Genomic DNA, 115343 nt, shown 5'->3' on the forward strand with positions numbered 1-115343 from the left:
TGGCGCTAATACCATTAAAAAAACTGCCTACACGTTCAAATACAGCTCTGAACTATACTCAGACTCAACATGCAGTGCATTTTTAAAGTCAGCTACGCGTACTATTCAGAAGTTGAAAATTGAACAAGAGTATTGGAAACGCCGGGGTATCGAGTATCGTATAATAACTGAGCTGCAGATGACTAAAGAATGGGCTTGGAATATTAATTTCTGTAAAATCGGCATCAAACAATCAGTTGATCAAGAGCTGGCAGTAAAGTTTTCAGCTTTGTTTTACAACAAATGGGAGCAAAATCGCTACATAAACTTATCTAATTTACTGAAGTTGAGCGCATTAGCAATGCGCATTGACCACTTTACTGCAGAGCAATTGTTCTATTTCTGCGTTCTAAACAAGTTGGTAAATTTAGTTCATTCCTCCTGCTTGCAAAAACATCTTCCAATCGAATTAGAGTGACATTTTATGCCCTTTGTTGGAAGCGGATTTTTTAGTGACGATAAATCATACAGACTTTGTGCTATTAGCCAATGCGGGCAGTACTTAGCATTATCCAACATGTTTAGAATAGCTAAAGGAGATTTTCAAAAGCCAGTTGTTTTCTCGCGTGTAGCACTCACTAATTTTTGTATTGAGAATAGTTTGATTGAGCAGGAGTATGATTTGCCGCCGGAGCTGAGTTTTTCTGACAGGACCCTGGAGTCTCAAGGCCGGACTAATTGGTTAAAGAAAAGAGATTCAAACTGGCTTCTACTGCGCTCAATTATCACTCCCGATTTGATTGAACAATACTTATTTGGTAATGGAATAAGTCAGCAAATTTTAGACGAAGTTAGTACCGGCGGATGGGCTAATAAATCTGCTTACTATCGTGCGCTTAACCGATACATAGCTTTGGGAATGACAAAAAATGCGTTGCTACCCATTAGATTGAAGAATTCTGGTACTCACAGTCCAAAATATAAAACTGTGCAAGAAATTACAGTAAAACGTGGACGTAAATCAAAATTTTCTCTGGATCAGACACGTGGCATATGTGAAGCAGACAAAACAAAGATCCTCGCTATTGCTAACAAGTTTAAAGCCGCCAATAAGAAATTTTCCATCCAAGCTGCGTTCAAATTATTTGATGCTACATACCAACGTACAGAAATGCAGCGAGACCTAGGCGATGGAGGTATACAAAAAATAACACTACCTTTTGCTAGAAGTGAATGCTTGAGCTATCACCAGTTCTATTATCACTTCCGAAAACTTATCGATGCTGAAACGTTAGCTAAGATCCAACATGGTCATCTTAAATATGCAAAAGATATTGCAGCAAGAACTGGATCTGCTCGTGATGGAATAGTAGGTGCGACACATCGCTATGAAGTCGATGCCACGGTTTTGGATTTATACGTTGCTTACCCGTACAAAGCAGGATTGACTGTAGGACGCCCAGTACTTTATCTAGTTGTTGATGTGTATTCCTCGATGATTGTTGGTATGTACTTGGGCTTCTCAGGCCCAGATTGGTCTGGTGTTGCTCAGGCGCTTGCAAACGCTTGTATTGATAAAGTTGAATTTGCGCGACGATACGGATTGGACATCTCTGAAAGTGATTGGCCAGCGCATCATATTCCCAGGGAAATTACTATTGACAATGGTCGTGAATATAAAGACTGCGTAATTTCTAGTGCACTTAAGAGTCTGCTAGGTATTTCCGCGGTCAATCTTGCTGCTGCTTATAGAGGCGACTGCAAAGGAACTGTTGAACGGACTTTCGGGGTATTAAATGACAGCCTAGTTCACCACTTACAAGGTTCGATTTTCAAACAGCAAGATAGAACTGAAAGCCACCCTTCAAATGATGCGAATTACACCTACCAGCAAGTAGTTGGCATTCTTATCAACGAAATCATCTTTCAAAACAAGTCTGCCAATCGTCTAAAAAAACTTGGTTTTAAAGCTGCGATAGACGGATGTGATATATGTCCAGAGGCAATTTATTTGCACAGCTTACAACATAATATGGCAGGGGGACGGCCAACAAAAGTTGATGAGCAAGCTAAAGTCTATTGGGCTTTTTTACCCGAGGAAGAAGCGACAGTAACGGATCACGGAATTAACTTCGGTGGTTTGGAATACATCTCTGATCACTCACTTATTGCCAGCATGTTTACCACTGCAATTAAAAAGCGCTTCAAAATCCCAGTAAAACGGTTAAAAGACTATGTGAATTGCCTTTGGTATCAAGCTAAAAGCGGAGAGTTTATCAGATTGGATTTGAAGCGTATTAACAACGACAGCCGATATTTAAACCTGCCGTGGGAGATCGTTGAACATCGACTATTTGAAGAGACATGTATTGAGCATGGCGCAAAAGAAAAGGAACGCTATCATCGTGCGGAACGTGATTCCAAAATCGGAGCGTTGATTGATAAATCTGCAGTTGAATCAAATTTCGCTCCAACGAGTCTCTCTAAGAGACGGTCGATGCAACCTGGAATTAAGCAAAGGAAAGTCGCGCAGCAACAGCAGAATCGTAATGCCGAAGGGGCTATGTTAACAAGAATGCTAACTCAACCCGCCAATACTCAGCAAGAACCGTCGGCGGAAGATGACTTGTATGACATTGATGGTGAGTTATTTTGATTTGGAGTTCGACATGGAAGCAACATATAAATCTCTGCCAGTTTTGGATTCAAAAGGTAATCCATTAGTTGAGGCTCTACATTTTTTATGTACACCAGAATTCCAGGAAAATGTGTTGTCGGGAAATCTTCTGTGGTGCCCACCAGATTATTGGCAATTATCGGTAATTTTTCGTACTGCTGCACTAGGAGCATTAGATCGAGTTCACGTTCCAGCAGCACAATTGGAAATATTATATGAGAAGCTTGTCGGGCATTTACTAAACTCTTATCGTCTTAGAAATCCCTTCAATGTTGATTCCAATAGGCTTAAATATTCGTTGGCTGTTGCGCTCAAAGACAAAAAACAAACAGCACCAATTGTAATGACTACGGCTCCAACTATGCTGGTTCATGGCGCGTCGGGTGTCGGAAAGACTTCAGGAATTAGAATGGTTTTGGGTGGCATACCGCAAGTGATATATCACAAGGAATACGCCGGGAATCCTTATAAGCAATCTCAGTTGCTATGGATATCAATAGATCTGCCTGCAACACCCAGTATTAAAGCTTTAGCGCTAAATTTTTTTCATGCTGTAGATAAAGCGTTGGGGACAGAGTACCACCTTAATTGGTCCAAGCGTAATCGGGATAGCGTGGATCAGCACATACTCGGAATGCAGTTAGCTGCACAGACACACGATCTTGGGCTGGTGCATATTGATGAAATGCAGTTCATGCTAAATTACGCCAGAAGCAAAGACACACCTTCCATGACTGTACTTGAAGCTATTTTCAACAAGCTTGGCATTCCTATGTTGCTGAGCACTACTACAGCAGGCCTTAAACTATTCCGAGCTGACTTTACTGAAAACGGTGGTGCTGACATTACAATAGCTAGGCGAATGCTGAATGACAGAGAAATACAGTTTAAACCTGTTGCTAAAAACTCTCCCCAGTTTGCGAACTTTTTTAAAGCGTTATTCCCGCCCGAGTCGCTACTTAACTGCTCTGAGCTTTCATCAGATTTTATTAACCAATTTCATCTGTTAAGTTGCGGTTTGCCGGCAATCATGTTGCGTCTTGCCAAGCAGTACCATGAGATTTTTATGCAGCTAGCGGGTAAAAAGGGGGCAACTTCAGCATCTACAGATGATGTAAAACTGCTAATGTCGGTATACAAAAATCAATTTGGATTGATTGACTATGCTTTGGGTTGCTTTCGACGTGGCATGCTCGATGAGTATGAGAAAAACCTTTCGAAGCGTCCGTCGATCTTACCCGACAAGCCGAAAGCGACACCTAAAAAGGCGGCTAAATCTGATTTAACAACTGTTCCCAACCCAATGTTTTCGCATTCGGCAATTATAAATGATGAAGTGAATAGCACTACGGAATTTAAAGTGGGGATGGCTTAACAATGGAATTGTCATTCATACCAACGCTATTCCCTTGTGAACATATGCTTAGTGGCGTTGCCAGAGGCTTGCTACTTACGGGGATGAAAAATCTCGAAGATGCTCAACGCCGTTTTTTCGGAAAGTCTGTGCCATTGTCGCCATCAGTATTGATGCACTCTGCTATGCAGCTATATATGCCAGAATCACTGTCAATAACGGGGCGAGAAAAATTTTTGGTAAATCACTCTTTGATGGGCTTTTTTAGCCACTGCTTGCGACATCAAAAAGTAGTTGCCGCTTTAGAGAACAACATAAATGACCGGACTTGGCCGCGGATCCCATGTATTGAGCAGTTAACGTTCGCTCAAATTTGGCGTTACTGCCCACTGTGTGTGCATGAAGATAAGAGACAATTTGGCACGGCATTTTGGCGGGTTTCTCATCAACTTCATACTTCAATTACCTGCGACAAGCATTTAGAGTATAGATTAATTGATCGTTGCTGCTCCTGTAATGCTGTTACTAAGGATTTGAAGGAGTATCCGATCCCAGATTGCAAGTGTCCCCAATGCGGCGCAATTATAGAACCCGAAATTTTTGAGCATAATGAGGTGACTCACTGGGTACAAAATACTGGATTACAATTGCTTAATGATGCTGGCGATTTGAAAACGCCTACTCATCGTCATTCAATGCGATATGGCTTTTCTGGTCGCGCTTCTTATTGTGGTTTAATAGGCTGGCAGAAGATTGCAGCCGCGCAGGATGATTTTCATTGCTGGTGTTTGAAACACCGAGCCAATCTGTATTTTGTTCCGAATACGATCGAAAAGAAACACAACGTCCTCGATCTATACAAGATGGCAATTTATCAGCGAAAGGTCCCTCCGGTGTCGTTGTTGTTGGGTTTCAAATTCCTTGGGGTAGAATCGATTGAAGACATTGAGTGATGCAACTCTGATATTTCATTTACCCGTAATGCCTGATGAAACGCTATACAGTTGGTTGGGGCGCTGCGTTATCCAGACTGGCTATCCTAGCTCGCGTTTAGCGATAAAAGCATTGGTTGGCTCAGAGCATAAACAGTTGGCATCTGCATTTTGCAATGTGGTGCCCGAGCTTTCGGAACTCACTGGAATAAATGGTTATATACTAATTGAAAATCATTCCATTCTGCCCATTTTCAGGTCACTTGTAAGCGCAGGAGTATATCAACTTGCCCAGACTGCAATGGTTAGTGGAAAAACTGACGAGCTGGATAAACTATTATCAACAACTGCCAACCGCATGAAACTTAACGTTCCGCTACGTTATTGCCCCCATTGCTGTGCACTGGATGAAGCAAAACATGGTTTTCCATTTTGGCATGTTGAGCACCAGCTACCCGGCGTATACGTATGCCTAAAGCATCAACTGTTATTGCAGGAGAGAGCTGTCGCTCGGAGAGATTTTATTTTTCCGGTTAATCACTGTGAAACCAGCGCAGAGTTAACAACTGAAGCGTCGTTATTGGCTAACTTTGTCAGAGATGCCTGGCAACAGCCCCTTGCTGGTTTTGATCATCAACGTTACCAAGATTGCGTTGTTGAAAAATTGCGATTATCAGGTTTTACAACTGAACAGGGCAGGGTGCGTCAAAGTAAGTGGCAGCAAAGTTTTATTGCGTTTTGGCAGCCATTATTGTTCATAACCGAGATTTCAGATCTACTGCAGAATGAGGCTGGTTTGTATCTACAGTCATTTTGCTACGCGGAATCAAAAACTTTATCGCCACTTAAACATTTTTTATTGCTTGCGTATCTATTTGATAGCTGGAAAAGCTTTACTGCATTTTATGCGCAGTTTAATACTGTTTCAGTAAAAACCGAATCTTTACCAGGCAAGGCCCCTAAAGCAAAAGTGCCGATATACCAACCTGACCAACATGGCAGCCTGAGAAGCTTCGCCAGGCGTCTAAATTGCTCAGTTATAACAGCCAAGAAACTAGCGTTGCAACAAGGTGCTCAAATAGAGCGACGGCCACAAACATTATTTGGTGCAGAGCGTGATCTTATTACGCAGTTGCTGTCAGACGGACTAAGCACGGCAAAAATCGCTAACAAAATATCTTGTAGTGTTGCAGCAGTAGAGCAAATTCTGGCGCAAAACCCTGATATCGGTAAGCAAAGAAAGGAAATGCGTCTATCAGTTACACGGCAAAAGCACCGCGATGCTATTCAAAAGCTTCTCGCTATAAAATCTACATGGCGCCGCACTGACGTGCAAAAAGCAGCCCGAGCGTCTTACACCTGGCTTTATAAAAATGATTCCGAGTGGCTATATCAGCAGCTACCGGCAGAAACCCCGCGAGAGCAGCGGTGGTTGCATTGACAATTAAAGTTTTATTTGAGCTTTTCCTCGCATTTAATTCATCTCTTAAATCTATCTAGAAAGCTCTCGTAAAAAATTCCCCAATTTGAAACTATATGGCAGACTAGTGAAATAGCAATTTCAAGAGAAATAGCCTTAGTACTTGAGGGAATAAGATTGGATATTGAATTTTGGGCTGGCGGTTTACAAGAACAAGAAGTGACTGCGATAAATAAGATTCAGGCGGCATTTTCAAATAAAGTTTCTGCATCAAATAAACCTGTTCAAGGCGGAACTTTCCGAGAAAAGTTACAAAACACTCGCAATGACAAAATGTTTCCATGGAAAGGATATGCTGGATTTCGTTTTGTTGACTCCAAAAAACATGATGGTGAGTTTGACCTTATTATTGTAACGCATTGCAATATTATAATTGTCGAGTTGAAAGATTGGAACCACCATTCAGTGACGGCTAAAGGAGATGTTTGGTTCAAGGGTAGCCAAAACATGAAGCGCTCTCCAGTGAGCGTTACCCGTGTAAAGAAGCAGACCCTGGACAATAAATTATCTAAAGTGGCTAATCGTTTTACTAATAAAGGCTTTGTACCCCATGTACATTTTTTCGTGGTAATGACGGGAGATGCAGATTTTAGTCAGTTACCCGAAGACCAGTTACTTCATACTCTCTCCCTTGAAGACTTTCTCACATTTGCAGATCGTAAGGTATTTAACGATAGATTCAGGCCGCATCCGAATGCTCAGGTTTTGAACCAAGACTTTCCATTATTTGATGAGTTATTTCTTGGGCCGCAAACAGCTCCGAAGGCACTGCGTGTTGATGGATACGAAGCAAAAGAGATAATTTTTGAGCATCCGAAAAAAGTATACAAAGAGTATATTGCTAAACCCGAGACGGCGACTAATACCGAGGCATTGCTGCGTGTATGGAGCTTTAAAAATGTCTCGGGAAAAAAAGCTTATACCGCTGAAGGAAGGGCAGAAATAGTATCTAGGGAACGTGAAGTCTTACAGTACATTAATCACCAGAACAGGGATTTATATAATCACTGTCTACGCTCTTTAACAAGCTTTCAAAAAGATGACGTAACGGCAGAGTACTGTGAAATATACGAGCTTCCGCCTGGGCATGTGCGGTTTAATGAGTTTATTGGAAAATATGGGAAAAACTTTTCTGAATTAGATCGTTTAAATGTCGCTAAATTATTAATTGCAAAGTTTGGAGATATGCACGAGATAAAAATCGCTCATAGGGACATTGCCGACCATAGTTTGTGGATCTCTCCATCAAAAGAGATCGCACTTTCCAACTTTATTTCTGCCTACCACCAACCTATAGGCACAGTAGGTGATTATCGTCAGAGTATTTCGGTAGGTGCCATTGAAGCCCAGGAAATGCTTGATGGTTCTGATTTGACGCCGTTCCAGCAAGATGTTCATGCTTTAGGATTAGTTGTTTGGCATTTACTTAGTGGTAAGCGGATGTCTCCTAAAAGTATGGAAACAGTACAGGATGACATGCTAAACGATGAGCATTGGTATTCAGGTGTTTTGTTAGATGCTGTTGCTGGGAATTTTCCTTCGGCATCATACTTTTTCGATGTATTAAAGCGCGCCGAACCGGATGCAAAAGAAATCCCCACATTTGATGACACTGAGCTTGATCCGTATCGGCATGCTATTAATCACTCACGTCAGTACAGGGAGGACAATGATTTTATAGTTGAAAATGCCGAGAAAGAAATTTACTTGTCAGGTGGAAGATTAGTCAAAGCCTGGTTAAATGTTGGAAGCCAAAGTAATGATATCGCCGCAAACTTTCAAGTGCTTAAGTTTTTGAAGCAGCTAGATAAACTATATTCCTTAAAACCAACTTTCCTACCTGAAATTCGTGAGTTCGGGATTGCTACTAAGTCTTCAAGTTTATATCTAGTAACAGACCAAGTGGTTGGAATCACCTGGGACGAAATTGTAATCTCAGATGACGAAAAGCTAGAGATCATTGGGAAGTTTGTCGCTGCAGTTGAGCACTTACATACTTTGGGAGTATCGCACGGGGATATTCACCCAAGAAACGTGATGGTGATAATCGATAGTCTTTCTATATATCTCGTCGATATTCCTGACTTCGCTCCAATTGGGGGAGAGCCTAAGAATCACCTATACAGCCCTGAAAATATTGATGGTTGTACCTCATATGAACGTGACAATTTTGCAGTAATAAAAATGTCTTGCGAATTGCTCGGTTTGGAATGGGGAAACGAGTCAGAGTTATTTCCTGACATAGCGGATGCAGTAAAAGCTGAGTTAAAAGATCAGCAGTTTGGGTTTAAGGATTTAGGTCGTTTCAAAAAGGCACTATTTACTGATTGTAAATCGTCAGAACAGCCGTTGATTGAAGTAATAGCAGGCAATGCAGACGATTCGATTACCATATTGCCCGACAACGGACATTTATATATTAAAGTTGAGCCAAACCGCACAAAGCCGTCAGAAGTTAAAGTCATTTTCACCGGTATTGGTGGTAGTTTCTCAGCGATGTTCTGTAAACATAAGAATGAGTTTGTGATGGGTTTCAAGCCGCGATCCCGCTCTTCAATTCGCAGACAGGACATTGACGAAAGTCAGTTTGAGATTAGCTCAGCTATTCGAGTTATACCTGGGCGTATTCAAGAATTGTCTTCGCTTACCGAGCTACTTAGCAAGGATGAATCCTTTGCTAGAGCGATTGAGCTGATTTCGTTGGGAAATGAAAAGCAAGACCAGGATCAAAATCAGGAAGTGCTGACGAATCAACTAAAAGAAGCATTCGCAAGGATTGATTCGCAAACTGCAGAGAAAACCATTAATAAGACGTTAGAGATCCCGACTGGAAAACTATGGCGGGCGATCTTGGATACTGAAACGGAGTCTTATCCAAATATCGAATTGAGTGGTGAAGTTATTTCTGTTGCTGATGCGCGTGGAGAGCTCATACTTCCTTATTCGGCAGACGTAGATCCGCTTGGAGGATTTAGTAGCAGTGATGAAGTAGAGGCTTTATTAGTTGATGGCGAGGGAGTCGAGCGGTTTATTGGTGAGGTTTCGCTCAAGAAGTCAGCGCTGAAAGAGATCCGATTAATAAAGACGCGTGCGGCAGCTTATGGATTAACAGACTCAGACATTGTTTATTTTCGAACGAAACAGGATAAAGCTTCTTATCGAAAACGTAAACGAGCATTAGAACGAATACTTGATCGAGAATGTGTGTTGCCGGAATTGATTGACCTTTTTGATCCTGCTTGCAATAAGGCTGCTCAAACATACGGTATCTCAGTAAGTGACGCTGATTTTGCAAGATATGACAGGGAAGACCACCATGGAAATAAGATAAGTCTAAATGAACAGCAAAGAGAGGCATTTACCAAGCTGGTAGATAACGGCCCGCTGTCTTTGTTGCAAGGACCACCAGGAACAGGAAAAACAGAATTTATAGCCGCGTTTGTGCATTATTTGATTGAAAAGCAGAACACTAGAAGGATTTTGCTAGTTAGTCAATCGCATGAAGCCGTAAATACAGCTGCTGAAAGGATAAGAAAGCATTGTGCTCGATTAGATACTGTTCTTGAAGTTGTAAGATTTAGTAATCGTGAAGGCGCTGTTTCACCCGGTTTGAAAGATGTCTATTCCAATGCAATTACAACCGAAAGGCGTGAGCTTTTTAATGCAGAAAGTAAGTATCGTGTTGAAGCTTTAAGTGACGCTATTGGTTTAGAACCAGAATTCATTTCGACTATGGTTACTGCAGAAATTAAACTTTTTAAGCAAATTGATCATCTTGAGACTTTGTTATATCGAGTTAATGATTTAAGAGACGAAAAAGACATAAAGGAATTGAAAGAAATTGCTGTGCAACTTGATATCTCAATTCGTTCGAAGTTAAGCACAGACTTTGGAATTTCGTTGGACACAAATACGAAAATATCAGACGCAAAAGAAATACTAATTTACAAGCTGTGTAGAGAGTATGGCGTCAGGCCTGATGAAGTACGTAGGGTAAGAGCATTAGCGAAGATTTCACGTGATATGCAAGATGCGTTGTCAGGTGAAAGAGTGAACCTCGACGAGTTTTATGCGCGCTCTAGACAACTGGTAACTGGAACTTGTGTTGGAATTGGCCAAGGGCATATTGGGATCCAGGATAATATCTATGATTGGGTGATTATCGATGAGGCGGCGCGTTCTATAGCTAGTGAATTAGCGATTGCTATGCAGTCAGCGAAACGTGTGTTATTAGTCGGCGATCACTTACAGCTCCCGCCTTTATACTCTGACGCACATAAGGCTGCTTTAGCACGGAAACTCGGCATTAACAATTTGCGTACAGAGGTTGATGAAGTGTTGCGAAGTGATTTTGCTCGTGCATTTAGCTCTAAATACGGTGAGCAGGCTAGTGCCGCGCTACTGACGCAATACCGAATGGCCCCTCCTATTGGAGATCTTGTGTCCCAGACATTTTATGAGGGCAAACTTAGAAATGGTGATAGGGTAATTCCAAAGGTTTATGACACTGCGCCTGCAGCATTACAGAGCAGTGTTACATGGCTTGATACTTCAAAATTTGGACAAAAAGCTAATCATTTGGAAAGCGGTGGAACAAGTATCTACAATCGTTGCGAAGCTGATCAAATTATCTCTGTGCTTAAGCAGGTATCTGATAATGAAGAATTTGTTGGGCAACTCTCGAAGCTTACAGGTAAAGACGAAGCTGCGATAGGTGTTATTTGTATGTATGCGGAGCAAAAGCGAGTACTCCGACAGAAGTTCAATCAGGAGATTTGGAGCGATGGCTTCAAAGACATTGTCAAAATCGATACGGTTGATAGCTATCAGGGTAAAGAGAATAGGATTATTATTTTATCTCTTACTCGCTCAGATAAGTATCACAGCCCCGGATTTTTAAGAGCTCCAAATCGAATTAATGTAGCTATGTCTCGAGCTATGGATCGCTTATTGATTGTCGGAAATGTGAATATGTGGAAAGGAAATAACAAGGATCTTCCACTGGGTTCTGTGGTTCATTACATGGATGAGCATGGATTAGAAGCAGGATATAGATTTTTAACAGTGGAGCAGGGAGGGAAACAGAAATGATGTCTGACTTTAAAGTAATATATAACGAGGTTGACTTCTTGCTGCCCGCACAGAGATTTAATATCCAATTCTCTTTCATTTCACAGAAGGGTTTGCCGTTTATAAGGGAGTTTTTGCTGAGGCTTATACATTTAGCACCAATGAACAAAAATCAAATATCTACTTATTTTGGCTTAAGTCGACTCGAAACAGAAGAAGCCGTAAGTGATTTAGTTCAGCGGGGAGAACTTACTTTATCAGCTGATGGTCGTCTTACTTTAACCGATAAGTCTAATGGGTATTTTACTGATATTGGAGAGATCCCTCAGCTTTCGACAGTTCAGGATAGTGGAGCATCACTTTCATTTGATTTAGCTACTTTTAGTTGTTTTAGTAACGACAACGTTAAGGATACATGGAAAGCGGGATTGGCATTAAAGATTGATGACAATAATGCATCCCGGAGTGAGCGATTAGTTGAAAAACACTTTCAGTGGCAGTTCAACAAAATATTAGATAAAGGCTTTTTACCTAATCTTGTATCTCAAGACGGTAAGGATTTACCTTCTGTATATACGGTAAATTCAGTCAATAAACTACGTCAACTACCGTTGCGTCTAAAAACAGCATTCCAAATGGATATTGATGGTAAAGCAGTTGAGCGTAAAGACTATGAAGAATTAAATAACTCTGAATATGTGCATGAGCTGATAGCCATGCAGTTGTCTAGGTTGTCGGGACAAAACAACACCATGAGTATCTTCAAGTCTATGCTTATGATTGGTGATGAAGAGACTCTCAAAATTTTTGACTCAAAGACAAACTTAATCAATCCTAGTTACATCGGTGACATGCAAGCTTTGGAAGAGCATAGTGCTTCAGGTCGTTCAACTTTTCTAGGGCCTATATACGCAAGTGATAACTGGGATAGATTTCAAAAAGTTCTTGCACCAATTTTGACTACAAGAATAAAGCAGAAAGCTGATAGTGGTGGTAGTAGCTTTACGTGGATTGCTCCCTCAGATTCTTTTTGGTCGAAAAGCGATAGGGTCATTTCAAGTCTTAGTGACTTTCTTAGCAAGGCGAGTACTAAAGAAAAAAAGTTATATAACCCGGTTGTCTATGTTCCTTTATCTGATGGTAGTGATTTCCGATCTGCAAAGCAGTGGATGAATGATTTTGATCAATACCACAAATATATAAGGGGGGTAGTTGAAGGTTTTCTTGACGGTAATGTTGAGATACTTCATTTGGAGGATGAACTAGTTGTTGTCATTTATCATTTCGTTCAGCCAGAGACTTTACCTGTGTCCATGCCTATAGGTTTTATTTCAACAGATAAAGAGACAGTTGCAAAAGTTGGCTCATTAATAACTGACTATCTTGAAGGCAGTTCAGCGTTTGATAAACCAAACGATTGTGGAGCTATCGCTTCCATAGCAAGAGGCCGCTAGTAGTATTGGTGCGAGTCACAATCTTAATTAAAATTGAATTCCGGCCTTTGGGGTGAGAATTGCAATTTGTCACAAACTTAATTAAAAAATGGTGTTGCTTAACCTATTGATTTTATTAGGTGGCTAGTCACAAACTTAATTACACGCTGACAATAATTGATCCCATTAAATAAGTCGTTTAATGGGATTAAATAAGTCGTTTAATGGGATTAAATAAGTCGTTTACCGGAAATAAGACGTTTAAAAGTTAAAGCCCACCTTATAGTGGGCTTTTTGTTGTCAGCCTTAAACCACAACAAATTCAGCAGTATGAGTTTTGCGGACTTTCTTTGTTGACATTATTCACCTCGTTAAGCGATTGTACTCGCTTAGTAAGGTGTCCAAAAGTGTTGGTACGGATCAGTTTTTACATTCATGGTGGCCATCCGCGTTTTGTAAGTTTTGGCGAATGATCAGATCGGGAACCACCATGAATGTTCCCTAATCACCTAACTTTTTATTTTAACTACAGAATTTCTGGGGATACCTCAGAAATATTTCTCCATAATGGGAATAGGAAACGGATGAGCCTACACCGGGCAAATAAGACAAACATTCCACACCAAAAATCCAGAAAAAAATTCACAAAAAATTAAATCTATTGACAAAATGATTTTTTTTACTAACTTTCTTGGGCTGATTATTTACTGAGCAGTGGATCCCCCCTAACGACCAAATCTACAGAGTCAAAATGACTTTTATAAATTAATAAGGATATTTAATGTCAAGCATGGTTAAACAAAAATCACTAGTGTTTTCGATTTTACTATCAATTTTTACTGCTGAAGCCCTAAGTATTGAACATATCAGTATTGTTGGGCAAAGGCCAAGTGACAATGGCTTTAGTGTTTTATGCTCAGGTTCGGAGTGTGCTAATCTAGCAAATAGCATGGCATCAGCCGTAGCTGAATATCAATCTCAATTTGACTCCATCGGTGACGAACAATTAATCCAAGAAGTTAAAGATACTTTTTGCCAAGCTTTACGCTCTAGAGAGCCCCAAGCTTGTCATCAATACAGAGCGTTCACATATTTCCCCAGCGATATAAGTGACTATCATATTAGATTCATGTCGATTCCCCCAATCTCAAATGGCTGTGGTACAGGCTCGATATTCGAATCAGCAGCAGTTACTCTACTCGACATTCGTGGTTTAGACGGTTTTAGCGGAAATGCAAATAGCCCAAGAGCTGGTTATGATTTCACAAGCGCTTGTAATAATCATGACATCTGCTATGCATCAGGCAGCTCTCAACGTTCTTGCGATGATGCATTTGCTTCAAATCTGCTGTCAGCATGCTCTGGTGAGCTAAAATGTGGAGATTTTGCAGAGTTGTATACTGGTGCTGTGCGTGTCTTTGGCTCTAAAGCAAAACAAAACGCTGTAGTTGTGAATGCTTGTAGAAATTTTAAGGATGATTTCAATGCAAATTGCTAAGTCTGAAGCAAAATTATCGAGCCCAAAAATGAAAATGTTAAAATATGGACTTTACGTAGCAGTTTCACTTTCAGTAATTTTTATTCTACTTTCCTTGGATAAAACCCATAACACAACTGATATTAAGGTTGTAGATTCTAAGACTATAGAAAGCTCTCTAAATAATATTGAAAGCACATCGACTAGCAACTTGGGATCACGTTTAAAACTAGCGGAGAAAGCTACAGATGAGTTACATTTTGAAGAATACTTTAAGTCTCTTTCTGAGAATGAAAAAGATAAAATAATACTTTTAAACGCATTTTTGTTTAATTTAGTTAATCGCCCAAGCAATGAAGAGTTTGAAATTCTTTTATCACAAGGTTACCCTAATAAAAGCGAGTTGAACTTTACTTCATTAAATAGATTTGATGAGGTTTCAATTATGTTATTAAACAACAAAATTGAGAATTATCCACTACAATCAGAATTTCCTATAAATATTAATTCACTAAGGGTTTTAAATTTTGTAAATACTGTTGCGGAAATCGAAAAAGTAATTTCGTATTATCATACTGATTTTAAGTTTAGTTCTGGCGTAAATCCAAACTCTTCTTGGATAGATGGTGGAGATAAAATGCCTTCTCAAGTAAAAGAAGCACTAGAATCTTTAGTGTATTCTAATGCTGCATTATCAACTGATACAGGACTTGAACTGCTTGCTAAAGCAAAGTTTGAAGAAATGATGTCTTATTGGAATAATGAAGATGCGAGCAATAATGACACTTTATTCAAGCACTTGTCTGTAGCTAGTAAAAAATTACCATTTATAGGCATAGACGATTACGTCAAATCAAAATATCCTGAAAATTATGAAGGGTATTTAATGTTAAAATACCAAGATGATAAATAATTCCAATCTCAGTAAACTTTGTTTTTACAGATTAGAAAATAAGATTAGTGCTGGAAATAAAATGTTTAAAAACTGGCTTGCGCTTGTGATTTTTTAGAGTTTGCTTTGGTTTTTGCCATTTATTAAATGAATTTCTGGTTTTATTGCATTTGTTTTGCGTTTATTGAATAAACGGCTTATTTAAATTTGTATGAGTCTGGAAGGCTTATAAACGATATTGTCCATTAAACGACTTATTTAAATACATCAAATTGTGTTTCCATTAAATAAGTCGTTTAATGGGATTAAATAAGTCGTTTACCGGAAATAAGTCGTTTAAAAGTTAAAGCCCACCTTATAGTGGGCTTTTTGTTAGGTGATTAATAAGGATACCCTTTTGAAATAATGAGATTCCTGTTAGTTTTGTCACATATCTGATATGAAAAGCTGCGAAACGTCATGAATCTTCAAAAATTACTTAACATTATATTTTAACTGGATAATTTAAGAAGATACCTCAGAGGTTCGGCTATTTGACTGTATAAAAATGCCTTAAGGAAAACTTAAGGGAAAGCTGTTTATAATGAATTATAGTCTCATGATGAATAGTTGGCCTTTTAAGCGAGAAACGGATGCCTGAAACGATTTGTATTAGTGTTGTGATTCCAGCCAAAAACGAAGCCGATAATATTTCGCCATTGGTGTTAGAAATTTTTGATTGTTTTTCCAATAGAAATGATTTTGAGATCATCTATATCGACGATGGTAGCACGGATGACACTTATAAAAAAATTATGGCATTACATGATGCTTATCCAACTAAGGTACAACTGGTAAGACACCAAAAATCTGTTGGTCAAAGCACAGCCGTCTATTCAGGTATTCAATTTGCCCGTGGTGATTTAATTGTCACACTTGATGCTGATGGGCAAAATAACCCAGCCGATATCCCAACCTTATTACAACATGCTGAAAAAGTTAAACTCATTGAGCAAGACTTTTGTATTGCTGGCTACCGTAAAGCACGTAAAGACACTTCTTGGAAACGTTTCCAGTCAAAAGTGGCTAATAGTGTTAGAGCCAAATTATTAAATGATGATACTCCTGATACCGGTTGTGGGTTGAAAGTTTTTCCAAAAGCAACCTTTAACAAGCTACCGTACTTTAATCACATGCACCGTTATTTACCGGCACTTATCAAGCGCTTAGGCGGTAGCATCGTTGTAGTAGAAGTGAGCCACCGAGATCGTCAACATGGCCAATCAAAATATGGTATGTGGGGGCGTTTGTTTGCAGGGTTAATCGATATGCTAGGTGTAATGTGGCTGCAAAAACGCAATAAAAGGGTACATGTTACTGAAACCACCTGTACAACTAAAAATTAACAGACTTAAACCAACATATTATTTACCACTATAAATGACTCAATCACACTCTGAACACGTTAACGTTAAATGGTATAAACAAAGCATTGCCACTTTTGTTTTGTGCTTAGTTATCGGTTGGATCTTGACTGATTTTGATTTTTTGTCGTCGTTTAATCAAGAATGGATTGATCGCGATATTAGAGAAAACGGCATTCAAGGCGTGATCTACTTTCTAGTCATTGGTGCAGTGCTAACGGCATGCGGCTTTCCAAGACAGCTAGTGGCTTTTCTTGGCGGATATGCATTTGGCTTTGTGTGGGGAACCTTAATTGCAACTTTGGCAGCTGTTCTCGGATGTTCGTTGGTGTTTTATATTTCTAAATATGCCATATCACCGTTAATTGTTAAGCGATTTGCACGCCAAACAGCAGCAATTGCTGGTTTCTTAGCTGCACAACCTACGCGTAAAACGATCATTATAAGGTTATTACCCATTGGCAGTAATCTTATTACTAATTTGCTTGCGGGCGCCTCACGGATAAATGCACGCGCTTTTTTTATTGGGTCTGCGGTAGGATATCTGCCGCAAATGATTGTTTTTGCTTTACTTGGTAAAGGGATATTAATCGGTTCTGATTGGAAAATTGCTCTCAGTATTGTGATGTTAGCAATTTCAAGTGTTCTCAGCATTCATCTTTATAAACGATACAAACGCAGCGCCGTTGAATTCAGCAGTAGCGATAATAACGCACTCAAGCCTAGTGCCAAGGAAGAGTTATGAATACCCTTAAACCAACTTATCTTCCAGCGTTTCTGCAACAAACTGGTGCGACTAGCTGGCTATTATTTTTTGTGGCGGCAGTACTTATTTTTTCCGGTATGGGGCTGCGTGATCCCTGGCCTGCGGATGAACCTAGATTTGCTTTTATTGCAAAAGAGATGGTTGAAACGGGCCAATGGTTTTTTCCTGCCCGTGCCGAAGAACTTTATCCCGATAAACCCCCCATTTTTATGTGGACGATTGCCTTTTTTTATTGGCTAACGGGTTCAATGCGCTGGTCTTTTCTATTGCCTAGTGCCTTGGCGGGGATGTTAACGTTGGTATTAGTGTATGACATTACAAAACGGCTATGGGACAAAAAATCGGCTCTGGTAGCAGGCTGGCTATTGTTATTTAGTCTTCAGTTTTTGTTGCAAGCAAAAACCGCGCAGATTGACGCCATGGTTTGTGCTTGGATCACCCTAGGTTGCTATGGACTGTTAAGGTATTGCTTAGTCGATGGTCAATTTAAATGGTATGCGCTTGCGTGGTTTTTTATGGGTATTGGTGTTATCACCAAAGGTGTCGGGTTTTTACCCGTATTTATGCTGCTGCCATATATTTGGTATGCGCGAAACACAGAACGCTCGCAGCGAGTTGTGCAACACCCGCTCTGGACCTGGTTCACTGGGCCAGTTTTTATGTTAGCGGCGATTAGTTTATGGTTTATTCCGATGCTATTGTTGGTTGCGCAAGCTGATAACAATGCTTATGAAATATACCGCGATAATATTTTATTAAAGCAAACGGTGACCCGTTATGCCGATGCTTGGCATCATGTAAAGCCTGCGTGGTATTTCATTACCTCTGTGATACCGGTATTTTGGTTACCTGCCATTCTCACCGTGCCTTGGTTAATTAAACCTTGGCTAGCCGCAGTAAAGCAATATGACGGCCGTATTCTTCTGCCTTTAGGGTATGTGTTATTAGTCATCGCGTTTTTCAGTGCAAGTTCTGGTAAGCGAGGTGTGTATATTTTGCCAGCATTGCCTATGCTCGTTATTGCTATTGCCCCTTATTACAAAGAGCTTTTATCGAAAAAATTACTTAAAAATAGCTTATTTGTTTTTACACTAGGTTTAAGTTTGCTTTTGACTTTGTTGGCGATTTTAGGCTTAGCCGATGTAAAGGCCGTAAGCAAATTAGCGCTGAAAATTGAGATAGAACCTTGGTATTTATTTTTGCTTATTGGTGTTATCGGTATAGTAACTTTACTGCTAAATAGAAGCTACAAATGGCTTGCTTGGCCGGTATTTTTTAGCGTGTTGTGGTTATCCTATAGTACCAATGGTTATCAACTCAGAAATAACGCCAGCACACCGATCTCAATTTATGATCAAGTACAGCTGCAATTTGCGGCACGACAAGAAACTCAGCCACAAATCGCTTTAGTTAATTTTTCAGAACAATTTTTCTTATTTTCACCTTATGCTATGTATCATTTTGGAGCGCATACGCCTAATGATCAGCAATTAATGGCCGCATATCATTGGCAGCAAAATGAGCATCAGTATGTATTAATTGAAGAAAGCTTGCTCGAAAATAGTTGCTTTGATGTTGCACAGGCGCTGGATGTCGGTTTCGCACATCGACGTCACTGGATGTTATTACCTATTAGTGCCAAGCATGCTGATTGTCAACAAGCGGAAGTTGAGCTGAAAACTTACTCATACAAAACATCAGCTTCAAAATAACAATTTTTATATGGCAAAACGTGATTTATTAAAATCCAAAGTTGGTAAGATTCATGTTTTTAAGTGTTTGGCATGAAGCATATTAATTTATTAGCTTAAATGTTGTTGGGAGTTCTTCATGTTTGAAAATAGGCCATTGACGCCTGCTAGCTCATAACTGATCGCAGTATTCCATGGTGCGACATGTTGTTAATGACTTATTTAAAAATAAAAGAAGTGTGAGTACATTCACCCCTTTGATGCCTAATAAAAAAGGGTTAACTGCCAACAATACAAAAAGGGTTATTTGTCTTTTTGTCGTTATCGGTAATAATGTGAGCCCTCGAATTTGAGGGCTTTTTTGTCACTGAAATTGGCTTTATTCTTGAGCAATGCAACGACATCGCTGATAAATCGCCTTTGGCGTAACAAGGTACCGATTCAAGCTGATTGGGCCATCTGTTATTTAGTGTTAAAGCATTACAGATCACTGAAGCGTTATCTTTCAGCTAAAGGCAACAAACCCAACAATCCTAAATGAGTCATCAAGGGCAACATAGCATGAGCAAGATTTACGTGTTACATGAAAACAATGATTGGACCGTGCATTTACAAAATCGACTCGATGAATTGCATTTCCCTTATGAGCTATGGCATTTAGATGAGGGCATCATCGATTTAGCCAGTGAGCCACCCGAGGGTGTTTTTTATAATCGTATCAGTGCTTCTTCTCATACCCGTGATCACCGGTTTGCCCCAGAACTGGCTGGCGCAGTAATCGCTTGGCTGGAATTTCATGGCCGTAAAGTGATCAACGGCAGTAACGCATTGCGTTTAGAGATCAGTAAAGTACATCAATACTTGGCTTTAGAAAAAGCCGGTATCGCCACGCCAAAAACTATTGCTGCCGTAGGCAAAAAACACATCATCGCCGCTGCAAACTCGTTAGGCATGGGCTCATTTATCACCAAGCATAACCGTGCGGGCAAGGGGCAAGGTGTGCAATTATTTCACTCGGTACAGGCACTGCAAGAGTATCTTGATGGTCCTTACTTTGATGCGCCGGTGGATGGCATTACCCTTATTCAGCAATATATTAAAGCAACCGAGCCCTTTATCATCCGACATGAGTTTATTGGTGGTAAGTTTTTGTATGCTGTGAAAGTGGATACCTCTGAAGGGTTCGAGCTTTGCCCAGCCGATGCCTGTTCAATAGGTGACATGTTCTGCCCAACAGATGAAAAACCGGCACAGCCCAAAGCGAAATTTGAAATACTACAAGATTATCGCCCCGCCTTTATTGAGCAGTATGAAGCTTTTTTAAAAGCGAATCGCATTGACGTTGCGGGTATCGAGGCCATTCAAGATGCAGATGGCAACAGCTATGCCTATGATGTGAATACTAACACCAATTATAATTCAGACGCTGAGGCCAAAGCGGGGCAATTTGGTATGCTTGAACTGGCACATTACTTAAAAGCCGAGTTAGATAAAGTATCTGCCTAAGTATTCGGATTTGCTGACGCAATCTTAGTTCTAAGGCACACTTTTTCTGCATCGAGCCATTACATAAACCGCTGCTACAAGGCCGCGGTTTATTTTTTATGCTTAATAGGCCAGCTTTATGATTTAGAGAAACCTGTCTTTACTCGTGGTATTTTTAACTAACTCTTTTAACCATTTCGTAAATACTAATAGTTGTGTCATTAAGGGACTTGATTTAATTCAGTTGAAGAGATGACCTGTACAGCATCATGATTTGATGCAAAGTGCGGCTAGTCGGCAACAGGCGTGTTGTAACTTGTTACAACCACGGTATTTCTGCCTTTCTCCTTGGCCGAATAGAGTGCCTCATCAGCCAAAATAATTAATTTATCCAGATCAATTTGATTTGGAGTGGCACTTACCACACCAATACTCATCGTCACATTGCCTATTTTATTTAGGTCAATTTTTTCAATTTGTGCTCGCAGAACTTTTGCGAGTTGTTGCGCCTGATCACTGTTGGTATTGGGTAAAAATATTAAAAATTCTTCACCTCCCCAGCGTAATGGAATATCAGATTCACGTAGGCGACTTTTAATTTCTTTAGCTACCGCTTTTAGCACGCTGTCGCCTGCGGTATGACCAAATTGGTCATTAATTCGTTTAAACCAATCTAAATCCATCAACATGATGGACATTGGAATATTGTGCCTTTTACCCAACTCCCAACTTGGGTAAACAAGCTTAGAAAATGCCCGGCGGTTATACAAGTTGGTGAGCGGATCATGCAGGGCATTGCTTTCTGCGACTATTCGAGCCTTTTGCGCTAACTTAAAATTAAACCCAAGAGATATAGACAATAGTGACATCTCTAATAGCATGCCTATTTCTATCCCTCGAAACGCCCATTGCGAATAAGGAATAATGCCCCAAGTGGCAAAACTAGAAATGGTTGCGCCGCCGGTTCCCATAATTATGGCGGGAATAAAAAACTTGGCTAGCGGATCGTTATTTTTGAAAGCCAGGTATCCAACCACGAGCATCCAAACCGATAGGATGGTTAGCATAATTAACTGGGTCATGATGATAAACGCGCGATCACCAGACAAAAATATCAGAGCCGCTATGACTATTAAACTGGCATAGATGCGCTGCCTGTAGGTATACAAGGCGGGTAAACAAGTCCGTGTATTCAAAAAGCCAATAGTAAACATGACTGCTGAGATCAAATAGCAAAACATGAGGCTTGGCATTAACCACTGCTGCAGGCTGACCGATCCAGACCAAAGCAGCCAAAAACCATGTCCGGTATAAGTGAAATTAAATGCAGTAAAGGCAAACAGGTAGATGGGGTAAAGTAAGTACTTAATTTCTTTTAAGTAAAAGTATAACGCTAAGTTGTATATCAGCAATATCAGTAAGCCACCATATAAAGCCCCATAAAAATACGCATTTTTGTTTAAGGCCTTGGCCATTGCCCTTTCGCTGCCCATGTAGACAGGAATGGTAAGAGGGTCTTCAGAGTTAATTCGAAAAAGCACATGAGACGTGCCCAGCGGAAATTTATGTGCAACCGACGGCATGCGATCTCTGCGTGAGCGATCTGAGAAAGGCACGTTATCGCCTGTAGATACCTGGTAAGTTAATTGGTCGGCGGTAAAAAAATACAGATCAATATTATCTAACCAGGCATTATCAATCTTTATAACGCCTTGCAAAGGTGCATCTGTCACATTTTCAACAGTTAATACCGCCCAGATTGTGCTTTGGGTAAAACCGAAACTCACTTTATTTTGAGTATTTTGAGTAAATTCATTGCGTTTGTATGCGGCAAAGGCTTCCTGCGGCGTTAAGCTGGATTTTGGGTCATCAAGTAAAAATAAACGCTCATTCACAAGCGCAATTTCAGTGTCAGTAAGTGCGGTATCTGCTGTCGCAAGCAGTGACCACAAACACAAAACAACGAGAAGAGTTGCTCTTATGAGCATTTGGCAGCGGTTCATAGGTAATGACGGTGATCCATTTTTACTCAAGGTTATTGGGTAGGGCTAGACAACCTTTTCTAGCTAGATAGCCAATAAATGCCAACACTATTTAAGTTATAGCCTAATATATCTAAGCCAATAAAGTAAGTGTTGGTAAGATATTACGCAATAAACGAAACAAGCAAAAGCCTAATTCGCAGCCACAATAAGCAGGCTCTAGACAAGAGTTTAATGTGACGGTTCAGTTTAACCTAGGTTCTTATCGTTTTTTCACTTATTAAAGTGTGAGACATCGATTTCTTAACATCATTCTTGTAATGCGCTTTTTTCAAAACGGTTCAAGAATGCTTCAAACTCCCTTATCGGTAGCGGTTTACTATAAAGATACCCCTGATACTCATAACACCCTAGTTTCGACAGTGCATTGCGCTGAGCTTCGGTCTCGACGCCTTCGGCAATCACGGTTAACCCTAAATTCTTGGCTAAACCAATCACCATCTGTGCGATCGCTGAGTCGTTAGGATCGATTAAGATATCTCTAACAAAACTGCTGTCAATTTTCAGCTGGTCCATGGGTAGAAGCTTCAAATACGATAGCGAGGAATAGCCAGTACCAAAGTCGTCTAATGAAAAACCTATACCATGAGCTTTTAGCAGAGTCATTTTGCTAATGATGTCCTCGGTATTTTGAGCAAGCATGCTCTCCGTAAGTTCAAGCTTAAGGAGGTTCGGATTAGCCCCTGTGTTTTTAATGATCGCTAACACTTGATCGACCCAATCGACTTGCATGAACTGACGTGCGCTGACATTGACAGAAATGCTCAAATCGGCCATTACAGGAATGTTGGCCCAGCTTGCCAGTTGAGAGCATGCCGTTTCTAATACCCAGCTTCCAATAGGAAGGATCAAACCCGTTTCCTCAGCGATGTGAATAAAGTTTGCGGGAGGGATCAAACCGTGCTCAGGATGCGTCCATCGGATGAGCGCCTCAACACCGACAATGCCAATACCTTCAGCGACCTGAGCCTGATAATGTAAAGAAAATTGTTTGAGGTAAATAGCTTGACGTAAGTCGGTTTGAAGGGCAACGCGTGCCGACATGCTTGCTTGCATTTGAGGCTCAAAGAAACGCAAAGTATTCTTGCCTGCCCCTTTGGCTTGATACATAGCAAGGTCTGCTTGCTGCAAGCAATTATCAATGTTTTGAAGGTTTTGTGTATCGACTAAAGTGACTCCAATGCTTGCGGTGCATTGATGCTCAAAACCATCCAACCGATAATTTTGAGCAAGCAAAGAGAGAATCTTTTCTCCGATGGAAGCTGCCTGGCTGGCGGCTTCTTCAGTGGAAGAATTTAAACCTTCAAGCAATACGACAAATTCGTCACCACCCCATCTGGCAACGGTGTCGCCCTCACGTACTGATGATTCAAGACGCTTGGCAACCATCTGAAGCAGTTTATCACCGATGGGATGGCCTGCAGTGTCGTTGATATTTTTAAACTCGTCTAGATCCACAAATAGTAAAGCTGTTTTAGCGCCACTGCGAACACTTGAAGAAAGGGCTTGCTGCATACGATCAATTAACAATAGACGATTCGGCAAACCGGTTAGAGAGTCGTAAAACGCAAGGTGTTCGACCTTTTCTTCGATGGCTTTACGTGCTGAGATGTCGGAAAAAACACCTACGTAGTGGCTGGTATGGCCTTGGTCATTTTTAACCGCCGTAATACTCAGTATTTCTGGATAGATCTCGCCGTTTTGGCGTCTATTCCAAATTTCACCCTGCCATGAACCATGCGCGTCAACACTTGCCCACAAAGATTGATAAAAGTCAGCTTCGTGTCGACCTGATTGGAGCAGACTTGGTGTTTGGCCTATGGCTTGCTCAGGAGAATAACCGGTAATAGTGGTAAATGCTTTATTGACACTGATAATGGATTTATTGATATCCGTTACCATCATACCTTGTTGTGACTCAAAGGCGGTTGCAGCGATCCGTAGTTGAACTTCTGCTTGTTTCCGATCGGTGATATCTTGAAAGAAACCATAGACTCTGCGGTTTTCAAAGTCAGCTCTGCCAATGGCATGTACATTGCGAAGATTGCCTTTTGCGGTGATGATCTCCAGTTCTAGATCAAATGGTTCGCCATACTTGATAATTCGATCTACGGCCAGTGCAATAATCGGCTTGGATGTTGGAGTATAGAAATTAATGCCAATTGCTACTGATGGATCTGACTCAGGATCCAGTTCATGGATATGGTAAACTTCTTCAGTCCATGTCTGTTTACCTGAGTCTATGTTAAACTCCCAGCCTCCTACTTTGCCGATCTGTTCGGTTTCGGCAAGAAGTTTTTGGCTTTTGTGTACTGCTAATTCAGCTTGTTTTCGGTCAGTGATATCAGTAATAAACCCCCTCAATTTTGTACCAACGCCATTTTCATCACGCGCAATAACTTGGCCTACGACGTTTAACCAATGAATAGACTGGTCAGGATAATGTATTCTAAAATCAAATTTATATTGATCAGCGCCTCCTTGCGCTATTGCACTGTCGATGAAGAGGGTAAATTTCTCACGATCTTCAGGGTGGGTAACGTTGATAAAAGTATTGAAATCGTATGGTCCTAACTCTGAGAGACCATATAATTTATCGTGGTTGCTCGAACGTGTTATTGTGCCAGTGACAAGATCTCTTTCCCAAGCTGCAACATTTGCTAACTCAGATGATAAACGTAATAACTCTTCACTTTGCCTTAGTTGTTCTTGTGCTTTTTTCAGGTTAGTCACGTCATAAAAGTTGATGATTACTTGAGTTAATTCACCGTTGAGATCAAATTCAGGAAAACCATCAACAGACACCCAATTCGGTTCCGTTAGGTGAGGGCTTACTATACCCAGTACAAGGTTTTTTAAACGTTGGCGTGAGGAAATTATGCGATTCACAGGATAGTCAGCCAATGGCATAACAGTGCTTTGTTCCGTGATGAAGTTCCAAGCCGGATCAATCCCTTTCTTGCCTTGCATTTGTTCTTCAGTTAAACCGAGCAATTCGCACGCGAGAATATTGCTATAAATAATTCGAGTATCTGGAGCGTGGACTACAACGGCTAAGTTTAAGCAGCGTAACAATTCAAGTTGGGAATATTGAGTGTTCAATTCGTGCCCTTTCAAAGGTATTTGAAGAATGCCGCAATGTTACTTTCAACTTTCAACTTTCAACTTTTACAAGACTATAAAAAGGTCTCATGTCTGTGATAGCTTTGTTTGCAAAACTAACGTATGTGGCTATAGTCAGTTTGTAATTTTTAGCGCCTTTGCATTGGTTTTTTAGCTGATTCGTTTCTAACCAGGAATTTAATGGTTCTTCGTATCCATTTAAAGATAGTTCAAAATTGAACTACTATGATCAATGTGTTGTGGATTTGTGACTTTTACATCGTATTCTTTAATAAGCATGATTACTCAATTAAAGCGCTCTGAGCTTGTAAAGTAAAAGCTAAAGGCCTTAATTTCACAAAAAAAACTGTGGATAATAACGACATCACGATTGATTTTATTGTATAAAAAATCGGCTTGCAAAGCCGCTAAACAAATTTTTTTGCTGGTATCTGTGCCGTATCTGTTGACCAGAATGGCCAAAAATTGTTCAACAGCCAGCTTAGTATTAATAAAGTTATGATGTTAACGTATTTTCATGATGTATTGACTAACCGCTAACAAGAGGTGCGGTCTTTTTACCAGTCCATCGTTGTGTTAGTGATGTTCAATCACGCTATTACCACCAGGTTGTTGTTTGACATTATGTAGTTTAGCTTACAAGGCATAAAATTAATTTTGAGAAGAATGAACCAGAGTTTTTTTTAAATAAAAATAACATGCTAATATCTTAAAAACGATTGCAGTAACGACAGTAGCGGCTTTATAACCAGTTAGCTCTAAAGAGGGACATATGAAAAAAACAGCTTTATCTTTAGCATTATTAGGGTGTTTAAGTGCACCCGCAGCATTTGCCGATGTAGCTATTAACGGTTTCGCATCCATTAAAGGTGGTATGACAACGGAAAGCGATCAGCAGCTTTATGGCTATGATAATAACTTTGATTTAAAAAATGAGAGTTTATTTGCACTGCAGGTTAAATCAGATTTAGGTGAAAAATTGTCAGTAACTGGGCAATTAATTGGCCGTGGCAGTAAAGACTTTGATGTCGGATTTGAGTGGGCTTTTATTACTTACGAATTATCTGAGAATATGCGGATCAATGCGGGTAGATTAAGAACGCCATTTTACAAGTATTCTGATTTTAAAGATGTGGCATATGCTTATGACTGGTTGCGCGTTCCTCAAGGTGTTTATGGTCTTGGTTTTGATAACATTGAAGGTGTTTCTTTTTATCGAACAGCCCAAATTGGCGGTTTAGATTCTACTTTACAGGCCGTTGCCGGTTCTTACGACGGAGAGACAACGGTTAGTGGTTTTGAAGTAGATGCTGAAATTAAAAATATCCTTGGTTTAACTTGGGAGCTTTCAAACGGCAACTTAAGCGGCCGTGTTGCTTATTTAAGAGGTAAAGTGACTATTGATGCAGAGTCTGCGTCACTCTCGCCAACGCTTACCATTGGTGGCTTGCTTAATACCTTGAATGGTCTTGGTTTAAATACTTTAGTCAGTGACATTGACATTCAAGACGAGACGGGTTCTTTTTTAGGTTTGGGTTTAACTTACGACAATGGCGACTGGGTTTTAGTCAGTGAAATCACTCAAGTGACAGTAGATAATAGTTTTATTGCTGAACAAAACAATTTTTATGTTTCATTGGGTAAACGTTTTAACAACCTAACTCCTTATATATCTTATGAGGTTGAAGATAACGAAAGCCGCGATAATATTTTCACACCGTTCCAAGCTGTGTTACCCGCACAGTTGTTTGTACCGGTGCAAGGTATTGTGCGTTCACAAGAGCGAAGTGCAAAAACATGGAACCTTGGTGCTCGTTATGATTTTCACCCATCTGCTGCGTTTAAAGTGCAATATTCTTCTGAAAAGAACGATTCCACTGGTGACCGTATTGGTTTAATTGCCCTTGGCGTTGATTTAGTATTTTAAGGAGTTGTTATGTTAAACAAAATGCTATTAGGCACGTTGGTTGCTTTCTCTTTTTCTGCAGCAGCAAATATTGCCGTTATCGTAAATCCTGCAAACAATACGAGTGTTGATGCGGAGGAAGTTGTTCGAATTTATACAGGGCGCTCGAATGCATTTGTTGCCGTTAATTTAGCCGAGTCTTCAGCGCTTCGTTCAGATTTTGATGAAAAGGGCGTTGGTCGCTCATCCTCTCAATTAAAAGCGCATTGGTCAAAACTGGTATTTACAGGAAAAGGTACGCCTCCAGCTGAACTTGCTAGTGAAGCAGAAGTAATAGAATTTGTTGCTGCTAATCCAAAGGCTATTGGTTACATCAACGCTGATAAAGCCACAGCAGCTGTAAAAATTGTTCATACTATTAAATAAAATCAAAATCCGGCGGTTATACCGCCGGCTTTGAGGTCGCCTTATGAGAAATTTATCAATAATTGTCAAAATATGGCTAGTGATTGCATTAGCCGTTGTTGCATTCTCTGCTGTAGTGACAGTGAGTATATTGTTTACCCTTAAAAATAATGATGCGACCCAGAAGATGCAAGATTTTATGTATGAAACTGCTAAGCTATCTTCGCAAGTACGTACCAATTTTGTATCGTTAGATGAGTTTTTTACCCAGTCTGTAACGCTATCTGATCCCGATTTACTTGCTACAGCTAAACAGAATCAATTAAGAATTTCAGAAACACTTGTTCGACTAAAAACATTAAATCCTGAGTGGGCTGACTCATTGCAGCAGCTTTCTCAAGAAACCAATAATTATGCTAACTTATCCTCTGATATCGCTCAGCGGTTTATAGACGGCGATGTAGATTTTGATGTAATTAAAAAACAAGTTGATACTAAAACAAGCTTGTATGAGTCATTGTCGGCTGATTTTCTTAAGTTCGAGCAACAAGCTGATCAGCGTTTTGCTAAGGCCATTTCTGATGTATCTGATAACTCAGAACGTTCATTAAAAGTCATTTTATTATTGGGTGGAGTCTTACTTTTATTAACAGCAGGATTAGGTCACATTATTGCCAACAGAATTAGCCAATCTGCAAAAACCCTAGGCTCGTCTCTAGCCGAATTAGCCAGTGGTAAAGGAAATTTAGCAAGCCGTTTGCCGGTAAATAGTGATGATGAGCTGGGTAAAGTTGCTATTGAGTTCAATTCCTTTATTAGTATGTTACAAGACTCTTTTAATGAGCTTGCACATGCGGTAGACCCATTAACAAAAAGCTCTCGTAATCTTGCTTCTGGTATGAAAGATCTTCAATTAATGACAAATGAGCAAAGCTTGGATTCAGAAACGGTGAGTCAAAGTATGGCGGAAATGCAAATGTCTGTTAGGGATATTAGTCAATCAGCTAACGACGCGGCTATTTCTGCTGAAAAGGCTAGCCAGTTAGCGAAGCACGGCTTTGATAAAACGACTCATGCGGTAGATTTTTCTGAGGGGCTTTCTACCGAGATTTCACAAGCACAGGCAGTAATTACTGAATTAGCTGAAAAAACTAAGAATGTGACGCAAATTCTCAGTAGCATTAACGCTATTGCTGACCAAACAAACCTACTCGCATTAAACGCTGCAATTGAGGCGGCAAGAGCGGGCGATCATGGCCGTGGTTTTTCTGTTGTAGCAGACGAAGTTCGTAATTTATCTACTAAAACAGCTCAGTCGGTTATTCAGGTGCAAAATGTAGTGGGTGAGTTAACACAGAATGTTAGTCAGGCCGTTAGCATTATGCAACAGGCAGTAAAAAATGCAGCGCATTCTGCAACTTTAGCAGCTGATGCAGGTGTTTCTATAGAGCAAATAAGTGGTGAAGTTCAACAAATTAGTTTGCTTAATGCTCAAATTGCTACCGCTACCGAAGAGCAAACCATGGTGGCCGAACAAATTGTGAGCAACACGAATAAGATGATTACCTCTTTTGTTAACTCCAAAACAGTGCAAAGTGATGTGAATGGTATTGCCAGTGAGCTTAAGGTGTTATCTGAGTCATTGGCTCGGATCAGCTCAAAGTTTGAAACCTAAACTTGATTTTCAGAGATTATTTCCCTAATGAACGCTAAGAAAATTTTGAGGGTTAATTAAAGTGTAAAATGCTAAGAGAACATTCATGGCAGTTGCGGTTTTGAGGTTAAGTTAAACACCTCAAAATGCGAATGCTTGCCATGAATGTTCAAACTTTGCATGTTGATTTCTTCCGGTGAGTCATCTTTAAAACGGCGCTTAAAACGCTAATTTCTTTTTATAAAAATTCAGAAATAATATCCATAAATACCCGCCGTTCTTAAAAGCAGGGCTGTTGTTATGGTACAAGCACATTTCTACCAACTGTCTTTTAATGAAGTGCACTAGCCGCGCAGCCATTGGTGTTTTGCGTAGTGCAGGATAGACTCATTTTAAGCGGCTGGGTTAGCGGAAGCACCGCCACCACCAAGGTGGGCTTACAGCACAGCGTTTAACTACACCTAACAACTTGTTTGCCAGTTGCATTACTTATCCAAGATGAGTTGCAGCCCATAAGTCTTTTAAAAGCCTCAAAGGAGAGCTGAAATGCGATTATTGTTATGTGGTGTCATGTTGGGCATGCTGTTTGGCTGCTCAAAACCGGCGCCAACCTCGACTAGCGAAACACCCAGCGAAGAACATTTTACGGTGATGTTAAATGGCAACCGTGTTGGGCATTTGCATGTTATGACTGCCGGTAGTCAGATCAGTATTGATTATGATTATAAAAGCAATGGTCGCGGCCCTGCCTCAAAAGAGATCCTCAGTTTAGATGCGCAGGGGTTACCCACGGCATGGCAAATTAATGGTAATACCACCTTTGGTAATAGTATCAGCGAGCAGATGCAGCGCTCTGCCGAGCAAGTTAGTTGGCAAGATGCCACCGGTGCTGATCAAAAAACGGTGCCGGGTATGGCCTTGTATGTGCCACAAAATAGCAGCCCATATAGTGCCTATATTATGGCCAAGGCGTTATTAGATACCCCAGCCAAAATGTTACCGGCGTTACCTGCAGGGCAATTATCAATAGAAAAGCTGGAAAGCCTGGTTGTTGATAATAACGGCAGCGAATTAACAGTAAGCACTTATGCCTTATCGGGTGCAGATTTAGATCCCGATTATTTAGTGCTCGATGAGCAACTGCGCTTTTTTGCCTTTATTAACCCGCGTTTTATTGTGATCCGTGAAGGTTTTGAAGCAGAAGAAGCACAACTGCGCCAACGTTCTGCCAACTATTCTACTCAACGCTTTGAAGCAATTCAGGCAGAATTTGCCCATCGTTACGATGGCGTCGTGCGTATTCGTAATGTGCGGGTATTTCAACCAGAGCAACTAGCTTTATCTGAGCCGGTATCGGTATTGGTTAAAGACGGTCGTATTGAGCGCATTGCCCCGTTAGAGGAAGCCACACAACCGGGTGAAACCGAAATTACCGGTAATGGTGGCAGCTTGTTACCGGGTCTATATGATATGCATGGCCATGTTGGCGATGATGATGGCTTGATGAATGTATTAGCGGGTGTAACGTCCATTCGCGACATGGGTAACTCGTTAGAGGTACTGGGTGAGTTAATCGGTAAAATTGATGCGGGTATTTTGGCCGGGCCGCGCATTTCCCGCTATGGCATGATTGAAGGTAAAAGCCCCACCAATAATAACAACGGTATTTTAGTTGAAACCGAAGCACAGGCTTTAGCTGCTGTGCAAACCTATGCCGATAACGGTTTTCCGGGTATCAAAATTTATAACAGTATGAAAGGTGAGTGGGTACCGGCAATGGCCGAGCTTGCCAAAGCGCGCGGTATGCGTGTGTCAGGTCATGTACCCGCGTTTTCTAATGCCAATGCCATGATCAAAGCCGGTTATCATGAGCTAACGCATATCAACCAAGTGATGCTCGGTTGGGTGTTACAGCCAGATGAAGATACGCGCACCTTGCTGCGCTTAACGGCCTTAGACCGCTTACCCGCGCTGGATTTAAACAGTGAACCGGTACAGTATACCTTGCAACTAATGCGTGATAATAACGTGGCGATGGAGCCCACGTTAGCTATTCATGAGCGTTTGTTGTTATCGCGCAACGGTGAAACACAGCGTGCGGTATTAGATTATATTGATAACATGCCACCGGGTGTGCAGCGCAGTGCCAAGGTGTCGATGGTACAGGTTACAAGCCCGGAACAAGATGCGGCTTATCGCGGTGCTTACGAGCAAATTGTTAAAACATTAACCATGATGCGCGAAAAAGGTATCTTTATTGTGCCCGGTACTGATTTAGGCGGTGCTTTTACGCTGCACCGTGAATTGGAACTGTATCAACAGCTTGGCTTTAGCCCAGCTGAACTGCTGAAATTAGCCAGTTACGATATGGCCAAATATATGGGGCATAATGAGCTTGGCAGTATTGAAGCGGGCAAATTAGCCGACTTCTTCTTAGTGCCGAATGATCCCACCGTCGATTTTAAAGCGGTGAAAACAATCAGCTTGGTATCTCGCGGCGGCGTGTTTTATTATCCAAGTGAAGTTTATCCCAAATTAGGTATCAAACCGTTTACGGATAAACCTGCTGTACGTACCTTAATGGTAGAATAAGCCTTAGCTTAAAAAATTGCAGTAGGGCGCGGTGTTAGCCCTATTGCATTTATCTACCTATCTACTGCAGTAGGGCGTTGCAGCAGCGCCTGCTGCAATCATCACACTGTTTAAACTACCTGCTATTTTTCAGCGACAGTGCTGTTTCATCAAGCGTCGTTCTGCTGATGCAGTGATTCTGAGTAACCCTTCTCGTTTTTAATAAATAAAACCGCCGTGAGATTGATCGTGTTGTGGCTTAAGCGCGTTGATAGCCCTAACAACCGCATGCAGCGTTTACGTTTCCCAGTTAATGCGTATTCAACCTAAGGATATTTAACATGACATTATTAAGAACAACTCTGTTATTACTGTTGTCGCTTTTCGCGGCTAAAGCGTTGGCTATCGAAGAGGCAAAATATGCGGTTGAAGTGTCTGAGCGCGATTTTGAGCTGCGTTTGTACGAGCCGCATATCGTGGCAGAAACCGCCGTGGCGGCCGAGTTTGATGAGGCGGGTAATGCGGCTTTTCAGCGTTTGTTTAAATACATTTCGGGTAATAATGCCGCTCGGCAAGACATTGCGATGACGACACCGGTTGGTCAAGCCGCAGAAGGGCAAAAAATTGATATGACCACACCAGTCGGCCAGCAACAGCAAGCCGGGCGTTGGTTAGTCAGTTTTATGATGCCAGCTGAATTTACCCTTGAAACCATTCCAGAGCCGCGTGATCCGCTGGTAAAAATTCGGCAAGTGCCAGCACAACGCATGGCCGCTATCACTTATTCCGGTTTTTGGAGTGAGAAGGGCTATTTGCGCCACAAAGAAAAACTGATGCAGTGGATCAACGATAAAGGGTATCAAGTAGCGGGTGAACCGTCTTGGGCTCGTTACAACCCGCCGTTAATGCCATGGTTTATGCGACGTAATGAAGTGTTAGTGCCAGTGATTGTTGCGCCATAGCGCAACACAACGTGATTGCAAAAAACACCATGTAGGTTGTAATCAAAATCAGTTAAGCATGACCTGTTTGCTCTAAATCAACCGTTGAAGGCCATGGATGGCCGAACAAATTCGTAGGGAACGAATTTGAACAGCTCTGCTGGCCCGAAAGGGTGAACTTCAAGGATGAAGTTTATAATCGAGCCTCAGAGATGATTCATGGCGTGTGGATGTGAGCAAACCGCGTCATGCTGAACACTAACTGATCAGTATTAGTGTGCGCTTTTTATTAATTTGTCTACTCTTTGTCCGCATCGGCAGGTTTTAGAAAACTAAACTCGTTATAGCTTGGTATCTTTAAAGGCGAGGTGGCATCAAGCATCGCCGCTTGCTGTAGCGCTTGCACATCGGCAATAATACTGCCACGAAAACGTTTTACTTCATCCCATACGGCCATAAACTCAGTGCGATCGGCCTGCGGATCGGTCTCATAGGCCGCTAACAACGGGCTCAAGTGCTGATAACCCATGGCTAAAGTGGCGGCTTGCTGCTCTTCAAAATCACGAATGTGCTGCTGTGCGGCTTCAGTTAGCGCAGGTTGCTGTGTTGCGGCAAATTGTTGTTTAAAGTGGGTGGTTAAAAAATACTGCTGGTAGGCCCCTTCATCAAAAGAGGCCGCATTGGTCCACTGCATTAAATCGGGTTTATTCAACAGCTGGCGATTACTGGGGTCAATAATCATCACCGTCGGCGTGCCATAATAAAGGGGCAGCTGATAGCGCGTGGTGGTGGCTTGACCATATTGTAAATAAGCGACATCAACCAATACTATTTCAAACCGTTCGGCTAAGGCGGCAGCTAAGGTGGGCTCGGCAAAGCGCTCTAGCAGTGCCACGCTGTCATGGCACCAGCTTGCCCCCAGCGCGACCAGTATCAATTTATTCTCTGCTACGGCTTTTTGCTCCAGTGCCTGCAGCGTTGGCAAGATCTGTTGCTCTGGCTGATAGCTCAAAGCATTATCATAAGAACTTGCAGCCTGTGCGGGTAATAGCACTAAGCTAAAGAGTATTAAGGCTAGGTGTGTTAATGCGCTCACAGATCACTCCAATTGACGATAACGTTACGGGTTTGGACACCCAAAAATTGTGTTTGGCTTGCTAGCTTGTAGCACGATACCCTACCTTTTGTCATGTAGGCTTTAATGCGCTATTCAGCATGACCTTGCGATGGTGGCGGCATTTTGTCATGCTGTTTGCTTCTATTTAGCTGTATGCAGGAGACACTATGAGTGCCAGCCCTTTTCGATATTTTGATGATCAGCGTTTAACCTTGCAATGTGGCAGCGAACTTCCAGCAGCACAGTCGTTATTAATATTTGGCGAAAACCGCACCTTATTAACGCAACTGACTGCTGCGCCAACGGCTGAGCAACTGCTTGATGCTGCAGAGCAGGCTTATGTTGCCGGTTATGAGCAGCAAGCCTCTACCGAGTTTGAGCTGCAGGGTATGGCAATAGCGGGTATTGGTGATCCGTTATTACAGCTCGATTTATTAAAACAGGTGATACCGGATTTTAAACGGCAACGCCATGGCGTACCGATCACGCTGGTGAGCTATGGTTTGGTCGCGGCAGACAAGGCTGTAGCGCTTTGTCAGCAATTAGTCGATCTTGAAGTTGAGCGCATCGAGATTTTTTTACCTGCCACCAATCCGCCCGCTTATCAGCAGCTTGTCCAGCCAAAACAGCATGGCTTTAGTGAGGTTTGCCAGTTTATTCACACCGCCAGTGACGCGGGATTGTATGTCAGTTGTTTTGCCTATGAACCGGTAAAACAGCAAAGTGCCTTACGTGCTTTAGCAAAAGAGTTAGGAGCACGGGACTTTGTTGTGAAACCGGGCTGAACAGGCGTCAGCACTCCGGCGGTTGTCTGCCTCAGTGATATCGGCATTAGCCGCAGCGTGCCATTAAAAAGCTTGCGCCACGCTACATTGCCAGTTAGCGTGGCTTTTTCTCTTTAACGAGTATTTCAATGAGCAGTGTGACCATTCTGGTCGATGTGCAAAACATCTACTACACCAGCCGAGAAGCCTATCAGCGTAACTTTGATTACAACGCCTTCTGGCGCCTGGCTACGGCTAATCGCACCGTAGTCAAAGCGATTGCCTATGCCATTGAACGTGGCGATGAAAAGCAGCGACAATTTCAAAATATTCTGCGGGCTATCGGTTTTGAAGTGAAATTAAAGCCTTTTATACAACGCGCCGATGGCAGTGCAAAGGGCGATTGGGATGTGGGTATTACGCTAGATGCGATTGAATACGGTGCCAGTAGTGACACACTGATCTTACTGTCGGGCGATGGCGATTTTGCACTGTTAGCACAGCGGCTCATTGACAAATATCACACCGAAGTCGAAGTGTATGGCGTGCCAAGCCTCACCGCGCAAGCCTTAGTGAATGCAGCGAGCCGTTTTATCCCGATCAGCGACGATTTGTTATTAAAATAATCAGTAATGTAAACCATAAGCGCGGTGTTAAGGCTGAGCCTTGCTTTACAACCTATGCCAGCAGATATATCGTGTTGCACTCATTTACCGCACAGGTAATCGTTAAGGAGCTGTTATGACATTTTTTTCCACCGCCAGACGCTGGGCGTGTTGGCTGGGGCTGGCGAGCATTACCGCTTTGCCAGCACTGGCGAATACCGCTGGGCAAGTTCAGCAATTTACCCTTGAAAACGGAATGCAAATTTTAGTGTTAGAAGATCACTCGATCCCGAATGCTAATATGTATTTATTTTGGAAAGTCGGCTCACGCAACGAAGCGCCCGGTATTACCGGCATTTCACATTTTTTTGAGCACATGATGTTTAACGGTTCAAAAAAATACGGCCCGAAAATGTTTGACCAGGTGATGGAAGCGGCAGGTGGTGCGAATAACGCCTACACCACGGAAAACTTAACCGTGTATACCAATTGGTTTCCGAACACCGCACTGGAAACGATCTTTGATTTAGAAGCGGATCGCATTGCCGATTTAGATATTGATCCAGACATGGTAGCCAGTGAAACTGGCGTGGTGATCTCCGAGCGCAGCACCGGCCTGGAAAACTCCAATTACCGCACCTTAAGCGAAGCATTAAAAGGCGTGGCCTTTCAAGCACATCCTTATAGTTGGTCGGTGATCGGGCATGAGTCAGATATTCAATCCTGGGACATCAAGGATCTAGAGCAGTATCATAAAACTTATTATGCACCGAACAACGCGGTAGTGGTGATTGCCGGTGCCGTGACCCTTGCGGAAGTAAAACGCTTAGCCGAGCAATATTTTGCGCCGATCCCCGCGCAACCGGCACCGCGCGCGGTAAAAACCGTTGAGCCAGAGCAAACGGGTGAGCGCAGGGTGTTTGTGACTAAAGCCTCCGCCACCTCAGCCAATATTATGCTGGGCTATCATGTACCTGCGACCTCCGATGCCGATTACTATGCGTTAGAGCTACTTAGCACCATTCTCAGCAGCGGCAATAGCTCGCGTTTGCATCAAGCCCTCGTTGAGCAACAACTTGCCACCAACGTGTTCACCAATGTGCCGTTATCGTTTGATCCCAATTTATTTTATATCTATGCCGTGGCTCGCCCCGGGGTTGCGGCAAGCACCTTAGAACAAGCGTTATTGCAGGCGCTAAGCGCGTTGGCCCAAAACGGCGTAACCGCGAATGAGCTAGAAAAGGCTAAAAATATTCAGCTGATGAATTTTTATCGCGAGATGCAAACCATTAATGGTAAAGCCGATAACATTGGTACTTACCAATTGTATTTTGGTGATTACCGCAAGTTATATCAAACAGCCGAGCTGTTTAATCAAGTGAGTGCCGCCGATATTCAACGGGTGGCCGCACGCTATTTAACTCGGGCAAACCGCACCGTTGGCATTTTGGCCGCTAACGAGGAGACCGATCAATGAAACACCTTATCAAAAATAAGCTAGCGGTATGTCTTGTGCTGGCTACGAGTCTGGCGCTCAGTGGTTGCAGCCTGACTGCTCCCGCAGTAACTGCCCCTGCGTCAAATGCGAGCGATAACGCACCGTCGGTATCGGCATTTAAGTTACCGGATTATCAGCAAGTGGTGCTGCCCAATGGCTTAACGCTGTATTTAATGCCGCAACATGAAGTGCCCTTAGTAAGTGTGCAGGCGGTCATTAGCGCCGGTGCCATTCTGGATCAGCGCGGTGGCGAAGCCTTTTTAACCGCACAAAGCCTGTTGTTAGGTGCTGGCGATAAAAACAAGCAACAGCTAGAGCAAGCCACTGATTTTATTGGTGCCAGTTTAAATAGCGTGGCCGGTAAAGAAGCCAGCTACCTCAGCATGGACTTTATGCAAAAAGATACCGACAGCATGCTGGATATTTTAGCGGCGGTGCTAAGGCAACCGACGTTTGATGCGGCAGAATTTAGCAAATTACATGCACGGTTAGTGGCACAACAGCAACAAGCCAAAGAAAGCCCGCGTAATGTGATTGGCAGTTATTTTGATGCACTGCTGTATGGCAACCATCCTTATGCCAAAGCCAGAAGTGGCAGCGAGCGATCCCTGGCTTCGCTGGATTTAAGAGCCGTTACGGAGTTTTATCAACGTTATTATCAACCCGATAATATTGCCATTGTGGTCACCGGTGATTTTCAAGTGAGCGAATTAAAGGCACAACTAACAGCGCGTTTTGCTGACTGGCAAGGGCAAAGTGCAGTAAAACCCGCATTAGCTGAGGTGAGTAAGCCCAGCCAAGCGCGGGTGTTGTTAGTGGATAAAGCCGATGCAACAGAGACCACATTGATGTTCGGTGGTGTCGGGGTCAGTCAAAACAACCCTGATTTTGTTGGCTTAGAAGTGATCAATACCATTTTAGGTGGCCGTTTTACCTCATGGTTAAATGATGAGCTGCGCGTTAACAGCGGGCTAACCTATGGCGCGCGTTCAGGTTTTAGTGCGTTAAGCCGCGGAGGTGCTTTTCAGATCAGTACCTTTACCCGCAGCGAAACCAGTCAACAAACCATTGAATTGGCGCTGAAAACCTACAGTAAACTGTGGCAGCAGGGCATCGACCAAGCAACCTTAGACTCGGCTAAAGCTTATGTGAAAGGCCAGTTTCCACCAGATTATGAAACGAATAGCCAGTTAGCGAATTTACTCGGTAGCATGCATTTGTATCAGCTAGATAAAGGCTACATTAACGACTTTGAGCAAAAAGTGGATAGCCTGACCTTAGCGGATACACAGCGGTTGATTCAGCAATATTTCCCACAGCAACAGTTGCAGTTTGTGTTAGTGGGTAAAGCAGATGAGCTAGTATCTTTTGCGCAAACGCTGGGCGAAGTGACTCGGGTATCAATTCAAGCGGATGGCTTTGCCGCCAGTCGTTAATTAATCATCCTTTCTTGTTATGCTAATCTTTTTGGCTTAACTTACTAAAAAATCGCTGGTCAGCTTAAGCTATCAGCGATTTTTTTGTGTCTGCTAAGATCCTCAAACTGTTCACCTCAGCTAAATCGCTGCATCACGGCCATTTCACCCATCGCATTTTTGCTTTCATCATATTAGTCGATTAGGGTAATCGTTTTAATTCACTCTAATCTATTAGCTAATTGCTATACTCTTTAAGTGCGTTGTTATCCAAGCCAAGACAGCAAAGCCAAACAGACATGCCGGCATGGGTAAACCAATTTGTAGCTCACACGTCTGCGCTGCAATCTTTAGAGTGAAATACCGTTTTTACTACAGGTGTAGAAACGTAAACGCAAAGGAACCTTATAATGAAAAAACAACGTTTTAATAAAACCGCTGTGGCGATAGCCATGAGTATGTTGTTGTTGTCTGGCAGTGCCTTAAGTGACAATCATGGCAAGGCCGAAATGACTAAGCCCAAAGGCGCTATGGGCACAGGCATGGCAAAAGAAGGCCAAGCGAAAAATAATCAATTCTGGTGGCCGGATCAACTGGATCTGTCTGCACTGCGCGATCATGATGCGCGTTCAAATCCCTATGGCGCCAACTTTAGTTATGCCGATGCTTTTAACAAACTGGATTTGGATAAAGTTAAACAAGATATCGATAAATTACTGACCACTTCTCAAGATTGGTGGCCTGCCGACTTCGGCAACTATGGCCCGTTTTTTATTCGGATGACCTGGCACAGCGCGGGTACGTATCGCACCCTTGATGGCCGTGGTGGCGCCGGTGGTGGTCAGCAACGCTTTGATCCGTTAAATAGCTGGCCTGATAATGGCAATTTGGACAAGGCTCGTCGTTTGTTATGGCCCATTAAACAAAAATACGGTGAGTCGTTATCATGGTCTGATTTAATGGTACTGGCGGGTAACGTTGCGCTGGAAAATATGGGTTTTAAAACCTACGGCTTTGCAGGTGGCCGAGCGGACGACTGGGAACCGGATATGGTGTATTGGGGGCCAGAAGTCGAAATGTTAGCCAGTGATCGTGAAGATCGCGATGGTAAATTACAACGGCCGTTAGGTGCCACCCACATGGGCTTAATTTATGTCAATCCAGAGGGGCCAAAAGGCGTGCCGGATCCCATGGGCTCAGCGAAAAACATTCGGGTCGCGTTTGAACGCATGGCCATGAATGACGAAGAAACCTTGGCGTTGATTGCCGGCGGTCACACATTCGGTAAGATGCACGGTGCGCACAAACCCGCTGATTGTGTAGGCGCAGAGCCTGCTGCAGCCGGTATTGAAGAGCAAGGTTTAGGCTGGAAAAACAAATGCGGTAAAGGTCACTCTGAAGATACCGTCACCAGTGGTTTAGAAGGCGCCTGGACACAAGCACCGACTCGTTGGACGTCACTCTATTTAAGTAACTTATTGAATTTTGAATGGAAGCAAACGCGTAGCCCCGCTGGTGCCATTCAATGGATCCCAACAGACGAGTCACTGCATACCGCGGTGCCTGATGCACATATACCGGGTAAATTTAATGCACCAGTCATGACGACTGCGGATATGGCGTTAAAAGTGGATCCAGAATATCGCAAAATTGCGGAGCGCTTCTTAGCGGATCCTGAAGAGTATCGTTTAGCCTTTGCTAAGGCTTGGTATAAGTTAACGCACCGCGATATGGGACCACCACGTAACTTCTTGGGTAAAGACGTGCCGCAAGATATCTTGGTGTGGCAAGATCCGATTGATGCGAAAACCAATTCAACGATTGATGCCAAAGCGGTTAAAGATCTTAAAGCCAAGATTTTAGAAACGGGTTTAAGCGTGCCAGAGCTAGTGCGCGTGGCTTGGGCTTCTGCAGCCAGTTACCGTCAATCTGATATGCGGGGCGGTGCCAATGGTGCGCGTATTGCGTTAGCACCGCAAAAAGACTGGGCGGTGAATAACCCCGCTGAAACCGCCAAGGTGTTAGCGGCGTTAACCGAAGTGCAAAAAACCTTTAATGCGCGCTCTAACCGACGTCAAGTGTCGTTAGCAGATTTAATCGTGTTAGGCGGTGCTGCAGCAATTGAAAAAGCGGCAAAAGATGCCGGTTATACTGTTAATGTGCCTTTTACACCCGGTCGTGGCGATGCCACTCAGGCACAAACCGACGTCAATTCGTTTAGCTTGTTAGAGTTAACGGCAGATGGTTTTAGAAACTACTTTGACAGCAAAAACAGCTACCGCTCACCAACGGAAATGTTGGTGGATAAAGCCGATCAGTTAGATCTAAGCGTGCCGGAAATGACCGTGTTAGTAGGCGGCTTACGGGCATTAGATGCTAACCACAGTGGCAGCAAACACGGTGTGTTAACCACTAAACCTGGTACATTAAATAACGACTTTTTCGTTAACTTGTTAGACATGTCAACCGTGTGGAAAAAGTCGGCTAACGATGGCGTTTACGAGGGCTTTGATCGCAAATCAGGCGCACAAAAATGGACGGCAACGTCAGTGGATCTGATTTTTGGGTCAAATTCAGAGCTGCGTGCGGTGGCCGAGGTTTATGCCTTTGAAACCTCTAAGCAGAAATTCGTTAACGATTTCGTGGCGGCATGGAGCAAAGTCATGGAGTTGGATCGTTAAGCACGTCTATACAAGCTAAACGCGCTTGATAAAAGCCCTGCTAATCAACCTGCAGGGCTTTTTTATTGGGTGCTCGGCGTTACACCATGGGCACTTGGCTTTTTCAATCATCTTGTTTTGCTAATACACATTTTAACCCTAAACTGCCGCTTTTTTCATTGTTAAGCCGTTTCTGCTAAAAGACAAAGATGTATACTCAGCAACCTGCTCCCGATGGTTGAGTAATAAAGATTAGCTTGCTTATTTGAGCAACTCGTTCAGTTATATTGTTAACGATGTTGAGATTAACATGCATAGAAATTGCTTATCTGCGAGCTTACTCGTGGCCACAACCCTGGTATTTTCCTATGATGCCTTAGCTAGTGACTGGCAGTGGGCTGGTGGTGTGGTTATTACCCATCAGCAAACCGACGCGCCTGAAGTGGCCAGTGAAACCGCTGCATCAGCAGATCTAGTGCTTATAAAACAGCAAGTCAGTGGTCGTTGGTTAATGCATGTAGAAGCCGCCAGCAGCCCTAAGTTTATGGGTGTGAGTAACCAATTACCTGAAGCGAATAGCGATGCCGGTTCGGCGATATCAAAGAATGACCAAGGGCGCTTCCAACTTTCTGAGCTGTATTATCAGCACCAATTTTCAGCGCAGCAGACCCTAAGTGCGGGGTTGTTAGATGTGTCTAGCTTTTTCGAGCAAAGCCGCATTGCCAGTGATGAAGCAACCCAATTTTTGGGCGCTTTTTTTACCGGTAACCCAGTGTTAGCCTTTCCTGATTACACCTTGGGCGTGGTGTACGAACAGCAATTTAATGGCGGGCCGACACTGCGCACCGCCATCACCAGTTCAAATGGCTTGGCGGATAATCCAGCCCGCTCATACTCTCAAGTGTTGGCGGTAACTGAAGAAGAAAAAGGTCTTTTTGCGATCTCTTCTTTATCATGGCGAAATGCCAGCAGCTTGATACGCATAGGTGTTTGGCGTAGCACGGCCGATTTTAGTCGGCTAGACGATGCTAACGCGGTAGCAGACAATTATGGCGTCTATGTGTTAGCGGGTTATCAATATGGACAACACGCCTGGAATTTACGCCTGGGGGCCGCCAATGAGGATGTCAGTCAAGCGGCAGCGTTTAGCGGGTTAAGCTATCAATTTAGCCAAGGTCATTATGTACTGGGTGTGGGTATGGCGCGGACTTATCAAGCGAAGGTTTCAAAGGCCGAAAACACCGCTGACACGCAGCAATATGAAATCTATGTGCGTTATACCTTAGCTGACGGCTTTTACCTAACGGCCGATTGGCAAGGCATTGTAAATAGTAACTTTACGCCTGACACTGCACGCCGTAATCAGTTAGATCAGGTGTATGGTGTGCGTTTTAGCTGGGTATTTGGCTAAGCAGGTACCGCTAAATAATATGGCGCGAATACCTGATGGCGGTGTATCGTTTGCTATTTTGCCACAGTGCGCTTAGCGTTTTGCGAGCTACAAAAGGACTTTTTGAATGGCGCCGTTTTGGCTAACACTTCTGCCTGATGTGATCTTATTATGTGGCGGCGCGTTATTTCGCCGTCGGCTGCCCCTTGCTGGCTGGCAAGCCATAGACACGCTGAATTATTATCTGCTATTTCCGGCATTAATTTTACTCAGTACCTTACGCAGTAGCCCTGCCTGGGCTGATTTACTGGTGATGGGCACCGGTGTTTGGTCTGCTATTTTATTCGCTTGTTTGCTTGGGGGTATGCTGCGGCGTGTTGGGCCTGAGCGCTTTGTCGACTTTGCTGGGTTATGGCAAACCGCTTGGCGTTTTAATACTGCGGTTGCCTTGGCTTTGGTGCAGGTTTTTCCGATTGAATACCGCGGTTTGATGTCGATTGCCGTTGGTTTAGCGGTGCCGCTAGCGAATATTTTGGCGGTTAGTGCCTTAGCGCGAGGGCAACAACGCGGGCGTTGGCACTGGATGCGTCAATTACTGACTAATCCGTTTTTATTAGCGAGTGTCACGGGGATCACTCTGTCACTTAGCGGGATCGTGCTGCCAGAATTATTAATGCAGTTGTTGCAAAAATTAGCGCAAGCCGCCATCCCCTTGGCGTTATTATCGATTGGCGCAGCGATTAATTGGCAAGTACTGACCCAGCTTACCCGCATTAATTTGGCATTAAATAGTATTAAATTGCTGATCTTACCCGCCTGTATGTTGCTGGCTACACAATGGCTGGGGGTTGCGACGGCACCCAGCGCGGTTTTAGTGTTATTCGCGGCCTTACCCACGGCATCTGCCGCGCATGTATTAGCGGCTGTGTTTGGTGCCGATCGCTCGCTTGTGGCAACTTTAATTGCGCAATCAACCTTATTGGCTTGTTTCACTATTCCGCTGTGGTTGCTTCTGATCCGACAACTGCTACTATCTTAAAACGCATAGGCAGCAGTCAGTTTGCCACTTTAACTTGGTTTAATTTGAGAAAATAGGACGAATACATGGCAACAACATATCGGGAATACAAAGTTTTACATATCGCCGAGGGCGGCTGTGGCACTATCTTTTTAGGGGCCTCGGGTTTACCGTTGAAAAAAGTCGAAGCCGAGCTAAACGCGCAAGCCGCACAAGGTTGGCAAGTGGTTTTTCAGGTGATTGAGCAAAAACGCTTTTGGCTGTTTTGGAGCCGTGAAGCGATGATCGTTACCTTAGGGCGTTAAATGCTCAAGTCGTTGCTGTTAAAGCTAATCGCTTATTATCGGCGAACCGGCGGTGGTCAGCGCTGGTTTGCGGTTGACTGCAATTTTGAACCCACCTGTTCTGCTTATACCTACACCGCAATTGAACGCTTTGGCGCGCGCCGGGGTGTGTCATTAGGTTGGCAACGGATCCGCCGTTGTAGCCAACATGATAGTTTTTGTAAATGTATTGAGCCGGTACCGGAGACTGAAGATGCTAAAGCAAATTGAGGTGGATGCTCAGGAAGAGGCGCTACGCTCGCGCACAGCGGCCTTGCCCGATGCTCAGCGCCAAGCCTTTTATCAGTTAGTAAAAGACCAACTGAAAGATCCCGATACCTACGCTGCTCTGAACTGGTTTTTTGTAGCGGGTTTGCATCACTTCTATCTGCAGCAATGGCGGCATGGTCTGCTGAATATCTTAAGCTTTGCGCTGGGTGTCGCGTTATTGTTTACCAGTGTTTGGTTGACCGGTATCGTGCTGATCATGTTAGTGAGCATATACGAGTTTTATCAGTTGTTCCGTGCCCAAATTATTGTGCAAGATTGGAATAATCAATTAATGAACCGATTACTGGATAGTGGTGATTATCTTAAGCAACAAGCTGACCACCTCTAATTAAACCGCCATTTACTGATACCAAGCCAATGTACTGTGTGAGCAAATACACCACGGCTTGGTATGAGCCCACTTACTGTTTAATTGCTGCTGGAGTGACCTTAATGCGCATTATCATATTATTTTTTCTGCTCTATTCCTGTAATAGCGTTGCCACGACGCAGTGGCAACGTTTAGCTGATATGCCGCTTGCGGTGCAAGAAATTTATCCTGCAGCACATAACGGCAAAATCTACGTTGCCGGGGGGCTTAGCGATAGTCTGGATATGAGCGTGCAGCAAATGACCGCACTGGTGCAAGTGTACGATCCTGCCAACGATAGCTGGTCATTAGCTGCAGAGTTACCTGCACCGCGGCATCATGCTTACTTGGTGTCGGTGCAACAGCAGTTATTCCTGTTCGGTGGTTTTGTAGAGGCTAATGGCGGCCGGTGGAGCGCCAGTGCGGATATTTTGCGTTTAGATGAAGCGGCTAAGCGTTGGCAAAACGTAGGGCAACTGCCAAAGCCATTAACCGAAACCACGGCCGTGGTGATCGCTAATAAAGTGCATTTTGCTTCAGGTCGTTCACCGATTGCTCTAGAAAATGCGCAGTGGCGCGATCAAGCTGATGTGAATTGGCACTGGATCTTTGACCCTGCTACTTTAAGCGTGCAAGCCGCACCGGCACTTTCACAGGCGTTTAATAGCGCTGCTGCCGTTAATTTGGCTGAGCAATTTTATATCGTTGGTGGTCGGCAAGTAGGGGGCAGTAATTTAGCGCTGTTGCAACGTTTTGATCCGCTAAGCGGTAAATGGCAAACGTTAGCCCCGTTACCCCAGGCGCAAGGTGGCCTAGCAGCAGCTGTGATTGATCAGCAAATATGGGTATTTGGTGGTGAGTACTTTACCGACGGTGGCGGTGTGTATAGCGAAGCTTGGGCTTATCAGCCCGAGAGTAATACTTGGCAAGCACTGCCTGCCATGCCGATACCACGGCATGGTTTAGGTGCCGTGACCTTAGATAACGCGATTTACGTGATCGGTGGCGCTACCACGGTGGGGTTAAAAGATACTTCAGCGGTGCTTGAACGTGTTCGGGTGGTAAAGTAACTATCGAATCAGCTAATGCGCGAGTCTCGTTTGGATACTGGCGCACTTTTGTGAAAATTTAGGACCACCTTCTTATGCCACAACCTCGCAGTTCTATGCTCTTGCTGACGCTTTTAACCGGTTTATTTGCTTGCTCGCCGCCTAACGAGCAACCGGTACAAGTTAAATTGCGCGTTTTAGAAACCTCCGATTTACATGCCAACATGCTGGATTTTAATTATTACAGCGGTCAAACCGATCCGAGTTTGGGTTTGGCGCGCACCGCCAGTTTAATTAAAGCGGCGCGGGCGCAAGTACAAAACAGTGTGTTGGTGGATAATGGCGATCTGATCCAAGGCAGCCCATTAGGTGATTATATTGCGCAGCGCGGCTTGGCTGAAGGCGAGATCCACCCGATCATGCTGGCGCTAAATACGTTGGATTATGATGTTGCCACCTTAGGCAATCACGAGTTTAACTTTGGCTTACCGTTTTTATACCAAACGCTAGCGGGGGCTAATTTTCCTTATACCAGTGCCAATATTTATTGCGCTGAAGTGCAATGCCGCCCAGGTGTAAAGCAGGGCGAACATTTATATCCCCCTTATATTTTGCAGCAAAAACACGTTATTGATACACAAGGGCAACCGCAGCAAATCACTCTTGGCTATATTGGCTTTGTGCCGCCGCAAATTCTGTCATGGGATAAACAACACTTAGCAGGTAAGTTGCGGGTCGACAGTATTATTGACACTGCAAAGCGCTTGGTACCCGAAATGCAAGCGGCTGGGGCCGATGTGATTATTGCGATTGCTCATTCGGGTTTAGGCCATACGGGCGTAGAGGTTGATCCGATGGCTGAGAATATGGTGTATGCCTTAACACAGGTACCTGGCATTGCTACGGTGTTGTTTGGCCACAGCCATGCGGTGTTTCCCGCAGCGCAATTTCAACATCTACCTAGCGCGGATATCACGCAAGGCTTACTGAACGGTATCCCGGCAGTAATGCCAGGGCGTTGGGGCGATCATCTCGGTATGGTCGATTTAACCTTGCAGCAAAACGCTGGTGAGTGGCAAGTGGTCTCTGCTCAGGCGCAAACTTTAGCGGTGTTTGACAATGCCACTCAGCAGCCGAATGTGGAAGCAGATGCTGCTATTGTTGCCGCTGTTGCTGAAGCGCATCAGGGCACGATGGCCTTTATGCAGCGAAGCATTGGTATGGCCTCTGCCGATATGTACAGTTTTTTAGCACAAATTCAGGACGATCCTACTGTGCAATTGGTTGCTGATGCACAACGAACGCGAGTGGCCGAGCTGTTGCCGCCGGAACTGCAAGATATCCCGCTCTTGTCAGCTGCCGCGCCGTTTAAAGCGGGTGGTAAGCTTGAGAGCAGCAACGATGCTGAGCAATATATTCAAGTGAGCCAAGGGCCGTTAAGTTTTCGCAATGCTGCCGATTTGTATTTGTACCCGAATACTGTTGTCGCAGTAAAGTTAAACGGGGCTGAGCTTAAAGATTGGTTGGAGTGTTCTGCTAACCAGTTTTTACAAATTGACCTCACCTCAACGGCGCCACAAACGCTGATTAACTTGGCGCATTCATCCTATAATTTTGATGTGATTGATGGCATCCATTACCAAATTGATGTTAGCCAACCGAGCAAATTTAATCATCGCTGTGAATTAGTGAATGCATCTGCAAACCGCATTGTCGATTTACGTTACACCGACGCCAGTGGCAAAGTGTATCGGGATGCCGAATTTGCGGCCAAAAGTTTTATTGTTGCCACCAATAACTATCGAGCCTACACCGGCATGTTTGCGGGTACCGGCAGTGATAAGGTGGTGCTGGAATTACCTGATACCAATCGCGAGGCCTTGGTCGCTTATATTGAGCAGCAATCGCAGTATGATGCTGCTAGCGACCGTTATCTTAGTGCGGTGAATCCAAAGGCGGATCATAATTGGCGTTTGTTGCCATTGAAAAGCGCGGTGCAATTAGATTTACGCTTTAAAACCCGAGATTCAGCCGCCGCACAGCAGTTTATTCAGGCGAATAATTATTGGCCAATGACGAAGCTGTCGAGCGACAATGTTGGCTTTGCTGAGTATCGCCTAGATTTGCAAGTGGCAGCGCCGGCTAATTAAACTTCGCTAGAGGTTGTGTGGAGTTAACGGCGCTGTTGGCTAGCGTTTTCGTAACAGCAGCAGGGAGGCTGCGCAGGCTGAAAGGGCAAAGGGAGGTGAACTTTGAGGCCGGTTAAGAAAATGTCTAGCAAATGGCGGCCGTTGCGCATGGCAATTGTTAAGTTTTAAACAAACGTCGGTAAGTTCTCCGAACAACTTTGTTGGGGCACGCTGTGAATACATCCGTGTACGCTCCTCTTTTGCATCCCTGCAAAAGACGTCCCCAACAAAGTGTACTGCGCACTTACCGCCTCGTATTGTTGTAAAAACCAACCAGTGCTTCGTTCAACTTTGCTATAAAACGCCGTAAACCTCTCCCTCGGGGCAAACTTCATATCTAGAAGCTATCACTGTTCTGGTTTAGAACGCTATTGGCTAACGTTTTCGCCGTTTGCTAGTAACTTTCTTTTGGCGATGCAAAAAAAGTATCTCACTGTAGGTGAAAATACTGACTAGCTACTTAGTCTGATTTGCTGAAATGATAACCAAAAACGTTGAGGTAAAAAACGTAATATGCAGATAAACGCATAATGTCTTGGATTTTATTCCCCTTAAAGCGAGCCGACTGATCATCGTTGACCAAGGTTTTAAGAAAACGGGTGTTTGAGTGCGGCGACGAAGCATAGCGCGAGTTACGTTTTCGCCTTGGGCAACGCATGAGCAGTGGGGCTTTCGAGCGGAAGTGGGGTCGCATTTTCTTTGGATACTTTCTTTTGGCGACACAAAAGAAAGTATCTCACCGCAGGTGAAATACTAACTAGCCGCTTAGGCTAAGTTGCTGAAATCATGACCAAAAGCTTTGGGGCAAAAGAGAGTGCATTCAACTAAGCGAATACTGCTTTGGCTTTTATTCCCCTTAGAGCGAGCCGACTGATCATCGTTGACCAAGGTTTTAAGAAAACGGGTGTTTGAGTGCGGCGACGTTAGCACCGCGCGAGTTACGTTTTCGCCTTGGATAACGCATGAGCAGTGGGGCTTTCGAGCGGAAGTGGGGTCGCATTTTCTTTGGATACTTTCTTTTGGCGATGCAAAAGAAAGTATCTCGCCAACGGCGAAAACGTTAAGGGGCTTGGTATCTGCCCCCGAAGCTAGAAAAGGCAAAAAGCAAGACCTGACCCTATAGTCTGGGATGTGAGGCGAGTCATCACATTAGACCTGACCCTATAGTCTGTTAGCGGCATTTGAGCCATTTATCGTATTAGTGCGTATGTCAGTCTGATCAATCTTGACTGAACGCATGGCTACGGCCAGTTTACATAGGTTGTTACTTTTGCAACCTGTTCACGAATACATTAACTAAAAAGATAAGAGACTACTCAATGAATAAATCCATTCTGTCGCTTGCGGTATCGCTGGCCTTATTGGCCGCGCCGATTGCTGCCCAAGATGCCAAACCTGCTGCCGAGAAAAAAGAACAAACTTATAGCAGCATGATTGCCAACAAAACCGCGATAAACGGTTTATTTACGCTGTATGTGGATGAAAAAACCGGTGAGCATTTAATGAGCATCACCGAAGCACAACTCGACAAACCGTTTTTATATTTCGCGAAAACGTTAGATGGGGTGACTGATGCAGGGCATTTCCGTGGCTCGTATCGGGGGACCAAGCTGATTGAATTTCGCCGTTACTTTGATCGCATTGATGTGATCAGTAAAACACCACGTTTTTACTTTGACCCAAACAGTGCTTTAGCGCGCGCCGCGGATGCCAATATTAGTGAAGCGGTACTAGCTACGCTAAAAATTGAAAAGCAACAGCAAGATAAGTTTTTAGTTAAAGCCGACAAGCTATTTTTAAGTGAAGACTTAACCAAAGTATCGCCGTGGGCTAACCCAAACGATCCCAATGCCAAAAACCGGTTTAAAGTCGGTAAGTTAGACGAGAAAAAATCACGTATCGTGCAGCATCGTCCTTACCCGAATAACCTTGATGTGGTCGTTGATTATGTGTTCGCCGACAGCAACCCAGGCGTACGTGGCAGCGATGCCTTAAGCGATCCACGCTCTGTTTCTATCAAGTTTCAACATTCTTTTATTGCCTTGCCTGAGAATAATTTTGTGCCGCGTTATGACGACGCACGCATTGGTTATTTCACCACCCAAGCGGACAATATGACGTCAGAAGATTGGGCGCCGTTTCGGGATGTGATCCACCGTTGGGATCTGCAGAAAAAAGATCCGTCAGCGGCGGTATCTGAGCCTGTTAAACCGATCGTTTGGTGGATTGAGAACACCACCCCAGTAGAGTGGCGCGATACCGTCAGAGACGGTGTATTAGCATGGAACAGTGCTTTTGAAAAAGCCGGTATTAAAAACGCTATTGAGGTGCGAGTTCAACCGGATGATGCCGATTGGGATGCGGGCGATATCAATTACAACGTATTACGCTGGACCTCGTCACCACAGCCACCTTTTGGCGGTTATGGCCCCTCGTTAGCGAACCCGCTAACCGGTGAGATCTTAGGCGCCGACATCATGCTTGAATACGTGTTTATGAAGAACCGCTGGATCTACGACAAGCTGTTTACCGAAGGTCGTGCTAGTGAGCTAAGTGCTATTGACGCTCACGAGCATAGCGATGGTTTATATTGCTCTGCCGGTCATCAATTACAAGAAGGTTTTGTGATGGCCGCCAGCTTAGGCAATGGCTTAAACATTGAACAAAACGACATTATGCGTCAAGGCTTAATGGAGTTGGTATTACACGAAGTGGGTCACACGCTAGGCTTAAACCACAACATGCGCGCTTCTAACTTGTGGAATGCCAAAGAAGTGCATGACAAGAGCAAAACCCAAGGGATTTTAACTGGCTCGGTGATGGACTATACGCCTATCAATATAGCCCCACCAGGCATGGCGCAGGGCGATATTTTCCAAACTAAGCCCGGCCCCTATGATGATTGGGCCATTGAGTATGGTTACAGCACCGCGTTAAATGATGCAGCGGCAGAACAAGCGCGTTTAGAGAAAATCTTAGCGCGTTCAGTTGAGCCTGCTTTAGCTTTTGGTAACGATGCGGATGATATGCGTACGCCAGGTCGGCATATCGATCCACGCGTGATGATTGGCGATATGTCTTCAGAGCCTGTTGTGTATGCTGCCGATCGCATGCGTTTGTTAGAGAAAATGATGGCTGAGTTATCAACCACTGCCGTGACTGAGGGAGAGTCTTATCAGCGTTTACTGACCTCAGCCAATATGTTGTTTGGTCAGTACCGCAGCCAAGCCGGTGTGGTATCGCGGCAAATTGGTGGTGTTTATGTCGAGCGTAATGTCGCGGGAGCCCCTACCGACAAGCAGCCTTTAACACCAGTGCCATTAGCGCAGCAACAAGCGGCCATGAAGTTACTCAGCGAAAAAGTGTTTGCGCCGGATGTATTAGCGGTAATGCAGCCGTTATACAGCCAGTTATTACAGCAACGTCGAGGCTTCACGCATAGCGGTCGTAACTTAGATCCTAAAGCGCATGAGATGATCTTAGGCATGCAAAAATCGGTGCTGGATCACATCCTGCACAAAGCCGTGTTACAGCGTATTTCTGACTCCGCTCTTTATGGTAATGAATATAGCTTAACGCGCTTTATGAAAGATCTAACCGACAGCATCTTCGTTGACCCACGTAAAGCCACTTCAGTAAGTCATAACCTGCAAGTGGAATATGTGAAACGCCTGATTGCCGCTGCCGGTTTAGAAAAACCAAGCGACTATGACAATCTGGCGAAAGCGGCCGCCTTGTTGCAGTTGAATAACATTCAAGCTAGCAAGTTACCGCGCAGTGCGGATGACGCCGCAAAAGCACAAAAAGCCTTAATCGATCTGATGATCAGCAAGGCGCTACAAAGCTAAGTGAACCATTAGCGAAAGCCAACACGGCCTAACCCCGATGTGGGTTAGGCCGTTTCATGCGTTAATTAAGAGGGTTACATCACTCAGATAAATTGCTTGGTAATAAATAACCAACACCGCGTACGGTTTTAATCAGTTCTGGCTGCAGTTTTTTGCGTAAGTTATGAATATGCACTTCAATGGCGTTACTTTCGTTATCACCATCCCAACCAACGCTCAGCTCTTCTAGATGCTGGCGCGTTAAAATTTGATCTTTATGCTGTAAGAAATCTTGTAATAATAAAAACTCGCGCCGCGTTAAGTTAACCGCTTGCCCGGCAAAGTCACAGCTATGGTTGGCTAAATCTAACGATACTTTACCCACCGTCAGCACATCATGTCGCCGCGTGCTTTGCCGACGCATCAGTACACGGATCCGCGCTTCTAGCTCACGCACATCAAAGGGTTTAATCATATAATCATCTGCCCCGGCATTGAGTAAACTCAGCTTGGTTTCTAGCTGGTCCAAGGCCGTCAGCACCAGTACCGGTAAGGTGTGTTTTTGTGAGCGTAATTTATCTAAAACGGTTTTAGCAAAGCCATCAGGTAAGCCTAAATCGAGAATAATTAAGTCAAATTCGCTATGATTAATCGCCTGTAATGCCTGGTTACCGGTTTGGCAGTGTTCCAATTGATAACCGACTTTGCTTAGCGCCGTGACAATACCTTGCGCTAATAATTTATCATCTTCGACTAATAACAAACGCATCAACTTGCTCCTGCTGCTGGCTAATTCTGCCAAGACATTAATATTATTCACTTAAGATAGGCTTAACGAGCTCTCGCTACAAGCGAGAACCCGTGTTAGCCATGTTTATAATGGCGAATGAAACACACTATAAAATGCTTAGCGTGTTATTTAGCCTTTTGTTGTGCGAGGCTTAAGGCTTGCATTATTTCTTGGCGACGGCCGAGATCGGCTTGCTCACGGCCGGGTCTATCCGGTGCCGCTAACGCTTTTTCAAAGGCGGCTATGGCGGCTTGATAGTCTTTTTGTTGCAGTAAAAAATCACCGTAAAAATAGTTAGCATCAATACCGTTAGGGTTAACCGCCAGGCCTTTGAGTAAATATTCACGGGCTTTTTTATCGCTACCAAAGCCAACAGGCCAGCCAGGCACTTGATAATACAAAGAGCCTAAGCTGGTATAAGCCGAGCCATCTAGAGCATTGGCATCCAGCTCTATAGCTTGTTCAAATAGTTTGCGTGCCGCTTTCACCTCACTCAGTGCAGATAAACCGCCCACGGCACCGGCATAGGTTGAGCGAATAATCCCTTCCCAAATAAGATAATTCGCATCATTAGCATGTTCAGCACGGGCAGCGCTGGCTTCAGTTAATAACGCTTGATAAGCGCTTTCTTGCTGCTTACCGGTTTGTTGATATTTAATCTCGGCCCAACGCTGTTGCAGCTGTGGTAATTCAATGGCGTGACTGGTCGCGCTGAATAACAAGGCGCTGCTGAATAGGGTACTCACGAGTAACGTTTGATAAGTGTTCATAAAGCCTCTCCTGTCGTCAGCGCTTGGCTAACATTCTGTTTTGCATAGCGTTTAATCACCGGTAATTGACTGGTAATGGCGTTATCGACCACCCCCGGCAATACAGCATTGATGCGGATAAACAGTTTTTCTGGATAACCTAAATCTTGATCGTGCATCTGTGTTGCTTGCAGTTGCCGTAGTACTTGGCTGGCAACCCACTGGGGGCTATCGGCCTTAACCTTTAATTGCTGATTCATTTGCTGCATCGCCGTACTATTCATCTCGGTTTGAGTGGCGCGTGGCGCGATATGACAAACTTGACGTGGGCTATCGGCCCACTCACGGCGTAGTGCTTGAGCAAAACTGCGCAGGCCTGCCTTACTGGCGCCATAAGCGGCGAAACCGGGATAACCGATGGCGCCCAAGCTCGAACCAATATACAGCAAGCGCGCGTCGGCACTTAAGCGCGGCAATAAGCTCTGTGTTAGCTGCATTGGCGCCAGTAAATTGGTATTAATTAGCTGGCTTAGCTGCTCTGCATTTTGATCGCCCAATAAAGCAAAGTGGTTAGTGCCGGCAGCAAACACCACGGCGTCTAATGGCTGTGTGCCTAAGTTCTCTAGCAGGTGCTGTCGACCAGCGTTACTGGCAAGATCAGCGATGACAATATGCGCTGGCCGACTGAGCTTAGCGGCTAAAGTCTTTAATGCCGCTTCGTTTCTACCGGTTAACCAGAGCGTTGCGCCTGCTTGGTCCAGTTGCTGTGCTAAAGCCTGACCAATCCCGCCACTGGCACCGGTTAATAAGACGGCTTTAGCCTCTAATGTCATGCGGCCTCCTGCTGCGATGGCGCGTTTTCGATACTGCGAAAAATATTGCCATACAACTGATAAAATACTTTTGCAGCATGAATAATGGCAGCTTGATCAGCGCTATCGGTAATGGTGTCCATTAACTTTTCAAAAAACGTCAGATGTTCAATATCCAAGCTGCCGTGTGAACGCAAATAACTAAAGGCTTTATTGGGTAAGCCCAATTGCTTTTGAATAATGTCTGCTGCTTGTGTAGCCAAATTAACACTGGTGCCTTCCAGCACTAATACCATACCGAAAAACGCTAACGGATTTTTGCGCAGCACGGTGTCGTAGGCATAAGCCACCATTAACTCGGTTGCTAGGCGGGGTTGGCCATGTCGAACGCTCTCTTTGTCCACACCACAGGCGGCAACATCGTTTAACACCCACTCTTGATGGCCTAATTCTTCTTCAATATATTCGGCAATGGCTTCGCGATAATATTCTTGGTCGCTACGCAGTCTGCTGCCAACGGCCATTAGCAAGGGCACCGTATGCTTAACATGGTGGTAGGCTTCGGTTAAAAACGCCTGATACTCAGCTAAAGTAAAGCTTTGATCGGCTAAACAGCGCTGGATCAACGGTGCGGATAACAGGTATTGCCGCTCATTGCTGGTTTGTGCCATTAGTGTGTTAAAAAAACTCATAAGTTAACTCCTCTTTGGCAGCGACTGCCATAATGGTTGGAATAAGCGGATCGGGTTGTTGCTGATATAGCTGCTCAATGGCAGTTTGATACTGCTCAATAATCGGCTGGCGGCGCAATCGGCCATTGGCGGTTAGTTGCTGATTCGCTTGGGTAAAAGGCGTGTTTATCACCAGCACCGTTCGCAGGCGCGCATAATCAGGTAATTGCGTATTAAGTTGGCTTAATTGCTGTTGTAAAGTCTGCTTGCTGGCATTAGCGCGAAGTGTTAGCACCACACTTAACCAAGGCTTGGCATCTCCAAGCACCATCGCCTGAGCAATGGCGGGACAACTTTGTAATTCGGCTTCGAGCCATTCTGGCGAAATATTTCGGCCATAACTGCTGATCAGCAGATGTTTGCTGCGCCCTTGGATCACCAAATAACCGTCTTCATCCAGATAACCGAGATCGCCGGTATCTAACCACGCCTCTGGATCGCGTGGCATTTCACCAAGGTAACCACTAAAAAGCTGGCCATTCACTTCAATATGTTGCTGACGCACACGTACAGCAACATGGGGTAGGGGTTTACCCACACTGTTTTGACGTTGCTGTTGTGGTAAATTTAACGCGACAACAGAGCCTGCTTCCGATAAACCATAGCCTTGAAAAATCGGTAACTTTAGCGCTGCCGCCTGAGTTAACAAAGCTTTGGCACAATGGGCACCGCCTACGGCGATAAAGCGAAAGGTACGGCTTAGCTCAGGATGCTGTCGGCAGATCAGCAGTAATGCTTGTAGCAGCTGCGGCGTTAAAATCAAACTGGCTGGTCGATATTGCAATAAGCTGGCAATAAAAGTCGGTAAATCTAAACCCGAGCTGCCAGCTAGGCCGGTTTTAGCGGCGCTAAGCATTAAAACGCGCTGCCCTAAACGCAGCGGCAAATACACGCCTGCTACGTTCTCTAATAAAGTGGCCAAGGGCAATAAGCAATAATGCAGCTGAGGCGCCCCGCTAAACTGCTCGGCTAAGGCTTGTTGTAAGCCATCGCAGGTGGCGGCTTGTTGTTTCCAGCTGAGGCACACGCCCTTTGGAGTTGAGGTGGTGCCCGAGGTAAACGTAATTTTGCCACTGCTGATCGGCATACTGGTAGCTTGATGTTCGACAGGGTTAAGGCGCTTTGCCCATAAGCCGTTAATAACCGTTGGCTGGCTTTGTTCAGAGGGTTGTGTTTGTAGTACTAATTCGACACCGGCTTCAGCTAACATAAATTGTTGCTGCTGAGCTGAGAAAAACACTGGTACAGGAATGGCAATTTTATTCGCTTGTGCCAACGCCAGATCGGCAATGACCCAGGCGATACTGTTATCACCGCTAATCGCAATGCGTTGATACGGCGAGGCAACCAGCCACGCACTGAGGATCGACACTTGCAAAGCCAACTCATGATAACTGAGTTGTTGTTCGCCATCGTCTAAAGCGATGCGATCGGCAAATTGCAGCAACTGAGCATGCGACACGGGCACGGTATTAAGCATAAGAGTGCTCCAATAGGTTAAGTTCGGTACTGATCTGTGTAATTTGCTCGGAAAATAGCCGTTTGATCAGCTGATAGCGGGTGAGTTGTTGCGCACTGGCTATTGCCGGTAACGCATGCCCTGCCATAACGGTAGGTTGTTTTTGATAATAGCGGCCCCAGCCTGTGGGGTTGTCGGCTAATTTGCTCACGTCAGCAGGGGCCAAAGCCAGCGGTTGATAGTGCAATTTACTTAACAAAGACTGCACTTCACTGGTCGCGGTAAAGGCGATCCATTGGTAAGGCGATGCTATGATCAGTTCGCTTAATACCACCATCAATAACAAACTGCTACCACTGCGACTGGCGACCAAATTACCCACTTCTAAAATGTGTTGGCGTGGTACCTCAATGTGCTGTTGAGCACTTAAAACGTGTTCAATCGGTGCCGGTAAATATTGTTCTAAAAATAAGGGTTGCGTAGCGGCGGCAGTTAAACCCACTACGGCAGTTAATTGCCCAGCGCAGTGCAAGCTCAGTAGCACCGGCATAAAAAAATTGATGTCGGCTTGATGGTGTTGTCGAAATTGCTGTTGAATAAACTGTTCTATCTCAGCGCGATCGGCGCTGTGCCTGGTGTGCAATGTCAATTTACTGCTTTGCAGCGCCAAACAATCGCCAAAAAAAGGGCGGGGCAAAGCGTTAAGAGCAGCGAACTGAGTCATAAGGTGGCCTTAGTAAACGAAACTATGACCAATTTAAATACCGAACCTTAAGATTTTATTAAGACAGAACCAAAGCAGGATCATTTAATACTAAAAGGTAAAAAATTAACGGGGTTTAACAGCGATACCCATGAAAGCGAGCCATTTTCGTATATTTGACGTACCTAATGCCTTATGATTAGGCTTTTATAGCAGCTAAAGCTAGAAAAGTGATATTAGTGAGCACTTTAGCGCTAAGCAATTTTACACGAGGCTATTTTGACGCACGCAGTAGTGGCAGAGCGGTTACCCAGCGCCAAAGAATTATGGTTTTTACCACTGGGTGGCTGTGGTGAAATTGGCATGAACCTGAATTTATACGGTCATGACGGGCAATGGTTGATGGTCGATTGTGGTGTGACTTTTTACAACCCGCTGCAGCCTACCACGCAGACATTAACGGCTGAAGTGCAGGCTGCTGATCCTGCCTTTATTAGTCAGCAGCGCGAACGTCTTTGCGCCATTATCATTACACATGCCCATGAAGATCATATTGGTGCCTTGCCGTATTTGTGGCCACGCTTGCAAGCGCCCGTGTATTGCACGCCCTTTGCCGCAGAAATTTTACGCCGCAAAATTGCCCACTCGGGTTTATCAGCGGATATGCCCATTATAGAAATACCACCGGGCGGCACCTGTCAGTGTGGGCCTTTTGTGGTTAATTGGCTGAATATCACCCATTCTATTCCAGAGCCGCAGGCGCTGCTGATCACCACTGCCGCCGGTAAAGTGTTTCATACCGCCGATTGGAAAATGGATGCGGCACCGATTTTAGGCCGAGCCTTTAAACCGCAAGTGTTTAAACGCTTAGCCAAGCAGGGCATTACTGCGATGGTATGTGATTCAACCAATGCCTTAAAAAGTGGTTTTTCGTTATCTGAAACCGCCTGTTACCAAGCCTTATTAACGGTGATCCAACCGTTTAAACGCCGAGTGGTGGTGACCGGTTTTAGTAGCAATATTGGGCGTTTAATTAGCTTAGGGCGCATCGCCAAGCAAAGCGGCCGCTATTTAGCGCTATTTGGCCGCGCCATGGAGAACATGGTGGGCGCGGCGCGGCAATGTGGCTTTTGGCCAGAGGATATTCCACTGATAGCCAACGAGCATGTGGGCTTTTTACCGCCCGAGGAAGTGTTGGTGGTTGCCACCGGCAGTCAAGGCGAGCCCAAAGCCGCGTTAACCAAGTTAGCAGAAGATCGGCATCGGCAATTATTATTAGAGCCTGATGATTTGGTGATTTTCAGCGCTATGCTGATCCCCGGCAATGAAATGCTGATTTCTCGAATGGTCGATAAATTAAAAGCCAAAAAAGTGCAGGTGTTACAACAAGCCGATACCTTACTGCCCATCCATGTATCTGGGCATCCCAACCAAGGTGAGTTGGATCTGCTCTATCGTTATGTACAACCCGAGATTGCCGTGCCGGTGCACGGTGAAGCTGCGCATATGCAGGCAAATGCCCAAGTTGCGAAGCTCGCGGGTGTGCGCCAACAATTGCTTGGGCAAAATGGCGATTTATTTATCCTAGCGCCACAGCGTCGTTGTGTAGCGGGTTTTGCCCATGCAGGTCGAGTGGCAATTAATAACTAAATATTATTTATATGTTTGTGTTATAAACCAGATTAGACGATCCATACTGCCACAGCAAAGGTCTGCCTGCCTTTGGGTATTGTTCTACTTAACAAAAAAGCCATTGCACTGAAGCTAACACAGCGTTATTTTGCGCTATCAGCTTGTGCTAGAGGCCTCATTTAACCTCGATGCCGCAAACTCTCAGAAAAAAGGAAGCACAATGCAGCGCTTAGCGGTGGCTCAATTATTCGACGGTTCAAATTGGTATCATAATGTAGAAGTGCTGTTAGCGCAGGGGCGGATCAGTCAGATCCAAGCGGCGAGTGGTCAGGTGTTAGCCGGGATGTTAGTGCCAGGCTTTATTGATTTGCAGGTTAACGGCGGCGGCGGCGCTTTATTTAATACCGCACCCACTCGCGAAACCTTGCACACCATGGTACAAGCGCATGCTCAGTTTGGCACCACCGCCATGCTACCGACGGTGATCACCGACAGTTTAAACGTGATGCAACAAGCCGCCACAACCATCGCTTTAGCGCTAAGCCAGCAACAAGCGGGCATTTTGGGCGTCCATTTTGAAGGGCCTCATTTATCGGTGCCGAAAAAAGGCGTGCATCCGCAGCAACATATTCGTGCTTTAACGGCCGCTGAGCTGGCGCTCTATCAGCGTTCCGATTTAGGATGTCGTTTGCTTACTGTAGCCCCTGAAAATGTTTCTGTAGAACAAATTCAAGCGTTAAAAGCCAGCGGTAGCCATGTTTGGCTCGGCCATTCCAATGCCGATGCCGCGACGGTGCAGCAGGCACTTCAAGCCGGGGCCAATGGCTTTACCCATTTATACAATGCGATGTCAGCCTTTACTTCGCGCCAACCTGGTATGGTTGGGGTAGCACTAACAGATGCCGATAGTTGGTGTGGCATTATTCTCGACGGCTTACATATTGATGCGATTGCCGCAAAACTGGCGTTATTAGCCAAGCCGACGGGTAAAGTGGTGTTAGTCACCGATGCGATGTCGCCGGTGGGCACGACCGAAAGCGAATTTGCTTTTTTTGACGGTATAGTGCGCCGCGAAGGCAATAAGCTGACCAATGAAGCGGGCGCGTTAGCCGGTTCTGTATTAGATATGGCGTCGGCGGTACGCTATGCCGTGACAACATTAGGTGTGGCATTGGATGAAGCACTGCGCATGGCGTCGCTTTATCCGGCGCAAGCGCTGGGGATCGAGCAGCAATATGGCCGTTTGCTGCCGGGTTATCGGGCCGATTTTACCTTACTGAATGGTGATTTAGAGGTAGAAGGCTGCTGGATCGCCGGCAAAGCACATTACTTAAAAGCTTCAGAGTAAGCATCAGCATAAACTTTAAGCATGATAATAATCACTATCGCTGGCAGGAAATATGATGGATAAGTCTTTGCGTACACCCTCGACCGTTTCAACGCTAGGCCCGATGTTAATTATCGGCATCTTGTTCTTTGTGTTTGGCTTTGTTACTTGGCTAAATGGTGCGCTGATCCCCTTTTTACAAATTGTTTGTCAGTTAAACGAGTTTCAAGCCTTTTTTGTTACCACCGCCTTTTATATTGCCTACACGGTAATGGCTTTACCCATGTCGTTTTTATTAAATCTACTGGGTTATAAAAAGAGTATGTTGGCGGGCTTACTGATTATGGCCGTTGGCGCGTTATTATTTATTCCTGCGGCACAAAGCGCTTGGTATCCGTTATTTTTATTAGCATTATTTACCTTGGGTACCGGCTTAACGATTTTACAAACGGCGACCAACCCTTATATCGTTTGTATTGGCCCACATGAAAGTGCCGCTATGCGCATTAGTATTATGGGTATTGTTAACAAGGCCGCCGGTATTATTGTGCCGTTTGTGTTTGCCTCTATGGTGCTGAGTAATATCGATCAGTTCTCTGCCGAAGCCTTGGCTAAATTGTCTGAGGTAGAACAGCAAGTGCAATTAGCCACGTTATCAGAGCGCTTAGTGCTACCTTATCTTTATATGACGGGCGCATTATTGCTATTAGCGTTTTTTATCGGTTTTGCCCCCTTACCTGAATTACCCGCCAGCGAGACCGCGACTCAGCGTGACAGCAATCATTTACGTGCAGTATTGGCTAAGCCGCAGTTGGTATTTGGGGTGCTGGCATTGTTTTGTTATGTCGGGGTAGAGGTAATTGCCGGTGATACCATTGCGCTTTATGGCAAGCATTTAGCCGTTGGTCATTTTGGTGTGTTAACGTCTTATACCATGAGTTTTATGGTGCTGGGCTACGTGCTAGGCGTGGTATTGATCCCGCGCTGGTTAAGCCAAGCGCGCGCTTTACAAATCTCAGCATTAAGCGGAATTGGCTTTAGTTTGGGGGTGATCTTTGCTTCAACCGATAGCCAGTGGTTATCGAGCGTGCTGATTGGCTGGTTAGGTTTTGCCACCGTACCTGACTCTGTAATGTTTTTAGCTTTGTTGGGGTTAGCCAATGCGTTAGTCTGGCCCGCTGTGTGGCCTCTGGCTTTAGAAGGTTTAGGTAAATTAACGGCGACAGGCTCAGCGCTATTGATTATGGGCATCGCGGGTGGAGCGGTGTTGCCGTTAACTTACGGTTACCTAGCCGAGCAAAGTGGCAGTAATCAACAAGCTTATTGGTTATTACTGCCTTGTTATGTGTTTATCTTATTTTATGCCTTTAAAGGCCATAAATTGCGACAGTGGGCCGCCGGTTAACGGATGCTGGCGACTAGGGCTGTCGTTGAGATCGCTGATATAACGCCGCGGTTTCTTTGGCAACATGCCGATAAAACGCTTGGTGCTGTAGCGCTGAGGCCGCTGCTTCATCAACCACAACAATGGCTTGTGGGTGCAGTTGTAAGGCGGAGGCAGGGCAAACTGCACTCAGCGGCCCCTCAACTAACGCCTGCACGGCTGGCGCTTTCGCACTGCCAGTGGCAAGTAGCATAATTTTCTTTGCTTCTAAAATGGTGCCAATACCCATCGTGATCGACAAATGTGGTTGATACTCGCCTGCCTTAAAAAAACGCGCATTGTCGGTAATGGTTTGTGCGGTTAACGTTTTAATCCGAGTACGCGACTGTAATGAGGATGTTGGTTCATTAAAGCCAATATGACCATTGCGGCCTAACCCTAATAACTGCAAATCAATACCGCCTACATTTAAAATAAGCTGCTCATAATCCATGCAGGCTTGCCAAGGATCTGCCGCTGCGCCCAGCGGCACATAAGTATGTTCAGGGTTTATATCGATATGCGCAAATAGGTGTTGCTGCATAAAAGCACGATAACTTTGCGGGTGTTCGGGGGCTAAACCGAGGTATTCATCTAGGTTAAAGGTTTTAACCTGAGCAAAGGATAATTCGGCAGCCTGATAAGCCGCAATAAGGCGTTTATATAACGCCAAGGGTGTCGATCCGGTGGCTAAACCTAACACTGAGTTAGGTTTTTGGGCTATCTGCTGTTTAAACACCTTGGCGCCATAGTCAGCTACGGCGGCGCCATCTGCTAAAATCACCACTTGCATGGCGGTATTCCTAAAAAACATTAAGGCCATTAATGTAGCAGGTTTTGACTAGGGCTTGTTGGCGTTTGTAAGAACGTTTCAACCGTTTTAACGCTTCACACACACAAACAGCGCATTACCGCTTTGCGTGTCCCAGGGTTGGATGCTTTGATAATCATGCTCTAACACATGTACTTCAAAATAAGGTGCAAGCAGCGCCAGTAATTCAGTAAAACTCACGGCCACCATGGTATGGCTGTCTTGCCATTGCTCGGTGTGCCCTGCGGTTTCTCGGCTGATGTGTAAATTAAGGGCTTGTTGCTCACCTTGCCCAGAGTAATACCACGACGAGGCAAAGGTAAAACGACTTTGCTGATACTCACTACTATGTGAAGCGGATAATTGATTGCTAATACGTTCTTTATCAACTGCATTAAAACAAAACACACCGCCGGGGCGCAGTGCTTGGCTCACGTGACGTAAGCAGCTTTGTAAACCGGTTAGGCTGGCGCTGTAATGAATGGAGTAAAGTAAACAGGTAATCAAATCGACTGGCTCGGCCAGCTGAAAGTGACACAGATCTTGTTGCATAAACTGCGCATCTGGGCAACGAATAGCCGCCAGATCGAGCATCGGCTGGTTCAAATCTAACCCCGTACATTGAAAACCTTGTTGCAGCAAATGCCAAATGTGCGGCGCGGTACCACAGGCCAAATCAACATGCTGCTTGCCACCATTTCCAAATAACCCGGCAATCCGCGCGATAGCTTGGCTTTGCTGTTGATAATTAATATCGGCACAAAGCACATCGTAATAGGCCGATAAATCTGTGTAGAGCGCATTAGACGAAATCATGGATCGCCGCCTCGGCAAGAAAAGGTGGCGCATAATATAGTAGTTTTGCTGTTTGGCAAAGTGATGTAGTGCTTAAATACTGCACAAAAATGCTTTTGATATAAATGCTGAAATACTTTATTAGAGCAAGGCTATTTTTTTATTAGCAAAAACAAGCAGAGTCGCATATGCTTTTTTATGCATATTATCTATACAAGGAAAGGTATTTTGACGACCAAAACAACCTCACATCAATGGCGTTTTTTTCGCTCAGGCGGCTTTGACCAAGTCTCCATTGAAACCGCCGCCGATTTACTCCACTTAGGCGAACTTAATCCTAAACTTTGGACTGTACTGAATTGCCCGACAACGGGCTTAGAGTTTGATGAGCGCACTTTGGCGCTGATGGATAACGATGGCGATGGCCAGATCCGTGTGCCTGAAATTCTTAGTGCCGTAAGCTGGAGTTGTCAGCGGTTAACCGATGCCAGTGTTATGTTTGCTCAGCCTGGTTTGCCGCTCGCCAGCATTTCTAAAGCGGATGCCGAAGGCGAGGGCATTTATCATGCCGCCGAAAAAGTCATGGCGTATTTGCAGATCCCGGCAGACCAGCCGATTCAGGTGACGGACTTAACCAACACCAGCCAATTGTTTTCACCCAATCACTGTAATGGTGACGGTGTCATTATGCCTGAGCTGACCAGTGATGCAGCGCTACAGCAGTGTATTGCTGAGATCATCAGCACACAAGGTGGCGTAGCCGATCGTAGTGGTGGAATGGGCGTAACACAGGATACCGTCACTAGCTTTTGGTCACAGCTACAAGCCGTGCAAGACTGGCATGCGGCCTATGCCAATGAACAAGGTTTACTGTGCCCGCTAGCAGAAAACACCGCGGCGGCCGTTGCGGTATTTGAGCAAGTGCAAGCGAAAATTGACGACTACTTTGTGCGTTGCCAACTCGCCGCCTTTGATGGCCGTGCCAGTGATAATTTAAACCCGTTAACGTCTATGTACGACGGCCTAGCCAATCGGGTTATTGCCGAGCAAGACAGTGATATTGCGGCTTTACCGTTATCTGAAATTGCAGCAGATCGGGCTTTACCTTTAGTAGATGGCATTAACCCCGCATGGCAAACACAAATTGCTGCGTTAACCAGCAGTGTATTACAACCTTTGTTAGGTGACGATTACGCTGAATTAAACCACGCCGATTGGCGCAAGGTATCCGCTCAACTGGCGGCCTGGCGTAATTGGCAAGCCGCGCGCCCGGCTACGGCGGTGCATGACTTAGGTTTAGATCGCATTAATGAACTGCTAGCCAGTGATTTTAAAGCGCAATTAGAACAACTGATCGCCGATGATTTAGCCGCGAGTACTTTTGCCGATAACTTATTAGCACTGGAAAAGCTAACGCGTTATCAACAAAACCTCGTGACCTTATTGCGCAACTTCGTGACTTTTAGCGATTTTTATCATGGCGATTCAAAAGCGATCTTCCAAGCAGGTACGCTTTACTTGGATCAACGTAGCTGTGAATTAGTGATGCGCGTAGCCGATCCAGCGCGACACGCTTCTATGGCACCTTTTAGCGGCTGTTATTTGGTGTACTGCACCTGTGTGCGCCAAGGTGAAAAACCCATCAATATTGTTGCGGCACTGACTAACGGTGACGTCGATGAATTAATGGTGCCAGGCCGTAACGGTATTTTCTATGATCGCCAAGGCCGAGATTGGCGTGCCAGTGTTACCAAAGTGGTGGCGCAACCCGTCAGTATTCCGCAAGCGTTTTGGTCTCCGTATCGCCGCATGGCGGCCTTTATTGAATCGCAAGTGCAAAAATTTGCTGCCTCCCGAGATAAAGATATTGAAAGCAAAACCAGCAGTAGTGCAGCTTCCCCTACGGCGGTGGCCAGTAGCTTTGATATTGCGAAGTTTGCCGGTATCTTTGCCGCTATTGGTTTAGCTTTAGGTGCTTTAGGTACCGCTTTAGCTGCGGTGGTTGCCGGTTTGTTTTCGTTAGCATGGTGGCAAATACCGATCGTATTAGCGGCAGTGATGTTGCTGATTTCAACACCGTCGATGATTTTGGCCTATCTCACATTACGTCGCCGAAATGTGGGGCCACTATTAGATGCTAATGGTTGGGCGGTGAACACCCGCGCGAAAATCAACGTACCCTTTGGTGCGTCTTTAACCGGTGTCGCGAAATTGCCTGCTGGCGCGAAACGCAGCTTAAGCGATCCCTATGCAGAAAAACCTAGCCCATGGCGTTTGCCACTGCTATTAGTATTTTTAGCAGGTGCAACTTGGTTAGGTTGGTGGCATTTCTTTAGTTAATACGTGAAATGGGTTGAAGTTGGCTTTGATTGCCGAGCTACCCAAAAAAATCCCCCTAAGCCTTAATGACTGCGGGGGATTTTTTATTGCCGTGTCACTACACATAACGCAACAGTTGAAAATTTGGGCCATTAAGAAGCAATACTGTTTTAAGTTTCGGTATCCGTGCTACGTAAATCGTACATTTTATACTTTTCAATTAAGGCATAGAGTGTGGGGCGAGTAATACCTAAAAGATCGGCAGCCTTAGATAAGTTACCTTCAGTCATCATATGGGCTTGGCGGATTGCTTGAGTTTCAACGTCTTCACGCATTTGCCGTAAAGTTTGCATCTTAATATTGCCATTTGGGGCCACTAAGCCTAAATCTTCGGCATCAATTTGCTTTGACTCTGCCATGATCACTGCAGATTTAACTTTGTTCTGCAATTCACGAATATTGCCAGGCCAACTATGCGATAGCATGGCTTTGGTTGCCTGCTCAGAAAAGCCTTGCACATTAGAATGGTATTCTTCATTAAAGCGCTGCAATAACGCTTTAGCGATTAAAATAATATCGTGACCACGGCTACGCAGTGGCGGGATGCGCAGGATGATTTCACTCACCTGATAAAAGAGATCTTCGCGGAAGGTTTGTTGGCTGACCATCTCTTGTAAATCGCGGTGCGTTGCGCAAATAACGCGAACATCCACTTCAATTTCACTGCGGCCACCAACACGCTCAATAACACGCTCTTGCAAAAAACGCAGCATTTTAGCTTGTAAGCTTAAAGGCATATCGCCAATTTCATCCAGCAGCAAGGTACCGCCATTAGCGCATTCAATTTTACCAAGGGTCGTTTTAACTGCGCCGGTAAAAGCACCTTTTTCATAGCCAAATAATTCGCTTTCAAGCAGGTTTTCTGGAATAGAGGCACAGTTAATGGCAATAAAGGGTTTATCGGCGCGAGCGCTTTGCTTATGTATGGTGCGCGCAAACACTTCCTTACCCGTGCCGCTCTCACCCAATAATAGCGTGGTTATTTCAGTCGGGGCTATTTTCTCAACCACACGACAAGCTTTGATCATTGCCTCGCTGTTGCCTAAAATATCCGTCTGTTGCTGCGAGTTGTTTTTTAGCGCTTTGTTCTCTTTTTCTAGCTCGGTTAGCTTAAAGGCGCGTTGTAAAATGATGTTAAGTACATCGGCATCAATCGGTTTTTGATAGTAATCATAGGCACCCAGAGCAATAGCTTGCAGGGCATGGCTATTATCGGTACTACCGGTTAACACTATAACCTTAGTATCGGGCGCTGTGCCTAAAATGTCAGATAAACACGCTAGGCCTTCGGTCGCATTTGTCGGATCCGGAGGTAAGCCTAAATCAAGGGTAACAACCGAGGGCTCGTAGCGTCTAAGATGTGTCATCGCTTGTTGCCGATCACCAGCAAAAACTAATTCGTAATCGCTCAAGCTCCACTTTAATTGTTTTTGGATCCCGAGATCGTCTTCAATTACCAATACTGTTTTCATGGCTATAACGTTCCTTGCGCTGAGAGGTAAGTGGTTTCTTCTTCGTCTACTTCCGATTGTAAAGGAAGATGGATACTAAAAGTAGTTCCTTCACCTATGGTGCTACTGACTTTGATTGAACCACCTGCTTGCTCAATAAAGACTTGTGCATCGTACACGCCAATGCCCATGCCTGCATTGCCTTTTGTCGTGTCAAAGGGTTTAAACAACCGATGTTCAATAAAATCAGCGCTCATACCACAGCCAGTATCGCAAATATTCAGCAACAAATCGGTCGATGTTGTTTGCATATACACCTTTATGCTTCCAGTAGACGGCGTGGCATGTTGGGCATTATCTAATAAGTGAAACATCACATTCGCAAAGCGGTGTTGGTCTAACATTAGCTGACAATCTTGCCTAACAATCAGTTCTGGTTGTGGTGATTTTACCGCACAGCGTTGCTCAATAACTTGGCTGATTATTTCTGCTACCGAGAAGCTGCGCTGCGGGCGCTCGTTGGATTGCTTCGTGGTCAGTTGCAACAGCATATTATCTAAGCGTTGTTGCATCGACTCTAAAGTACTGAAGGTATCATCAATAAATTCAGGGTTGTGCCGGTGCTTTTGGGCGTTGCGTAAGGTTAAATCTAACTGTGCCTTTACGTTTTTTAAATCGTGCACTACAAAAGCTGACATGCGGCTAAAGGCAATAAACTGAGCATTTTCACTGAGCTTATCACTGTGCTGCATCAGCAACAGCAGGGTAGCAATTTGCTCTGATACCACAGACAGATAATCCCGCAGCTCCCAGTTTAATTGCAGCTTTTGCTCGTTACCTGCCTGCATAATACATACGCCCCAAAGGCCTGCTTTAGTGCGAATAGGCAGCAGCAATTGCAGTTTAAGCTGATCTTTTGCTAAATCAGCCGTTAATGCCCCTTGCGGCTCGGTTAAATCAATCTGCCAGTTTTGGTTGGCGTATTGGCTTTGATAACGCTGTAATAGCGTAACCTCAGCTTCAGTTAAGGGGGCTCTGCCATGCAGTGCCAATATTTTTAACTCGCCTTGCGGCCGATATTGCACAATGGCCCCTTTGCCATAATTAATGCTTTGTAACCATACTTGCAAAATTTTGTGATGGCGATCAACATGGCTAATATCAATTTGCTTTAAGCCACTGGTTAGTGCCAACCACTTTTCACGATAATCAAAACTATTGGCAAAAAAATGTTTTTCAATAAATACTTTTAAGCGCCTGCGGATAGTGCCAGATAACACCAGCAGTAGCATCAAAGCAAAACCGAGCACAATAAAACTGGTTTGCAGTAACTCAGACCAACTGCCGCCAATGTAGCGTAGATAAAAGCCCGTTATGGCCAGTAATAGCAGGTATACCCCTGCGGCCATCACTAAAGTGCTTTGTAAAACAATATCTCGTGAAATATAGACATTAATGCCCCATGCCTCGATGCGCCGAATAGCGATAACTAAAAACGGGATCATCAACGTAAAAATAAAGCCACGAGCTTGCCACAGGTGTGAGTCTATTCGGGCAAATAAAGCCGATTCCGCAAGCAACACAAAATCAAACAGTATGCATACCGCTAAGGCAATCAGCAGGGGTTTAAACTGCCAGCGTTGTTGCACATTTGTTTTACGGTAAATCGCTTCTAAAATAGCCAGTTGCAGTATAGCAATAAGTAAATTACCCACATAAATAAGATGCTGACTCATCCAGTGGTTTAAGCCAACGGCAGTCCACAGTACAAAGCCGAGTAGAGTTGCGATAACCGATTTATTCAAAAAAAAGTTTTGCCAATCTCCATGATGTTTAAGTGCGGCAAGTAAGAACAGTGATAACAGCAGATTGCGACTATTTTCTACAAGGTAAGATCCGGAATTGACGTAGGGAAGTTGCAATGACCACGCATAATAACCCGCCCACACCACACTAACGACGCTAAAAGCAAACAATAAGCCACGCTGAACCGAGTTGCTTTTAGTGGTTAAAATCAATAAAGCAAAGATGAAATAGCTTATCGCCGCGATGCCAAAGCCTAGTTGTTCTGCAGAAATGTCGATCACGTTGGATAACTCTTATCAGTTAGATTTTAATTGTTGAATATATTTGGCAGGAATTGCGTAACTGATGCCACTGGGATCTGATAACACAGACTCTTTACTGGCTTTAATATAGGTTTGGTTAATAACGCCAATAACCTCACCGTTAGCAGCATTATACAGGGGGCTACCGCTGTTGCCGGGATACGCTACCGCGTCGAGCTGGTAAATTAAGTAAGGTTGGCGCAGCTGCCGTAAAGCGGCTGCATGCAATTGGCTGGCTTGATCCGCAGGGATAATAATGGGCGAATGTGCCGCGATAATGCCTCGGTGGGTTGCTGGATAAAGCCCTAACACACTGGTAATAGGGTAACCAGTGAATGCAATTTCAAGCCCTTCCGGTGCCAGTTCGCTTTGGCTACTTAATGTAACAGCAGGTAATTGACTGTCGATGCTTAACAAAGCCAGATCATGCTCAGGTGCCAAACGGCGCGAGGTGATCTGGTGTTGTTTGACTTGCTGCACCGAGCCCGATAACACCACATATGTCTCCATTTTACTTTCATCTAAGCCGCGGCTGACTACGTGATAATTGGTGACCACTAGATTACCTGGGCTAATCACAAAGCCTGTACCCACTAACTGTATCCGCGGTGAGGCAGTCGGGTTATATATGCCTATCGCTACTACCGAAGGTTTTATTTTTTTTATAACATCAACTAACTGTGCATTGCTCATCGAAGAAAATAAAGCCAATATACAAAGTAAGAAAAATCGGTACAAATGCATCTTAATTACCATCAGTATTATCCTTAATTGAGCTAATATTATCTTACTATGCTAATTTTTGCCTGGCAGAGCTAGGAAAAAACGCTGTTTCTACACCATACTACAAAAGAGAGACCATAAACTAATTTTGCGTATGCAGCCGCAAAACTCACTTAAGAAATATTGTTTAACGCTAAATTAATTGTTGCTGCTTATAGATGGCTGATTTATAAGGTATGTATATCGGCAACTAAAATTCCATAGCAAGGTAAAGTAATGATTGACGTAGTTTAGATGATTGCTTGGCGCGTTGCTAAACAGCGAATTGAAATTGTAAATAGAGGATATAATGAAAAAAATCAGCAGCTTTGCAGATAATCCGGTTATTGGGGGCGTAGTAAAAAAAGCGATATCTTCGCTCGCTAGTAAAGATGCTAAAAATATATCTGAGCATTTTTCTCACTATTTACAGCCAACCATTGCTAATAGTCATGCTTTAAGAGAAGAAGTTTACCGTTTACGGCATCAAGTTTATTGTGAAGAATTACAATTTGAACAAACCAACTCCGTACACCAAGAAAAAGATGATTTTGATGAACACGCTATTCATTGTTTTGTTAGACACTTATCTTCAAAGCAACTCGCAGGAACAGTGCGCTTAATATACTCTCGTCAGCCAGATGAATTATTACCTATCGAAAAATATTGCGCGCATGCCATTACCGATAAACATATTTTCCCAGGGCGTTTTGCCCGAGAAGAGATCTGTGAAATATCTCGCTTAGCGGTTCCTGCCGCATTTCGAAAACGGGCTGTCGATAATTTTGCGGGCGCGGCTACGGGTGCCATTGATCACACTACGTTCTCTGCCACAGAATTACGCTGCTTTCCATATATAGCCATTTGTTTGTATATGTCTGCTGCTGCTATGTCTTATAAAACCAAACGTTATTATGGTTTCGTGATGATGGAGCCTCGCTTAGCAAAAAGTTTAAGTTACGTAGGGATTAAATTTCATCAACTCGGTGATGCGGTTGAATATCACGGTTTACGTGCAGCATACTTTATTGATTCGCGTGAATTACGTAAAACGCTCAGTGGTGGCTATCAATCATTATTAAAATCGGTTGAACACGAGTTATTTGGTGAGTTATCAGAAGAAATGTTGTTAGAACCCAATGAACGCTTACTAGGCTGGAGCCTTTAAGCTATTCGTTTAACAAGGAAAGGGTATGTTTGATTATAACCGCGCGTTTTCTCGTAATCTCGGTTGGGTTACAGAAACCGAGCAACAACAGCTAAAACATTTCAAAGTGGCTATTGCTGGGTTAGGCGGGGTAGGTGGTGAGCATTTACTCACATTATGTCGTTTGGGGGTGCAACGTTTCAGTTTGGCTGATTTTGATCAGTTCGATGTGCATAATTTTAACCGACAGGCCGGTGCCAATATTCACACTGTTGATGAAGATAAATTAGCTGTGATGGCGAGAATGGCCGCCGAAATTAATCCTGATGCTGAATTAACGTGTTTTGAGCAAGGGGTAACAGCTGAAAATGTAGATGCATTCTTGGCTGATGCCGATATTTACGTTGATAGCTTAGATTTTTTTGCTTTAGATGCCCGCAAATTGTTATTTAAACGCTGTGAAGAGCTCGGCATACCCGTTGTTACGGCAGCACCTTTAGGAATGGGCTGCGCTTTTTTAAGCTTTATGCCAGGTAAGATGAGCTTTGAACAATACTTTTGTTTTGAAAACCACAGCCGCGAAGAACAACTCCTACGTTTTTTAGTTGGCGTATCGCCAGCCATGCTACAACGCGATTACTTGGTAGATGACAGCCGCGTCAACTTTCGTGAAGAGCGGGGCCCTTCAACTGCTATGGCAGTAAAACTATGCTCTGGTATCGCAATAACCAACACCCTAAAAATCTTGTTAAAAAGAGGGCCGGTGATCAGTGCTCCTTACGGTATACATTTTGATGCTTACCGCAATAAATTTACTAAAACATGGCGGCCGTTTGGTAATAAAGGTTTGCTGCCGCGCATTATGTTGTTTATTGCCCGCCGTATCGTTCTGAAAAAATAAGAGCGCAAGTTCCCAATCAATAAACGCTGCTAAATGCCCCTATTGCGTGGCATTTAGCAGAACGAAATCGCCCTAAAAATCCTACTTTAAACACCGCTGTGTTAGCGTTTCCCCTTAGCGCCAATACCGCATTTTGTATTATTAGTAAGTACCTTGGGTTGTTTTGCGCGAGCACCAATAGGTAAAAAGCTCTATTGTTGTTGAAGAAGGCTTATTACTTTTTATTATGAAAAATCGTTTATTTAACCAGCAATATCGATTTAGCTACTCCGAGAAAAACTCCCAGAACGGCTATTTTTGTCAGGATAATTTACAGATTTTGTTTTGATTTTAAGTTGGATTTTTTAAGTTGTTGTTTATAGGCGTCTTTTATTTCTGGCACGCGTTGTGCATTAACTGGAGAGAGTTATTTAATTTTTTGAAAGGAACAAAAAATGAAAAAGTTCACAGTTTTAGCAACCATAATGGCTGCAGGTTTATTTGCTAGTAATGTTAATGCTGCACCAATCAAAATTGATGCGTCTGCTGTTCCTGGTGTCGTAGGTGCAAGCATGACTGATGCATTCGAATTTTTAACATTAGGCACTTTCAATCCTTTATCTATTTATACACCGTCAAATCCAATGATGGGTATTCAAACTGGCGATGCGGTTAAAGATGTTGGTACGGCAAATATCAGTGCTTTAAACCCGTTAGCTTTTGGGGACAACACCGGTGGTTTCCTCACTAATTGGGGTATGAAAGTTAGTTGGAACTTAGCTGGTACTGCAGTTGTTATTCCAACTCCAATTAGTGCTCCAAACACTACTTATTTAGGGCAGTTTAATGCCGGTACAGTAGCATTTAGTATTTGTAGTACTCCTTCTGTGTGTACAAATGTACTTAACTTAAGCATTACTGGCTCACAATTAAACGACCCACTTTCAGGCGCGGTTGGTATTGAAGTTTTCGGCAAAGTATCATCAGCAATGGCTGGCGTGTTCTTTGATGCATCAGGCACTGACTTCGCCACTAAAATCGGTACAGGCGAAATGGTTTTTGGTATCGCAAGCAGTGATATTTTTGGTGTACAAAATGCGCCAACTTCAAACTTCTGTCGTGTTGGTAATACAGCAACAGGTGCTTTAAAAGCGGGTGCTGCTGCAGGTGATTTATGTCGTTCAACAACTTTAAACTCTGTTGACATTGCTTTTGTACCAGAACCTGCTTCATTAGCCATCTTAGGCTTAGGTTTAATGGGCATGGGTTTCTCAGCTCGTCGTAAAAACAAAGCTACTGCATAATAGCTTTAATTAGATGATAAAAATCCGGCACAGGTTGCCGGATTTTTTTATATGTGCTTCTTAATAATAAAAACAGCTTGCGGTATGCATTTTTCGTTGAACCTTTACTAATTTGCTTTGTTAAATTCTTATCTTGATGCCGTTTTAATTTCTTATTCACGCCATAATATACAATCACTTAAGTTGTAATCTTATTTAAACGCCTGCCTTAATAACTTTGGTTAAATCGCTAAACCAGCGTCTTGATCTAGTATGCTTAGAGCTTTAGCCATAACGATTTAGCCATCGCAAAATCTCCATGTAATGGCATCGTTTTTTTGCTTCGAATGTTCAACGACTTAAACTAATGCTGTTTTAACGCATTCTTACTTTGAATAAAAACAATGGCATTGTAAATATGGATGCTTTTAATGAAGGGTATTACCGTGGAAGAATTAAAAAAACCTCAGAAAAGGTTGCTGGTATTGGTAACGCTTATTATCAAATATCGACCACACAGCCATAAGCAACAACATGACTGAGCAAAACTGGTATTTGTTAGACCTGTTTAAGCGCTTATGTGTAGTTTAGGTGCGATAGCCTTGAGCTTAAAAGTGACGAAGATAATAACAAAAAAGCACCGAAACAAACCTTTGATTAGGTGCGTGTTCCAGTGCCTCTTTGTTTAGTAAGTAGCGTTAATTGGTTATTTTACGTTGTAACGCAGCTTTTTTGTCTTGGTACTCCGGTGCATCACTCACAGTTCTAAGCACACTTGTAGCTTTAGTCATTTTATTATCTGCAATTAATGCTTCTACATAATGTAATTTTACATCATTAGCCTCTGGGCGAATGGCTAAAGACTTTTCAAATTGACCCACCGCCTCAGCGTATGCTTTTTGCCGAAGCAACAGCAAACCGTATGTGTCTAGGACATCAGGATGGTTTGGAGCCATTTGAATAGCTTGTTTTACAAAGGTTTCAGCTTTGTTCAATTCACCGCGCTCAATTAATAACCATGAATAATTATTAAGCGTAACTAAGTTTGGAACGTCTTTCACTAAATCGGCGAACATTAACATCGCTTGATCTTTATCGCTTTCAATCAAAAGGTTGGCTTTGTATGTCAGCAGCCCGATATCTTTTCCATGTTTTGCGATATGTTTATCAATAAACGCAACGGCGTCCGCCAGTGATGTTTTGGCAATTTCTTCGACTAAATACACCGCACTAATTGCTGTTGGATTGACTTCGTAGCTAGCTTTTAGTGCGCTGATTGCTTCTTTAGGTTGTGAGGACGACATATACAACCTAGCCAAAATGAATTGTACCTCACCGGTATTTTTTAATTCCTCTGGCATAGCATTAATTAAACTTATTGCTTGTGAATAGCGCTTTAATTCGCTGAGAAGTCTAACCTGGGCAAGTTGTAAGCGAGGATTGTCTTTATAATTAACTGACAGTGTATTAATGATATCAAGTGCTTTATTGAACTCTTTATTCGAGGTAAGTGCATTGGCATATGAAAACGCCGCTTGCGGATTTTTTTCGTTTTTACGATACCATTTCTCTGCCAATTGCAGCGCCAATGTTTGTTTACCGGTATTTTGATGTGCATCAATTAATAATAAGTAATGCAGTGGCGGTAAATTAGGTAGCTCTGCATCAATAGCACTCAGTAATTCTGCGGTTTTATCAAATTGTTGGTTGTCAGTATAGATCTGAGCCATTAACAAGCGAAGTGCAAAGTTTTGCGTATTCGCCGTATAAATCTGTTCGATTTTTTGTTTAATGTTGTTTTGGCCATCTTTGCCACGGTTGATACTGTAGTAAAATTCTAAAGCAGGCAGGTAGGTTGGTGTTGCCGCAATAACTTGCTCAATACGTTTTGTTGCAGCGCTGAGGTCTTGTTTTTGAGCTAATAATACGGCTTGAATATATCCTACAAAGGGGTTGTCTGGTGTTTCGGTTGCAGCCAATGCATTAAATTCATTCGCTTTTTCAAAATCACCTTGTAGCAAGGCTACATAAGATTTGATATTAAAAGCCGCGGTCCGCGTTTTAGGATCCGCTTGCCATTGCTCGGTTAAGCGATCAATTTCAGCAAAACGTTTTTCTTCTATATATGCGGTGATCAGCCGCATGCGAGCATCATCCATGGCTGGATCGAGCTGCAAGGCTTTTTCTAAGTCTTCAATAGCGCCAGGGCGTTGACCTTCGATATTTAACCGAATGCTGGCTAAGGTAGCTAAGCTTGTTGAGTCTTGACTGTGATTATTCTGATAGTTTTGTAGCAGTAAATCAGCTGATTTGTCATTGCCTTGCCGAAGAAGTTGAAATGCGGTTTGCGCTAATAATTCTATATTTTGCTCTTCAACCGGTAAACTGCTTAAGATTTCTGCGGCACGTTCACCTTGGCCAGCATTAAGTTGCAACACAGCATATAAACGCTGCGCTGCTGGGAAGCGTTGTAGCTCGCTAGCGATTGGCTCTAGCATATTTAATGCTTGTGCGTTTTGGTTCAATCTAGCGGCTGACATGGCAGCAATAATACGGCTTTCTGGAATAGTCATGCCAAAGCGAACGGCGTTTTCACTGAATTGCTTAGCAAGTTCTAATTCACCTTTTTCATACTTAATGATACTCAGTAAATGGTTAGCATAAGGTTGCTGCGGAAATAGTTTTAGCAAAGCATCTAGCTGTGGCTCTGCTTTGGTAAAATCTTGCATCCGCACATAGGTTTGCGCTAGCAGCAATTTGGCCAAAGTAGCGGTGGGCACTTTTTTCACGTAATGCTCAAATGCCGCCACTGCCTCAGCATCTTGCTGCTGCGAGGCATAAAGTTTGGCTTTAAAATACATGCCTTCATCAAATAATGGGCTGTCTGCCGTAATAGTTTCTATTGCAGCAAACGCTTCATTATATTGACGTTTTGATGCTGTAATATGTGCTTTAGCAAAAGCCGCGGCGTCAGCTTGTGATGATGTACTTAGTGCCTCGAATAAACTGAAGGCTGCGGGGGCATCGCTGATACTTATCAAAGACAACGCGCGGTAAGTATCCAACAGTGCACTGTCGGCGACACTGAGTGCTGTACCCGCTAAATCAAAATTTGCGGCTTGTTCAAAGTTATTATTCAGGTAATAGCTTTTTACTAAGAGAGGTGCAATATCAGATAACGGTGTGCCATATTGCAAAGCACGTTCAAACTCGCGTTCTGCGGTTACACTATCACCACTTTTTAGCATTGTTTCCGCTAATGCCGCGCGTAAGCGGGCATCTTCAGGGGCTTGTTGAATCGCCGAGCGCAGTTCAATGGCTGCAGCGGCATACTGCGCTTGGTTAATAAAATCTTGGGCTGCATTGTAGTGTTCATCAGGTGTCTTCTTACTACAGGCGGCTAATACGGCTAAAAACACTAAGCTGGTGACAAGTTTTGGGGTTTTCATGTAACACTCCTTCGAGAAAACGAAATCATAAGCTTTGTCAGTGGCAACGACATCACGCACTGAAAAACACTTTTGCTGTTTGAGGATATTGCTCATCCAGCGCTTATTTAATTTGAAACAACTGGCGCTTAAATAACCAAGCTGATGTAAATTGGTTTTTAAAGTATGGCTTTGATGCGTTCTTTGTCTAACGTGCAGTTTGAGCTAGAGCATGGTGTAAAGTACCAATGTAAGTCTGATGCACGTTTTAATGCTAAAGCTTGTTTCAATCGTGCCACGCGATATTGCCCTTCTGAGGTGATTCGATTATCACCAAGTTGATACCAATATAACACCAATGCTTCTCTACCATAGGGATCTTGCAGGCGGCGCCATTGACCTAAATTGCTGTACTCTGTGGCAACCTGTTTCCAGCCTGCAGGAATAACATCGTTTAAATAATAATTAGGGTTACGGCTGGCCTCGGTGCCACTAAACATAAAGTGTCGATAGACAATCTGCTCAGCGTTTTCAGAGTAGGTGCGACTAGTTTGTTGTTCAATAGTGACGATTACAGGACTTGGGTTAGAGAGGGTTAGCGGTTGCTCAGGTATTTCAGTGGGTTGTGCTGCAATGGTGTAAAGCAGTTGTCCCGAACTGGTTAAGTTTAACGTTGTCGTTGAAAACACCAATAATATCGCTAATACCGTAACGCTAGTTGGTAACTTAATAGATGATGTTTCAAGCTTAGCGTTGATTGTTTCTGATTGGGTTTTATCGAGAAAACCGCCAACGTAAAACAGCAGCATAATAAAGGGGATGTATAGAAACCAGCCGAACATATTATGATCAGCGATGATTTCGCTTTGCATATCCGTAAAGTGACCAATTAAGATCAACCCGACAATTCGCAGCCAATTAGTGATCAGGGAACCTAAGATGGCGATAATAAAAAACAGTAAAACACTGCGAGTGCGTTTCAAGTGCAAATACGAAAATATCATGCTTAGCGCTAACGACACCACAAAATAGCGTAAGCCACTGCAACCACCAGCAATTTCAAAAATACCGGCAGGGATATGCACCATATTGCCTTCTACATAAGTAGGAATAGTCGTAAAACGCATTATAAAACTTACGGCAGCAACTGATATATCCTGCAATATACTGTTTATACTGCCCCAAATGGGGGTAATAAACCAAAGCAATGCTGTAGGCACAATAATCGCCAAAGTAAACCTAAAGTAGCTAAGCAGTGCCAGCATAATAACCATTGGCCACACTGCTCGGCTAAGTACGGTTTGTTGTGCAAATTGTAGCCAAACATAAACTAGCAAAGCCAAAATAAATAAAGCAAAGAAAAATAGGTTGGTTTTAGGGGATAACTGCTGGTTTTGCCAAGCTTGCCAATAAAAAAAAGCAATTACAAACGGCAGTAAATAAGCATGAGAATAGGTACCGTCATCAAAGCTAAAAGATCGCAGATCAACAATAACCGCGGGGTTAGCAGCCAAAAACACCAGATAAACAGCAGCAATAAACAACAAAGGCCAGTAGCGGGCTGCGCCTTTTTCAGAGGTATCCACGTTTGTCACAATATTAGTCCTTTAAAACATGCACTGTTAAGGCTTAAAAAATAAATTAAATTTAACCGTTTGTCTTGCAAGTGTGAATAAAATTAATAGCAGCATTAAACTAACGTTATTGGAAGGCAAACTCCAGTACTAGTGGTTTATGATCACTGCCCATAGCTGAATAAACTTCAGCATGTAATGGCTGAATTTTAGAACCTGTTAAAATATGGTCAATTCGGCTACCCATTAAGCGGCTATTTTTAGTGTACCCTATACCAAATCCAACTTTATTAAAAGCGTTCGACCACTCTGACCAATACTGTTGATAAATTCGGCTTTTTTGCGTTAAGTTAAAATCACCACCAATCATCGACAATCCTTGATCAACACTTATTAACTCAGATGCAACCATACTTTCAAACACTTGGTTTTTATAGGCTCGAGTAATTGCAGAGTAATTGCTAAGCGGGGCATGCAGTAATTCAAAACCGTGTCGAGGCGTATTTAAATGCAAGTTAACCAGGTTCACTTCAACCTCATCCAATAACAGTAAATAGTGCGCAGCATAATGGCCCCAACCTTGTAAAGCCCGTCTGTCTAATTGTCTAACCGCTTTAAAGCTATGTTGTGTTAGTAAACAAAGATTACCGTGGCAATCCAAGGTTAAGTTTGCAGGAAGTTCTTGTTTTAATGCCGCAGGGGGACTTTCTTGCAATAACAGCGCGTCGAGGTGTTCGCTGTTATACCAGTCAAAAATAGCAGCAGCATCTACTCGACCACTCGCCACGTTAAAAGTTGCTATTTTATAGGTGCGGGTATCTGAAGTTGCTGGGGATTTTGAAGCAAGTGCCAGGGAAATATCGAATAAAAGCCAAAAATTAACTAACGTAGTTAACACAATAAATAATACAAACGATTTACTCGGTTTTGATCCCAGCAAGCAAAGCGGCAACAGCAGCAAAACTAACCAGCGCGGTGCGTAGTCTAGTAGGGCTAATAACGGTTGCCATAATAGTGGCATGGGCGCATAGAGCGCTAACCATAGACAAAAACTCGTAAAAATATACAACACAGGCTCTTTGCCAACCTTGAAAAGCGAATTTAACTTTTATAAGTTAAGGTAATAAACAAAGCATAGCAACCGTTATGCAAATCCTATATTTGTGTTTTCAATCGTCGCGACTTGTAAGAGCGGATTAACGACAAACCAGGGCAGGATTTTCATGTTTAAGCTTGCTTTTTAACGGATTAATGTGTCAACCTAAACGACTTAAACGTCACTATTAATGCGGGTTTCATATGCTTTTTAAGTATAATAGACCTGATAATTTTTGCGGCAAAGCGTATCTGGCAAATTCAGGATGATATATGGACAGCAATTTTTCGTTAACAGGGCTTAAGATCGCGATTATTGGTCTTGGTTATGTGGGTTTGCCGCTCGCGGTTGAGTTCGCTAAAAAATACCCTACCTTGGGTTTTGATATCCATCAAAAGCGTATTGACGAGTTAGCCGCTGGGCAAGATCGTACTTTAGAAGTATCCACCGATGAGTTAGCTGCAGCCACTTATCTTGAGTTTTCCTCTAATATCGACGCGTTAAAAACCGCTAACTTCTTTATTGTCACGGTGCCTACTCCGATAGATCGGCATCGTCAGCCCGATCTCACGCCGTTAATTCGTGCTTCCGAAACACTGGGTAAAGTGATTAAAGCGGGCGATATTGTAGTGTTTGAATCCACAGTATATCCCGGCGCGACTGAAGAAGATTGTGTACCTATTATTGAGCAAGTTTCCGGATTAACCTTTAACAAAGACTTTTTTGCTGGGTATAGCCCAGAGCGGATAAACCCTGGTGATAAAGAACACCGGGTAACAACCATTAAAAAAGTGACTTCGGGTTCAACACCTGAGGTTGCAGAATTTGTTGATAAGGTGTATGCCAGCATTATTACCGCCGGTACTTATAAAGCCAGCAGCATTAAAGTGGCTGAAGCGGCGAAAGTTATTGAAAATACCCAGCGTGATTTGAATATTGCACTTGTGAATGAATTGGCGGTGATATTTAGTAAATTAAATATTGATACCGAAGAAGTGTTACTGGCTGCTGGCACAAAATGGAACTTCTTGCCGTTTCGCCCCGGTTTAGTCGGCGGGCACTGTATTGGGGTTGATCCTTACTACCTTACTCACAAAGCGCAGTCTATTGGTTATCACCCTGAGGTGATTTTAGCTGGGCGGCGCATTAACGATGGTATGCCAAAGTTTGTGGTGTCATCGCTTGTTAAAACTATGCTAAAAAAGCGCATCCAGGTGCAGGGCGCTCGGGTACTAGTAATGGGCTTAACTTTTAAAGAAAACTGTCCTGACATACGTAACAGCAAGGTTATCGATGTGGTTCAGGAGTTGGCTGATTACGGTATGCTGCCAGATGTGTTTGATCCCTGGGTAGCCGCAGCGGAAGCTAAGCATGAATATGGAATTGAACTCATTACCGAGCCCGAGACCGGTAGTTATGATGCGGTAATACTGGCCGTTGCGCATCAAACTTTTAAAGATTACGGTACCGATCATATTCTGGGTTATGCCAAAGCAAACCATGTGCTATACGATCTAAAATATATGCTCGACCCCGCTAAAGTTGAACTTCGCTTTTAATATCAAGGAAAAATAATGACGGTTTATCAACAGGCACTCACAACCTTATTAGCCGAGCCGAAACGTTGGTTAATTACCGGGTGTGCCGGTTTTATTGGTTCTAACCTGCTGGAAGTGTTGCTTAAGCACAATCAGCACGTGGTAGGCTTAGATAATTTCGCTACGGGTTTTCAGCGTAATCTTGATCAAGTGCAGGCATTAGTCACGGCCGATCAATGGCAACGTTTTCAATTTTTACAAGGCGATATTTGTAATAGTGATGATTGTGCTAAAGCCTGTGAGGGCGTTGACTATGTATTGCATCAAGCGGCACTGGGCTCAGTTCCCCGTTCTATTAGCGATCCTGCGCGCACCAATGCAAATAATATCAGCGGTTTTTTAAATGTGCTTATTGCCGCGCGTGATGCCAAAGTAAAATCTTTTGTGTACGCGGCTTCTAGTTCAACTTACGGGGATCACCCCGCACTGCCAAAAGTAGAAGAGAACATTGGCAAGCCGTTATCGCCATACGCGGTAACCAAATATGTGAATGAGCTTTATGCGGATGTGTTTTCTCGTACTTACCAGTTTCATTGCACTGGGTTGCGCTATTTTAATGTGTTTGGTCCAAGACAAGACCCCAATGGTGCCTATGCTGCCGTTATCCCTAAATGGACAGCTGCGATGATTGCCAACGAAGATGTGGCCATTAATGGCGATGGCGAAACCAGCCGCGATTTTTGTTTTGTTGCTAATGCAGTGCAAGCCAATATTATTGCAGCAATAATCCCTTTGGGCCGCAGCGAAGTTTTTAATGTTGCTGTTGGTGATAGAACGACGTTAAATCAGTTGTTTGATGCAATTAAACAAAGCTTAAAACCGCATAATGTACATTACGATAAGTCACCGGTTTATCGTGACTTCCGTGCGGGTGATGTAAGACATTCTCAAGCAGAAATTAGTAAAGCCAAAGCGTTGTTGGGCTATCAACCAGAATACAGTATAAATCGAGGATTAGAAGTTGCGATACCATGGTATCTAACAATTATTTAAAATAATAATGCCATATTCCGAAGTGAAAATTGCTTATTCTGATACAAGTTATGAGCTGTCATTAATCTTTTATAATACTATTCAATGTTTTTGCAACTAAATTAGTTGCTTTTTTGATAGACTGAATGAAAAACAGTTTGTAACTTGTATAGCTTACAGATAACACTTCTGTGCACGGCTTAGTGTAATGTGATTTATAACTCTGTAACTTCCCTGCCATAAGGTCGTAAAATTTAACGTTATGGTTTCTAGCGTGATCCATCGCAATGATATGCATTGCTACACCTGTATTTAATAGTGGGCTTTTTTCACTAATTCCGCTCTGATAATAATAGAGAGTTTCCTGATAGTAAAAACCGTAAAATACAGCAACACAAAAATCTTGACAGACTATTTTGAAGAGTAAAAGTCGTTTTTCTTTTAAAAGTATCTGCGCAAGCTCATTGTGGAAATCGTTAAATTGACTTGTAATAAAAGCCCCTAGTTTCCCACGAGATTTCCATTGAGAGGTATGAATATCTGCTAGTAAAGACATAAAGTGTTGAATTTCTTTAGTATTTTGACAATATGAAATTCTAACATCATTTCTTTCGACAAAGCGACGCGCCTGTCTTCTAAGTGTGGTTTGAACCAAAGCATTAATTTGTTCATGTGTATTGTTTTGTATTTTTACAGTAAATCTGTATGAATGTGAATTATACTGCAAAAACCAAAAAGTTTTTTTGACGCTCTTCAGCCAATGAAGACAATTTGAATCAGGTAGAACGTGTTCAAAAGAAACCTTACAGCAATTTTTTAGTTTTTTTACTTGATTTGTAAATATTCTAAGTGATTCATCAAGATATTGACTATTAATTATGAAATCTTGAAATTCACTGGATACTTCCGATATCTCAGATTCACCAGATCCAATAAACCTCAACTCAAATCCTAGGGCAATTTTTTTCAGGTAAAGGGGATATACAGCGATAATGTTATTTCCATAACGATGGATACAAAAAAAGAGTAAGTCATGTACGCCTAAAAAATACTTACACCAACAAGACAACCAAGATTTGCTAACATGAATAGAGTGATTAGCAATTAATGACAAGTCTGAGTCTGTTAGAAAGGAATCAAGCTCTATTTTTGTCTTAAAAACAGTTATATTTATCATGATTTATATTTTTTTGTTATGAAATTTTATATGATCATTTCATTCTAATAAGAATGCTTAGATGCATTGATGGAATTTTTATGCTTCGTTCACTATTTAAAAATGCAGTAAGTATGTTAGCAGAAAAGGGTGCTGTGATAATACTTACTTTTATCACGACACCTATTTTACTAAGAGAACTTGGAGCCGTTGATTATGGTATCTGGATTTTACTTATAAACATGGTTGCCTGGGCCAGAATGAGTAACTTAGGATTTAACTCAGCTGTAACACGGGAAACAGCAATTCTAATTGAAAAAGATAAATTTTATGAAATAAATACTTTGTTTAATACAAGCCTGTTCTTACACAGTATATTGGGTTTGTTAGGATTAACAATTGTTCTATTACCAGTTTTCTTTCCAACTATTTTGAATCTCCCTGCAGAATCATTAAGTGAAGCAAGTGTAATTTTATATTTTTTAGGCTTCAAGGTATTCACAGATTTTTTACTAATGTCGTCGAGTAGTTTTTTTGCAGCGAATTTAAAAGATAACATTCAGTCTAACATCAGTACAATTACTGAGATAGTAAGAGGGATATTATCCATATTTCTAGTATTGCACGGATATGGCATGTTCGGTCTGTTGTTTGCGCTTCTCATCACAGATTTAGTTTCATTTATTGTTAAGTTTGTATACTTAAAGAAAACATTGCCAGTAATCTCACTTAATGTGAAATTAATTTCTTTAGGTTGTGCAAGAGGGATAATATCATTTTCAAAGTACATTATTCTCAGTAATGTAGCTTTGATTATTCGTCAGCGAATTGGTGTCAATATAGTCTCAAAGTATGTTGGCGTTGGTTCAGTCGCTTTTTTTAACATTGCACAACAACTTGTAACCCATTGCGAAAATATTATTTCAATAATTAGCCAAGTAACAAGTCCTGCTGTAAATCGTATCCTTAACAGCGATAAAAATGTTGATGAGAGTATTTACATAAGTTTGATTACTAGACTAAATCTGTTTAGTACGCTCGTTGTTTTTATTCCGCTCTTCATTTTTTCAGAAGCGTTTATCGTTTTGTGGCTTGGCCAAGAGTTTATAGATATTGCTATTATTATTAAAATTCTTAGTTTTTCACTACTAGGCAAATTTATTTATCTTTCAGCTCAAACGTTCATGATTGCTAAGGCCAGACATAGAATATTACCTGTAATCCATATTTTTGGCGCTGCTATCACTCTGTTTCTTTCAATATTGTTCGCTATAAAGTATGGTCTATTGGGTATTGCGTTCTCTTTAGCTGTATCAGCTATTATTACAGAGTTGATTTTTTTCACGCCTATTATAAAAAATGCACTCGGACACCAATTTAAATTACTTCTAAAAATCATCGGTAAAATTATATTTGTTACTCTTATGGCATTTGTGCTGTTTTATAATTTTAGCAACATTATTAATATTGAAAGTTGGAGTTACTTCATTTTATATTTCATTATCTTCAATATATTTAGTATTACTTTTTTTTGGCTGATCATATTTAGCAAGCTTGAGCGAAATTTGCAGGTGAAATCTATTTTTAAATGAATTTTAAATTTTAACTTGATATAGTTTGGAAATTAATGAAAGAATATAATAGAAAAAGTAGATATTCATATGAATCAAAAAGCGTTGGGTTACCCTTTTTCTTCCTTGTTTTTTATCTATTAGCTGTTTTAATTAGGCCACAAGATTTTGTTACCTCAATGTTTGGTATGCCGCTGGTAATGATGATAACAGTAACTTGCCTGCTTTTTACTGTCGCTTTGCATAGACCATTAGTGTGGTTGCCACCGCAGACATTTTTACTGATGATGCTGCCTGTAATCGCTATATCAGCATTTCTGAATGGTTGGGGTATGAATGGACTTGTTGAGTCACAAAATATATTAATATCATCCATCGTCCCGCTTTTCTTGTTTGTAACACTTGTCAACTCTACTTATCGACAAAAAATCATTATGATTATCACTATATGTTCCTCTCTAGTAATGGTTCATAACGGGTGGACTCAATTTACTAGCCCTGATGCTTTTGGTTGGGCGGGCAACCAAGCTGTAGGAGGGGAGCTTAGAAGAATTATCTATGTTGGTATTTTTAGTGACCCAAACGACTTGGGTATGCTATTAGTGATGAATATTCCCTTTCTTATGTACTTTTTTTACAGGGGCGGCGGCTTAACAAAATTATTATGTTTATGTTTGTTTTTAATATTTAGCTATGGTGTTTATATGACAGGTTCAAGAGGGACCTTATTAGGCTGCACTTCGTTAATTGGTCTTTATCTTCTTTTAAAATATGGCGGTGGGCGGTTAATTATATTCTCGATCATCGTTGGACCTGTTGTTGCTACACTTTTATCTCAATTTGGTGGTTTAAATTCTGGAGAGGCCTCAGCAAGAGGGCGATTATACGCCTGGTACGATGGTATTCAGTATTTAATTGGAAATCCTTTGTTTGGTGTAGGCAAGGGGAATTTTTTTGATATGCACGGGCTTACAGCGCATAACTCTTATATACTTGTTGCCTCTGAACTCGGCACATTAGGCTATACTCTTTGGGGCGGCGCATTAACTTTTACTGTATATATTGGCTATAGAATTTTCAAAGTCTCAAAATCTGACGCTGTTAATCGTTTTGATAAGAGTGATGTTGAAAATCGTGAGAAATTAAAAGATGAATTATTATTAAATAACGCATTATTTTTCTCGATGATTGGTTTTTTAGTGACAGCTTTTTTCTTAAGTCGTTCTTATGTTCTTTTGCTTTTTATATTTATCGGTCTAAGTTTAGCTTCTCATTTAAGAGTAATTAAAATGATCCCGGAGTTAAAGCATCTATTATCATATAGTGTCCTAATCAAATGTGGCTTTGCCTCATGGGTTATGATATTTATGGTTTATTTTACTTTGAAATTTACTCTATGATATATCTACTTTTCTGGAGTTTGTATGTGGATTTTTTTTGATATATTTAAATGTTTTTTTAAAATTATAAATTACATAAAAATCAAAAAATTTTTTCATGAAATAAAGAATCATAAAAATATTTTTATAAGCGGGTACTTAAATATTAATCGTATCCCCATAATTGATATTAGGGAAAACTGTCAGTTGCATATTGGTTATAATGTCACTTTAAACTCAAATAATGATGGTTATCATGTTAATATGCACTCATCAGTAAAGTTATTAGCTGATAGACCTGGTGCGGTTATTAAAATTGGTAATAATACCAGAATAAATGGTAGCTGCATACACGCTTATCAGCTAGTTAAAGTTGGTGATAACTGTTTAATAGCAGCAAACTGCCAGATATTTGATGGTAATGGCCATGATATTTCCTTTCCTGATGTCGCGAATAGAATTAATACTTTTGGTAGTTATAAACCTGTTGTAATCGAAGATAATGTTTGGATTGGAATCAACACAGTTATTTGTCCAGGTGTAACTATAGGCAAAGGCTCTATCGTCTCAGCAAACAGTGTAGTATCCAGAGATGTACCACCGATGACCATTGTAGCCGGTAATCCAGCAATTGTGGTAAAAGACTATAATAACTATGAAATTGAATAATGATTATGTCTCTTATTGTCTTAGAACTGTGGTTTTATCCAGAACCAAGTTGATATTGAGTTTGAGCGATATTGCCAATTAAATGCTCGGTAGTTTCTGCCGATAGACAATGAGCAGTCCTTGATATCATCATTTAACCAATGGTTCAATATTTTCTCAATTCGTGCTTCTAATCTATTCTTTTCATCTCTATTTTCAGAAAAATAGTAGGCAAGAGCAAGAGGAAGAACAATTTCAATATTGTGCTGATCGGTATAAGAATTTTTGTTATGTTCTATGGCGAGCTTTTGGTCATTTGCAACACTAGATGCAGAGTATAGTAGTTCTACTGCGTCATTATCATGACCATGGCATGAAATTAAAGATTGATAATGATTCTTTCTTACATAGATAGCATTATTGCCAGTTCCACTTAGATAGGTTGAAGCAAAACCATGATTATCAATTGCATTACCGAGTTTTAATAACATACTTGATATTTTAGATTGGTCGCTAATTTGATAAGCATGCCAAAGAAAATCTGCAATGTTTTCACTCATCCAAGGACTAAATCTGTAATTGTCAGTATCGTTTTTTGCGGTATTCCAAGGTTTTGATTTGTTCTCATGCACTAACCAGTTGTGTTGAAATGCACCACTTTTAGGTACCCAGTTATTTTTTTTCTCCCAATAAGTAATGCTGTTCTGCATATCATTCAGACTGTTAATTCTTTGCTGATAATGGTTAAACACTTCTTTATCCGCTGTAATTTCAAATGCGACAACCTCTGTTAATCCAGTAATACCCGCGGCTCTTTCCGTAAACCCTTGATTTTCCTTATTAGTAATTTTTCTTGTGTTGTATTGATAATTACCCAAATCAGCTTGTAGAGACATATTTTTGATTAGATTATTATCCCATTGTGAATTATCGCCAAGTAATGCTAATGCAAGTTTAGCTGGCTGGGTGTAGATATACTTTCCATCTTGACACGCTACCCCTCTAAATTGCCAACAACCTGTACCACCATTTTCAGATGGATTAGAACCATCATTTCTAATATGGCTAAAATAGAATTGTTTTGATAAAAAAGCTTCCTTCAAATAACGAACGTCTCCGCTATTTAAGTATGCTTTGAATAGCGCACTTGAACGATCATACAACCAATCTCCATGTGTGCTTGTACCATAATCTAGATCTTCGATTAACCTTGTAAATTTTTTGCCCATAAGAGACGTCAGTTGGTTTTGCCTTAATGTTGTAATATTGTATGGTGGTATAATATCCGTATTTGCAAGATAGTTTAAATCATGTATTGCAAAGACTCTTGGATATTTGATGTAAGCTTTCTTCGCGCTTGCGGCGGTCCAACCCCTTTCTGGAGAGATTTTTAGTTTATTTCTTGGTTTTGTTGCTTTCTGTTTTTTTATGACTATTTCCTTATCAACGTTGTTGGTACGCATATCGAAATTAGTTAATTGAATTGTTACCGAACGCAAAGAGTTATCTAGCCAATGCCAGCGTAAGCCATCTTCAATATAAATAGATTGCTCTATGCCTTTATAAAAAACACTGATATCTTGTTTATCAAAGATCATAGACTTTGCTATGGGTAAGCCAAAAGTGATTACTTCATTTTCCGTACCAGATAAATCTGGATCGAGCTTTAGTTTTACTGTAGTTTCAAATGCCACTGATTCATTACTGTAAAAAATTAACATCGCTGTTATGATGTAGATGAAAAGTTTGTTCATTTTTTTACACTCGAGATTTTTATTCTTAAAATTAAAGATGCTAACGCATAGTTAAATCAATTTTTATTTGAACACGCTGTTTAAGTCTAGGACTGTTTATCATGTTATACCAAAAGATTTTTTTTAATTTTCTCTATCCGTTTTATGAAGGGCTTCTTAAAAAGAGAAAGACGTTCAAATTTTATAAAGAATATTCTAATAACCAAAAAATAAGTCAATCAGTTTTAAAAGACAAGCAGTTTTGCGCATTGAAAAACTTGTTGATTCATGCATATGAACAAGTACCTTTTTACCAAAAGCAGTGGGATGAGATAGGTTTTAATCCCAAAACTTTGCTTGATGTAAACCAATTGGAGCGGTTACCACTTTTAACCAAAGATGTAGTTCGTGAAAACTATATGGATATGCGAGCAAAATCGTATATTGGATTAAATATAACCAAAACAACAGGGGGCTCTACCGGTGTCCCTTTTAAATTTGAGCATGATCGAGAAAATTATGATCGGCGACAAGGGGTTACTTGGCGTGGTTACGGTTGGTCTGGTAGTCGTTTTGGTGATCGTACTTTGTACTTTTGGGGCACAGCAATTGGTAGTTTGCAGAAGAAAAATCCCCTTAAGGATCGCTTGTATAATTGGTTTTACAACAGAAAAATTGTTAACGTTTTTTCTATGTCTAATCAAAACATAAATGAGTACGTTGATTATGTAAACAGCTATAAACCTGTTGGCATTGTTTCCTATACAGGGCCATTGTTTGAAATTGCAAAATATATTTTAGATAATAAAATTAAAGTTCATAAGGTTAATTGGCTTATATCTGCCGCAGAGCCGTTATTTGAAACACAGCGTATTGTTATTGAGCAAGCATTTTCAGCTCCTCTTTTTAATACCTATGGATGTAGGGAGTTTACTCTTATAGCAGCAGAGTGTGTTCATAAAAATGGTCTTCACATTAATGATGATCATTTGTTAGTTGAAATAACGGATGATATGGGGGCTGGTACATCAGATATAGGCAACGTAGTCATTACGGATTTATATAACTACGGTATGCCATTGATCCGATATGTTAATGGGGATGTAGCACAGTTAAAAAAAGAAAAATGTGCTTGTGGATTACCCATGTCGCAATTAGCATTTGTTGATGGTAGACGCTTAGATAAGATTATTACTCGGTCTGGAAAGATGTTACCTGGCGAATTTTTTCCACATATGTTGAAAGACATTAGCGGTATCGAAAAGTTTCAAGTTGTACAAAACGAAATTGATAAGATCACCTTAAAAATTATCTCTTCAGATCGCTTTGATAAAGACTTTTCAGAAGCTTATATATCAACATGCTTAATTGATACTATCGGAATTGAACTACAAATCATGTTTCAATATGTAGACGATATACCTCTTACACAAAGTGGTAAACATAGAGTTACTATCTCTACAATAATTGAAGCGTTGTAATTACAATTTTTTGGTGCAAAATAATGTTATTCAAAAGCATTGTTTTGCACAAATCCACCTTTTAACAATTATACACTTCATTGTATTGTTTAAATGTCAACTCCAGCGAGTAATCCTTAACTATGAATGAGTGGGCATTTAGACCAAGAATTCTTAAATAATCCCTGTTTTCATTAAGCTCCACTAATAATCTACCTAAAGACACTGTGTCAGAAAACGGATAAAGTAAACCAGTTTGTTCGTTTTTGACCAGTTCAGGATTACCGCCAACATCTGTTGCAATTGCCGGTATTGCTCTTGCCATTCCTTCCATAATGGCTAAGGATAATCCTTCATTTTTCGAACATACAACCTGAAGATCAATAGCTGAATATATTCGCTCTCTGTCCTTAATAATCCCATGAAAAATAACAGCCATTGATGTTAAGTGTTGCTCAACAAAGTTTTTTAATCGCTGATATTCTGAGCCATGTCCAAAAAAATGTAGTTCAAAATTTTTACGTTTATTCTCTTGCATATCAGCAAAAGCTTGCAACAAATATATCTGCCCTTTAATCGGATCCATTCTACCAATCGAAGCTACTCTCAATATTGGACTGTCTTGTTTCGCTCTATCAAACTGATTAGGAACAATAATGCCGTTTTTGATAACCTTCGTTGGATAATTTTTCCACTCGTGGTGCTTTAAAAATATGTCTCGTGCGTCATCTGAAACAAAAGTTACAACATGAATAAACTGCTTTGTAAGTTGATGTATTAGTTTCCATGACGAAGAAGAATAATGGCCTGCACCATGTCGTGTATAAACTATTTTAATTTTTTTAGCTAAAAACCAAAGAATGGGTAAAAGGAACTTTATTAAATTAGGACTGTGCAGATGCAATACTTGAATATTATTTTTTTTAACGAAATCTAAAAAAAATCGATATTTTTGTAATCGGTTTATTTTAGGAAAGTGATATACGCTAATATTGAGATCAGTTGCTTCGCTTACCAACGCATCTGTTTGCTTGCCAAGACTGAAAATTGCTGATGAGTGTTTGTGCTCTTTTTGAATATTACAGAGATCAATAGCAAAACGCTCAGCACCGCCTAATTCTAAACTACAAACTATATGTAAAATATTGAGGGTATTTTCACTCATTAACTATTCATCCAAACGTTAAATCGGAATTTATGTATATTATCGCTATCGACACAAATCCGGTATAAGTCAAATGGATCTTTTATCATTTTGTTAATTCCAGGTTGATTGTTAAATGCTAGGGCATAACCTGCTTGCTCACAAAGTTTTTTGGAAACTGTATTGTAACAATCTTTACTACCTACAGGGTAAGCAAATGCCGTTACTGTTTGTGCTAACTCTGTTTCGATAATTATTTTTGACTCAAATATTTCGTAAGTCTGTTCCTCATTTTTTAAGCTACTTAATATCTGATGGCTTACTGTGTGTGAGCCTACTTCCATATTGTTTTCTACCATGGTCTTAACGTTATCCCATGACATAAAAAGTGAGGGCGCATCTTCAAGCCGCTTAACAGGCTCGTTTAGAGACTGATGTAATTCGGCTAAAATTTTAGGTATGTTTGTTCTTCGTTGTCTTTTTGTATTTTGTATAAAAAGCTGAATTTGATTTTCGATATGTTCTTCTGTTAACAGGATTGTTGATGAACTATCAGGGAGTGTAACTCTACAGCCAATGCTTTGTCGTAATAAGAAAGTAATCTCGTCCCACCAAGCAACTCGTTGCGAGTTGATAAGTGATGTCGATAGGAAGAAAAGCGCTGTAACATCGTGCCGTTTCAAAATTGGATATGCAACAGTATAGTTGTCTATGTATCCATCATCAAAGGTTATTAAAGCAATACGATCTACAATTTTATTATTTTCAGCTATCGAATTTGCAAGTTCTTTTGCTGATACAATTCTGAAATTACCTTTTATCGTGAGTATGATTTTTTCAAAAGCAACTTCAGAGCACGAAAAAACATCTCTTGCAAACTCGCTTTCATTTTTTGAGCCAATTCTATGAAAATTGAAAACATACAAACCTGGTGATAAAAAACGCCAAAGTATTTTATCAATATGAAATGTAGTTGTTATTTTCTCAATAATTTTTATTATTTTATATTTCATGGTTTTTATATTAAACCTTAAATTTGAATTTGGGCTTTTTTAATATAAAATCACGATAGCTGTTTGGATTTCCTGTTTTACCAGCTTCTGCTGCTTTGGCAATATTATACATTTCACGTGCTGATACATAATGTAAAACATACTCTTGGCCATCATTGTATTTTGTTTCAAGGTAGCTATGCAAAAAGTCGCGTGGCTCACCTAATAAAGTTTCCATGTCGCCTTCTTGTGCACCATGGGTATGTACTTTTATAAATACCCATTCTGGGCGGCCTTTAACGTGAATGTTACTGTTAACCCACTGATCTATTCTGCTTTTCAAGGGGGGGGCAGTTCTGCGAACATCACTGTTTTCAATATGTGGCATACCGCTTGGCGTACGCCATTTAAAGTCTAAACCAATGGGGCCTTGTAAGATCATTAAGTCACCTGTTGCGGTTTTACCCACCTCTACATCGATGCCATTATTATGCGATTTACATTTGCCGTCTTGGCCTGTGGCGTAATAAATACTATTAATTTTACTGGTTTGAGCCGGGTTCGGAGCACAAGGTAGGGTCATGTCAACGTAACAACCTGTCTCTTTTAACACTTTAAGCTCGTTGTTTACGCCACAATGTTGACCTCCAGGCAAGGAGTTATCAAGTGCCCAATTACCATGGATAAAGGCATATTGAATTTGCCCTGTTGCAGGGTTTATCGGTAATGCGCCATGTTTTTCGTGTAATGTTTTGGCAAAGCCAGTGAGTGTTTTGCTAAGATTTTCTGCGGTGTCATTGTCATGATGCAGATGGATCTCGATCTCTCCAAAACCTCTAGCACAAAGGTCAGAAAGTTTGGATAAGTGCTCATGCCGGTATTCTTCTTCAGGGTAAAAGAAAACATGCTTTGGATAATGGCCATCGGCATCACGGTGTTTTGCTGCCATTTTGGGGTAATCGTTATACCAACGATCGACTCTAGTGCGCTCCAGTTCGATATCGTTTTTGTTTTTCCATTGTGGCTCAAAGTGGTCAACAAAGCAGAACATTATGTGAACTGTGCCTTCAACTTTTGGTTTCGGTTTTAAGCATTGCCAAAGATAAGGGCCAATCCAGTTGTACATATGTTTGCGTTTCAGCACAAGATAAGTGGCGGCTAGTATTAATGCCATTAATAGTATAAACAGCAAAACCACTGTCATTTTATTTCTCCTTGTCTTGCTGTTCTTTTCCAGCCACCGCGTTCGTTGTTACGAATAAAACGAACAAACCCAAAGGCTAATGCTAAGTTCATTGAGGCAAAAAAGCTGATTATTTGAATAAACTTACTCACCTTAGCACCTTTATTGATCTGATAGGTGCCTATTACTGCGATAGTATAAAAACTGATTTGCCCAATAAACAGTGTGAGATACAAAGATGAGCTGATAAGCAACATATTACAGATTAAGGCAAGTAACATCAGGTGCGGTGCAAACCAGCGTAAAACTTTATGTGACCAATAACACAAGCTGAAGATACCTTGTGTCGGTGATAGTGCCCATAAGGTACTGCTAAAGGCGCGGTAATTGCCAAGGCCAATTCTTACTCTGCGACCAAATTCATCTTGTAAGGACGGCGCAACTTCTTCGTAAGCAATGGCTTTTTCATTGTACACAATATTGTAATGTTGTTTTTTGATATTCATCACAATACAAAAATCATCTACAACAGTGTTTGCAGCTAGCGGTTGGTATAGCTCGCGTTTAATCGCGTATATGGCACCGTTAGCGCCGAGTAGGGCGCCGAGCGTTGATTCTTGCCGCTTTAAAAATTGTTCGTAGCGCCAATATAAACCGTCACTATTTTGATTACCGCCTTCGGTAACCAGGTGTAGTTCACCGCAAACGGCGCCAATATCAGGGGTAAAACTTAAAATGAGTTGCCGAATAGCATCAGGAGCAAATTCGGTATTCGCATCTGTTAGTACTAAGTAATCTGCCTTAGCATTTGCTACTAAGTCGTTTAACACGGCAATTTTGCCGCGATTTTCCTCAAAACAGTAAGGTGTTATACGTTCATCGTTGAAAGCTTTGATCAATACTGCAGTGTTATCACTACTGCCGTCTGATGCGACTAAGATATGCAGGTTTCCCGGGTAATCTTGCGCTAACAGATTCTCTAACCGCTGAGTGATACAGAGCTCTTCATTAAAGGCAGACAAGATCACATCAACGTCTGGCCAATGTTTTAGCGTTTGAGGTTGCGGCTTAGTGGGTTTTGCCAGATATTTTAATAATATTGGGTATAACACATAGGTATAGAGTAATAAGCTTATGCTTAGCCAAAATAAAAAAACATTCATTATTAAGCTCGCTTACTGACTATTCTGGCTGGGATGCCAACTACGGTTACATTATCGGGTACATCCTTAACTACTACGGCATTTGCGCCAATTTTTACGTTGTCACCAATTTTCACATCACCAATAATTTTTGCACCTGCGCCAATGAAGATATTGCGCCCAAGCACCGGTGCTTTGCCTCTTTCATCGCCGATCACTACACCACTTTGGATAATAATGTTGTCGCCACCCGTTACTTTAGAATTAATAATGATACCGACAGGATGCATCAAAATTAGCCCAGGGCCAAAGCGGCATCCTGCGCCCAACATGCAACTGTTTAGTATTTTATTAAGCCATAAAACGATTAAGGCGAGCGGCTGAAGGTGGTGCCACTGCAGCCAACTTGTTAATCGATATAAAAAATTAGCAGAGCTACCATCACTTAGAAAGGCCCGAAGAAGTGAGGTGTTATAGCCTTGCTGTTGAAAATACTGCTGTTTATAGCGGATATCTTGTAAAAAATTACGCATCTAAATTCATCCGGCTAATAAAGGTACCAATATTTTTTGGCCAACTAAACTGCTTAGCATGCTCTAATAAGGCAGTTTTTGACCAAGGGTGCTGCAGAGCTTTGTCTATTGCAGCGCTCAATGCCGTGCTATCTTTTACGGGGACTAAGATGCCTGTTTCTTCGCTAACCACTTCGGGGATCCCCCCTACATTAGTGGCAATGGCGGGTACGCCACTGGCTAATGCCTCTAACACCACATTAGGTACACCTTCACGATAACTTGGAAGTATTAATAATTTAGCTGTACGTAACCGTTCAGCGACTTCTTTTAAGGGTAAAACACCATGTAAAAATACCTGCTTCTCTAACCCAAGTGCTTGGATTCGCTCAGCTATTTTTTGTTTTTCAGGGCCTTGGCCAATGTAGTGTAACGCCGGAAAGTGTTCATTTAAGCTGTTAGCTTGGCTTTGCTTATAAGCATCCAATAACTCATAAACGCCTTTTGTGGTTAATAAATTACCAATAAATATTATATCTGCTGTTTGCTGTTCTGTTGTTGCAGGGAAAAAAATGTTTGGGTTAACCCCATTATAATTCACGCATATCTTAGCCGGGTCAATGCCAGTGGCAATCAGTTTATCGGCTAACGCTTTGCTAGCACAAAACACCGTTTGTGATCGGTTGAGCCAATGTGCCATCTGCTTTCGGCGAGCTGGAAATTCAGTATTTTCGTTAACATCAGTACCATGCGCTTTCACCAGCACCTTGGCATTAAATTTATCGGCTAACATTAAACAAGCAATGGCATCAGGATAAGCCCAAGAAGCAATAATATGGCTAGGATTGCTTTGCTTTATCCATTTGCGTTTTAACCAAAGCGAAATAGCCTGAAAATAAGGCGTTAACCTACGACCTAACCGCGGTAAGTAAAAGTAGGGCACGTAGCAACGCTCTGTGTTATTGCTACATTCTTTTCGATGTTTTAGCCATTCTAACCAAGGAACAAGAATCATGATTCGAAACGGAAATTGTTCCGCAAGCAAGGCAAACTGCTGTTGATTAAAACTGGCACGGTGAGGTGCCCAAGGTACTGGGAACAAATTAGTTATAGCCAGTAGAGAGACGGATTCTTTTTTCATCTTCTCATTCTCAGCTTGTGACACAATTTGTTTCTGTAAAATCTAGAGTAACTATCTGAACCAAACTATTAGGCCCCATGAATTTTTTTATATTCATTATGTTTAATACCAAACAAACCTGCGATTGTGCCAGCAGCAGAAGCAAATCTGAATAACCCTTCTATCCAGACTTTTTTATTTAAAGTCAGTGCACCTTGTATGCATTTTATAAAACCGAAACCGAGCCTAACTAAAAACATGAGTAAACAACGGCCTAAAGCGATTATTGCGCTTTCTTCAAACCGATGACTTCGACTATAACCAATGCCTGAGCGGAAACCTCTGCGTAAAAACCAACTTAGGGTGGCTCTAGATTTTGGAAATTCTTCAATTACGGGCGCTTCAGTAAAGTAGGCTTTGTAATCGGCTTGAGTGCAGCGCAGGGCAAAATGATAATCGCTTGCACCCGTCATGGCAAAACGCCTATCAAAGGTGGGTTGAAACTTTTCCAGAACAGTTCTGCTGAGTAAAAGATTATTAGTATAAAAAATCTTAACTTGCTGACCTTCTGTTAAATGATTTTCGCCATATAAAAGTTGCGTTGCCCAGTTTGGTGTGCCAGTTTCACCAACAGAGATTACATTACTAGTAACAATATCACATTTGTATTTAAGTTGAGCTGCTACTAATTTTTCCAACCAATCTTCTGCCGCAGGCCACTCATCATCATCAATAAATATTAATGCATCATAATCGCGGGTTAAAAACCAACGAGTACAGTTGTTTCGTGCAGCAACAATACCTGGTTCTGCTTCCTGTTGATAATGTATTTTGAGCGGCGCTTCTTCGGATATTTGATTGATTAAACTTGCGATTTCAGTTTGGCATGCATTATCAACAACTAAAATTTCAGCTGTCGAATGGCTCAATCTTTGTTTTAACAAAGCGTTGACTAATCTAGTAAGGCCTTGGGGTCTGCGGCAAGTAATAATAGCTACAAGCAATTTAGTTTGCATTTTACAATTCCATAAAATTGCTTGTCTTAAATACCATTAAATTGGTTCACAGTATTAAGCCTAAAAGTTAAATACAACTTAGCAAGCACAACAAATGTCTATATTGTTATCTGCCCTTACCCAAAACTACAATCTCTACAGTTCTAATCAGAATCGTCAGGTCAAGTAACAAACTGCGGTGCTTGATATAGTAAAGATCGAATTTTAATTTTTCTAAGGCATCTTCTGCTGTCGCACCATAAGGGTATTTCAACTGTGCCCAGCCAGTTAAGCCGGGGCGAACGTTATGGCGCTGGGCGTAGTAGGGGATATCTTTAACCAGTTGGTCAACGAACTCAGGCCGTTCTGGGCGCGGGCCTACAAAGCCCATTTCGCCTTTAAGCACATTAATTAACTGCGGTAACTCATCAACACGATATTTACGGATAAAACGGCCAACGCGAGTGACGCGCACGTCATCAGTGGTAGCCCATTGCGCGCCGTTTTTTTCGGCATCAATACCCATGCTGCGAAATTTAATGATATGAAACGGTTGGCCATCAAAACCCACACGAATCTGGCGGTAAAGCACAGGGGCTCCGGTTTTTCTGCCATCTTCTAAATAAATTAAAAAGGCAGTGAACAGCATGATGGGCCATGTTAGTAGCAGTGTGAATATGGCTAAGATGGCATTTAAGCGATAATCTAAATTCGTTCTAAACTTTTTGCTGCGTGCTAAACCATTAGAGTAAATCACCCAACTTGGGTATATAAGGTTTACAGCAATTTGCCCTGTTTCACTTTCAATAAAGTCGAGAATGTCGGTAACATCAATGCCGCGTGTTTTGCATTTAAACAACAAATCTACAGGTAACATATTGCGCCGCTCATCGCAGGCGATCACTAATTGTTCAATTTTGTGTTTTTCAGCATACGTAAATAAGTCGTTTAAATAGTCTATGTCGATAAGTTTATCTTCAGGAATATAGCCTTCTTTATCCCCTTCAATGCGCACAAAACCTACTAAGTCGAAATAACGTCGGTCTACATCGCGACGCATTCTGTTTTCAATAATAGCTGCGCGTTCGCCAGAGCCCAGCACTAAGATTCTGCGGCGATTAAGCCTGACTAAGTCGTGATATTGAAAAAACGTACGGAAGCTGCTGATAAGCACTACCGTAATCAAGGAAGAAATTAATAAAGGTATAAAACCCACATCAATGTGATCGGCGATGTTAAAAATAATAAATTCTAGAAATAAAACGTTGAAGCATTGGGTGAGAAATACGCGTTTAACAATACCTGAACTCGTTTCACGCAGTTTGTGATCATAAAGCCCTAAGGAAAGTGTGCAAAGCATGGTAGAAAAGGTGAAAACAGCGATGTACACCATTTCCCATTCCAGGGTTAGCGATACCATAGGTTCTGTTAAAACGAAGTCAGCCAGGATAAAACCAAGATGGGCTGATAGTAAAATTAAGCTGATTTCGCCCAACATCAGTATTTTATCTGATACTTTAGAGCGATTAATCCTTGTGCTGAACATAACACATCCTTGGTACTTGCTGGTATTTTGACTCGTTTTGCGCAGCGATAAACATCACGAATGGCGGTTTAGGTAATATAAATAGACATTGCATTGATAGTACCTTTAAACTAGTTAGATGTCGATCAGTAATCTAGCTGAATTAAAGCTGAATTCCTAGTTGCGTTTTTGAAATTAACCTTCAAAAAAAGCAGCTAAATGACGAACTTTTAGTTATATTGATGATGCATTAGACACAAGGACACGTTTTATGAATAACAAGTTAAACGCCAAAACTACTTTCTCCGCGCTTGTTGCGGTAACCTTGCTACTTAGCGGTTGCGCCCAAAATAGTACTCTGCCTCGTGCATCAGTGCAGAATTCAGTCACGACCTCTGTTGATAACTATCAGTATTTGATTGGTCCTGATGATTCTTTAACTATTTTCGTTTGGCGTAACCCAGAGCTTTCTGGCAATTTTATTGTTCGACCCGACGGTAAAATTTCTACCTCTTTAATTGAGGATGTAGAGGTTAGCGGTAAAACTCCTACGCAACTTGCGCGTGACATGGAGCTTATTTTAGCTAAGTACATTCGTGATCCAGTTGTTACAGTGTCAGTGAATAATTTTGTTGGGCCTTACAGCGAGCAAGTTCGCGTAATTGGCCAAGCACTCAATCCGCAAGCCGTTAACTATCGCCAGTACATGACATTGCTCGATGTAATGATTACGGTAGGTGGCTTAACAGAATTTGCAGATGGCAATAATGCTAAATTAGTGCGTACCACCAATGGTTCACAACGTACTTATAACATCCGCTTAGATGACTTAGTTCGTGAAGGTGAAATCTCCGCTAACGTAGATATCTTACCTGGTGACATCATTATTGTTCCTGAAGCATGGTTTTAATCGACAGCGCTGGGCTTTTACCCTTATCGCATCACGGAGTTTGTAGTACATGAAGGAGTTAAACCAGGCTATTGAGCAATTGTTAATTCAATTGCATGGTATTTGGATCCGTCGTAGATATGTCATTATTACAGCTTGGTTAATATGCCCTGCTGCATGGTTTGCCATTTATAAGATGCCACCGGTTTACCAAGCCGATGCGCGGGTCTATTTTGATACGCAATCTATTTTAGAACCGTTACTTCGTGGCCTCACGGTTAATCGTAATGCCGAGATGGAAGTGCAGGCCTTAGCTCGGTTAGTGCTAACACGGCCTAATCTTGAAAACGTTGCGCGTAAAACCGATTTAGGTAAAGTCGCTTTAAGCAGCAAAGACTTTGAAAAAGTTGTTGATGATTTGGAAAAAAGCATCAAGCTTACCGTGCAAGGCGGTCGGCGTGAAGTAAACATTTACACCGTTTCTTATGAAAATAGTGACCCGCAATTAGCGTTAAAAGTTGTTCAAGAAATGTTAAGTGTATTTATTGAAACACGTTTAGGCACTAACCGCTCTGATCAACTTTCTGCTGAGCGATTCATTACCGCGCAAATTGAGGAATATGAACGTCGTCTGATCGAAGCTGAACGAAAACGCTCCGAGTTTCGTCGTAATCAGATGACTATTCTGGAAGGGGGCGAGGCTAATTATTACAATAGAATTAGTCAAGCCGAAGCAGAGAAATCAAGTGCGGAACTTGAGATTCAGCAGTTACAGCAACGGATAATAAGCGCTAAGCGCGACATAAATGAATTAACCAGCCTAGGTGGTGAGGGGCGAGCGCCATCCACACAGTTTGATGCTCGAATTGCTGAAGTACGAAGTACGTTATCTACTTTGAAATTACGCTTTACTGAAAATCATCCCGATGTTGTTGAATTTACTCGTTTACTTGAGCAGTTAGAACAACAACGCAAAGATGAAATTGCTTTGTTAAAAGAAACCGGTGGTATGTCAGAAACTAACGCCGCTTTACTCATGCAAAGCCCGCTTTACCAAAGCTTGGTAACCAGCATTTCTAGTTTTGAGTCTGAAATTGTTTCTAAAAAAATCTTGATTAACAAGCTAGAGGAAACAATTCAAACGCTTAGAAATAGTCTGCACTTAATCCCACAAGTAGAAGCTGAATTTGCTGCGTTAAACCGAGATTATGATACTAACCGAGCGCAATATGAAACCTTACTCTCTCGTCGTGAGTCGGCAGAAATGGCACGTAAGGTAGACTCAACAGAGTCAGAAGGCCAGTTCCGTGTTATAGACCCCCCACGAGTGCCAATGCTACCTTCTGGTCCTAAACGCTTAGTATTTTATACTTTAGCTCTTTTTGCGGGCATAGGTGCTGGTGTGGGCATGGCATTTTTAAGAAACTTATTGTCACCGGTGTTAACCAGTGCTGCGCAATTAAGAAGCATTTCTGCCTTTCCGGTGTTTGGTGTGGTATCGCATACCAATAAAAAGCAAATTCAAAAAGTGAGCAGAACGCATTTGTTTTATTTTATTATGCTAAGCGGTATGTTGTTGATGGTATATATGGGCTTGATGGTGAACGAGTTACTATTTGGTAAGCCTGCAGCAATGTTGTTGAGGGTTATCCAATGAGTTTAATTGAAAAAGCAATACAGCAACAGCAAGCCAATCAACAAAACCAACCACAGGCAGCCTCTGTAGCAGATACTGTTACTGACGCTGCAACAACCGAAAAGGTACATAAAGAAAAGTCTGCTAAGCCACTAATAACTTTAGATCTTGACGGGCTGCGCCAAAAGAACTTTGTCAGTTTATCCGCAGAGCGGCGCTTGATTAATGAAGAATACCGCGTGATCAAGCGAAAAATTCTTAATAATGCGTTTGGGCAATTAAGTACTACATTGCATCATCCCAATCTAGTGTTAATTTCGAGTTCGCGGCCAGGCGAAGGTAAAACCTTCACTTCTATAAATTTGGCATTGAGTATGGCGTTAGAGCAAGATAAAACTATTTTGCTGGTTGATACCGATGTGCTGCGCCCGTCAGTTTCCAAAACGTTGAATTTAACTTTAGAGCATGGGCTTACTGATTATTTATTGTCGGATAGTTTAAGTGTGGAAGATATTATTTACTCAACCAATGTAGAACGTTTAAAAATTATTGGCGCAGGCCGACCGCATCATTTATCTACAGAGTTACTCGCCAGTGAAAAAATGCTGAAATTATCGAGAGAGTTTGCCGAGCGTTATCCTGATCGTCTGGTTATTTTTGATGCACCACCATTACTTGGTGTGAATGAAACTGCGGTGTTAGCGGCAATGTGTGGTCAAGCAATTATTGTAGTAGAAGAGAATCGGTCTAAAGTCTCTGAGATTGATCAAGCAGCTTCATTACTGCCAGAAAGTCTTGCTGTGGGTTTTGTTATCAACAAAGCCCACCGAAATCAGGGCAAAGGATATGGTTATGGCTATTATTACGGCGCGGAATAACAAGCAACAATTTCCTGTTAAAGCGAGTTTGCATTCGCTGTTGTTGCTACTGCCGATTGCATTATTGCCAACAGCGTTAAGCGCTGCTGAGACCAAGGTAACGCCGTTATTTAAAACGGCGTTACATAGTTATCAGATTGAAACTACCGAGTCGGATCAGACGGATGATGGTACGGCTTGGGAATTATCTCCAGGCTTAGTTTTTAACCGTCAGTCAGCCAATATGCAAACACAATTGGTTTGGCAACATGAATCCGTTGCTTATGAGGATGCCCAACGTGATGGCCGCAGTTATAACGAATTTCAATTTGCGAACCAAATTACCGCTTTAAACAAACGTTTATCTTGGCAGCTTAACGCGCAACAAAACTATTTAGTGAGAAATAGCCGTTTGGGTATTTTTTCTGACAAAATTACTGGTGCAGAGAATCTTAGTAAAGCGAATAGTTATGGCACTGAAGTTCGTTATAGTAATTCGCCCTCAGCTGTCTATCTCACTGATATTGCAGTGCAATATCGTAAATCTGAAGCAGCAACAAGTATTGTTGATGATAGTTTTACTAACTTTGATACCGATACCTATAATGCCAATTTAAGGTTAGGTACCAATAATCGCGGGCTAAATTTCTTTTGGTTATTTGAAGCAAGTTTACAAGAAACAGAGCGTGATTTAGGTAATAACATTTCAGGTAGTTTGTATAACATTGCTGTTGGTGTGCCTTTTGCTCCAAATTTTTCGTTTTTTGGTCGTATAGGGGCTGAAAGAGCGGATAATGGCTCAATTTACGATAATAGTTTTGACTATTTCGGCGGCGGCGTGGAATACCGTTTTGGCGCGAAGTCACGTATAAATTTAACGATGAACCGTAGCGACTCCAATGCTTTTGACCAAAAAACAGAAACAGACACCTATGTCGCGTCAGATTTCTTATTAGCGTTAAGCCGCAGAACCAGCTTAGAGGGTTCATTTGACCGCCGCTATTTTGGTCGAACTATGCGCTTAAGTGGTAAGTATGATTTGCGTTTCTTGTCGGTGAGATTAAGTGTTTCTGAAAATGTACGAACGCAAAATCTGTTCGATAATGAATTAGAAGATCTTGGTGTATTTGTTTGCCCTGATGGTGCATCAGACTTTAATGCTTGCTTTAAGCCTCCAACAAATCAATATGTGCCTGTTTTTGGTGAGTCGTTACAGCAGGTCAGTATTAACAACGCTGAATTGCGTCAAGAGCTGGTAAAAGTAAGAAGCGAAAGTATCAACATCGCTTACAGCAAAAATCGTTTAGCGTTGAATCTGCTTTTTTCAGACAGTGAAACCCAATATGTAGAAACAGGTGCGGCCAATACTAATCAAAGTGCCAGTGTGCAGGCAACTTGGTTACTTAACGAGCATAACAAACTGCTGTTTGATGTAACGCATTACAACACTAAGTACATAACTGAATTAAGAACAGATAAAAACTTGTCTGCCTCATTAAGTTATTTACGTACTATCAATACACATTCTACTGCAAGGCTAGCTTTTCGTAGGTTAGATCGTGATTCAAACCAGTCAGAATTTGATAATGCTGAGAATCGGGTTTGGTTAGAATATCAATATCGTTTCTAAGGTTAAACGTGTTGTATTTAAAATAAAAACGGCGCATTAAGCGCCGTTTTTATGTGTGTCGGTAGCTGTAGCTTATTTTGCTTGTTGCTGACGTTGCAGAATCAGTTCATCAAGCTCTTTTATTAACTTAAGTTTCTGCTCTAAAGACTCATCTAATAACTGCTGCACTGAAGCACTGCCAAGCGCGGCAGGCGAGGGTGATGTCGCTGCTGGCGCTTCGCTTTCACTTTTAATATTTTGTGGGCTGGCAGGTGCTTGGTGAGCAATTTCCTCGGAGATCTCATTAATCACGCTTTGTACATGCTCTGCACTAATCGTTTTATGTTGCTCCAGATAACCAAGCAATAACACGCGGTCCATCAGTAGGTTAATGCGCCTGGGAATACCGCGGCTGAACGTTTGCACAAGTGAGAAGCAGTCATCTTCTAACAGCGGGTGATTTAGGCCAGCCATATGTAAACGAAACTGTATGTATTCCTTGGTCTCTACCTCGATTAATGGCACCAAATTGCTTGAGGCAATGATTCTTTGCCGAAACTGTTCCATATTGGGTGCTTGAATAATGGGGTTAAGCTCGTTTTGCCCCAGTAAAAAGCTTTGCAAAAGTGGCTTACCGTCTATTTGAAAGTTCGATAGCATGCGCAGCTCTTCAATCGACTCTAAAGGTAAGTTCTGCGCCTCATCGACTAAAAGCAATGCGCGGCGATGTTGTGAATGCAGGCGTTTTAAGAATATGTAGATAGCATCGAGATAGCTGGCTTTGTTGTTTTCTTCAACTTTAAGATTAAACGAGCTGGCGATCATCCGAATAAGATCGTCAGGCTGTAGTTTTGAAGTTACGATTTGTCTGGCAACAATTTCATCTTGATTGAGCATAGATAGTAACTGACTGGCCAGCGTGGTTTTGCCAGTACCAACATCACCCGTGATAACAATAAAGCCTTCGCCTTGGGTTAAACCATACTGTAAATAAGCAAGCGCTTTTTTATGCAAACGGCTAGCAAAAAACCAATTGCTGTTATGCGTGAGTTGAAAAGGCCGCTCTGTAAATCCATAGTATGACTCGTACATCGTTAATCCTTCCAGAAGCTCTTCATCGGTAAACAAAGCGTAGTGTATACAAAATTCAAGGCTAACACTAAACAAAAGCGTGTTAATGGTTTAAACATGATTAAGGTTGGTGATAGTTTAAAATTTACTCGAACAATCGGGCTGTTATAAAAAACTGTTGACACTTTTGAGGCACCACCCTAGAATGCGCCCCGTGTTCGACGATAAGCTTAGTTTAGAGTTGGCACAGAAAAGTGTGGGGCTATAGCTCAGCTGGGAGAGCGCTTGCATGGCATGCAAGAGGTCAGCGGTTCGATCCCGCTTAGCTCCACCAAAAATTTTATTGCGTCCCCTTCGTCTAGAGGCCTAGGACACCGCCCTTTCACGGCGGTAACAGGGGTTCGAATCCCCTAGGGGACGCCACTAAATTTTACACTTTTCAGACTGTTACAGCGTCCCCTTCGTCTAGAGGCCTAGGACACCGCCCTTTCACGGCGGTAACAGGGGTTCGAATCCCCTAGGGGACGCCAATTCAGTCACGCTTTTCACTGTTATGTCCCCTTCGTCTAGAGGCCTAGGACACCGCCCTTTCACGGCGGTAACAGGGGTTCGAATCCCCTAGGGGACGCCATTAATTCATTATTTTTAATGGTTACCATCCCAGACTCGATTCTATTATATTCGGGGCTATAGCTCAGCTGGGAGAGCGCTTGCATGGCATGCAAGAGGTCAGCGGTTCGATCCCGCTTAGCTCCACCAATTTCCAGTGCGTCCCCTTCGTCTAGAGGCCTAGGACACCGCCCTTTCACGGCGGTAACAGGGGTTCGAATCCCCTAGGGGACGCCAATTTCAAACTAATTCCTACGCATTTTAATTGTTTCCACGCCGTGATGGCGGTGTGGACACCGCGCTATTGTCTTTGCACGGCGGTAACAGGGGGTCGAATCCCCTAGGGGACGCCATCCTCACTTTAAAATCAAATAAATATCATATTCTGTTGCCGTGAATGGCGGTGCGGACACCGCGCTATTGTCTTGGCACGGCGGTAACAGGGGTTCGAATCCCCTAGGGGACGCCAATTTCAAACTAATTCCTACGCATTTTAATTGTTTCCACGCCGTGATGGCGGTGTGGACACCGTGCTATTGTCTTTGCACGGCGGTAACAGGGGTTCGAATCCCCTAGGGGACGCCATCTTTGTTTACTTTTTAAAACTCAAAACTCCTACTCGCCGTGATGGCGGTGCGGACACCGCGCTATTGTCTTGGCACGGCGGAAGCAGAGGGGCGAATCCCCTAGGGGACGCCATCTTTGTTTACTCTTTAAAAATCAAAACTCCTACTCGCCGTGATGGCGGTGCGGACACCGCGCTATTGTCTTGGTACAGCGGAAGCCGGGGAGCGAATCCCCTAGGGGAAGTCATCTTTATTCATCCTTCAAAACTCACAACTCACAACTCAAAAATCCGGTTGTTAAAGACTAATATATTGTTCCTTTTTTCTATCGTGAACATTTCGCATTTATTGCTGAAAATATGCTAATCTGCAGCGCAATTTACGTATCTGATTCTTAGTGTTAGCGGCTTTAGAGGTTATAAAATGCGAGTGGTTAAAAAGCTGGTTAGGGCTTTAATCAAAACCATAGCAATTGTGGCATTGTTGCTAATACTGTTGTTTTGGTTGTTTACTTTGCCGGGGCAAGTTGAGCAACGCAACCTAGCCAGTAACGATGTGGTGTCTTCGCAAAACTTGCTCTCTTCAAGCATTCGTCAATTAAAAAGCGATTCGGCTGATTTAACGATAACACTGACCCAAGCCAATTTAGATGCCATGTTTAATGTCGCGAGTCACACGCTAAAACCCTTCGTTTTTCACGGCTCTATTTTTGACTCCGGTGTAGTGGTGCATTTGGTGTATGCCTTGCCAGGTATCTTTAGCGAAAGATTAATTCCGCTGACCTGTTTTTTTAATGAGACAACGCAGGGTTTTAGAGTTGAAGATTGTAAATTAGGACGCGTTACCATTCCTAGTCGGTTTGCTCATTTCTTATTTGAATCCAGTATTCACGCGCTGCTTGATTCCCCCTCAGATCAACAAATTTTGCAATTAATCAGCATGGGGCAAGTAGCAAACCAGCAAGTTTCTTTTAGCCGTAAGCCATCGCAACCCATTAACGTTGAGTTAAATCCTAAGCTTTATGCTGAACAAGGCCTGCAATCTTCTTTATTCAGTGCCAACAAAAATCCGGCGCCAGATATTCAGGTGTATCTCGACGAGCTATCTCGGCTTTACCAGAGTAATCAGAATGAGCGTCGCTTAGCATTTTATATGCAGCACCTTTTTAAGTTTGCCTTGCATCGTGCCGACAACGCTGACTTAGAGCAGCAATATATCAGTGCGCTTTGGGCTTTAGCGGTGGGGTTGGGTAACAAACGCTTTGCACGTTATGCCAATACCAGCTTGACGCCAGATCAGGTACCTCAACTGCCGAGAGTGACGTTATCTGGTCGTGGAGATTTGCCCCTGCACTTTTTGTACTCAGCCGTATTTAAAAACTTGGGAAATGCCTTTTTAGCCGAACAAATTGGCTCTTTAAAAGAAATCAACGATGCAGGACGAGGTGGTAGTGGTTTTAGCTTTATTGATATGGCCGCAAATAAAGCGGGTATCAACTTAGTGCAACAGTTGGTTAATATTGATCCGCAGCAGGTTCGACAACTTTCTACTGAACAGTTTGAACAGGCATTTTTTCCATCGATTAGTGAGTTACCAGAAGGGCTTAGTGAAGAGGCCTTTATAAATCAATTCGGTAGTTTAACCGATAGCCGATATATTGAATTAGATAACATCATTGAACAGCGTTTGGCAAAGTTAACGCTGTTCAAAATGTCTGAAAACTAAGGCTTAGTTTTGTAGTAAACCGTTTAAGGCGTGGGTGTTAACTCGATTGTACTTTCTAGTTCTGCCAGCAGGGGCAGCATAATATCTCTTATCAACGGCTGTGCTTCAGCCGTCGGGTGAATACCATCCTGCATCATCAGTTCAGGTTTAATCGCAATCTCATCCATAAAGAACGGCCATAGCGGGATCTGATGTTGCTCGGCGAGTGCAGGGTAGATCGCGGTGAAGCGCTCAACGTAACGTGGTCCGTAGTTGGGTGGAATGCGTATTTGCATAAGTATCGGTTGGGCATTATGCTGCTTGGCTGTGATAATAATTTGTTGCAATTGATCTTCGATAAGCTGTGGCGTAAAACCCCGTAAGCCATCGTTACCGCCAAGTTCAATTAACACCCAAGTGGGTTGATGTTCTTTCAGAAGTGCAGGCAAACGGGCGAGGGCGCCACCAGTGGTTTCGCCGCTGATGCTGGCGTTAATTAGCGTGAGCTCGGTTTTTTCGGCCAGTAAGGCGGGCCAGCCTTGCGATTCTTGTAAGCCATAAGCCGCACTTAAGCTATCGCCAAGGATCATGAACTTTTGGGCCAGAGCGTTCTGGCTAATAATAAACAATACAAAACATAAGATGATGCGCATGACTAAACTACCTGAAATTCATATTAAAGCGGTTAACCTAGCTAAACGGGTGAATGTTAGCGAAGGATCACTGACTATCCTGCATGATATTAGTTTGACAATCAATCAAGGCGAGACTGTCGCCATTGTTGGTGCGTCTGGTTCAGGCAAATCGACCTTATTGAGTTTATTGGCCGGCTTAGATGTGCCCAGTGCCGGTGAAGTGTTTTTAACCGGGCAACCGTTACATCGCTTATCTGAAGATGACCGTGCCGGGATCCGCGCGGCGCATGTGGGGTTTGTGTTTCAATCGTTCTTATTGCTACCCAGTTTAACCGCTATTGAAAATATTACTTTACCCGCCGAGCTAGCCGGGGATAAGCAGGCAAGGCAACGCGCGTTAACCCTGTTAAAGCAGGTTGGCTTACAAGATCGTGCAGATTTTTATCCAGCGCAGCTATCGGGTGGTGAACAGCAACGCGTGGCGATTGCCCGCGCCTTTATTACGCAGCCGGCTATTTTATTTGCCGATGAACCTTCCGCCAATTTAGATGCCACGACCGGCCAGCGTATTGAAGATTTATTGTTTGAATTAAACCAGCAACAAGGCACCACCTTGGTGTTAGTTACGCACAATGCAGAACTTGCTGCACGTTGTCAGCGCCAGTTAAAAATGCAAGCCGGGCGTTTTGTCGAAACAGAGGAGCCTGCTCATGTGGGCTAGTATTGCCTGGCGCTTATTTTGGCGTGAATTAAAACGTGGTGAGTTATGGGTTATTGCTTTTGCATTGTTTTTAGCCGTTTTCTCCGTAGTAAGCCTCAGTGGTATTACCCAAACGGTGCGGGTGGCGCTGGAGCAGCGCAGTGCGCAATTTATTGCTGCGGATCGCGTTTTGGGCTCGAGTCAGCCATTTAATCCAGAAATTATTAGCCTAGCCCAGCAGCAAACGCTGCAAGTGGCGCAGCAAATGCAGTTCGATTCCATGCTGTTTAGTGAACAACAAATGCAATTGGCGACAATCAAAGCTGTCGACACGGCTTACCCGCTAAGGGGCGAGTTGATACTGCATAAATCAAATAACGTGCTTAGTGGTGAATTAGGCAGTTTAACGCCCGGGCAAATTTGGGTTGAACCGCGTTTACTGGGATTACTTGAGGTGTCTGTTGGTGATGACATTGAATTAGGCAGCAGCCGCTTACAAATTGCTGGGGTTATTGTTAATGAACCGGATGCGCCTTTAAGTGTGTTTGGCGGCTCGCCGCGTGTCATTATGCATATTGACGATGTGGCGGCGACCGGTATTGTGCAGCCGGGCAGTCGTATTAGTTACCGTTATTTATTTGCCGGTGGTAATGCTGAATTAGACCGTTTTGCTACTGAGGTAACGCCCTTAATGTCGGTGCACGAGCGTTGGCGCAATCGTGATCGGCAAACAGCTGTGGGTGGCGCCTTAGAGCGGGCTGAGCGCTTTTTATTATTAGCCGGTTTGTTAGGTATCGTGTTAGCCGCCTGTGCTGCTGCAGTAGCCGCAAGCCGCTATAGTCAGCGCCACGCTCAAGCCGTGGCTATTATCAAAGCCCTCGGCGCAACCACCGCGCAGGTGCGGCAAATTTATTGTAGTCATTTACTGCTAGTGGTGCTATTTAGCCTTGGCTTAGGTTTATTGCTGGGGCAGTTAACTTTGCTTGGGGTCGAGTCGGCCATTGTGTTGTATGTTGGCGATTTTCGACCTGAATTTAGTTTGCGGCCAATATCGCTGGGTAGCCTAACCTGTATTTTATGTGCCTTACTGTTTGCCGCTCGGCCTTTATGGCAACTCACCATCACCCCAGCGATCCAAGTACTAAAACAACCAGTGCAGCAGCTGGTGTTTGATCGTTGGCAATTTATCACCGGCGCCGTCGCGGTATTCGGTTTAATGTGGCTATTTTCAGGTGAATGGTTAATTAGCATCGGCTTGTTTTTAGTTTGTGGGGTGTTCGTCGGTACGCTATTAGGAATCGCAGCCTTAATGGTGAAAGCCGCTAAACCGGTAGCCGCGGGCCAAAGCAGTGCTGGCAAGCTGGCACTGGCCAATTTACGCCGCAGGTTATGGGCGAATAGCTTTCAGTTAATTACTTTTTCTTTAGCCTTGTTCTTGGCGTTGTTGCTGTATTTTGTGCGCGCCGAATTAATTGGACAGTGGCAACAGCAGATCCCAGAAGGTGCTCCCAATCACTTTCTGGTGAATGTCAGCGAAGCGCAGCGTAGCCAATTAGCAGACTTTGCCAAAGCGCATCAACTGCAATCTGAGCCGTTTTATCCGGTGGTGCGGGGGCGTTTAGTGCAAGTGAACCAAGAGCAAATGCGCGATGAAGCCACAAAAGAAGATCGCACTGAACAACGCACGGGGGTTGGGCGAGAGTTAAACCTAACGTGGCTATCCACCCTACCTACAGCCAATAAAATCTTAAGTGGTAACTGGTTTTCAACTGAAAGTCGCGGTGAGGTGTCGGTAGAGCAAGAACTCGCTGAGCGCTTAGGTTTGAAATTAGATGACCAGGTGCAGTTTTCTATTGGCGGGCAAATGGTCTCGGCAAAGATCAGCAGCATTCGGCAGGTAGATTGGAACAGCTTGCAGCCAAATTTCTACATGATTTTAAGCCCTGATTTGTTAGCAGGTTTTCCGGCGAGCTACATCACGGCGTTTTATATCGAGCCGGATCGCTATCAGCTCGTTAATCAGTTAGCGCGTTTGATGCCCACGGTCACCGTATTAAGTGTCGAGGCGATAATCAAACAGGTGCAAGACATTATTGCGCAAGTCACCGTCGCACTTAGCTTTATATTACTGATAATTATCTTGGCTTCGGCGTTGGTACTGGTAGCACAAGTGCAAGCAACCCTAGAGCAACGCGAGCAAGAGTTAGCCATATTGCGTACCCTTGGCGCGCGTTATGCTTTTTTACGCAATGCGTTGATCTTAGAGTTTACCTTTTTGGGGGCGTTAGCGGGTTTGTTTGCCACGGTGCTGGCAGAAGTGTTGTTATTAACCCTGCAACAGCGCTTGTTTGAATTACCCTTTAGCTTTCATTACGCGCTGTGGTGGATGGGGCCGCTCAGTGGTGCGCTGCTAGTGTCTGCTTTGGGCTGGTGGCAGTTACGTCGCTTATTGCAAGTGCCAGGTGCGGTATTGATCCGCCGAGTGCTACAAGGATAATGGCTGGGTAAGCCAACAAAAACTGCTAAAACTAAAAACCCCTAATAATCTGTTAGGGGTTTTTGTTTTTTGGCTTTTTGCTTTGACGTCACAATGTTAATGCGGCTAATGCCTGCGATAGCTGCGGATAGCGGAACGTAAAACCGGCTTTTAGTAGTTTTTGCGGCACCACGCGTTGCCCGTATAGCAAAATGTCGGCCATTTCACCAAACAACAAGCTGGCCATAAACGCCGGCATCGGTAATACCGCAGGGCGTTTTATACGTTTTGCTAATTCAGCGGTAAACACCTTATTGGTTACTGGGCGCGGTGCTACGGCATTTACCGGGCCGCTTATATCGTCGTGTTGCATAATAAAGTTTATAAGATTAACCATATCGTCTAAATGGATCCACGACATATACTGCGTGCCATCACCCATGACCCCGCCTAATGCCAGCTTAAAGGGCGGCAGCATCTTGGCTAGTGCGCCGCCGTCTTCGGCTAACACGATGCCTGTACGTAACAACGCTACGCGGGTTTTATCACTACTGGCTTGCATCGCCAAGTTTTCCCATTTCGCGCAAATATCGTGGGTAAATTCAGGGAAAAAAGCATCGTATTCTTCGGTGATCTCAGTGTTGCCCTGCCGGCCATAATAACCCGTAGCAGAGCCACTGATCAGCAATTTTGGAGGCGTTGAAGCTTGACTGATCAGTTTGCTAAGTGCTTCAGTAAGCTGCCAACGGCTTTGGCAAATAAGGTTTTTTTGTTTTTCGCTCCAGCGGCGCTTCGCAATGGGCTCACCCGCTAAGTTCACCACCACATCAATGGTATTAAAATCCACTTCTGAAAGGGCATTAATATAGTGAATGTTACTGTTAGCACTTTTACGGCCGGTACGGCTGAGGATCAGCAGTTTATGCTCAGCTTGCCAAAGTCGTACTAAAGCACTGCCGATTAAGCCGGTGCCGCCCGTAATGAGGATCTGCATATCAGTTATCCTTACTTACGTTGTTGTTACAAACAGTTGTAACACATCAACCTTAATTGAAGTATAGCGGGTTATTTGTTAACCGATAAGGTTAGCGAAACAGAATCGGCAAAACGCAGGGCGTGCGGTTTGTCGATTTCCACTTCAGCGTAGCTAACAGAGGCATGCGCACTGGCTAAAGCAAGGACGTCAGAGGTGAGTTTTTCTAATAAACCAAAGCGATTGTTTTCAACCAGGGCAATAATTTGTTTAGTGATGGTGCGATAATTTAGCGCGTTAGCCATGTCATCGGTTTGTGCGGCTGTTTCAGCGCGATAAACAATTTTAGCGTTTATGACCACGTCTTGTTTGTTCGCAATCTCATCTTCGTTAATGCCGATGTAAGTGCGTAAGCGCAGGTTTTTGATTCTAATTGTTGCCGGATTAAGATCCATAATAATACCCTTAATTAATTTTAACTGCTTACGCTACGCTAACGCGCTGCGATCAATCAGTACAGTAATTTGTTTAGGTATTTAGGCATCGTCATTAAATACAAGGGTAAAACAGGCACCGCCTAACTCACTGTCGCTAATGGTAATGTTGCCTGAGTATGAGTTTACCAGCTCAGAGACGATAGATAAGCCGACGCCATGGCCTTCGACATAGGTGTCGAGTCGTGTGCCACGTTGAAACAGTTCTTGGCGATTTTTTTTCGCAATGCCAGGGCCATCATCTTCGACGATAATTGAAAAGGGGTGTTGGCCGATAGTTACGCGCACTTGATGACGGCTGGCTTTACAGGCGTTATCCAGTAAGTTGCCCAATACTTCCATTAAATCGGTTTCATCACCACGGAAAAAGGCCTCTTCGCTACACACTAGCTCAATTTCACAATCTTTATCACGGTAAATTTTTTGTAGGGCGTTAATTAGCTTTTCTAGTAGCGGTAAGATCAGCGTTTCTTTTTTCCAAATATCCTGACCTGAGCTGCTGGCTTTTTTTAGCTGATGCTCGATCATCGCTGTAATGCGGTCAATTTGTTCTTTTAGTTCAGGCTGCTGAGCTAAAGGGGAGGTTCTTAGCACGGCTACCGGGGTTTTTAAGGCATGTGCTAAGTCACTTAAATGATTACGATAGCGCAGCTTTTGGCGGTTTTGACTGGCTAACAATAAATTAAGATCTTCTTTAATAACATTTAGCTCAGACGGATAATTGCCCATTAAGTGATCTTGTTTACCGCGTTCAAGTTGTCTGATTTCATGGTCTAAGCGGGTTAATGGTTTAGTCGTCCAGTAATAAGCCAGAATGCTAAGCAGTAATAAACCTAGTGCAATACCAATAAACCAACGTAATAGCGTTGAGCGGAAACTTTTGTGTGGTGCAAGTAACAATTCTGCGGTTTGCACCACATGAATGGCGAGCGGGCGAGCGCTTTCACCAGAATCAAACAAAAAAGCGATACTGAGAATTTGAAATTGGCTGTCTTGCTGTTGTTCAGCATAAAAAATATGCTGCCCTGGCACTAAGGTAATGTCTGGCACACGAAAGCTTTGATTAAGCGAAGAGTCGGATTGCCATAAAAGCTGTTTACCGTCGGTAACATAAGCACTTAAACCCGAGTCTGGCCGATAGAAGTCTGGGGCCAGCGAGTTGTTGGTTAATTCTATTTTGTTATTAACCAAGTTAAGCTCAGACAAAATGGCGTACATATGTACTTCCATTTTTTGTTCCGCATTGGTTAATAGCTGCGTGTGAAAGGCTTGCTCAATAGCCAAAAAAGAGCTGGGCAGCAGCAATACTAATAATACTGCGCTTACCAGCCCTTGACGGAGCTTAAGAGGGATAACTCTCATTTACTCACTTGTAAATTAAAGCGGTAACCCCGACCACGCAGTGTTTCGATCGGTTTTAACTCAGCATCGGGGTCGAGTTTTTTACGTAACCGCAGTACAAACACTTCAATAACATTACTGTCTAAATCAAAGTCTTGATCGTAGATGTGCTCGGTTAGTTCAGTTTTAGAGATCACCTTACCTGGGTTGAGCATAAAGTACTCTAGCACTTTATATTCATAGGCGGTTAAACTCACTTCGTCTTCACCCAGCCACACCTGTTGTGTGCGGCTATTTAAAGAAATTGGGCCCGAGCTCAGGGTGGGATCCGGTTGACCAGCTGCGCGGCGGATCAGTGCGTTACAACGGGCTAATAACTCTTCATTGTGAAAGGGTTTCGTTAAATAATCATCAGCACCAGCATCTAAACCTTCCACCTTTTCTTGCCAGCTGCCGCGCGCTGTTAAAATGATGATGGGGGTTTTTAATTCTTGTTTACGCGCTTTGCGGATCACCGATAAGCCGTCTAACTTGGGTAAACCCAAATCAATAATGGCCAGATCATAAGGATATTCGGATAATTTAAACCAACCTTCGGCACCATCTACCGCCAGATCAACGCTAAATTGTTGTTGTAGCAGGTCGTTCTTAATTTGCTCGGCTAATAATTTTTCATCTTCGATGACTAAAACTCGCATGCTTAATCTTCCCTTTTAACACGGCCGCTGCGGCCATCGACAATAACATTAACAACTCGACCATCATCTTGCATCACGCGCACACGATATTGTCGAGATTCTGCTCTAACTTTGAGGATACGGCCAGGAAAACGTTGTTTTGCGAGTTGCGCTGCAGTTTCTTTCGTAATGTCTTTTGTGGGTAATACAGTGGGTTGTTTTGCAGGTTCTTTGTTATCACTCAACAACATAGCGCTATCGTTTGCTTGCAAGGGCGCAACAAGCACCAGCAGCAAACTGCAACTAAGTAAAATCGTGAGTATTTTTGTCATATTATTCAACCCCCTAGACAGTGTGGAACACCGCTACGACTGGTAAGGTGTGTTAACTACAGGCCTTGTTTAAACTGTAGAAGCCACAAAGTAATACGCTGTGATTGGCATAAGCTAACCGCTGATTTATGTCTAACTTCATAATCTGTTTGTGTATTCTTGCTAATGTACTGAAATATTCTAGTGGCGGCAATCAGCAATGTGCGAAGAATAGGCGTTGATGGCTTAATTCAACCTGAATGTGAATGTAGCTATTTAATTAAATTTTTTAAAATAAAGTTGCAAAATATTTTTCTGCGTCTAGATTTAATGCGGTCGGTAATTTTGCTTGCGATGTCCGCTTTGCGAATGTTGTAGCTACCAGCGGCTACCGACTCTGGTAGGTAAGTAAGGTTATGTCAGTGTTTACTGCTGCGGCATCCAGCCATTTCGGGAGGAAAGCTGTTATGAAAAATATTATTGTTGCCACATTGCTAGCTACTGCCGTATTGGTAGCTAACCACAGTTTAGCCAATAGTAATGTTCAAG

86 protein-coding genes and 6 tRNA genes (2 of these 92 cut by a window edge) are annotated in these 115343 nt (G+C 42.8%); 58 read left to right on the top strand and 34 right to left on the bottom strand.

Features of this window, described 5'->3' with window-relative positions; translation table 11 throughout:
• The 13 genes from JAO78_RS07495 to JAO78_RS07555 all read left to right on the top strand — a co-directional run.
• A protein-coding gene (locus tag JAO78_RS07495; RefSeq protein ID WP_226750757.1) for a TnsA endonuclease N-terminal domain-containing protein crosses the window boundary here: on the top strand, positions 1-457 show its 3' portion. Its footprint begins 371 nt before the window's first position; only the last 457 of its 828 coding nucleotides appear in the window; the start codon falls outside the window, past its left edge; the stop codon is at positions 455-457.
• A gap of 99 nt (positions 458-556) precedes the next feature.
• Complete coding sequence (locus JAO78_RS07500) at positions 557-2635, top strand: TnsB C-terminal domain-containing protein (protein ID WP_226750758.1); 2079 nt, start codon at positions 557-559, stop codon at positions 2633-2635.
• Between the two features lie 13 nt (positions 2636-2648).
• Positions 2649-4031, top strand: a complete 1383-nt coding sequence (locus JAO78_RS07505) for an ATP-binding protein (protein ID WP_226750759.1) — start codon at positions 2649-2651, stop codon at positions 4029-4031.
• Between the two features lie 2 nt (positions 4032-4033).
• Complete coding sequence (locus JAO78_RS07510; protein WP_226750760.1) at positions 4034-4963, top strand: TniQ family protein; 930 nt, start codon at positions 4034-4036, stop codon at positions 4961-4963.
• The gene (locus tag JAO78_RS07515) at positions 4947-6383 is read left to right on the top strand and encodes a TnsD family Tn7-like transposition protein (protein WP_226750761.1); all 1437 of its coding nucleotides are present in this window, start codon (positions 4947-4949) and stop codon (positions 6381-6383) included. The genes JAO78_RS07510 and JAO78_RS07515 overlap by 17 nt, the downstream gene beginning before the upstream one ends.
• 156 nt (positions 6384-6539) lie before the next feature.
• Positions 6540-11513: an AAA domain-containing protein gene (locus JAO78_RS07520; protein ID WP_226750762.1), complete on the top strand. Its 4974-nt coding sequence runs from the start codon at positions 6540-6542 to the stop codon at positions 11511-11513.
• Positions 11510-12946, top strand: a complete 1437-nt coding sequence (locus JAO78_RS07525; protein ID WP_226750763.1) for a hypothetical protein — start codon at positions 11510-11512, stop codon at positions 12944-12946. The genes JAO78_RS07520 and JAO78_RS07525 overlap by 4 nt, the downstream gene beginning before the upstream one ends.
• A gap of 760 nt (positions 12947-13706) precedes the next feature.
• Positions 13707-14423 (top strand): phospholipase A2 family protein, encoded by a 717-nt coding sequence (locus tag JAO78_RS07530; RefSeq protein WP_226750764.1) that lies wholly within the window; start codon positions 13707-13709, stop codon positions 14421-14423.
• Positions 14410-15315: a hypothetical protein gene (locus tag JAO78_RS07535; protein WP_226750765.1), complete on the top strand. Its 906-nt coding sequence runs from the start codon at positions 14410-14412 to the stop codon at positions 15313-15315. Before JAO78_RS07530 ends, JAO78_RS07535 begins: the two co-directional genes overlap by 14 nt.
• 611 nt (positions 15316-15926) lie before the next feature.
• Positions 15927-16679, top strand: a complete 753-nt coding sequence (locus JAO78_RS07540; RefSeq protein WP_226750766.1) for a glycosyltransferase family 2 protein — start codon at positions 15927-15929, stop codon at positions 16677-16679.
• A gap of 124 nt (positions 16680-16803) precedes the next feature.
• Positions 16804-17442, top strand: a complete 639-nt coding sequence (locus JAO78_RS07545) for a TVP38/TMEM64 family protein (RefSeq protein ID WP_226750767.1) — start codon at positions 16804-16806, stop codon at positions 17440-17442.
• Positions 17439-19175, top strand: coding sequence for an ArnT family glycosyltransferase (locus JAO78_RS07550; RefSeq protein ID WP_226750768.1), 1737 nt, complete (start codon positions 17439-17441; stop codon positions 19173-19175). Before JAO78_RS07545 ends, JAO78_RS07550 begins: the two co-directional genes overlap by 4 nt.
• Before the next feature lie 540 nt (positions 19176-19715).
• The gene (locus JAO78_RS07555) at positions 19716-20660 is read left to right on the top strand and encodes an ATP-grasp domain-containing protein (RefSeq protein WP_226750769.1); all 945 of its coding nucleotides are present in this window, start codon (positions 19716-19718) and stop codon (positions 20658-20660) included.
• 269 nt (positions 20661-20929) lie between these two features.
• On the opposite strand, the gene JAO78_RS07560 is transcribed toward JAO78_RS07555, so the two are convergent.
• Positions 20930-22672: a diguanylate cyclase gene (locus JAO78_RS07560; protein ID WP_226750770.1), complete on the bottom strand. Its 1743-nt coding sequence runs from the start codon at positions 22670-22672 to the stop codon at positions 20930-20932.
• 258 nt (positions 22673-22930) lie between these two features.
• Positions 22931-25783, bottom strand: a complete 2853-nt coding sequence (locus JAO78_RS07565) for a sensor domain-containing protein (RefSeq protein ID WP_226750771.1) — start codon at positions 25781-25783, stop codon at positions 22931-22933.
• Positions 25784-26576: 793 nt separating this feature from the next.
• Here JAO78_RS07565 and JAO78_RS07570 point away from each other — a divergent pair.
• The 5 genes from JAO78_RS07570 to JAO78_RS07590 all read left to right on the top strand — a co-directional run bounded on the left by JAO78_RS07570 (position 26577) and on the right by JAO78_RS07590 (position 33302).
• A complete protein-coding gene (locus tag JAO78_RS07570) occupies positions 26577-27731 on the top strand; it encodes a porin (RefSeq protein WP_226750772.1) in 1155 nt (384 codons plus the stop codon).
• Between the two features lie 9 nt (positions 27732-27740).
• Positions 27741-28136 (top strand): type 2 periplasmic-binding domain-containing protein, encoded by a 396-nt coding sequence (locus tag JAO78_RS07575; protein ID WP_226750773.1) that lies wholly within the window; start codon positions 27741-27743, stop codon positions 28134-28136.
• Between the two features lie 43 nt (positions 28137-28179).
• Entirely contained in the window at positions 28180-29790 is a 1611-nt protein-coding gene (locus JAO78_RS07580) for a methyl-accepting chemotaxis protein (RefSeq protein WP_226750774.1), read from the top strand.
• A 525-nt stretch (positions 29791-30315) separates the two neighbouring features.
• Complete coding sequence (locus JAO78_RS07585) at positions 30316-32361, top strand: amidohydrolase family protein (RefSeq protein WP_226750775.1); 2046 nt, start codon at positions 30316-30318, stop codon at positions 32359-32361.
• 320 nt (positions 32362-32681) lie between these two features.
• A complete protein-coding gene (locus JAO78_RS07590) occupies positions 32682-33302 on the top strand; it encodes an SOUL family heme-binding protein (protein WP_226750776.1) in 621 nt (206 codons plus the stop codon).
• Positions 33303-33579: 277 nt separating this feature from the next.
• Here JAO78_RS07590 and JAO78_RS07595 read toward each other — a convergent pair whose 3' ends face one another.
• Positions 33580-34377, bottom strand: a complete 798-nt coding sequence (locus JAO78_RS07595; RefSeq protein WP_226750777.1) for a thioredoxin family protein — start codon at positions 34375-34377, stop codon at positions 33580-33582.
• 188 nt (positions 34378-34565) lie between these two features.
• Between JAO78_RS07595 and JAO78_RS07600 the strand changes: the two genes are divergently transcribed.
• The 13 genes from JAO78_RS07600 to JAO78_RS07660 all read left to right on the top strand — a co-directional run bounded on the left by JAO78_RS07600 (position 34566) and on the right by JAO78_RS07660 (position 51797).
• Positions 34566-35183, top strand: a complete 618-nt coding sequence (locus JAO78_RS07600) for a hydrolase TatD (RefSeq protein ID WP_226750778.1) — start codon at positions 34566-34568, stop codon at positions 35181-35183.
• 128 nt (positions 35184-35311) lie between these two features.
• Positions 35312-35788 (top strand): LabA-like NYN domain-containing protein, encoded by a 477-nt coding sequence (locus tag JAO78_RS07605; RefSeq protein ID WP_226750779.1) that lies wholly within the window; start codon positions 35312-35314, stop codon positions 35786-35788.
• A gap of 115 nt (positions 35789-35903) precedes the next feature.
• Positions 35904-37244 carry a M16 family metallopeptidase gene (locus tag JAO78_RS07610; RefSeq protein ID WP_226750780.1) on the top strand — a complete coding sequence of 447 codons (1341 nt, stop codon included), beginning with the start codon at positions 35904-35906 and terminating at the stop codon, positions 37242-37244.
• Positions 37241-38701, top strand: a complete 1461-nt coding sequence (locus JAO78_RS07615; protein WP_226750781.1) for a M16 family metallopeptidase — start codon at positions 37241-37243, stop codon at positions 38699-38701. The genes JAO78_RS07610 and JAO78_RS07615 overlap by 4 nt, the downstream gene beginning before the upstream one ends.
• A 389-nt stretch (positions 38702-39090) precedes the next feature.
• Positions 39091-41361, top strand: coding sequence for a catalase/peroxidase HPI (katG, locus tag JAO78_RS07620; RefSeq protein WP_226750782.1), 2271 nt, complete (start codon positions 39091-39093; stop codon positions 41359-41361).
• Between the two features lie 289 nt (positions 41362-41650).
• Positions 41651-42751 carry a carbohydrate porin gene (locus JAO78_RS07625; RefSeq protein WP_226750783.1) on the top strand — a complete coding sequence of 367 codons (1101 nt, stop codon included), beginning with the start codon at positions 41651-41653 and terminating at the stop codon, positions 42749-42751.
• Positions 42752-42857: 106 nt separating this feature from the next.
• Complete coding sequence (locus JAO78_RS07630; protein ID WP_226750784.1) at positions 42858-43769, top strand: AEC family transporter; 912 nt, start codon at positions 42858-42860, stop codon at positions 43767-43769.
• A 65-nt stretch (positions 43770-43834) separates the two neighbouring features.
• Positions 43835-44053 carry a DUF4177 domain-containing protein gene (locus JAO78_RS07635; protein WP_226750785.1) on the top strand — a complete coding sequence of 73 codons (219 nt, stop codon included), beginning with the start codon at positions 43835-43837 and terminating at the stop codon, positions 44051-44053.
• A complete protein-coding gene (yidD, locus tag JAO78_RS07640; RefSeq protein WP_226750786.1) occupies positions 44054-44302 on the top strand; it encodes a membrane protein insertion efficiency factor YidD in 249 nt (82 codons plus the stop codon).
• Complete coding sequence (locus tag JAO78_RS07645) at positions 44286-44690, top strand: TM2 domain-containing protein (RefSeq protein ID WP_226750787.1); 405 nt, start codon at positions 44286-44288, stop codon at positions 44688-44690. Before yidD ends, JAO78_RS07645 begins: the two co-directional genes overlap by 17 nt.
• A 104-nt stretch (positions 44691-44794) precedes the next feature.
• Positions 44795-45781, top strand: coding sequence for a Kelch repeat-containing protein (locus JAO78_RS07650; RefSeq protein WP_226750788.1), 987 nt, complete (start codon positions 44795-44797; stop codon positions 45779-45781).
• Between the two features lie 74 nt (positions 45782-45855).
• A complete protein-coding gene (locus tag JAO78_RS07655) occupies positions 45856-47910 on the top strand; it encodes a bifunctional 2',3'-cyclic-nucleotide 2'-phosphodiesterase/3'-nucleotidase (RefSeq protein ID WP_226750789.1) in 2055 nt (684 codons plus the stop codon).
• 1358 nt (positions 47911-49268) lie between these two features.
• Positions 49269-51797: a zinc-dependent metalloprotease gene (locus JAO78_RS07660; RefSeq protein WP_226750790.1), complete on the top strand. Its 2529-nt coding sequence runs from the start codon at positions 49269-49271 to the stop codon at positions 51795-51797.
• A 79-nt stretch (positions 51798-51876) separates the two neighbouring features.
• Here the strand turns inward: JAO78_RS07660 and JAO78_RS07665 are convergent, their stop codons facing one another.
• The 6 genes from JAO78_RS07665 to JAO78_RS07690 all read right to left on the bottom strand — a co-directional run bounded on the left by JAO78_RS07665 (position 51877) and on the right by JAO78_RS07690 (position 57041).
• Complete coding sequence (locus JAO78_RS07665; RefSeq protein WP_226750791.1) at positions 51877-52545, bottom strand: response regulator; 669 nt, start codon at positions 52543-52545, stop codon at positions 51877-51879.
• Positions 52546-52691: 146 nt separating this feature from the next.
• Positions 52692-53336: a tetratricopeptide repeat protein gene (locus tag JAO78_RS07670; protein ID WP_226750792.1), complete on the bottom strand. Its 645-nt coding sequence runs from the start codon at positions 53334-53336 to the stop codon at positions 52692-52694.
• Positions 53333-54148 (bottom strand): SDR family oxidoreductase, encoded by an 816-nt coding sequence (locus tag JAO78_RS07675; RefSeq protein WP_226750793.1) that lies wholly within the window; start codon positions 54146-54148, stop codon positions 53333-53335. Before JAO78_RS07675 ends, JAO78_RS07670 begins: the two co-directional genes overlap by 4 nt.
• Entirely contained in the window at positions 54145-54819 is a 675-nt protein-coding gene (locus tag JAO78_RS07680; RefSeq protein WP_226750794.1) for an iron-containing redox enzyme family protein, read from the bottom strand. The genes JAO78_RS07675 and JAO78_RS07680 overlap by 4 nt, the downstream gene beginning before the upstream one ends.
• Positions 54806-56338, bottom strand: coding sequence for an AMP-binding protein (locus tag JAO78_RS07685; RefSeq protein WP_226750795.1), 1533 nt, complete (start codon positions 56336-56338; stop codon positions 54806-54808). Before JAO78_RS07685 ends, JAO78_RS07680 begins: the two co-directional genes overlap by 14 nt.
• The gene (locus JAO78_RS07690; protein ID WP_226750796.1) at positions 56331-57041 is read right to left on the bottom strand and encodes a thermostable hemolysin; all 711 of its coding nucleotides are present in this window, start codon (positions 57039-57041) and stop codon (positions 56331-56333) included. Before JAO78_RS07690 ends, JAO78_RS07685 begins: the two co-directional genes overlap by 8 nt.
• A 342-nt stretch (positions 57042-57383) precedes the next feature.
• Between JAO78_RS07690 and JAO78_RS07695 the strand changes: the two genes are divergently transcribed.
• From JAO78_RS07695 to JAO78_RS07705, 3 genes are all read left to right on the top strand, one after another.
• Positions 57384-58670, top strand: a complete 1287-nt coding sequence (locus JAO78_RS07695) for a ribonuclease J (protein ID WP_226750992.1) — start codon at positions 57384-57386, stop codon at positions 58668-58670.
• Positions 58671-58872: 202 nt separating this feature from the next.
• On the top strand, positions 58873-60000 hold the full coding sequence (gene nagA / locus JAO78_RS07700; RefSeq protein ID WP_226750797.1) for an N-acetylglucosamine-6-phosphate deacetylase: 1128 nt from the start codon (positions 58873-58875) through the stop codon (positions 59998-60000).
• Between the two features lie 55 nt (positions 60001-60055).
• Complete coding sequence (locus JAO78_RS07705; RefSeq protein ID WP_226750798.1) at positions 60056-61384, top strand: sugar MFS transporter; 1329 nt, start codon at positions 60056-60058, stop codon at positions 61382-61384.
• Between the two features lie 13 nt (positions 61385-61397).
• Here the strand turns inward: JAO78_RS07705 and nagB are convergent, their stop codons facing one another.
• Positions 61398-62195 carry a glucosamine-6-phosphate deaminase gene (nagB, locus tag JAO78_RS07710; protein WP_226750799.1) on the bottom strand — a complete coding sequence of 266 codons (798 nt, stop codon included), beginning with the start codon at positions 62193-62195 and terminating at the stop codon, positions 61398-61400.
• A gap of 87 nt (positions 62196-62282) precedes the next feature.
• Positions 62283-63026: a class I SAM-dependent DNA methyltransferase gene (locus JAO78_RS07715; RefSeq protein ID WP_226750993.1), complete on the bottom strand. Its 744-nt coding sequence runs from the start codon at positions 63024-63026 to the stop codon at positions 62283-62285.
• A gap of 210 nt (positions 63027-63236) precedes the next feature.
• On the opposite strand from JAO78_RS07715, the gene JAO78_RS07720 reads away from it, so the two are divergent.
• Positions 63237-65348, top strand: a complete 2112-nt coding sequence (locus JAO78_RS07720) for a hypothetical protein (protein WP_226750800.1) — start codon at positions 63237-63239, stop codon at positions 65346-65348.
• A 149-nt stretch (positions 65349-65497) separates the two neighbouring features.
• Here the strand turns inward: JAO78_RS07720 and prsR are convergent, their stop codons facing one another.
• Genes prsR through JAO78_RS07735 form a run of 3 tightly spaced genes read right to left on the bottom strand, consistent with a single transcriptional unit; the run spans position 65498 to position 69702 of the window.
• On the bottom strand, positions 65498-66859 hold the full coding sequence (prsR, locus tag JAO78_RS07725; protein WP_226750801.1) for a PEP-CTERM-box response regulator transcription factor: 1362 nt from the start codon (positions 66857-66859) through the stop codon (positions 65498-65500).
• Between the two features lie 2 nt (positions 66860-66861).
• The gene (prsK, locus tag JAO78_RS07730; protein WP_226750802.1) at positions 66862-68925 is read right to left on the bottom strand and encodes an XrtA/PEP-CTERM system histidine kinase PrsK; all 2064 of its coding nucleotides are present in this window, start codon (positions 68923-68925) and stop codon (positions 66862-66864) included.
• A 15-nt stretch (positions 68926-68940) separates the two neighbouring features.
• Complete coding sequence (locus tag JAO78_RS07735) at positions 68941-69702, bottom strand: S1 family peptidase (RefSeq protein WP_226750803.1); 762 nt, start codon at positions 69700-69702, stop codon at positions 68941-68943.
• Positions 69703-70018: 316 nt separating this feature from the next.
• Here JAO78_RS07735 and JAO78_RS07740 point away from each other — a divergent pair, with 316 nt between their 5' ends.
• From JAO78_RS07740 to JAO78_RS07750, 3 genes are all read left to right on the top strand, one after another.
• A complete protein-coding gene (locus tag JAO78_RS07740; protein WP_226750804.1) occupies positions 70019-70876 on the top strand; it encodes a PEP-CTERM/exosortase system-associated acyltransferase in 858 nt (285 codons plus the stop codon).
• Positions 70877-70901: 25 nt separating this feature from the next.
• A complete protein-coding gene (locus JAO78_RS07745) occupies positions 70902-71756 on the top strand; it encodes a ThiF family adenylyltransferase (RefSeq protein ID WP_226750805.1) in 855 nt (284 codons plus the stop codon).
• Positions 71757-72190: 434 nt separating this feature from the next.
• Positions 72191-73039, top strand: coding sequence for a PEP-CTERM sorting domain-containing protein (locus tag JAO78_RS07750; protein ID WP_226750806.1), 849 nt, complete (start codon positions 72191-72193; stop codon positions 73037-73039).
• Positions 73040-73716: 677 nt separating this feature from the next.
• Here the strand turns inward: JAO78_RS07750 and prsT are convergent.
• From prsT to JAO78_RS07765, 3 genes are all read right to left on the bottom strand, one after another.
• Positions 73717-76467 (bottom strand): XrtA/PEP-CTERM system TPR-repeat protein PrsT, encoded by a 2751-nt coding sequence (prsT, locus tag JAO78_RS07755; RefSeq protein ID WP_226750807.1) that lies wholly within the window; start codon positions 76465-76467, stop codon positions 73717-73719.
• A gap of 158 nt (positions 76468-76625) precedes the next feature.
• On the bottom strand, positions 76626-78041 hold the full coding sequence (xrt, locus tag JAO78_RS07760) for an exosortase (RefSeq protein WP_226750808.1): 1416 nt from the start codon (positions 78039-78041) through the stop codon (positions 76626-76628).
• A gap of 106 nt (positions 78042-78147) precedes the next feature.
• Positions 78148-79089 (bottom strand): endonuclease/exonuclease/phosphatase family protein, encoded by a 942-nt coding sequence (locus tag JAO78_RS07765; protein ID WP_226750809.1) that lies wholly within the window; start codon positions 79087-79089, stop codon positions 78148-78150.
• Positions 79090-79388: 299 nt separating this feature from the next.
• On the opposite strand from JAO78_RS07765, the gene tviB reads away from it, so the two are divergent.
• A complete protein-coding gene (gene tviB, locus JAO78_RS07770; RefSeq protein ID WP_226750810.1) occupies positions 79389-80675 on the top strand; it encodes a Vi polysaccharide biosynthesis UDP-N-acetylglucosamine C-6 dehydrogenase TviB in 1287 nt (428 codons plus the stop codon).
• Positions 80676-80690: 15 nt separating this feature from the next.
• The gene (locus JAO78_RS07775) at positions 80691-81707 is read left to right on the top strand and encodes an NAD-dependent epimerase/dehydratase family protein (protein WP_226750811.1); all 1017 of its coding nucleotides are present in this window, start codon (positions 80691-80693) and stop codon (positions 81705-81707) included.
• 61 nt (positions 81708-81768) lie between these two features.
• Here the strand turns inward: JAO78_RS07775 and JAO78_RS07780 are convergent, their stop codons facing one another.
• Complete coding sequence (locus JAO78_RS07780) at positions 81769-82863, bottom strand: GNAT family N-acetyltransferase (protein ID WP_226750812.1); 1095 nt, start codon at positions 82861-82863, stop codon at positions 81769-81771.
• Between the two features lie 80 nt (positions 82864-82943).
• Between JAO78_RS07780 and JAO78_RS07785 the strand changes: the two genes are divergently transcribed.
• The 3 genes from JAO78_RS07785 to JAO78_RS07795 are packed head-to-tail and all read left to right on the top strand — an operon-like array spanning position 82944 to position 86461.
• Positions 82944-84434 carry an oligosaccharide flippase family protein gene (locus JAO78_RS07785; protein WP_226750813.1) on the top strand — a complete coding sequence of 497 codons (1491 nt, stop codon included), beginning with the start codon at positions 82944-82946 and terminating at the stop codon, positions 84432-84434.
• Between the two features lie 35 nt (positions 84435-84469).
• A complete protein-coding gene (locus JAO78_RS07790) occupies positions 84470-85813 on the top strand; it encodes an O-antigen ligase family protein (RefSeq protein ID WP_226750814.1) in 1344 nt (447 codons plus the stop codon).
• A gap of 24 nt (positions 85814-85837) precedes the next feature.
• Positions 85838-86461 carry an acyltransferase gene (locus JAO78_RS07795; protein ID WP_226750815.1) on the top strand — a complete coding sequence of 208 codons (624 nt, stop codon included), beginning with the start codon at positions 85838-85840 and terminating at the stop codon, positions 86459-86461.
• Between the two features lie 20 nt (positions 86462-86481).
• Here JAO78_RS07795 and JAO78_RS07800 read toward each other — a convergent pair whose 3' ends face one another.
• Entirely contained in the window at positions 86482-88194 is a 1713-nt protein-coding gene (locus JAO78_RS07800; protein ID WP_226750816.1) for a hypothetical protein, read from the bottom strand.
• Between the two features lie 101 nt (positions 88195-88295).
• On the opposite strand from JAO78_RS07800, the gene JAO78_RS07805 reads away from it, so the two are divergent.
• Complete coding sequence (locus tag JAO78_RS07805; protein ID WP_226750817.1) at positions 88296-89654, top strand: phenylacetate--CoA ligase family protein; 1359 nt, start codon at positions 88296-88298, stop codon at positions 89652-89654.
• A 61-nt stretch (positions 89655-89715) separates the two neighbouring features.
• Here the strand turns inward: JAO78_RS07805 and JAO78_RS07810 are convergent, their stop codons facing one another.
• The 8 genes from JAO78_RS07810 to JAO78_RS07845 form a co-directional block, all read right to left on the bottom strand.
• Positions 89716-90798, bottom strand: coding sequence for a glycosyltransferase family 4 protein (locus JAO78_RS07810; RefSeq protein ID WP_226750818.1), 1083 nt, complete (start codon positions 90796-90798; stop codon positions 89716-89718).
• Positions 90798-91790 (bottom strand): polysaccharide deacetylase family protein, encoded by a 993-nt coding sequence (locus JAO78_RS07815; protein WP_226750819.1) that lies wholly within the window; start codon positions 91788-91790, stop codon positions 90798-90800. The genes JAO78_RS07810 and JAO78_RS07815 overlap by 1 nt, the downstream gene beginning before the upstream one ends.
• Before the next feature lie 10 nt (positions 91791-91800).
• A complete protein-coding gene (locus JAO78_RS07820; RefSeq protein WP_226750820.1) occupies positions 91801-92973 on the bottom strand; it encodes a hypothetical protein in 1173 nt (390 codons plus the stop codon).
• Positions 92970-94115 carry a glycosyltransferase family 2 protein gene (locus JAO78_RS07825; protein WP_226750821.1) on the bottom strand — a complete coding sequence of 382 codons (1146 nt, stop codon included), beginning with the start codon at positions 94113-94115 and terminating at the stop codon, positions 92970-92972. The genes JAO78_RS07820 and JAO78_RS07825 overlap by 4 nt, the downstream gene beginning before the upstream one ends.
• Before the next feature lie 2 nt (positions 94116-94117).
• Positions 94118-94627: a serine O-acetyltransferase gene (locus JAO78_RS07830; RefSeq protein ID WP_226750822.1), complete on the bottom strand. Its 510-nt coding sequence runs from the start codon at positions 94625-94627 to the stop codon at positions 94118-94120.
• Positions 94620-95747, bottom strand: a complete 1128-nt coding sequence (locus JAO78_RS07835; RefSeq protein WP_226750823.1) for a glycosyltransferase — start codon at positions 95745-95747, stop codon at positions 94620-94622. Before JAO78_RS07835 ends, JAO78_RS07830 begins: the two co-directional genes overlap by 8 nt.
• Before the next feature lie 68 nt (positions 95748-95815).
• The gene (locus JAO78_RS07840; RefSeq protein WP_226750824.1) at positions 95816-96742 is read right to left on the bottom strand and encodes a glycosyltransferase family 2 protein; all 927 of its coding nucleotides are present in this window, start codon (positions 96740-96742) and stop codon (positions 95816-95818) included.
• 106 nt (positions 96743-96848) lie between these two features.
• Positions 96849-98267 (bottom strand): TIGR03013 family XrtA/PEP-CTERM system glycosyltransferase, encoded by a 1419-nt coding sequence (locus JAO78_RS07845; protein WP_226750825.1) that lies wholly within the window; start codon positions 98265-98267, stop codon positions 96849-96851.
• A 250-nt stretch (positions 98268-98517) separates the two neighbouring features.
• Between JAO78_RS07845 and JAO78_RS07850 the strand changes: the two genes are divergently transcribed.
• From JAO78_RS07850 to JAO78_RS07865, 4 genes are read left to right on the top strand one after another with little or no spacing between them, the layout of a single operon-like run.
• Positions 98518-99156, top strand: a complete 639-nt coding sequence (locus JAO78_RS07850; protein ID WP_226750826.1) for an XrtA/PEP-CTERM system exopolysaccharide export protein — start codon at positions 98518-98520, stop codon at positions 99154-99156.
• 49 nt (positions 99157-99205) lie between these two features.
• Positions 99206-100792, top strand: a complete 1587-nt coding sequence (locus tag JAO78_RS07855) for an XrtA system polysaccharide chain length determinant (RefSeq protein ID WP_226750827.1) — start codon at positions 99206-99208, stop codon at positions 100790-100792.
• A complete protein-coding gene (locus JAO78_RS07860) occupies positions 100789-101649 on the top strand; it encodes an XrtA-associated tyrosine autokinase (RefSeq protein WP_226750828.1) in 861 nt (286 codons plus the stop codon). The genes JAO78_RS07855 and JAO78_RS07860 overlap by 4 nt, the downstream gene beginning before the upstream one ends.
• Complete coding sequence (locus JAO78_RS07865; protein ID WP_226750829.1) at positions 101624-103258, top strand: porin family protein; 1635 nt, start codon at positions 101624-101626, stop codon at positions 103256-103258. The genes JAO78_RS07860 and JAO78_RS07865 overlap by 26 nt, the downstream gene beginning before the upstream one ends.
• Before the next feature lie 72 nt (positions 103259-103330).
• Here JAO78_RS07865 and JAO78_RS07870 read toward each other — a convergent pair whose 3' ends face one another.
• A complete protein-coding gene (locus JAO78_RS07870) occupies positions 103331-104329 on the bottom strand; it encodes an ExeA family protein (protein ID WP_226750830.1) in 999 nt (332 codons plus the stop codon).
• A 237-nt stretch (positions 104330-104566) separates the two neighbouring features.
• On the opposite strand from JAO78_RS07870, the gene JAO78_RS07875 reads away from it, so the two are divergent.
• The 7 genes from JAO78_RS07875 (at position 104567) to JAO78_RS07905 (ending at position 107208) form a co-directional block, all read left to right on the top strand.
• Positions 104567-104642: transfer RNA gene (locus JAO78_RS07875), tRNA-Ala, on the top strand.
• 13 nt (positions 104643-104655) lie between these two features.
• A tRNA-Glu gene (locus tag JAO78_RS07880) sits at positions 104656-104731 on the top strand.
• Positions 104732-104762: 31 nt separating this feature from the next.
• Positions 104763-104838: transfer RNA gene (locus JAO78_RS07885), tRNA-Glu, on the top strand.
• Between the two features lie 25 nt (positions 104839-104863).
• Positions 104864-104939, top strand: a tRNA-Glu gene (locus JAO78_RS07890).
• A gap of 52 nt (positions 104940-104991) precedes the next feature.
• Positions 104992-105067 (top strand) — tRNA-Ala (locus JAO78_RS07895).
• 11 nt (positions 105068-105078) lie between these two features.
• Positions 105079-105154: transfer RNA gene (locus JAO78_RS07900), tRNA-Glu, on the top strand.
• Between the two features lie 752 nt (positions 105155-105906).
• Entirely contained in the window at positions 105907-107208 is a 1302-nt protein-coding gene (locus JAO78_RS07905) for a hypothetical protein (protein WP_226750831.1), read from the top strand.
• A 23-nt stretch (positions 107209-107231) separates the two neighbouring features.
• Here JAO78_RS07905 and JAO78_RS07910 read toward each other — a convergent pair whose 3' ends face one another.
• The gene (locus JAO78_RS07910) at positions 107232-107840 is read right to left on the bottom strand and encodes an arylesterase (protein ID WP_226750832.1); all 609 of its coding nucleotides are present in this window, start codon (positions 107838-107840) and stop codon (positions 107232-107234) included.
• Between JAO78_RS07910 and JAO78_RS07915 the strand changes: the two genes are divergently transcribed.
• Positions 107839-108543, top strand: coding sequence for an ABC transporter ATP-binding protein (locus tag JAO78_RS07915; RefSeq protein WP_226750833.1), 705 nt, complete (start codon positions 107839-107841; stop codon positions 108541-108543). The genes JAO78_RS07910 and JAO78_RS07915 overlap by 2 nt on opposite strands.
• Positions 108533-111019: an ABC transporter permease gene (locus JAO78_RS07920; RefSeq protein WP_226750834.1), complete on the top strand. Its 2487-nt coding sequence runs from the start codon at positions 108533-108535 to the stop codon at positions 111017-111019. Before JAO78_RS07915 ends, JAO78_RS07920 begins: the two co-directional genes overlap by 11 nt.
• Positions 111020-111107: 88 nt before the next feature.
• Here JAO78_RS07920 and JAO78_RS07925 read toward each other — a convergent pair whose 3' ends face one another.
• From JAO78_RS07925 to JAO78_RS07945, 5 genes are all read right to left on the bottom strand, one after another.
• Complete coding sequence (locus JAO78_RS07925; protein ID WP_226750835.1) at positions 111108-111992, bottom strand: TIGR01777 family oxidoreductase; 885 nt, start codon at positions 111990-111992, stop codon at positions 111108-111110.
• Positions 111993-112063: 71 nt separating this feature from the next.
• Positions 112064-112426 carry a dihydroneopterin triphosphate 2'-epimerase gene (folX, locus tag JAO78_RS07930; RefSeq protein WP_226750836.1) on the bottom strand — a complete coding sequence of 121 codons (363 nt, stop codon included), beginning with the start codon at positions 112424-112426 and terminating at the stop codon, positions 112064-112066.
• 81 nt (positions 112427-112507) lie between these two features.
• A complete protein-coding gene (locus JAO78_RS07935) occupies positions 112508-113827 on the bottom strand; it encodes an ATP-binding protein (protein WP_226750837.1) in 1320 nt (439 codons plus the stop codon).
• Positions 113824-114504: a response regulator transcription factor gene (locus JAO78_RS07940; protein WP_226750838.1), complete on the bottom strand. Its 681-nt coding sequence runs from the start codon at positions 114502-114504 to the stop codon at positions 113824-113826. Before JAO78_RS07940 ends, JAO78_RS07935 begins: the two co-directional genes overlap by 4 nt.
• A 2-nt stretch (positions 114505-114506) precedes the next feature.
• Positions 114507-114815, bottom strand: coding sequence for a PepSY domain-containing protein (locus JAO78_RS07945; protein WP_226750839.1), 309 nt, complete (start codon positions 114813-114815; stop codon positions 114507-114509).
• Positions 114816-115261: 446 nt separating this feature from the next.
• Here JAO78_RS07945 and JAO78_RS07950 point away from each other — a divergent pair, with 446 nt between their 5' ends.
• Positions 115262-115343, top strand: the beginning of a protein-coding gene (locus tag JAO78_RS07950) for a ComEA family DNA-binding protein (RefSeq protein ID WP_226750840.1). It continues 227 nt past the right edge of the window; 82 of the gene's 309 nt are visible here — the first part of the coding sequence; its start codon is at positions 115262-115264; its stop codon lies off the right edge, out of view.

It is taken from the genome of Alishewanella maricola (assembly GCF_016343785.1).
Classification (GTDB): Bacteria; Pseudomonadota; Gammaproteobacteria; order Enterobacterales; family Alteromonadaceae; genus Alishewanella; species Alishewanella maricola.

What these genes read in the sequence shown, in the direction of transcription:
- JAO78_RS07850 (WP_226750826.1), top strand. Translation starts at nt 98,518, where the DNA reads ATGAATAACAAGTTAAACGCCAAAACTACTTTCTCCGCGCTTGTTGCG.
- JAO78_RS07590 (WP_226750776.1), top strand. Translation starts at nt 32,682, where the DNA reads ATGACATTATTAAGAACAACTCTGTTATTACTGTTGTCGCTTTTCGCG.
- JAO78_RS07805 (WP_226750817.1), top strand. Translation starts at nt 88,296, where the DNA reads ATGTTATACCAAAAGATTTTTTTTAATTTTCTCTATCCGTTTTATGAA.
- JAO78_RS07800 (WP_226750816.1), bottom strand. Translation starts at nt 88,194, where the DNA reads ATGAACAAACTTTTCATCTACATCATAACAGCGATGTTAATTTTTTAC.
- JAO78_RS07670 (WP_226750792.1), bottom strand. Translation starts at nt 53,336, where the DNA reads ATGAACACTTATCAAACGTTACTCGTGAGTACCCTATTCAGCAGCGCC.
- JAO78_RS07825 (WP_226750821.1), bottom strand. Translation starts at nt 94,115, where the DNA reads ATGAATGTTTTTTTATTTTGGCTAAGCATAAGCTTATTACTCTATACC.
- JAO78_RS07525 (WP_226750763.1), top strand. Translation starts at nt 11,510, where the DNA reads ATGATGTCTGACTTTAAAGTAATATATAACGAGGTTGACTTCTTGCTG.
- JAO78_RS07615 (WP_226750781.1), top strand. Translation starts at nt 37,241, where the DNA reads ATGAAACACCTTATCAAAAATAAGCTAGCGGTATGTCTTGTGCTGGCT.
- prsR (WP_226750801.1), bottom strand. Translation starts at nt 66,859, where the DNA reads ATGAAAACAGTATTGGTAATTGAAGACGATCTCGGGATCCAAAAACAA.
- JAO78_RS07860 (WP_226750828.1), top strand. Translation starts at nt 100,789, where the DNA reads ATGAGTTTAATTGAAAAAGCAATACAGCAACAGCAAGCCAATCAACAA.
- JAO78_RS07735 (WP_226750803.1), bottom strand. Translation starts at nt 69,702, where the DNA reads ATGGTAATTAAGATGCATTTGTACCGATTTTTCTTACTTTGTATATTG.
- JAO78_RS07575 (WP_226750773.1), top strand. Translation starts at nt 27,741, where the DNA reads ATGTTAAACAAAATGCTATTAGGCACGTTGGTTGCTTTCTCTTTTTCT.
- JAO78_RS07815 (WP_226750819.1), bottom strand. Translation starts at nt 91,790, where the DNA reads ATGAAATATAAAATAATAAAAATTATTGAGAAAATAACAACTACATTT.
- JAO78_RS07910 (WP_226750832.1), bottom strand. Translation starts at nt 107,840, where the DNA reads ATGCGCATCATCTTATGTTTTGTATTGTTTATTATTAGCCAGAACGCT.
- prsT (WP_226750807.1), bottom strand. Translation starts at nt 76,467, where the DNA reads ATGAAAACCCCAAAACTTGTCACCAGCTTAGTGTTTTTAGCCGTATTA.
- nagA (WP_226750797.1), top strand. Translation starts at nt 58,873, where the DNA reads ATGCAGCGCTTAGCGGTGGCTCAATTATTCGACGGTTCAAATTGGTAT.
- JAO78_RS07750 (WP_226750806.1), top strand. Translation starts at nt 72,191, where the DNA reads ATGAAAAAGTTCACAGTTTTAGCAACCATAATGGCTGCAGGTTTATTT.
- JAO78_RS07745 (WP_226750805.1), top strand. Translation starts at nt 70,902, where the DNA reads ATGTTTGATTATAACCGCGCGTTTTCTCGTAATCTCGGTTGGGTTACA.
- katG (WP_226750782.1), top strand. Translation starts at nt 39,091, where the DNA reads ATGAAAAAACAACGTTTTAATAAAACCGCTGTGGCGATAGCCATGAGT.
- JAO78_RS07945 (WP_226750839.1), bottom strand. Translation starts at nt 114,815, where the DNA reads ATGACAAAAATACTCACGATTTTACTTAGTTGCAGTTTGCTGCTGGTG.
- JAO78_RS07785 (WP_226750813.1), top strand. Translation starts at nt 82,944, where the DNA reads ATGCTTCGTTCACTATTTAAAAATGCAGTAAGTATGTTAGCAGAAAAG.
- JAO78_RS07585 (WP_226750775.1), top strand. Translation starts at nt 30,316, where the DNA reads ATGCGATTATTGTTATGTGGTGTCATGTTGGGCATGCTGTTTGGCTGC.
- JAO78_RS07680 (WP_226750794.1), bottom strand. Translation starts at nt 54,819, where the DNA reads ATGAGTTTTTTTAACACACTAATGGCACAAACCAGCAATGAGCGGCAA.
- JAO78_RS07915 (WP_226750833.1), top strand. Translation starts at nt 107,839, where the DNA reads ATGACTAAACTACCTGAAATTCATATTAAAGCGGTTAACCTAGCTAAA.
- JAO78_RS07535 (WP_226750765.1), top strand. Translation starts at nt 14,410, where the DNA reads ATGCAAATTGCTAAGTCTGAAGCAAAATTATCGAGCCCAAAAATGAAA.
- JAO78_RS07690 (WP_226750796.1), bottom strand. Translation starts at nt 57,041, where the DNA reads ATGACTCAGTTCGCTGCTCTTAACGCTTTGCCCCGCCCTTTTTTTGGC.
- JAO78_RS07635 (WP_226750785.1), top strand. Translation starts at nt 43,835, where the DNA reads ATGGCAACAACATATCGGGAATACAAAGTTTTACATATCGCCGAGGGC.
- JAO78_RS07685 (WP_226750795.1), bottom strand. Translation starts at nt 56,338, where the DNA reads ATGCTTAATACCGTGCCCGTGTCGCATGCTCAGTTGCTGCAATTTGCC.
- nagB (WP_226750799.1), bottom strand. Translation starts at nt 62,195, where the DNA reads ATGCAAGTGGTGATTTTAGCAGATGGCGCCGCCGTAGCTGACTATGGC.
- JAO78_RS07630 (WP_226750784.1), top strand. Translation starts at nt 42,858, where the DNA reads ATGGCGCCGTTTTGGCTAACACTTCTGCCTGATGTGATCTTATTATGT.
- JAO78_RS07920 (WP_226750834.1), top strand. Translation starts at nt 108,533, where the DNA reads ATGTGGGCTAGTATTGCCTGGCGCTTATTTTGGCGTGAATTAAAACGT.
- JAO78_RS07855 (WP_226750827.1), top strand. Translation starts at nt 99,206, where the DNA reads ATGAAGGAGTTAAACCAGGCTATTGAGCAATTGTTAATTCAATTGCAT.
- JAO78_RS07655 (WP_226750789.1), top strand. Translation starts at nt 45,856, where the DNA reads ATGCCACAACCTCGCAGTTCTATGCTCTTGCTGACGCTTTTAACCGGT.
- JAO78_RS07650 (WP_226750788.1), top strand. Translation starts at nt 44,795, where the DNA reads ATGCGCATTATCATATTATTTTTTCTGCTCTATTCCTGTAATAGCGTT.
- JAO78_RS07940 (WP_226750838.1), bottom strand. Translation starts at nt 114,504, where the DNA reads ATGCGAGTTTTAGTCATCGAAGATGAAAAATTATTAGCCGAGCAAATT.
- JAO78_RS07600 (WP_226750778.1), top strand. Translation starts at nt 34,566, where the DNA reads ATGAGTGCCAGCCCTTTTCGATATTTTGATGATCAGCGTTTAACCTTG.
- JAO78_RS07695 (WP_226750992.1), top strand. Translation starts at nt 57,384, where the DNA reads ATGAACCTGAATTTATACGGTCATGACGGGCAATGGTTGATGGTCGAT.
- JAO78_RS07870 (WP_226750830.1), bottom strand. Translation starts at nt 104,329, where the DNA reads ATGTACGAGTCATACTATGGATTTACAGAGCGGCCTTTTCAACTCACG.
- JAO78_RS07665 (WP_226750791.1), bottom strand. Translation starts at nt 52,545, where the DNA reads ATGCGTTTGTTATTAGTCGAAGATGATAAATTATTAGCGCAAGGTATT.
- JAO78_RS07505 (WP_226750759.1), top strand. Translation starts at nt 2,649, where the DNA reads ATGGAAGCAACATATAAATCTCTGCCAGTTTTGGATTCAAAAGGTAAT.
- JAO78_RS07845 (WP_226750825.1), bottom strand. Translation starts at nt 98,267, where the DNA reads ATGTTCAGCACAAGGATTAATCGCTCTAAAGTATCAGATAAAATACTG.
- JAO78_RS07835 (WP_226750823.1), bottom strand. Translation starts at nt 95,747, where the DNA reads ATGAAAAAAGAATCCGTCTCTCTACTGGCTATAACTAATTTGTTCCCA.
- JAO78_RS07605 (WP_226750779.1), top strand. Translation starts at nt 35,312, where the DNA reads ATGAGCAGTGTGACCATTCTGGTCGATGTGCAAAACATCTACTACACC.
- JAO78_RS07925 (WP_226750835.1), bottom strand. Translation starts at nt 111,992, where the DNA reads ATGCAGATCCTCATTACGGGCGGCACCGGCTTAATCGGCAGTGCTTTA.
- JAO78_RS07935 (WP_226750837.1), bottom strand. Translation starts at nt 113,827, where the DNA reads ATGAGAGTTATCCCTCTTAAGCTCCGTCAAGGGCTGGTAAGCGCAGTA.
- JAO78_RS07675 (WP_226750793.1), bottom strand. Translation starts at nt 54,148, where the DNA reads ATGACATTAGAGGCTAAAGCCGTCTTATTAACCGGTGCCAGTGGCGGG.
- JAO78_RS07610 (WP_226750780.1), top strand. Translation starts at nt 35,904, where the DNA reads ATGACATTTTTTTCCACCGCCAGACGCTGGGCGTGTTGGCTGGGGCTG.
- JAO78_RS07780 (WP_226750812.1), bottom strand. Translation starts at nt 82,863, where the DNA reads ATGATAAATATAACTGTTTTTAAGACAAAAATAGAGCTTGATTCCTTT.
- JAO78_RS07645 (WP_226750787.1), top strand. Translation starts at nt 44,286, where the DNA reads ATGCTAAAGCAAATTGAGGTGGATGCTCAGGAAGAGGCGCTACGCTCG.
- yidD (WP_226750786.1), top strand. Translation starts at nt 44,054, where the DNA reads ATGCTCAAGTCGTTGCTGTTAAAGCTAATCGCTTATTATCGGCGAACC.
- tviB (WP_226750810.1), top strand. Translation starts at nt 79,389, where the DNA reads ATGGACAGCAATTTTTCGTTAACAGGGCTTAAGATCGCGATTATTGGT.
- JAO78_RS07790 (WP_226750814.1), top strand. Translation starts at nt 84,470, where the DNA reads ATGAAAGAATATAATAGAAAAAGTAGATATTCATATGAATCAAAAAGC.
- JAO78_RS07820 (WP_226750820.1), bottom strand. Translation starts at nt 92,973, where the DNA reads ATGACAGTGGTTTTGCTGTTTATACTATTAATGGCATTAATACTAGCC.
- JAO78_RS07840 (WP_226750824.1), bottom strand. Translation starts at nt 96,742, where the DNA reads ATGCAAACTAAATTGCTTGTAGCTATTATTACTTGCCGCAGACCCCAA.
- JAO78_RS07865 (WP_226750829.1), top strand. Translation starts at nt 101,624, where the DNA reads ATGGCTATTATTACGGCGCGGAATAACAAGCAACAATTTCCTGTTAAA.
- JAO78_RS07795 (WP_226750815.1), top strand. Translation starts at nt 85,838, where the DNA reads ATGTGGATTTTTTTTGATATATTTAAATGTTTTTTTAAAATTATAAAT.
- folX (WP_226750836.1), bottom strand. Translation starts at nt 112,426, where the DNA reads ATGGATCTTAATCCGGCAACAATTAGAATCAAAAACCTGCGCTTACGC.
- JAO78_RS07660 (WP_226750790.1), top strand. Translation starts at nt 49,269, where the DNA reads ATGAATAAATCCATTCTGTCGCTTGCGGTATCGCTGGCCTTATTGGCC.
- JAO78_RS07705 (WP_226750798.1), top strand. Translation starts at nt 60,056, where the DNA reads ATGGATAAGTCTTTGCGTACACCCTCGACCGTTTCAACGCTAGGCCCG.
- JAO78_RS07540 (WP_226750766.1), top strand. Translation starts at nt 15,927, where the DNA reads ATGCCTGAAACGATTTGTATTAGTGTTGTGATTCCAGCCAAAAACGAA.
- JAO78_RS07555 (WP_226750769.1), top strand. Translation starts at nt 19,716, where the DNA reads ATGAGCAAGATTTACGTGTTACATGAAAACAATGATTGGACCGTGCAT.
- JAO78_RS07570 (WP_226750772.1), top strand. Translation starts at nt 26,577, where the DNA reads ATGAAAAAAACAGCTTTATCTTTAGCATTATTAGGGTGTTTAAGTGCA.
- JAO78_RS07500 (WP_226750758.1), top strand. Translation starts at nt 557, where the DNA reads ATGTTTAGAATAGCTAAAGGAGATTTTCAAAAGCCAGTTGTTTTCTCG.
- JAO78_RS07625 (WP_226750783.1), top strand. Translation starts at nt 41,651, where the DNA reads ATGCATAGAAATTGCTTATCTGCGAGCTTACTCGTGGCCACAACCCTG.
- JAO78_RS07775 (WP_226750811.1), top strand. Translation starts at nt 80,691, where the DNA reads ATGACGGTTTATCAACAGGCACTCACAACCTTATTAGCCGAGCCGAAA.
- JAO78_RS07510 (WP_226750760.1), top strand. Translation starts at nt 4,034, where the DNA reads ATGGAATTGTCATTCATACCAACGCTATTCCCTTGTGAACATATGCTT.
- JAO78_RS07810 (WP_226750818.1), bottom strand. Translation starts at nt 90,798, where the DNA reads ATGAGTGAAAATACCCTCAATATTTTACATATAGTTTGTAGTTTAGAA.
- JAO78_RS07740 (WP_226750804.1), top strand. Translation starts at nt 70,019, where the DNA reads ATGAAAAAAATCAGCAGCTTTGCAGATAATCCGGTTATTGGGGGCGTA.
- JAO78_RS07905 (WP_226750831.1), top strand. Translation starts at nt 105,907, where the DNA reads ATGCGAGTGGTTAAAAAGCTGGTTAGGGCTTTAATCAAAACCATAGCA.
- JAO78_RS07530 (WP_226750764.1), top strand. Translation starts at nt 13,707, where the DNA reads ATGTCAAGCATGGTTAAACAAAAATCACTAGTGTTTTCGATTTTACTA.
- JAO78_RS07580 (WP_226750774.1), top strand. Translation starts at nt 28,180, where the DNA reads ATGAGAAATTTATCAATAATTGTCAAAATATGGCTAGTGATTGCATTA.
- JAO78_RS07550 (WP_226750768.1), top strand. Translation starts at nt 17,439, where the DNA reads ATGAATACCCTTAAACCAACTTATCTTCCAGCGTTTCTGCAACAAACT.
- JAO78_RS07830 (WP_226750822.1), bottom strand. Translation starts at nt 94,627, where the DNA reads ATGCGTAATTTTTTACAAGATATCCGCTATAAACAGCAGTATTTTCAA.